Source organism: Fictibacillus fluitans (assembly GCF_030418125.1).
In the GTDB taxonomy this organism is placed as follows: Bacteria; Bacillota; Bacilli; order Bacillales; family Fictibacillaceae; genus Fictibacillus_C; species Fictibacillus_C fluitans.
Genome location: NZ_JAUHTR010000001.1, coordinates 57,672 through 173,014 on the forward strand (window position 1 = coordinate 57,672; position 115,343 = coordinate 173,014).

General features: G+C 44.2%; 101 protein-coding genes (2 of these 101 cut by a window edge). 90 read left to right on the forward strand and 11 right to left on the reverse strand.

Annotated features, from left to right (window positions below):
- From parE to QYB97_RS00305, 3 genes are all read left to right on the forward strand, one after another.
- Positions 1–635, forward strand: the 3' end of a protein-coding gene (gene parE / locus QYB97_RS00295; protein WP_301163960.1) for a DNA topoisomerase IV subunit B. Its footprint begins 1,339 nt before the window's first position; the window shows 635 of its 1,974 coding nt (coding positions 1,340–1,974); its start codon lies beyond the left edge, outside the window; the stop codon is at positions 633–635.
- 3 nt (positions 636–638) lie between these two features.
- Positions 639–3,077 (forward strand): DNA topoisomerase IV subunit A, encoded by a 2,439-nt coding sequence (gene parC, locus QYB97_RS00300; RefSeq protein ID WP_301163961.1) that lies wholly within the window; start codon positions 639–641, stop codon positions 3,075–3,077.
- Positions 3,078–3,159: 82 nt separating this feature from the next.
- Positions 3,160–3,660, forward strand: coding sequence for a metal-dependent hydrolase (locus QYB97_RS00305; protein ID WP_301163962.1), 501 nt, complete (start codon positions 3,160–3,162; stop codon positions 3,658–3,660).
- Between the two features lie 34 nt (positions 3,661–3,694).
- Here the strand turns inward: QYB97_RS00305 and QYB97_RS00310 are convergent, their stop codons facing one another.
- A complete protein-coding gene (locus tag QYB97_RS00310; RefSeq protein WP_301163963.1) occupies positions 3,695–4,126 on the reverse strand; it encodes a DUF4395 domain-containing protein in 432 nt (143 codons plus the stop codon).
- A gap of 147 nt (positions 4,127–4,273) precedes the next feature.
- Here QYB97_RS00310 and QYB97_RS00315 point away from each other — a divergent pair, with 147 nt between their 5' ends.
- The 7 genes from QYB97_RS00315 (at position 4,274) to QYB97_RS00345 (ending at position 11,734) form a co-directional block, all read left to right on the forward strand.
- Positions 4,274–4,555 carry a hypothetical protein gene (locus QYB97_RS00315; RefSeq protein WP_301163964.1) on the forward strand — a complete coding sequence of 94 codons (282 nt, stop codon included), beginning with the start codon at positions 4,274–4,276 and terminating at the stop codon, positions 4,553–4,555.
- Between the two features lie 77 nt (positions 4,556–4,632).
- Positions 4,633–5,178, forward strand: a complete 546-nt coding sequence (locus tag QYB97_RS00320) for a GNAT family N-acetyltransferase (protein WP_301163965.1) — start codon at positions 4,633–4,635, stop codon at positions 5,176–5,178.
- 100 nt (positions 5,179–5,278) lie between these two features.
- Entirely contained in the window at positions 5,279–5,521 is a 243-nt protein-coding gene (locus QYB97_RS00325; protein ID WP_301163966.1) for a transcriptional regulator SplA domain-containing protein, read from the forward strand.
- Positions 5,522–5,536: 15 nt separating this feature from the next.
- Positions 5,537–6,568, forward strand: a complete 1,032-nt coding sequence (splB, locus tag QYB97_RS00330; RefSeq protein ID WP_301163967.1) for a spore photoproduct lyase — start codon at positions 5,537–5,539, stop codon at positions 6,566–6,568.
- A gap of 122 nt (positions 6,569–6,690) precedes the next feature.
- Positions 6,691–7,185: a DinB family protein gene (locus tag QYB97_RS00335; protein ID WP_356948162.1), complete on the forward strand. Its 495-nt coding sequence runs from the start codon at positions 6,691–6,693 to the stop codon at positions 7,183–7,185.
- Between the two features lie 255 nt (positions 7,186–7,440).
- Complete coding sequence (gene lacZ, locus QYB97_RS00340) at positions 7,441–11,295, forward strand: beta-galactosidase, LacZ type (RefSeq protein WP_301163969.1); 3,855 nt, start codon at positions 7,441–7,443, stop codon at positions 11,293–11,295.
- 130 nt (positions 11,296–11,425) lie between these two features.
- On the forward strand, positions 11,426–11,734 hold the full coding sequence (locus QYB97_RS00345) for an MGMT family protein (protein WP_301164884.1): 309 nt from the start codon (positions 11,426–11,428) through the stop codon (positions 11,732–11,734).
- A gap of 44 nt (positions 11,735–11,778) precedes the next feature.
- On the opposite strand, the gene QYB97_RS00350 is transcribed toward QYB97_RS00345, so the two are convergent.
- Positions 11,779–11,952, reverse strand: coding sequence for a hypothetical protein (locus tag QYB97_RS00350; protein WP_301163970.1), 174 nt, complete (start codon positions 11,950–11,952; stop codon positions 11,779–11,781).
- Between the two features lie 2 nt (positions 11,953–11,954).
- The gene (locus QYB97_RS00355) at positions 11,955–14,006 is read right to left on the reverse strand and encodes a molybdopterin oxidoreductase family protein (RefSeq protein WP_301163971.1); all 2,052 of its coding nucleotides are present in this window, start codon (positions 14,004–14,006) and stop codon (positions 11,955–11,957) included.
- Between the two features lie 230 nt (positions 14,007–14,236).
- Here QYB97_RS00355 and QYB97_RS00360 point away from each other — a divergent pair, with 230 nt between their 5' ends.
- The 15 genes from QYB97_RS00360 (at position 14,237) to QYB97_RS00430 (ending at position 31,851) form a co-directional block, all read left to right on the forward strand.
- Positions 14,237–14,977 (forward strand): L,D-transpeptidase family protein, encoded by a 741-nt coding sequence (locus QYB97_RS00360; protein WP_301163972.1) that lies wholly within the window; start codon positions 14,237–14,239, stop codon positions 14,975–14,977.
- Positions 14,978–15,128: 151 nt separating this feature from the next.
- Positions 15,129–16,190, forward strand: coding sequence for an anthranilate phosphoribosyltransferase (locus tag QYB97_RS00365; RefSeq protein WP_301163973.1), 1,062 nt, complete (start codon positions 15,129–15,131; stop codon positions 16,188–16,190).
- Positions 16,191–16,295: 105 nt separating this feature from the next.
- Positions 16,296–16,604, forward strand: a complete 309-nt coding sequence (locus QYB97_RS00370) for a DUF4870 domain-containing protein (RefSeq protein ID WP_301163974.1) — start codon at positions 16,296–16,298, stop codon at positions 16,602–16,604.
- Between the two features lie 276 nt (positions 16,605–16,880).
- A complete protein-coding gene (locus QYB97_RS00375) occupies positions 16,881–18,563 on the forward strand; it encodes a NucA/NucB deoxyribonuclease domain-containing protein (RefSeq protein ID WP_301163975.1) in 1,683 nt (560 codons plus the stop codon).
- A 112-nt stretch (positions 18,564–18,675) separates the two neighbouring features.
- Complete coding sequence (locus QYB97_RS00380) at positions 18,676–18,897, forward strand: spore germination protein (protein ID WP_301163976.1); 222 nt, start codon at positions 18,676–18,678, stop codon at positions 18,895–18,897.
- Positions 18,898–19,007: 110 nt separating this feature from the next.
- On the forward strand, positions 19,008–20,543 hold the full coding sequence (locus tag QYB97_RS00385) for a PucR family transcriptional regulator (RefSeq protein ID WP_301164885.1): 1,536 nt from the start codon (positions 19,008–19,010) through the stop codon (positions 20,541–20,543).
- Positions 20,544–20,693: 150 nt separating this feature from the next.
- Positions 20,694–22,157, forward strand: coding sequence for a CoA-acylating methylmalonate-semialdehyde dehydrogenase (locus QYB97_RS00390; protein ID WP_301163977.1), 1,464 nt, complete (start codon positions 20,694–20,696; stop codon positions 22,155–22,157).
- Positions 22,158–22,176: 19 nt separating this feature from the next.
- Positions 22,177–23,520, forward strand: coding sequence for an aspartate aminotransferase family protein (locus QYB97_RS00395; protein WP_301163978.1), 1,344 nt, complete (start codon positions 22,177–22,179; stop codon positions 23,518–23,520).
- A gap of 258 nt (positions 23,521–23,778) precedes the next feature.
- Positions 23,779–24,669: a nitrilase-related carbon-nitrogen hydrolase gene (locus QYB97_RS00400; RefSeq protein WP_301163979.1), complete on the forward strand. Its 891-nt coding sequence runs from the start codon at positions 23,779–23,781 to the stop codon at positions 24,667–24,669.
- 28 nt (positions 24,670–24,697) lie between these two features.
- Positions 24,698–26,071, forward strand: coding sequence for an NAD(P)-dependent oxidoreductase (locus tag QYB97_RS00405; RefSeq protein WP_301163980.1), 1,374 nt, complete (start codon positions 24,698–24,700; stop codon positions 26,069–26,071).
- 25 nt (positions 26,072–26,096) lie between these two features.
- A complete protein-coding gene (preA, locus tag QYB97_RS00410; RefSeq protein ID WP_301163981.1) occupies positions 26,097–27,365 on the forward strand; it encodes an NAD-dependent dihydropyrimidine dehydrogenase subunit PreA in 1,269 nt (422 codons plus the stop codon).
- 15 nt (positions 27,366–27,380) lie between these two features.
- Positions 27,381–28,799, forward strand: coding sequence for a dihydropyrimidinase (gene hydA, locus QYB97_RS00415; protein WP_301163982.1), 1,419 nt, complete (start codon positions 27,381–27,383; stop codon positions 28,797–28,799).
- 36 nt (positions 28,800–28,835) lie between these two features.
- A complete protein-coding gene (locus QYB97_RS00420; protein ID WP_301163983.1) occupies positions 28,836–29,063 on the forward strand; it encodes a hypothetical protein in 228 nt (75 codons plus the stop codon).
- Between the two features lie 62 nt (positions 29,064–29,125).
- Complete coding sequence (locus tag QYB97_RS00425) at positions 29,126–30,376, forward strand: M20 family metallo-hydrolase (RefSeq protein WP_301163984.1); 1,251 nt, start codon at positions 29,126–29,128, stop codon at positions 30,374–30,376.
- A 161-nt stretch (positions 30,377–30,537) separates the two neighbouring features.
- The gene (locus QYB97_RS00430) at positions 30,538–31,851 is read left to right on the forward strand and encodes a prolyl oligopeptidase family serine peptidase (protein WP_301163985.1); all 1,314 of its coding nucleotides are present in this window, start codon (positions 30,538–30,540) and stop codon (positions 31,849–31,851) included.
- 26 nt (positions 31,852–31,877) lie between these two features.
- Here QYB97_RS00430 and QYB97_RS00435 read toward each other — a convergent pair whose 3' ends face one another.
- Both QYB97_RS00435 and QYB97_RS00440 read right to left on the reverse strand, forming a co-directional pair.
- Positions 31,878–32,375: an FUSC family protein gene (locus tag QYB97_RS00435; protein WP_301163986.1), complete on the reverse strand. Its 498-nt coding sequence runs from the start codon at positions 32,373–32,375 to the stop codon at positions 31,878–31,880.
- 62 nt (positions 32,376–32,437) lie between these two features.
- The gene (locus QYB97_RS00440) at positions 32,438–32,968 is read right to left on the reverse strand and encodes a GNAT family N-acetyltransferase (RefSeq protein WP_301163987.1); all 531 of its coding nucleotides are present in this window, start codon (positions 32,966–32,968) and stop codon (positions 32,438–32,440) included.
- 131 nt (positions 32,969–33,099) lie between these two features.
- Here QYB97_RS00440 and QYB97_RS00445 point away from each other — a divergent pair, with 131 nt between their 5' ends.
- Positions 33,100–33,423, forward strand: a complete 324-nt coding sequence (locus QYB97_RS00445; protein WP_301163988.1) for a winged helix-turn-helix transcriptional regulator — start codon at positions 33,100–33,102, stop codon at positions 33,421–33,423.
- A 43-nt stretch (positions 33,424–33,466) separates the two neighbouring features.
- On the opposite strand, the gene QYB97_RS00450 is transcribed toward QYB97_RS00445, so the two are convergent.
- Genes QYB97_RS00450 through QYB97_RS00460 form a run of 3 tightly spaced genes read right to left on the reverse strand, consistent with a single transcriptional unit; the run spans position 33,467 to position 37,509 of the window.
- Positions 33,467–35,314, reverse strand: a complete 1,848-nt coding sequence (locus QYB97_RS00450; RefSeq protein WP_301163989.1) for an ABC transporter ATP-binding protein — start codon at positions 35,312–35,314, stop codon at positions 33,467–33,469.
- A complete protein-coding gene (locus QYB97_RS00455; RefSeq protein ID WP_301163990.1) occupies positions 35,311–37,035 on the reverse strand; it encodes an ABC transporter ATP-binding protein in 1,725 nt (574 codons plus the stop codon). The genes QYB97_RS00450 and QYB97_RS00455 overlap by 4 nt, the downstream gene beginning before the upstream one ends.
- Positions 37,036–37,050: 15 nt before the next feature.
- On the reverse strand, positions 37,051–37,509 hold the full coding sequence (locus QYB97_RS00460) for a MarR family winged helix-turn-helix transcriptional regulator (protein WP_301163991.1): 459 nt from the start codon (positions 37,507–37,509) through the stop codon (positions 37,051–37,053).
- Between the two features lie 251 nt (positions 37,510–37,760).
- On the opposite strand from QYB97_RS00460, the gene QYB97_RS00465 reads away from it, so the two are divergent.
- The 33 genes from QYB97_RS00465 to QYB97_RS00625 all read left to right on the forward strand — a co-directional run bounded on the left by QYB97_RS00465 (position 37,761) and on the right by QYB97_RS00625 (position 72,946).
- Positions 37,761–39,443 (forward strand): propanediol/glycerol family dehydratase large subunit, encoded by a 1,683-nt coding sequence (locus tag QYB97_RS00465; protein ID WP_301163992.1) that lies wholly within the window; start codon positions 37,761–37,763, stop codon positions 39,441–39,443.
- Positions 39,444–39,455: 12 nt separating this feature from the next.
- The gene (locus QYB97_RS00470) at positions 39,456–40,040 is read left to right on the forward strand and encodes a propanediol/glycerol family dehydratase medium subunit (RefSeq protein WP_301163993.1); all 585 of its coding nucleotides are present in this window, start codon (positions 39,456–39,458) and stop codon (positions 40,038–40,040) included.
- Positions 40,040–40,462: a diol dehydratase small subunit gene (locus tag QYB97_RS00475; RefSeq protein ID WP_301163994.1), complete on the forward strand. Its 423-nt coding sequence runs from the start codon at positions 40,040–40,042 to the stop codon at positions 40,460–40,462. The genes QYB97_RS00470 and QYB97_RS00475 overlap by 1 nt, the downstream gene beginning before the upstream one ends.
- A 2-nt stretch (positions 40,463–40,464) precedes the next feature.
- The gene (locus tag QYB97_RS00480) at positions 40,465–42,297 is read left to right on the forward strand and encodes a diol dehydratase reactivase subunit alpha (protein WP_301163995.1); all 1,833 of its coding nucleotides are present in this window, start codon (positions 40,465–40,467) and stop codon (positions 42,295–42,297) included.
- Positions 42,290–42,592, forward strand: a complete 303-nt coding sequence (locus tag QYB97_RS00485) for a glycerol dehydratase reactivase beta/small subunit family protein (protein ID WP_301163996.1) — start codon at positions 42,290–42,292, stop codon at positions 42,590–42,592. The genes QYB97_RS00480 and QYB97_RS00485 overlap by 8 nt, the downstream gene beginning before the upstream one ends.
- A gap of 24 nt (positions 42,593–42,616) precedes the next feature.
- Entirely contained in the window at positions 42,617–43,027 is a 411-nt protein-coding gene (locus tag QYB97_RS00490; protein WP_301163997.1) for a GlcG/HbpS family heme-binding protein, read from the forward strand.
- A gap of 125 nt (positions 43,028–43,152) precedes the next feature.
- On the forward strand, positions 43,153–43,923 hold the full coding sequence (locus QYB97_RS00495) for a response regulator transcription factor (protein WP_301163998.1): 771 nt from the start codon (positions 43,153–43,155) through the stop codon (positions 43,921–43,923).
- Positions 43,924–43,962: 39 nt separating this feature from the next.
- Positions 43,963–45,171 (forward strand): sensor histidine kinase, encoded by a 1,209-nt coding sequence (locus QYB97_RS00500; RefSeq protein WP_301163999.1) that lies wholly within the window; start codon positions 43,963–43,965, stop codon positions 45,169–45,171.
- Between the two features lie 99 nt (positions 45,172–45,270).
- Positions 45,271–46,647 carry a M28 family peptidase gene (locus QYB97_RS00505; protein WP_301164000.1) on the forward strand — a complete coding sequence of 459 codons (1,377 nt, stop codon included), beginning with the start codon at positions 45,271–45,273 and terminating at the stop codon, positions 46,645–46,647.
- Positions 46,648–46,771: 124 nt separating this feature from the next.
- Positions 46,772–47,308, forward strand: a complete 537-nt coding sequence (locus QYB97_RS00510; RefSeq protein WP_301164001.1) for an RDD family protein — start codon at positions 46,772–46,774, stop codon at positions 47,306–47,308.
- Between the two features lie 112 nt (positions 47,309–47,420).
- Positions 47,421–48,293: a YitT family protein gene (locus QYB97_RS00515; protein ID WP_301164002.1), complete on the forward strand. Its 873-nt coding sequence runs from the start codon at positions 47,421–47,423 to the stop codon at positions 48,291–48,293.
- Positions 48,294–48,613: 320 nt separating this feature from the next.
- Positions 48,614–49,492, forward strand: a complete 879-nt coding sequence (locus tag QYB97_RS00520; RefSeq protein WP_301164003.1) for an aldo/keto reductase — start codon at positions 48,614–48,616, stop codon at positions 49,490–49,492.
- Between the two features lie 192 nt (positions 49,493–49,684).
- Entirely contained in the window at positions 49,685–50,680 is a 996-nt protein-coding gene (locus tag QYB97_RS00525; RefSeq protein ID WP_301164004.1) for a thiamine pyrophosphate-dependent dehydrogenase E1 component subunit alpha, read from the forward strand.
- Positions 50,681–50,701: 21 nt separating this feature from the next.
- A complete protein-coding gene (locus QYB97_RS00530; RefSeq protein ID WP_301164005.1) occupies positions 50,702–51,733 on the forward strand; it encodes an alpha-ketoacid dehydrogenase subunit beta in 1,032 nt (343 codons plus the stop codon).
- A 28-nt stretch (positions 51,734–51,761) separates the two neighbouring features.
- The gene (locus QYB97_RS00535) at positions 51,762–53,006 is read left to right on the forward strand and encodes a dihydrolipoamide acetyltransferase family protein (RefSeq protein ID WP_301164006.1); all 1,245 of its coding nucleotides are present in this window, start codon (positions 51,762–51,764) and stop codon (positions 53,004–53,006) included.
- 15 nt (positions 53,007–53,021) lie between these two features.
- Complete coding sequence (gene lpdA / locus QYB97_RS00540; RefSeq protein ID WP_301164007.1) at positions 53,022–54,404, forward strand: dihydrolipoyl dehydrogenase; 1,383 nt, start codon at positions 53,022–53,024, stop codon at positions 54,402–54,404.
- Between the two features lie 257 nt (positions 54,405–54,661).
- The gene (locus tag QYB97_RS00545) at positions 54,662–56,509 is read left to right on the forward strand and encodes a sigma-54-dependent Fis family transcriptional regulator (RefSeq protein WP_301164008.1); all 1,848 of its coding nucleotides are present in this window, start codon (positions 54,662–54,664) and stop codon (positions 56,507–56,509) included.
- Positions 56,510–56,575: 66 nt separating this feature from the next.
- Positions 56,576–56,977 (forward strand): DoxX family protein, encoded by a 402-nt coding sequence (locus QYB97_RS00550; protein WP_301164009.1) that lies wholly within the window; start codon positions 56,576–56,578, stop codon positions 56,975–56,977.
- A gap of 201 nt (positions 56,978–57,178) precedes the next feature.
- Entirely contained in the window at positions 57,179–58,897 is a 1,719-nt protein-coding gene (locus QYB97_RS00555; RefSeq protein WP_301164010.1) for a sigma-54 interaction domain-containing protein, read from the forward strand.
- A gap of 162 nt (positions 58,898–59,059) precedes the next feature.
- On the forward strand, positions 59,060–60,154 hold the full coding sequence (locus QYB97_RS00560; RefSeq protein WP_301164011.1) for a tartrate dehydrogenase: 1,095 nt from the start codon (positions 59,060–59,062) through the stop codon (positions 60,152–60,154).
- A 4-nt stretch (positions 60,155–60,158) separates the two neighbouring features.
- Positions 60,159–61,604: an aldehyde dehydrogenase family protein gene (locus QYB97_RS00565; RefSeq protein WP_301164012.1), complete on the forward strand. Its 1,446-nt coding sequence runs from the start codon at positions 60,159–60,161 to the stop codon at positions 61,602–61,604.
- Positions 61,601–62,374 (forward strand): SDR family oxidoreductase, encoded by a 774-nt coding sequence (locus QYB97_RS00570; protein WP_301164013.1) that lies wholly within the window; start codon positions 61,601–61,603, stop codon positions 62,372–62,374. The genes QYB97_RS00565 and QYB97_RS00570 overlap by 4 nt, the downstream gene beginning before the upstream one ends.
- A 28-nt stretch (positions 62,375–62,402) precedes the next feature.
- A complete protein-coding gene (locus QYB97_RS00575) occupies positions 62,403–63,761 on the forward strand; it encodes an MFS transporter (protein WP_301164014.1) in 1,359 nt (452 codons plus the stop codon).
- Positions 63,721–64,578, forward strand: coding sequence for an energy-coupling factor transporter ATPase (locus QYB97_RS00580; protein ID WP_301164015.1), 858 nt, complete (start codon positions 63,721–63,723; stop codon positions 64,576–64,578). The genes QYB97_RS00575 and QYB97_RS00580 overlap by 41 nt, the downstream gene beginning before the upstream one ends.
- Positions 64,575–65,447, forward strand: coding sequence for an energy-coupling factor transporter ATPase (locus QYB97_RS00585; RefSeq protein WP_301164016.1), 873 nt, complete (start codon positions 64,575–64,577; stop codon positions 65,445–65,447). Before QYB97_RS00580 ends, QYB97_RS00585 begins: the two co-directional genes overlap by 4 nt.
- Positions 65,444–66,298 (forward strand): energy-coupling factor transporter transmembrane component T family protein, encoded by an 855-nt coding sequence (locus QYB97_RS00590; protein WP_301164017.1) that lies wholly within the window; start codon positions 65,444–65,446, stop codon positions 66,296–66,298. Before QYB97_RS00585 ends, QYB97_RS00590 begins: the two co-directional genes overlap by 4 nt.
- Before the next feature lie 27 nt (positions 66,299–66,325).
- Positions 66,326–66,883, forward strand: coding sequence for an ECF transporter S component (locus tag QYB97_RS00595; protein WP_301164018.1), 558 nt, complete (start codon positions 66,326–66,328; stop codon positions 66,881–66,883).
- Positions 66,883–67,854: a P1 family peptidase gene (locus QYB97_RS00600; RefSeq protein ID WP_301164019.1), complete on the forward strand. Its 972-nt coding sequence runs from the start codon at positions 66,883–66,885 to the stop codon at positions 67,852–67,854. The genes QYB97_RS00595 and QYB97_RS00600 overlap by 1 nt, the downstream gene beginning before the upstream one ends.
- A gap of 18 nt (positions 67,855–67,872) precedes the next feature.
- Complete coding sequence (locus QYB97_RS00605) at positions 67,873–69,090, forward strand: M20 family metallopeptidase (RefSeq protein WP_301164020.1); 1,218 nt, start codon at positions 67,873–67,875, stop codon at positions 69,088–69,090.
- A gap of 125 nt (positions 69,091–69,215) precedes the next feature.
- A complete protein-coding gene (locus QYB97_RS00610) occupies positions 69,216–69,944 on the forward strand; it encodes a FadR/GntR family transcriptional regulator (protein WP_301164021.1) in 729 nt (242 codons plus the stop codon).
- Positions 69,945–70,057: 113 nt separating this feature from the next.
- Positions 70,058–70,774 carry a (Fe-S)-binding protein gene (locus tag QYB97_RS00615; protein WP_301164022.1) on the forward strand — a complete coding sequence of 239 codons (717 nt, stop codon included), beginning with the start codon at positions 70,058–70,060 and terminating at the stop codon, positions 70,772–70,774.
- 25 nt (positions 70,775–70,799) lie between these two features.
- Positions 70,800–72,230: a LutB/LldF family L-lactate oxidation iron-sulfur protein gene (locus QYB97_RS00620; RefSeq protein WP_301164023.1), complete on the forward strand. Its 1,431-nt coding sequence runs from the start codon at positions 70,800–70,802 to the stop codon at positions 72,228–72,230.
- A complete protein-coding gene (locus QYB97_RS00625) occupies positions 72,227–72,946 on the forward strand; it encodes a LutC/YkgG family protein (RefSeq protein WP_301164024.1) in 720 nt (239 codons plus the stop codon). The genes QYB97_RS00620 and QYB97_RS00625 overlap by 4 nt, the downstream gene beginning before the upstream one ends.
- Positions 72,947–73,107: 161 nt before the next feature.
- On the opposite strand, the gene QYB97_RS00630 is transcribed toward QYB97_RS00625, so the two are convergent.
- A complete protein-coding gene (locus tag QYB97_RS00630; protein ID WP_301164025.1) occupies positions 73,108–74,706 on the reverse strand; it encodes a glycoside hydrolase family 10-like protein in 1,599 nt (532 codons plus the stop codon).
- Positions 74,707–74,940: 234 nt separating this feature from the next.
- Between QYB97_RS00630 and QYB97_RS00635 the strand changes: the two genes are divergently transcribed.
- Positions 74,941–75,648, forward strand: coding sequence for a YukJ family protein (locus QYB97_RS00635; RefSeq protein ID WP_301164026.1), 708 nt, complete (start codon positions 74,941–74,943; stop codon positions 75,646–75,648).
- Positions 75,649–75,667: 19 nt separating this feature from the next.
- Here QYB97_RS00635 and QYB97_RS00640 read toward each other — a convergent pair whose 3' ends face one another.
- On the reverse strand, positions 75,668–76,513 hold the full coding sequence (locus QYB97_RS00640) for an AraC family transcriptional regulator (RefSeq protein ID WP_301164027.1): 846 nt from the start codon (positions 76,511–76,513) through the stop codon (positions 75,668–75,670).
- A 221-nt stretch (positions 76,514–76,734) separates the two neighbouring features.
- Between QYB97_RS00640 and QYB97_RS00645 the strand changes: the two genes are divergently transcribed.
- The 17 genes from QYB97_RS00645 (at position 76,735) to QYB97_RS00725 (ending at position 99,945) form a co-directional block, all read left to right on the forward strand.
- On the forward strand, positions 76,735–77,742 hold the full coding sequence (locus QYB97_RS00645) for a Gfo/Idh/MocA family protein (protein WP_301164028.1): 1,008 nt from the start codon (positions 76,735–76,737) through the stop codon (positions 77,740–77,742).
- 26 nt (positions 77,743–77,768) lie between these two features.
- Positions 77,769–78,989: an ABC transporter substrate-binding protein gene (locus QYB97_RS00650; protein ID WP_301164029.1), complete on the forward strand. Its 1,221-nt coding sequence runs from the start codon at positions 77,769–77,771 to the stop codon at positions 78,987–78,989.
- 18 nt (positions 78,990–79,007) lie between these two features.
- Entirely contained in the window at positions 79,008–79,949 is a 942-nt protein-coding gene (locus QYB97_RS00655) for a carbohydrate ABC transporter permease (RefSeq protein ID WP_301164030.1), read from the forward strand.
- Positions 79,949–80,785, forward strand: coding sequence for a carbohydrate ABC transporter permease (locus QYB97_RS00660; protein WP_301164031.1), 837 nt, complete (start codon positions 79,949–79,951; stop codon positions 80,783–80,785). The genes QYB97_RS00655 and QYB97_RS00660 overlap by 1 nt, the downstream gene beginning before the upstream one ends.
- Positions 80,786–80,811: 26 nt before the next feature.
- Positions 80,812–81,780, forward strand: a complete 969-nt coding sequence (locus QYB97_RS00665) for a sugar phosphate isomerase/epimerase family protein (RefSeq protein WP_301164032.1) — start codon at positions 80,812–80,814, stop codon at positions 81,778–81,780.
- Positions 81,771–82,970 (forward strand): Gfo/Idh/MocA family protein, encoded by a 1,200-nt coding sequence (locus QYB97_RS00670; protein ID WP_301164886.1) that lies wholly within the window; start codon positions 81,771–81,773, stop codon positions 82,968–82,970. Before QYB97_RS00665 ends, QYB97_RS00670 begins: the two co-directional genes overlap by 10 nt.
- Before the next feature lie 212 nt (positions 82,971–83,182).
- On the forward strand, positions 83,183–86,281 hold the full coding sequence (locus QYB97_RS00675) for an efflux RND transporter permease subunit (protein WP_301164033.1): 3,099 nt from the start codon (positions 83,183–83,185) through the stop codon (positions 86,279–86,281).
- Positions 86,282–86,443: 162 nt separating this feature from the next.
- The gene (locus QYB97_RS00680) at positions 86,444–89,191 is read left to right on the forward strand and encodes a bifunctional YncE family protein/alkaline phosphatase family protein (protein ID WP_301164034.1); all 2,748 of its coding nucleotides are present in this window, start codon (positions 86,444–86,446) and stop codon (positions 89,189–89,191) included.
- 156 nt (positions 89,192–89,347) lie between these two features.
- Positions 89,348–90,451: a 5-methyltetrahydropteroyltriglutamate--homocysteine S-methyltransferase gene (locus QYB97_RS00685; RefSeq protein ID WP_301164035.1), complete on the forward strand. Its 1,104-nt coding sequence runs from the start codon at positions 89,348–89,350 to the stop codon at positions 90,449–90,451.
- A gap of 194 nt (positions 90,452–90,645) precedes the next feature.
- On the forward strand, positions 90,646–90,990 hold the full coding sequence (locus QYB97_RS00690; RefSeq protein ID WP_301164036.1) for a PRD domain-containing protein: 345 nt from the start codon (positions 90,646–90,648) through the stop codon (positions 90,988–90,990).
- A 43-nt stretch (positions 90,991–91,033) separates the two neighbouring features.
- Positions 91,034–91,840, forward strand: coding sequence for a histidinol-phosphatase (locus QYB97_RS00695; RefSeq protein ID WP_301164037.1), 807 nt, complete (start codon positions 91,034–91,036; stop codon positions 91,838–91,840).
- 155 nt (positions 91,841–91,995) lie between these two features.
- Positions 91,996–93,789 carry a sensor histidine kinase gene (locus QYB97_RS00700; protein ID WP_301164038.1) on the forward strand — a complete coding sequence of 598 codons (1,794 nt, stop codon included), beginning with the start codon at positions 91,996–91,998 and terminating at the stop codon, positions 93,787–93,789.
- Positions 93,767–95,251, forward strand: a complete 1,485-nt coding sequence (locus QYB97_RS00705; RefSeq protein WP_301164039.1) for a response regulator — start codon at positions 93,767–93,769, stop codon at positions 95,249–95,251. Before QYB97_RS00700 ends, QYB97_RS00705 begins: the two co-directional genes overlap by 23 nt.
- Positions 95,252–95,410: 159 nt before the next feature.
- Positions 95,411–96,712, forward strand: a complete 1,302-nt coding sequence (locus tag QYB97_RS00710) for an ABC transporter substrate-binding protein (protein WP_301164040.1) — start codon at positions 95,411–95,413, stop codon at positions 96,710–96,712.
- 54 nt (positions 96,713–96,766) lie between these two features.
- Positions 96,767–97,633 carry a carbohydrate ABC transporter permease gene (locus QYB97_RS00715; RefSeq protein WP_301164041.1) on the forward strand — a complete coding sequence of 289 codons (867 nt, stop codon included), beginning with the start codon at positions 96,767–96,769 and terminating at the stop codon, positions 97,631–97,633.
- Between the two features lie 98 nt (positions 97,634–97,731).
- Positions 97,732–98,523 carry a carbohydrate ABC transporter permease gene (locus QYB97_RS00720; protein WP_301164887.1) on the forward strand — a complete coding sequence of 264 codons (792 nt, stop codon included), beginning with the start codon at positions 97,732–97,734 and terminating at the stop codon, positions 98,521–98,523.
- Positions 98,524–98,559: 36 nt separating this feature from the next.
- The gene (locus QYB97_RS00725; protein WP_301164042.1) at positions 98,560–99,945 is read left to right on the forward strand and encodes a sulfatase family protein; all 1,386 of its coding nucleotides are present in this window, start codon (positions 98,560–98,562) and stop codon (positions 99,943–99,945) included.
- 3 nt (positions 99,946–99,948) lie between these two features.
- On the opposite strand, the gene QYB97_RS00730 is transcribed toward QYB97_RS00725, so the two are convergent.
- On the reverse strand, positions 99,949–100,749 hold the full coding sequence (locus QYB97_RS00730; protein ID WP_301164043.1) for a phytanoyl-CoA dioxygenase family protein: 801 nt from the start codon (positions 100,747–100,749) through the stop codon (positions 99,949–99,951).
- Between the two features lie 128 nt (positions 100,750–100,877).
- Between QYB97_RS00730 and QYB97_RS00735 the strand changes: the two genes are divergently transcribed.
- The 13 genes from QYB97_RS00735 to QYB97_RS00795 all read left to right on the forward strand — a co-directional run.
- Positions 100,878–101,762 (forward strand): AraC family transcriptional regulator, encoded by an 885-nt coding sequence (locus tag QYB97_RS00735; RefSeq protein ID WP_301164044.1) that lies wholly within the window; start codon positions 100,878–100,880, stop codon positions 101,760–101,762.
- Between the two features lie 92 nt (positions 101,763–101,854).
- The gene (locus QYB97_RS00740) at positions 101,855–102,877 is read left to right on the forward strand and encodes a Gfo/Idh/MocA family protein (protein ID WP_301164045.1); all 1,023 of its coding nucleotides are present in this window, start codon (positions 101,855–101,857) and stop codon (positions 102,875–102,877) included.
- On the forward strand, positions 102,874–103,689 hold the full coding sequence (locus tag QYB97_RS00745; protein ID WP_301164046.1) for a sugar phosphate isomerase/epimerase family protein: 816 nt from the start codon (positions 102,874–102,876) through the stop codon (positions 103,687–103,689). The genes QYB97_RS00740 and QYB97_RS00745 overlap by 4 nt, the downstream gene beginning before the upstream one ends.
- A 15-nt stretch (positions 103,690–103,704) precedes the next feature.
- The gene (locus QYB97_RS00750; protein ID WP_301164047.1) at positions 103,705–105,108 is read left to right on the forward strand and encodes a sulfatase family protein; all 1,404 of its coding nucleotides are present in this window, start codon (positions 103,705–103,707) and stop codon (positions 105,106–105,108) included.
- Between the two features lie 63 nt (positions 105,109–105,171).
- Complete coding sequence (locus tag QYB97_RS00755; RefSeq protein WP_301164048.1) at positions 105,172–106,194, forward strand: Gfo/Idh/MocA family protein; 1,023 nt, start codon at positions 105,172–105,174, stop codon at positions 106,192–106,194.
- A 16-nt stretch (positions 106,195–106,210) separates the two neighbouring features.
- Positions 106,211–107,599: a sulfatase family protein gene (locus QYB97_RS00760; RefSeq protein ID WP_301164049.1), complete on the forward strand. Its 1,389-nt coding sequence runs from the start codon at positions 106,211–106,213 to the stop codon at positions 107,597–107,599.
- Positions 107,600–107,610: 11 nt separating this feature from the next.
- The gene (locus QYB97_RS00765) at positions 107,611–108,507 is read left to right on the forward strand and encodes an AraC family transcriptional regulator (protein WP_301164050.1); all 897 of its coding nucleotides are present in this window, start codon (positions 107,611–107,613) and stop codon (positions 108,505–108,507) included.
- 188 nt (positions 108,508–108,695) lie between these two features.
- Positions 108,696–110,225, forward strand: a complete 1,530-nt coding sequence (locus tag QYB97_RS00770; protein WP_301164051.1) for an acyl-CoA synthetase — start codon at positions 108,696–108,698, stop codon at positions 110,223–110,225.
- 28 nt (positions 110,226–110,253) lie between these two features.
- Positions 110,254–111,558 carry an MFS transporter gene (locus tag QYB97_RS00775; RefSeq protein WP_301164052.1) on the forward strand — a complete coding sequence of 435 codons (1,305 nt, stop codon included), beginning with the start codon at positions 110,254–110,256 and terminating at the stop codon, positions 111,556–111,558.
- A 53-nt stretch (positions 111,559–111,611) separates the two neighbouring features.
- A complete protein-coding gene (locus QYB97_RS00780; RefSeq protein ID WP_301164053.1) occupies positions 111,612–111,947 on the forward strand; it encodes a DUF3870 domain-containing protein in 336 nt (111 codons plus the stop codon).
- A 220-nt stretch (positions 111,948–112,167) separates the two neighbouring features.
- The gene (gene glaH / locus QYB97_RS00785; protein WP_301164054.1) at positions 112,168–113,103 is read left to right on the forward strand and encodes a glutarate dioxygenase GlaH; all 936 of its coding nucleotides are present in this window, start codon (positions 112,168–112,170) and stop codon (positions 113,101–113,103) included.
- Between the two features lie 153 nt (positions 113,104–113,256).
- A complete protein-coding gene (locus QYB97_RS00790) occupies positions 113,257–114,693 on the forward strand; it encodes a sigma-54 interaction domain-containing protein (protein WP_301164055.1) in 1,437 nt (478 codons plus the stop codon).
- 233 nt (positions 114,694–114,926) lie between these two features.
- Positions 114,927–115,343, forward strand: partial view of an acyl-CoA dehydrogenase family protein gene (locus tag QYB97_RS00795; protein WP_301164056.1) — the beginning only. Its footprint extends 732 nt past the window's final position; the window shows 417 of its 1,149 coding nt (coding positions 1–417); its start codon is at positions 114,927–114,929; its stop codon lies beyond the right edge, outside the window.

Here is a 115,343-nt window from a genome sequence, read left to right on the forward strand (position 1 = left end):
CGATACTTCCGCTTCGCGGTAAAGTCATCAACACGGAGAAGGCAAAACTAGCTGATATTTTTAAAAATGAAGAAATCAATACGATTATTCACGCGCTGGGCGCAGGTGTCGGCTCTGATTTTACGGAAAAAGACTTAAACTACGAAAAAGTCATCATTATGACGGATGCCGATACAGACGGAGCACACATTCAGGTGCTGCTTCTGACGTTCTTCTACCGTTACATGAAGCCGCTTATTGAAAACGGACGAGTGTATATCGCTCTTCCTCCCTTGTACAAAGTCAGCAAGGGAAGCGGAAAGAAAGAAATCATCGAATACGCATGGGATGATAATGAACTGAAACAAGCACAGAAGAAGATTGGTAAAGGCTATATCATCCAGAGGTATAAGGGTCTTGGAGAAATGAACGCCGATCAGCTGTGGGAAACTACGATGGATCCCGAAACCAGAACATTGATCCGGGTGAAAATAGATGATGCGGCCCGTGCTGAAAAGCGGGTGTCGGTTCTGATGGGTGATAAGGTTGAGCCCCGCAGAAAATGGATTGAAGAGCATGTGGAATTTGGTTTAAATGAGGATACCAACATTCTTGATAATGAAAACTTATCTGATGAGTATCCTGAGGAGGTTTAAATTTTGTCAGTATTAGAACGTTTTATGGATCTTCCGCTCGAAGAGGTGATTGGTGACCGCTTTGGGCGTTACAGTAAATATATCATTCAGGACCGTGCCCTCCCTGATGCAAGAGATGGTTTGAAACCGGTTCAGCGCAGAATTCTATACGCAATGTTCCAGGAAGGAAATACAGCTGAAAAGCCGTACCGGAAATCAGCCAAAACTGTCGGAAACGTCATCGGGAACTACCATCCGCACGGTGATTCCTCAGTTTATGAAGCGATGGTTCGTATGAGTCAGGACTGGAAAGTAAGAAATGTGCTGATCCAGATGCACGGAAACAACGGAAGCGTGGATGGAGACCCGGCCGCGGCCATGAGGTATACTGAGGCTCGCCTGTCCTCCATAGCGTCAGAATTGCTTGTTGATATTGAAAAAAACACAGTCGAATTTGCGCCAAACTTTGATGACACCATTCAAGAGCCGGTCGTGCTGCCTGCCAAATATCCAAACCTGCTGGTCAATGGGTCTACAGGAATTTCAGCCGGTTATGCAACCGATATCCCTCCCCATCACTTGGGAGAGGTAATCGATGCGGTTACGATGCAGATCGAGAACCAGGACGTCTCTCTTGATGAGCTAATGACGGTAATGAAAGGCCCGGATTTTCCTACAGGCGGAATTGTCCAGGGCAAGGAAGGTATTCGAAAAGCGTTTGAAACAGGAAAGGGCCGTGTTATTGTCCGTGCGAAAACGGAGATTGAGGAAATTAAGGGCGGCCGGCAGCAAATAAGGATTACCGAAATTCCATATGAGATCAATAAAGCAAACCTCGTCAAACGGATCGATGAGCTCCGCCTCGACAAAAAGGTAGAAGGCATCGCCGAAGTAAGGGACGAAACGGACCGGACAGGAATGAGGATCGTCATTGAACTGAAGAAGGAAGCACACGCTGAAGGCGTGCTGGCGTTTCTTTTCAAAAATACGGACCTGCAGATTTCCTATAACTACAATATGGTAGCGATTCATAATAAAACGCCGAAGCTGATGGGCATCAAACACATCATTTCGGCTTATATTGAACACCAGAAGGAAGTTGTGACCAACCGTTCTCAATATGACCTCAATAAAGCCAACGAGCGGCAGCATGTGGTGGAGGGGCTGATTAAAGCCATTTCCATTCTCGATGAAGTGATCCGGATTATCCGCGGTTCCAAGGATAAAAGAGATGCGAAAAACAATTTGATTGAGCAGTATGACTTCACGGAGGCGCAATCAGAAGCCATCGTGACTTTGCAATTGTACAGACTGACTAATACTGATGTAACTACTTTGGAAAAAGAAGCGAAAGAGCTCGAAAAGAAAATCGCTCATTTGACCGGTATTTTGAACAGTGAGAAAAAACTGTTGAACGTTATCAAGAAAGAGATGGCAGAAATCAAAAAGAAGTATGCTGATGAACGACGGACCGTTATTGAAGATGAAATCGAAGAGATTAAGATCAATATGGAAGTGATGATCCCGTCTGAAGACGTGATGGTTACCGTAACAAAAGACGGCTATTCCAAGCGTTCTTCTATTCGTTCCTTCTCCGCTTCCAACGGTGAAGCGCCTGGAATGAAAGATACCGACCGTCTGCTGCTGGCTGAACAACTAAACACAACGGATACACTTCTGATGTTCACCAACAAAGGAAATTACATTTACATGCCGGTCTATGAACTTCATGAAGCGCGGTGGAAAGATATGGGGCAGCATTTAGCGAACATGGTTGGTTTTGACCGTGATGAACAGTTGATTAAGATCATGCCGATTAAAGAATTTGCAGAAAATCAGTACCTCATCTTTTTCACAAGACAGGGAATGGCTAAAAAGACGGAGCTCTCTTCTTACAAAGCACAGCGCTATAACAAAATGCTGATGGCCATGAAGGTTAAGGCCGGGGATGAAGTAGTGGATGTGCAGCTGACAAGCGGTAATGATGATATTTTCATAGCTACCGAATACGGATATGGATTATGGTTCAGTGAGGACGAAGTCAATATCGTCGGTCAGCGTGCCAGTGGTGTGAAAGGAATAAACCTGAAAGACGGAGATTCTGTCGTGAGCGGGAAGGCGCTGAGCGATAGAGAAGCAGCATCGCTCATATTAATTACACACCGCGGTGCAGTCAAGAAAATGAAGATTACAGAATTTGATAAATCAACCAGAGCGAAAAGGGGCCTTGTCATGCTGAGGGAGCTTAAGAGCAACCCGCACCGTGTGGTTGATGTGGAACTATCAGAAAGAGATATGGTATTGGAAGTTAAAACGAAGAATGGAAGTATTGTAACGGTAGAAACAGGAAAGTTAAAGAATGCAGACCGGTATAATAACGGATCTTATCTTGTGGATATCAGTGATTCGGGTCAAGTCCTTGAGGTGTGGAGAAAAGTAATGACAGAAGAAAATAAAGAGTAGCTTACAGCTGCTCTTTATTTCTTTTACATATTTTATTTACCATCATAATATTATGTAAACTAACAACAAGAAAAGGTGAATCATGAAAGGCAATACACATATTATGGGAGGATTGGCCGCCGCAGCCCTGGCCAATCAATGGATCGCAGGACCGGCTTCATTGGATCATCAGCTCGTTTACTATGGAGCAGGTATTCTTGGAAGCCTTCTTCCCGATCTGTGCCATCCCCATTCATGGGTGGGAAAGAAGACAAAACTGGTATCAAAGCTAGTAAGCAAAACCTTTGGACACAGAACGATAACGCACAGCTGGCTCTTTATTATTGGCACCATTTGGGTATCGAACCTTCTGCAAACAAATTACAGCCCGGAGATAAAAAACGGGTTAGTGGCAGGTGTAATCAGCCATCTTATTCTGGATGCGTGCACGAGCAGGGGTATTCAGTTTTTATATCCGATACATATTCGTTTTCGTTCACCTGTTTATACGAAAACAGGGTCTTCAGCAGAGACAGCGATTTCAGGAATCCTGATGATTGCAGCATGCGCACTGCTTGCCAAAGAGCATATTTTTCATATATAAAAAAACAGCCAAATGGCTGTTTTTTTTGGTTTATTTAACTGTTGGCCTGTTGTTTTCTATATTTATACTGCTGCCATTGAAAACGGATAAAGCAGCCGATACAAAAGCCGAGAATGGCAATAAGAGCGGCGGCAAATACCATGGCTGTAAACACATAGGCAGCGGTATGCCACTGCAGCTGGTAAGAAATAAAACCAAGGAACAGACAAAGGACAGCTATTTTCTGATTAAACTGCTGCTGGTCCCAGTCTTCTGGAATATAAGAAGGAAGGGGCTTAATTAAGAACTGCTTGCCCAGCTGCATGATCGGATTATACCGAAATAGGAGTCCTGATAATCCGGCGGCAAGCGGAAGCAGAAGCAGCCAATGGGCTCCGGTGATCCAGAAAGCAGCCACCGATAACACAATAAACCATTGATTGAGCTTTACTAAGGGTCTGGGTATGGATACAGGATGCTCTCGCATGAATAAATCCGACCTTTCTCATTGGAATATACTTAGTATATAGTAACAAGGAAAAAGTGTTAAGTAAAAGCATAAATATAAACATTTTTCGAAATATATGAATAATTACACCAAAGAACGTCTATTATGAATATAAGGAGGCGCATAATGAAAAAATTTGTAGATTTATTATGGGATGGACTCACACTTCAGCACATGAATTGTAACCGTTTTATGCTGCTATATGTTGTTCATTATGTTCTTTTGTTTTTATTTTCCATAACGCTGCTTGTCTTATCACTTGGTGTACTGCTTTTATATAAAACTTTTCATATCGCACCGCCTTTTGGTATCTGGGCAGGAATACTGGTTTCAGCCATTTCTATATGCTGCTTTTCAATTATTGGGACGGCAGCCATGAAACGATTATCTAAAGTTTCCCATGTTTGATAGATGCATACTAAACTGGACGCCATTCATTTTACTCCTTATTCTATAGGTAGGCATGTATAGAAAGGAGCAGAGTGATGGAAAAACAATCAGGAAGCAACATTTACATACGCCCTCTTACAGGGGAAGATTCAGAGCCATTGCTTGATTTGGAAAACCGAAACAAGGACTTTTTCGAGAGATTTTCAATGTCTCGTTCTGATGAGTTTTATACACTGGATTACCAGCAACACCGAATAAAAGAATTTCAGCAACGCCAGAAGAATGATACGGGATATGATTTTGGAATCTTTACCAAAGAAGGAAAGCTGATCGGCACAATCAGCTTATTTCACGTGATGCGCGGTTCACTGCAGAGTGCATTTATTGGTTATTTTCTTGATAAGGAACAAAACGGCAAAGGTTTTACCACGGAGGCTGTAAAACTTATCGTAGAATTTGCGTTTCATGAAGTGAATCTGCACAGAATTGAAGCGGGAGTCATGCCTCATAATGCAGGCTCCATCCGTGTGCTTGAAAAAGCGGGATTTCATATAGAAGGAATGGCTTTAAAAAACGTGAAAATCAATGGCCAATGGGAAGATCATCAAGTGCTGGCCCTTATTAACCCAAATGACGAGTAAAGCCTTTTCCTTTATGGAAGGGCTTTTTTTATTTAAACATAAATATTTGATTTGTAGGCAAGGATAAAATGGACAGCGAACATGAAGGGAAGAGTAACTTATGGAGAAAAAAGAGTACAAAGCAGGAGACCAGGTATTTGTGATTTACCGTAACCCCCATACGCCAAATGTGGCGAATATTACAGAAGCTGAAATCGTCCCGCATCCGGAAAATGAACAGGAAATGGCCATATTCCTGCATGAGTCCTATCATCTGCTGGCTGAAGATGATGCAGTGTATGATACATATGAGCAAGCAGAGGAGAAGTATAAAGAAATCTTTGATTATGACCAGTATCAGTAAAAGGATGTGTCCCCATTGAAGAATAAACCTTTTGTACCTCAGCTTGTATATATTGAACCAAGAGCCCTGGAGTATCCGCTGGGTGTAATCCTCAAAAAGAAATTTGAAGATATGGGACTCGAGATTCGCGAAACAACATCCCATAACCAGGTCCGAAATATTCCGGGAGACACCGATTTTCAAAAGTACCGGAATGCAAAATCAACCCTTGTGGTAGGAGTGAGAAAGACGCTTAAATTCGACTCCTCCAAGCCATCAGCAGAATACGCTATCCCATTTGCAACCGGCTGCATGGGACATTGCCATTATTGCTATTTGCAGACGACCATGGGAAGTAAGCCTTATATCAGAACTTATGTAAATGTGGAGGAAATATTGGACCAGGCTCAGCAGTATATGGAGGAGCGGGCACCGCAAATTACCCGGTTTGAAGCTTCATGTACCTCTGACATTGTAGGTATTGACCATTTAACCCATACGTTAAAGCATGCGATTGAGTATTTTGGCCAGTCTGAGCTGGGCAGACTGCGTTTTGTCACTAAATTTCATCATGTCGACCATCTTCTGGATGCCAAACACAACGGACGTACAAGGTTCCGGTTCAGTGTGAATGCCGATTATGTAATTAAATATTTTGAGCCGGGAACCTCCCCGCTTGATTTGCGAATTGAAGCCGCAAGAAAAGTAGCGGAGGCAGGCTATCCGCTCGGATTTATTGTTGCGCCCATTTATATCCATGAAGGATGGCAGGAGGGATACCGCGAGCTGTTTGAAAAACTCGATGCTGCGCTTCCGCAAAGTGCGAGGGATGATATTACGTTTGAATTGATTCAGCACCGGTTTACGAAGCCCGCCAAACGTGTCATTGAAAAAAACTATCCAAAAACAAAGCTTGAAATGAACGAGGAGGAGCGGCGCTATAAGTGGGGAAGGTATGGCATAGGAAAGTATATTTACAGTAAAGAGGAAGAACATGCACTGCGTGAAAGCCTGGAGACCGATATCGATACGTATTTTCCAAACGCAAAAATTGAATATTTTACATGATTGCCAGCCAGGCCCTGTTAAAAGGCAGCCTGGCTTTTTGTTTTTTTCACAAGGAAAAAGGGGAGAATCGTCGAATACTGCAGGAATGCAAGAACACCCGATTGATTAATTAATTTTTGGGAGTGAGACCTTTGAGTGGAACACAAGAAATGAAAGAACTTCTGCTGAATGAATTGGAACTGATCGTTAGAACCTCTTCTAACCTGATCGAAAAGATTTCCCCAAACCATTTGGACTTCAGACCCCGAGAAAATATGCGTTCGCTGCATGAATTGGTGCTGCATCTGGTTTCGGTTCCTTCCACCGATCTGCTGATCCTTCAGGAATATACGGAGGAAGACATCCGGGAACTTGAAGCGGGCATAACCAAGGAACACGATCCGGAGCAATGGACAGGGTTCATGAAAGAAGGACTGCTTGAAGTCAGGCGTTACATGGAAAGCCTGGATGAAGACGACTTTTTGCATAAGGAAACCAAGGCTTTCTATTTGGATCATGGAACCGCTCAAGCGAAATGGCTGATTGAAATCGTGACTCATGCCCAGCATCACCGCGCCCAGCTGTTCAACTACATGAAAGAACAGGGATATGACATCAATATGTTTGATTTATATTAAAGTCCTGCGACTGACAGCCTCTGTTTTGTTACAGGGGCTTTTTTGTGTTTGGACTTAATCTTTATCTATTTAAATGAATAGACAGCAATATAATCCATAAATTCGCAAAAAAGTGAAGATGTTCGGAACATCCTTCAGTCGTTTAGCTTGTTAAACTAGCTGTAAGCGATTACAAACTATTCAGAAAAAGGTAAAGGAGGGAAGAATGAGTATTCAATACGGTTCGAAATTTTTATTAATAGGGAGGAATGGCAAGTGGGAGTTAAACAACTTCTTTTTACCTGCACATTGGCAGGTTTGTTTGCGTGTGGCGCCGGTCAGGCGGTATATGCGGAAGATCAGAACAATCCTGAATGGAACAATAATCCTGAAACCTTTCAGGTCAACCGGGAACCTGCACACGCAACACTTATGCCCTATAAGAATGTGCAGTCAGCTTTAAAAGGAGAACGTGCAAAATCATCGTATTATCAGTCACTGAATGGCAAGTGGGATTTTCACTGGTCAAAAAATCCGGCGGAGCGCCCAGAAGATTTTTATAAGGAAGACTATAACGTTAAGGATTGGGACAAGATTGATGTTCCCTCAAACTGGCAGCTAAAAGGCTATGATTATCCGATCTACACAAATATCACATACCCGTGGACAGGCTACGAAAAGCCGAATCCTCCAGCTGCACCAACAAAATATAATCCGGTAGGCTCCTATAAACGCAGTTTCACAGTACCGAAAAATTGGAACGGGCAGCCGGTTCATATTTCATTCCAAGGAGTGGAATCCGCGTTTTATGTCTGGGTGAACGGCAAGAAGGTCGGATACAGTGAAGACAGCTATACCCCGGCAGAATTTGATATTACAAAATACTTAAAGCCAGGCAAAAACTCCATCGCAGCAGAGGTGTACCGCTGGTCCGATGGCAGCTGGCTGGAAGACCAGGATTTTATCCGCCTTAGTGGTATCTTCCGTGATGTTTACCTTTTTTCAACGCCAAATGTTCACGTGAACGATTTTAAAGTCGAAACAGATCTGGATGACAAATACAAAAACGCTACATTAAAAGTTAAAGCCAGGATGAAGAACTTAACAGAAAAAGCGGCGAATGACCAAACCATTGAAGCGATGCTTTACGATAACAAAAACAAACCTGTGCTAAAATCACCGGCAAAAACAAAGATTTTTGCGGAAGGGAAATCGGAAGCGGAAGTTACCTTACACCAGCCTGTAAAAAATCCGAAAAAATGGTCGGCAGAAGATCCGAATCTTTATACCCTGGTGTTAAGTTTGAAAGATTCCAAAGGAAAATTGATCGAAACCGAAAGCACAAAAGTCGGCTTCAGGGAATTTGAACTAAAAGACGGGCAGATGCTGATTAACGGAAAAGCGATTGTTTTTAAAGGTGTAAACCGGCATGAAGCGGATCCGGAAAGAGGCCGTGCGATAACAGAAGAACGGATGATCCAGGACATTAAATTGATGAAGAAGCACAATATCAATGCGGTGCGCACCTCCCATTATCCGAATCAGGAGCGATGGTATGAGCTTGCTGACAAATATGGGCTTTACCTCATTGACGAAACAAACCTGGAATCACATGGCGCCAATAACGTTTTACCAAAGAGTGATCCAAGATGGCTTCCTGCTTCATTGGACCGGATTAAAAGCATGGTTGAACGGGATAAAAATCATCCTTCCGTTCTCATTTGGTCACTTGGAAATGAAGCGGGAAGTGGGGATACGTTCAAAAAAATGGCGGAATGGGCCCACATGGCGGATCCTACACGAATCATCCATTACGAAGGGGATAACCGATGGACAGACGTCGAAAGCCACATGTATTCAAGTGTCGAAAGTGTAGAAGAGTGGGGGAAATCGGGCATCAAACGCCCTTATATACTCTGCGAGTATGCACATGCCATGGGGAACAGTGTAGGAAACCTGTATCAATATTGGGACGTGATCGATAAATATCCGAATCTCCAGGGCGGATTCATCTGGGATTGGGTGGATCAGCCATTAAAATGGCGAACACCTGAAGGAAGCAAAGAGAAATGGTATTTTGCCTACGGTGGTGACTGGGGCGATAACCCGAATGATGGAAACTTTATGGCCAACGGTCTTGTTTCACCTGATCGCACCGTTCAGCCTGAGCTGACCGAGGTCAAAAAAGTCTACCAGAACATTGAGATTAATGAAGAAAATCTGGCTAAGAAAGAAATTAAGATCAAGAATGAAAACCTTTTTACAAATCTCAGCCAATATCATGCGAAATGGGTACTGAAGGAAGATGGAAAAGTCATCGAAAAGGGTAACCTGGGCAAACTCAATATTAAACCGGAACAAACAAAAACAGTCACTGTCCCTTATCAAACGCCTGACTTGAAACCAGGGAAAGAGTACTGGCTCAATGTTCAGTTCACCTTGAAAAAAGACACCTCGTGGGCAAAAAAGGGATATGCGGTGGCGACACAACAATTCAAGCTTCCGGTTGATGCTCCGCCAGCTCCGGCATTAAACATGAAAAAGATGAGCGATATCAATGTGAAAGACCAGGGTCAGGACGTAAAAGTAACCGGCGAGGATTTTAAAATCAACTTTAGTAAATCACAAGGTACAATCACCTCCTTTAAATTTAACAACAAAGAGCTTTTCACTTCCGGTCCTACGCCGAACTTCTGGCGTGCTCCGAATGACAATGACAAAGGAAACGGTATGCCGGAGCGTACAGGAACCTGGCGTCATGCAGGCAGAGATATGAACGTCCAAAAAGTGGACATGAAGAAAGTGGGATCCAAAGCGGTTGAATTGCGTGTATTCGCTACACTGCCGACAACCACAGAATCTCATTACAAAGTAACGTACACCGTATATGGCAGCGGGGACGTCGTGGTAAAAAGCACAGTTGTTCCCGGTAAGGGATTGCCGGAACTTCCGGCTGTAGGAATGGAATTGAAACTTCCAAAAGATTTTAAAAAGATCAGCTGGTACGGCCGTGGTCCGGTCGAAAATTACTGGGACCGAAATACCGGTACAGACGTCGGTGTTTACAAAGATTTAGTTGACCAGCAGTTCTTTCCTTACGTTGAACCGCAGGAAACGGGTAACAAAACAGATGTACGTTGGGCCGCCTTTATGAGACCGGATGGAACAGGTATAATGGCAGCAGGTTTGCCTTTGATCGAATTTTCCGCTCTTCGTTATTCGGAGGATGACCTTGAATCGGTTAAACATCCATATGAACTGACCAAATTGGACGATGTTGTGGTCAGCCTGAATTATAAGCAGATGGGTGTGGGAGGAGACAACAGCTGGGGCGCAAGAACCCATCCTGAATTCACCTTATATGCCAATAAGCCGTATTCCTACAGCTACCGTCTTAAACCGTTCACTGCTGATCAATCCCCTATGAAGCTCAGCAAAAAGTCAGTGGCTACAGAAATTGTCAAGAACGTAACCGTTGATGGGAAGCCGCTTGAAGGGTTTAATTCGGACGTGAACAGCTATGAAATGCAGATTTTTAAAGGAGCCGCTGACCGGATCCCTGTAGTGGCGGCAGATGCTGCTGAGAAAAATATTGATCTTACCATTCAGCAGGCAAAAGGACTGCCAGGGCAGGCTGTGATCACAGCGGTATCAAAGGATGGGCTGATTAAAGAAAAATACGTGATCAAATTCGATGTGGTGTCGGAACAATTTCTTTCGGATCTCGATTGGAAGAGTGCCACGACCGGATGGGCGACCATTCAGAAGGATAAGAGCATCGATTCCAATCCGCTGAAACTTCAGGGCGCACATGGGGTCGCCACCTATACGAAAGGAATCGGAACTCATGCGAACTCCGTGATTATTTATGATATTGCGGACAAAGGATATCAATCGTTTGAATCCTGGGTTGGTGTGGATAAAGAAGTGGGAGGCAATGGAAGCATTTCCTTCCAAGTTCAAGTAGACGGAGAAACCAAATTTGAAAGCGGAAAAATGACAGGAAACTCCGAAGCCAAGTTTTTGAATATTGACCTTGCCGGCAAAAAAGAACTGAAGCTGATCGTCAGTGACACCGGGGACGGCAATTCCTGGGATCATGCTGACTGGGCAGATGCTAAATTTAAGTAACTAAAGAAGCACAACCTTGTCATTTATATTAAATGCTAAAGTAAAAGGTCATGGGAAAAACTGGTGCAGCTCATGTTCAGCTGTGCCGGTTTTTCATGTACACTATAGAAAAAGCATGTAAGGGGATATGATGAAGTTTACAGATGAGGCATTGAGGATTATCAAAAGTATTCCAAAAGGCAAAGTGATGACGTATGGGCAAATTGCAGGGCTTGCAGGCAGTCCGAGGGGAGCAAGGCAGGTTGTCCGGGTCCTCCATTCCTTAAGCAAAAAACACCAGCTCCCGTGGCACCGTGTGATTAATGCGAAGGGTGAAATTGGGTTTAAGGACGAAGAGATGTTTGCGGTCCAAAAAATGTCTCTTGAGAGTGAAGGAATTGCCGTGACTTCTGATGGCAAAATTGATTTGACCAAATATCGGCATTCACCCAAACATTAAAAAGGATGTACAGCCCTGATGGGAATGTACATCCTTTTTAATGATTATTTCTTTTTATATTTTTCAATGACGTGCCGCATGCCTTCTTCGAGCAAGTCGTTGGCCGGACGGTCTAATTTGGCTGCCAGTGCTTTAATTTCTTTGTACAGAGACTGGCTCAGCGTGGTGTTTACATTTTTTCGGTCATCATTTTTAGGCCGGATTTTGCTTTGGTACATGGTTATCCCCCTGAAGAAGTTTTTTCAATACTGATTCTGCCGGAGAAGAAGGTGGCTCCCCCGCCCATATCTGCAACCCGGTCCGGGGTCAGGGAATTAACAAGCTGTTTGGTTCCTGGAAAGTCAGCCCATAACCCCATGGTTACGGCAACGCCTGGCAAAACACTTTCTCCGACTGCCACATGAAGTTCGCATTCCCCGCGATCATTCCATAGGCGGACCAAATCTCCATCTTCAATGCCCAATTCAGTGGCATCAATGGTATTGAGGTGAACTTTCGGCGCTTTTTCCAGTTGAATATGCTTATCATTATTGCTAAAGGTCGAGTTTAAGAAATTATGGTTCGGCCCCGGAACAAACAGAAAGGGATGATCTCCGTCCTCCGGCAGCGGTATATAAGTCGGAAGCGGAGGATGTCCGTCCCGTTCCATCTGTTGGGAATACAATTCAATTTTACCGCTTGGCGTAGAAAGCCTGCGTGAGAACAAAGGAATATCCTTGGATTTAACAAACTTGCTTTCTTTTAATGTCAACAGGTTTATATCCTCCACGTAAGGATTTGCCGGGTGCTCAAACGCCTGTTCAATCATTTCTTCATCTGAATCCTTAAATGCCTGATCTTCAAACCCCATGGCTTCAGCAAGGAGACGGAACACGTCCGGGTTGGATTTGCTTTCTCCATACGGCTTTACGACCGGCTCTTGCAAATGAACGTGTTTGTGCCAGTAGGAGGTGTAAAAATCGGTATTTTCAAATGAAGAAGTGGCAGGCAGCACAATGTCTGCATAAGCAGCGGTTTCGGTTAGAAAGAGATCGTGAACCACTGTAAACAAATCTTCCCGCTCCAGCCCTTTTCTTACCTTGTTTCCTTCAGGTGCCACAAGTGCGGGATTACTGTTATATACAAACAAGGACGAAATACGAGGTTCTGCTTCCAGCAATGCACTGCCGATCTGGTTCATGTTAACCATCCGGGTATTTTTGTTTTGCAAAAGGTCCGGACGCTGAACCGCAGCAGTATTATGAGACAGGTAGCTGGAATTGGATTTAATGGCACCTCCGCCCGGTTTCAGCCATTGCCCTGTGACAGCGGGAAGGCAGGCGATGGTGCGTACCGCCATTCCGCCGTTGTCATGGTGCTGAAGCCCGTTGCCGATCCGGATGAACGAAGGTGAAACTGTACCATACTCGTGTGCGAGCTTTTTCAGATCATCTGCTGAAACACCCGTAATGGCGGCAACAGTATGTAAATCATATTGCTTCACATGGTCCTTCAATTCTTCATAACCGACGGAGTACTTTTTTAGGAACTCCATATCAGCCATGTTGTTTTCAAACAAGTAATTCATAATTCCGAGGGCGAGTGCACTGTCGGTTCCAGGCAGAATCGGGATGAACCAGTCAGCAAGAATTCCTGTCCGGTTTTTGTGGACATCAATCACAACAATCTTAGCTCCGTTTTTTCTTGCCTTTTGGGCGAGTGCCACCTGATGCATATTTGTGCTGACAGCATTGATTCCCCAAAAAATAAAGAGCTTTGCATGTACGGTGTCCATAGGATCAATACCATAACCTCCGCCCATCGTGTACCGGTAACCGACGGAACCGGCTACAGAACAAATGGTTTGATCAAGACGGCTTGCGCCGAGCCGATGGAAAAAACGCCGGTCCATCCCCTCGGCACTTAAAATCCCCATGTTTCCATAAAAGCTGTAGGGAAGAATGCTCTCGGGTCCTTCGGCAGCCGAAAGTTCTTTCCATTTGGATGAAATGGTATCAATGGCGACATCCCAGCTGATCGGTTCAAAATCCAGGCTTCCTTTTGGACCGATTCTTTTCAGGGGAACTGTCAGCCGCTTCGGATCATACAGCCTCTCAGGCATATTTCTTACTTTATTGCAGATATTCCCCTGTGTGACAGGATGATCGGGATCACCCTGTACTTTTATAATTTTTCCGTCTTGTTTATGAAGAAGCAGACCGCATTGGTCAGGACAGTCAAGTGGACATACAGAAGGAAAAATACCATTTTCCTTTGTGGTGTAGGTGCTCATTGGTTACTCCTTTCGAAGCTCATGGTGGTCTTTGTGCATAGGTTAATATTCTATATATTATCAATGAATTTGAACAAAATGAAAAGGCTTTGAAAAAAGTCATACGGCTGAAAAGCGGAATTATGAGGCAATTGATATTTTTTGTAAAATTTGTAATCTAACCCGGTGTACCCTGCATATGATTTATTGTTTGGCAACAAACAGCAAATCTTATGTAAGGAAGGGAATTCATGAAAAAACTTGTCGTGCTTCTGTTAACGTTCAGCTTTCTCCTGTTCTTTGCCCATCCGGCCAAGGCAGCGGCCGCCAGCCAATTCATTATTATCAATAAATCGAAAAATGAATTGGCGTACTATGAAAATACACGGCTCAAAAGTGTATTTAAAGTGGCAACCGGAAGGCAAAAGTCCTACACACCGGAAGGAAAGTTCAAAGTTGTAAACAAAATTGTAAACAGGCCCTATTACACCGGCCACATTCCAGGGGGAGATCCCAGAAACCCACTCGGAAACCGGTGGATAGGCTTGAACGCCAGGGGAACATGGGGCACTACCTATGCCATCCATGGAAACAACAATTCTAAGTCAATTGGCACCTATGCCAGTGCTGGATGCATCCGTATGTACAACAATGAGGTGCAATGGCTGTTTACGAGAGTGAAAGTAAATACACCAGTTGTGATTGTGAGCTCAAGCAAATCGTATGATTCTATTGCTTCTGCTTATGGACTGAGAGGGAAGGGATCTTCTCTGCCTGCCTATTCAACGGGCACCTTGAAAATAGGAAGCAAAGGCGAGGCAGTGAAGGAATTGCAAAAACTTCTGACCCAAAAGGGATACAGCACAAAAGGTGTAGATGGCGTCTTCGGAAAGAATACGGATTCAGCTGTCCGAACGTTCCAGAAAGCCAAAAAGCTGAAAGCGGATGGCCTGGTAGGCCCGGCGACAAAAAAAGCGCTTGGTATGCTGTAATAAAAAACAAAAAAGCTACCTCCAAACTTTAGGTTTTAGTAAAGTTTGGAGGTTTTTTAGTGTAATCCTGCTTTTTGAGCAGAAACGGTTGCCCTCTCTTTGAAATAAATGAGATAATTCTAAAATAATTCAAATGAGAGGTGGGCGTGCCATGCAAAAATGGATCAAAGAAGTAGGACGGGGCAAAAGAGGGGCGAAAGACCTTTCCTATGAGGAAGCTTTGGAAGCTGCTAAGTGCATAACATCTGGTGATGCCACTGAAGCTCAAATGGCCGCGTTTTTAATGGCGGAACGGATAAAAACGGAGAGCCCGGACGAGCTGCTGGCTTTTATCCTTGAATACAGAAGACATACTGAGCGGCTTGAGCAGGCGTCAGCTGCCGGAGGCGTATTGGATTGCGGAGGTCCGTATAACGGCCGTAATTCGTTTGCCGCCACTATACCCGTAAATATTTTACTGGCACAGCAGGGCCTTCCAGTATTTTTACATGCGAGTGAGTCACTTCCTCCCAAAAATGGAACTTCGCTAAAAACGATACTTGAAAAGCTTTCTGTTCCAGTTGCACAGAAAAAAGGTGAAGTTCAAGCAGCGCTCGAAGCTGTGAATATTGGTTTTGCATGGACTGACAAGCTGTGTCCCCCACTTGAGGCATTAAGAAAAGTCCGAATGGAAATGGGTGTTCGGACCATCATGAATACAGTTGAAAAACTCCTCGACATGTCAGGTGCGAATTCCATTATTCTTGGTGTTTTCCACCGAACAGCGGTAAACAAAATCGTACCTAGTCTGCAACAGTTGAACTATGAAAGAGCTTATATCGTTCAAGGGGTGGAAGGATCAGAGGACCTGCCCGTGCATCGGAGCAGTTTTATCTATAAAATCAGCAGAGAAGCAAGCGAGTCAGTCATTATCGATCCATCGGATTACGGATTGAAACATGTAAAAGAACTGAACAAAGAAGTGCTCGATGCGGACGAACAGGCGGGATTAATGATACAACTCCTGGCTGGTGAGCAAACGGAGGCTTTACAGCCATACCGGAACCAGGTCGTATTAAATGCAGGCCTGCGATTTTATTTGCTGGGCCATACATCCACCATCGAAGAAGGCACTATTCTGGCTGACCGACTTCTGGCAGAGAAAAAAGGGGAGGAACATCTTAACCTGTGGCGTGGAGTGTTGCAGGGAATATCGACTCCTGATAACTTCTAAGCCTTAAGGCGTAGATAATTTCAGCCTCTGGTTCAGTTACAAGAATTCATTGCTTGTATATGATAAGAGTATACTAAGTATGAAAGTTAAGGGGAGTTTGAAACGATGGAAAATAAGGGATTGCGTATTTTGATTCATGCGAGCACCTGGTTTGCGCCTATTGTTGTGCCGCTAATCGTGTATTTGCTCATTGCTGACCGCGAAGTGAAAAGCCTGGCTCTTCAGGCATTGATCTTTCATTTTGTGATTGGAATATTAATTGGTATATCGGCGTTATTATCGTGGCTGATTATTGGCATTCCTTTCCTGATCATTTTCGGACTGATGGCTATCATTGCACCTATTATCGGTATCGTCCGGGCATTGAATGATCGTCATTTTCAGTATCCGATTGTAGGATCCTGGGTTAATTAACCGTGATAAAAAAAGCATCTTTTCCTTACGCGGAAAGGTGCCTTTTTTTTATGCCATTGGTCGTTGCATCCATATGCCTATCGAAATGGTTGCAATATAAAATGAATAGGAGATTGGAAGGGTTTTCTATGGAAAGTATTGTAAACATTATTTTTATATAGTAATATGACAGCGATTTGGAGGGTGATTAAAGGGTAAAGACAGGCAAAAAGCAGAGTGATCACCACTCTTTTGGCAACTCTTTTTCCAAATCAAAATAAAAGAGGAGGTAACGCAATGGCCAGATTAATCAGGCTTCCCGTTTCTGCAGTTCTCTTGTTATTTTTGATCACTGGAATAGCTGCACCTGCAGCAAACGCACAAGCAAGCGATAAAGGAGGGGCGTATTGGATCAGCAAAGACCAGGCTGAAAAAGCGGAGCAGCAACTGAAAGAAGGAAAATCGGTTGAAAAGTTCCGCGAAAAACAGCTGGTGCAAAAGGAGGATAATGGGCCGAACACCTTAAATGGGATTCGCACCGAGGACAGAAACACAAGCACTTCCTATGAATCGCCAATGGGACCGCCGATATTTACTGCACTTGGGTGGGAGCCACCGCCGTTCAACTATGATCATATCAGCACGGTGGAGGAGTGCCGCCGAAGTCCTGACAGCGGATCAAGTACAGGCTATATTAAAAACCGCTATTCGTTCTGCTGGTCCCATGTGGTGAGCTACCAGGTACCCAGAGGCTGCCGTTTGGGTATTTGCTTTAATGACGGTGTGCAAATCCAGTTTACCGAGATTGGGTACGGATCCAATCAAAGCCGAAAGATGAGGATTCATTATACCCTTGACGACATCCTGGTTACCAGCCCTTCATTGAACGGAGCCAAGTTGAAAATCGATTTTGCCTGCGAGGCGAAAATAAACCCGGGAGACTGTAAGCCTGATCCGGATACTCCGCCAATCGAACGCACCATTGCCCAGTGGAAGAATGTCAATTATGGCGACAAAACTTTTCTTTCAGACGCCCCGCCCCCAAGCGACACCAATCCTGACCAGGTAGGTTATATGGACTTTTCTCCAAAACTCACCATCAAACACGCACCCAAGAAATTCACCAAAACGATAGAAGGAATCAAACAGCGGGTTCGCTTTGATTCCGCGAAATACATGTTTGCTTTTCCGGATCAGCATTTTTGGCAGGGAGCGATTTTCAGCCGTGCCGATCCCATTTTGAATGTTCCGGTTACAGAGCCGGCCTTTGCTCCTCTGAAAGAAGCGGGAGAACATTGGAAATTCGCCATGGATCATCCCGAGGAGACGAAACCTTTTGTGCTGGGCAAAAAAATACCTGGTGAGGTTGGAAATAGGCCGCTCACTCGGATGTATACGAAAAGACATCCGGATGAATATGCACAAAACAGAAACAAAACCCGGGCAGTCTGCAATAAAGAATTTAAGGATGAAGACCGGACCGGAAAGGAATGCGATGAATATCCCTTCGCATCGACGTGGGAAGGCTCAGCTACAAACGGACAAAATTGGTTTTCCGTGCGCCTGATTTCAAAGGAATCCAATAACGCCGCGGGAAGGTGGCTGGGCGCGTGGTATGCTTATGACCGCATACTCGACAGGGATGCGTTTAACGTTCAAGTAAAGGCACCGGTCAAAGTGGCGGCCATCTCTTCAGAGGGGGCCCCTAAACCCGGACAGGACCATCGTTCCAGCGACAACTTTGAGATCAATAATATCCCTGCATACGCCAGCAGGCTGGAATGGAGAATTACTTCAGGCCCCACAAACGCCAAATTTGATGTCATGCATGATGACAGCTTCGGTATAGATGAAACCATCTTTTATGATTTAACGAATAAAACAAAAACAGATATCAAAAAAATGAAAGATCTTTATATCGCAAATCCAGAAAATACAAACGGACAGAAATTTACGGTGGAAGTGTACGCTATTCCGTAAATCATTTCATTGAGGCAACGACATGGCTCATTTCCCCTGGAGCCATGTTTTTTTGTGGAGTTTTCCCCGCAGCCTACATAAGATATCCTACAAAATCAAGGGGGCGTTTAACATGAGTGCGACAGTCGGATCCATTAACATAAAAATTATCCAGCAAAGCGCAGTATTAAATTTTGGCGATGCCAGGGTGATACAGCCTAAACGAAGCGAAAAATCGTATACGGGCTCAGGATTTGGGAATACAGGCAATAATATTGCTACGGAGACGTATTACAGTGAAACCCGCACATTCGATAATGATCTGGTTGATGAAAATGGCAATAACAATGAGTGATAGCACAATATATACCTTTGATGTAAACTAAAAGAGTGAATAGTATAAATATTGTCCCGGAATGAGGTGCAGCTATCGTTCTACATCTGAAAATCACAGTTTCCGATATCCTGGATAGAGAAATGTTTCATAAAGCGATCGTGATTGCCGGAAAAAAAGGGCTGAACCGGCTGGTTAAATGGGTTCATGTGATGGAAGTGACACAGATTGGCAATCTCTTAAATGGAAATGAGTTGATCCTGTCCACAGGAATGGCATGGAAAAATGATGAGGCTTCATTTTTGTCATTGGTGCAAGAACTTATAGATCATCATGTATCGGGATTATGTATAGAACTGGGGACTCATTTGGAAGAAGTACCGGCAAACATCATGGAACTGGCTGACAAACATGGATTTCCTATCATCGTGTTTCAGGAAGAAGTACGCTTTATCGACATTACGCAAGATCTTCATACCTTCCTGATACAGCAGCATTTTCAAATGATTTCTGAACTTGAAGCCTTTTCTCAGGAACTGAACAGGCTTCTGCTAGGCTCTGATCCCCAAATCCTGATTTTGAACCACCTTCATGAAACGGTAAAGTCACAGGTGCTCTTTAAATGCAGCCAGCAAAAAGAATTGTGCGTTCCTGCTCTTCAGGAGAAAGAGAAGGACGATTTGTTTCACCGGATAAAAACAAATAAGGAAAAAGCACATCTCATCAGACAGCCGATACAGGCGCTCGACCACCAGCTGGCCGAGCTGATTCTTTTTTCCGAAGACCGTCGCTTTACAGAGCTTGATGTTCTCCTCGCTGACCGCTCATCAACCGCGTTGGCCAACCAGATGCTGCGGGAAATGTATACGGCAGAAAAAAAGAGAGCTGAAGAGAACAGCTGGATACAGGAATGGCTCGAGGGAAGGCATCGAGAAGATGAGATTGAAAACCACCTTTTTATGCTGGGAATGAGAGGCAAACATCAGGGAGCCGCGGTATTTTGCGTGGAACTGCAACACTGGCAAGCGGGCCTCTCCGAAAATCAATACCCATACATACAAATTATTGTCAGGTCGGCATTTGAACCACTTGGGTTTTATATTCTTCCATATGCCAAAAGAGAACAGCTTATTTTTATCATGATCAACCTTAAAGAAAAAACATCAATGAAAGACCGGCTGCTTCAGGGAATCGGACAAGCCGGTCAGAATCAAAAACTTCCTGCTGTCCACATGGCGGCGGGGAAGCTCATCAGTCAGCTGAGCAGCTTGAGCAAAAGCTATGATACGGCCCAGAAAGCTCTTCGCCTGCAGACAAAGCTGGCCGAGGGAAAAATTAGTCCATTATATGATGATCTGCATATGTACAGGCTCATTTCCATGATCCGGGACAGGGATGAACTGCACGATTTTGTAAACGATTATTTACAGCCTGTCATTGATCATGATGCCAAGTATCAAACCCGGCTGCTAAAAACGCTTAAAATTTATCTCATGTGCAAAGGATCGAAACAGGAAACGGCAGGACACCTTTTCATTGTCAGGCAGACCCTTTATCACCGGATAAAGCAGTTGGAAGATTTGCTTGGGGATGACTTTATGCAGCCGGGAAAACGGCAGGCTCTTGAATTTGCAGCCATGGCCCATGAATATTTGGAACTGGAGTAGGAGACCGGCAGATACGCCGGTTTTTTTATTTACCGTTATGTCTATCAATCTCAGTTGAACATTTTACACTTTGTCTAATGAAACAACACCGTTACAACGATATAATAGAGTTGGAAAGTTTAGAATTTTTAAAAAATAAGGAGTGAGAAGATGGCTGTAACGACGAATACGGTGCAAACACTGAAAAACTTTGTCAACGGAGAATGGGTGGATTCACGGGCAACCGATTTTCTGGAAGTGCCTGATCCTGCAACGGGCAATGTACTTGCGAGTGTTCCCATTTCGACAAAGGAAGAAGTGGACCAGGCGGTCAAAGCCGCAAAAGCGGCATTTAAGACGTGGCGCAAAGTTCCTGTTCCAAAAAGGGCACGAATCCTGTTTAAATATCAACAGCTCCTTACTGAAAATCATGAAAGTCTCGCTCAGCTTGTTGTTAAGGAAAATGGAAAAAGTTATAAGGAAGCATATGGAGAAGTACTTCGAGGCATCGAATGTGTTGAATTTGCCTGCGGCGCCCCTTCACTTATGATGGGAGATTCCCTATCAAGTATCGCGGAAGATATTGATTCTGAGATGTTCCGATATCCGCTTGGTGTGGTGGGTGGAATTACGCCTTTTAATTTTCCGATGATGGTTCCATGCTGGATGTTCCCGATTGCGATTGTATGCGGAAATACGTTTGTGCTGAAGCCATCGGAACGAACTCCGATTTTGGCCAATCGTCTTGCCGAACTGCTTCACGAAGCAGGATTGCCGCAAGGGGTATTCAATATCGTTCATGGCGCCCATGATGTGGTCAATGGATTAATCGAACACAACGATGTGAAAGCGGTATCATTTGTCGGTTCCCAGCCGGTAGCCAAATATGTGTATGAAAAAGCAGCAGCCCAGGGCAAACGGGTGCAGGCGTTATCGGGTGCGAAAAATCACCATATTGTCATGCCTGATGCTGAACTTGATAAAGCTGTTCAAAATGTGCTGAGCTCTTCTTTTGGCAGTGCCGGACAGCGTTGTATGGCATGCAGTGCCGTTGTATTGGTCGGTCACCAGGATACATTTGTTGAAGCATTAAAAGAAAAAGCAGATCACATGAAAATGGGCTCAGGGCTGGATGATGAAGTACTTTTAACACCGGTCATACGCCATAGCCACAGAGAAAAAGTGCTTGGATTAATTCAAAAGGGACAGGAAGAAGGGGCGGTTCTTGTCCGGGATGGAAGAGAGGATATGGAACGCCATCAGGACGGCACCTTTCTCGGCGCCACAATTTTTGACCGTGTCACTCCTGATATGACAATTGCCCGGGAGGAACTGTTCGCTCCTGTTCTCAGCATTTTGCGTGCGGAGGATCTCGATGAAGCGCTTAATATCGTCAATTCTTCCCGATTCGGTAATTCGGCGACACTTTATACACAGGATGCTAAAGCCGTTCGGCAATTCAGGGAAGATGCAGAACCCGGAATGCTTGGCGTCAATGTGGGAGTTCCTGCCCCAATGGCATTTTTCCCGTTTTCTGGCGCAAAGGATTCCTTTTATGGTGATCTGCATACGAACGGAAAAGATGGTTTGAATTTTTTTACACGCAAAAAAATGATTACGTCTCGTTTTGTTTAAACAGAGAGGAGATTGTGTTATGGAAACAGAGCAGAAAGAAATGCTGCAGCAAAAGGATGAAAAATATATCTGGCACTCCATGAAGCGTTATAATCCTTCCACGATGGTTGTGAAGTCGGCGAAAGGCTGCTGGATTACCGATCAGGAAGGAAAAAAGTATCTCGATGGAATGGCAGGGCTTTGGTCTGTTAACGTCGGATATGGACGTGAGGAGCTGGCACTGGCTGCCTACGAGCAATTAAAAGAGCTTCCATACTATCCTTTAACCCAGAGCCACCAGCCGGCCGTTGAACTGGGAGAAAAGCTGAATGAATGGCTCGGGGGAGATTATGTAATCTTCTTTTCAAACAGCGGTTCGGAAGCCAACGAAGCGGCCTTCAAAATTGCCCGGCAGTATCACCAGCAAAAAGGACAGCCTGGCCGCCATAAATTCATTGCACGATACAGAGGGTATCATGGAAATTCAATGGGCGCACTGGCAGCGACAGGGCAGGCGCAGCGAAAATATAAATATGAGCCTCTGGCACAGGGGTTTCTGCATGTAACACCTCCAGACTGCTATCGGCATCCTGATTATCATAACCCTGAAACCTTTAGTGAAGAGTGTGCGAGCGAAATTGACCGGGTGATGACCTGGGAACTATCGGAAACGATTGCCGGTGTCATCATGGAGCCGATCATCACGGGTGGAGGCGTTCTTATCCCTTCAGACAGCTATATGGGCCGGGTTCAGGAAATTTGCAAGAAACATGGGGCCCTTCTCATTGCCGACGAGGTCATTAACGGATTCGGGCGTACGGGAAAACGATTCGGATTTATGAATTATGGGGTTCAGCCCGACATCGTGACCATGGCCAAAGGGATCACAAGCTCTTATCTTCCTTTGTCAGCCACCGCGGTGAAACGTGAAATCTACGAAGCGTTTAAAGGAGAAGAGGAATATGATCACTTCCGCCATGTAAACACGTTCGGCGGAAATCCTGCCAGCTGTGCAGTAGCGTTGAAAAACCTGGAGATTATGGAAAAGGAAAATCTCGTGGACCATTCAAAAGTACAGGGCGAAAAGCTTTTGCAGCAGCTGGGTGAGCTTGAAGAGCATCCTTTCGTCGGCAATGTGCGTGGCAAAGGTCTGCTCGTCGGCATTGAGCTGGTAGAAGATAAGAAATCCAAAACACCGCTTGATGCAAGCCGGGTGAATGCCGTCATCGGCGTCTGTAAGGAAAAAGGCGTTTTGATCGGCAAAAACGGAGATACGGTTGCGGGATTTAATAATGTGTTGACACTTGCTCCGCCACTCAATATTAATGATGGAGATCTTGAAATCCTTATTAATACGGTGAAAGAGGCCATTGCTGCACTATAAAGGAATGGAGCCATTGGCATACTTTATTGACGATGGCTTCATTTTACATAATGTCCATAATATAGGGTTATTTATTTAACAAAATGTATAATGAAAAATGATATAAAAACAGTTATAGTTAAAATATTCAGAATTTTAGAATGATTACATACCGTCGTTGAAGAATAGTAAAAGCAAGAAAGTCTTAAAACCGCAAGACTTCCGACACCAGGGTTACATGCCTTATCCAACAATTACATAAACAAAAGGGGAGATATGATGTCAAACTTGGTTACGATTGGTCTTATCCAGGCTTCCAATGAAGCAGATGGCAGTGAGTCAGTAGCGGTTCACAAAGAAAAGGCAATTGAGAAGCATATCAAACTGATTCAGGATGCAGCTGAAAAAGGAGCACAAATCGTCTGTTTGCAGGAGATTTTCTATGGTCCTTATTTTTGTACGGAACAAAATGCAAAATGGTACGACGCCGCAGAAGAAATTCCAAACGGTCCCACGACCAGCCGATTTCAGGCATTAGCCAGGGAATTGGGCATTGTTATTGTTCTGCCGATCTATGAACGGGAAGGAATCGCCACTTATTACAATACAGCCGCTGTTATTGATGCGGATGGTTCTTATCTTGGAAAATACCGTAAGCACCATATTCCGCAAGTTAATGTGGGAGACAGCGGAAACGGCTTTTGGGAGAAGTATTATTTCAAGCCGGGCAACCTTGGTTATCCAGTATTTGATACCGCCTTTGCGAAGGTTGGGGTTTATATTTGCTATGACCGCCACTTTCCTGAAGGTGCAAGATTACTTGGTTTGAATGGCGCGGAAATTGTTTTTAATCCTTCTGCCACCGTTGCGGGCCTTTCTGAGTACCTGTGGAAGCTGGAACAGCCTGCTCATGCCGTGGCAAACGGCTATTATGTCGGCGCCATCAACCGTGTTGGAACGGAAGGGCCATGGAATCTGGGGGAATTTTATGGCCAGTCCTACCTTTGTGATCCAAGAGGAAGCTTTGTGGCTATGGGCAGCCGTGATCAGGATGAAGTGGTCATTGGAACCATGGACCGTGATGTGATCCGCGAAGTAAGAAATACATGGCAGTTCTTCAGAGACAGACGTCCGGAAACCTACCAGGAGATGACCGCACTGTTGCCTTAAACCAAAAAGATCACGGGAGGCGAGGTTGATGAATAACGGAAGCCAGGTGTTTATTTCGCTGGAGGATCTGCAGCGGAATTTTGATGAAGTAAGGTCAGGATTAAGTCCTGCAGAAGCAAGGGATGAATCAAACCGCTGTTTATACTGTTATGATGCACCTTGTATTCAGGCATGTCCGACGGGTATTAACATTCCTTCGTTTATAAAAAAGATTGCATCCGGCAATTTAAAGGGATCCGCACGCACCATCATGGAGTCCAATCCTGTGGGAGCAAGCTGCGCTCGCGTCTGTCCGACAGAAGAACTTTGCGAGGGGGCATGCGTGCTGAACCATTCCACCAAACCGATCATGATCGGCGATTTGCAGCGCTATGCGACCGACTGGGCGATCAAAAATGAACAGGCACTGTTTGAACGCGGCAAGAAGAACGGCATGAGAGTGGCCGTGATAGGCGGAGGTCCGGCCGGTCTGTCAGCAGCCAGGGAGCTGGCCCGGTTCGGCTATGAAGTTACCATTTTTGAAGCGAAGGAACGGGCGGGGGGACTTGATACTTATGGCATTGTGTCTTTCCGCCTTCCGCAGCGTGTTTCCCTGTGGGAAGTGAAGCAGGTTGAAGAACTCGGTGTTGAAATCAAGACGAGCACGATGGTTGGGCGTGACATTGATCCCGCCGAGATATTGGAAGCTTATGATGCGGTGATTGTGGCAGTGGGAATGTCCAAAGTACCGATGTTGAAAATTGAAGGTGAAGAGCTTGAAGGAGTGCATGATGCCATCCGGTTTGTTGAGGATACAAAAACAAAAGAACTTACTCATCAGTATGTTGGAAAACGGGTGGCTGTCATTGGTGCGGGAAATACGGCGATTGATGCTGCCACATGTTCCGTCCGGCTTGGTGCTGAAAATGTAAAGATTCTATATCGCCGCACTCAGGATGAAATGACTGCCTATGATTTTGAATATGAATTTGCAAAGCAGGATAATGTTGAGTTTCGCTGGCTGACAGCCCCGGTTCGCATTGTTGGTGATGAAAACGGCACGGTGAAACAGCTGGAATGTATCCGCATGGAGCTTGGCGAGCCTGGAGCTGACGGCCGACGAAGGCCCGTGCCGGTAAAAGGATCTGAATTCCTGCTGGAAGTGGATGCTGTTATAAAAGCGATTGGACAAACCCGCCATACGGCTCTCGTTGAGGCTTTTGGCCTTCAACATCAATGGGGTGTCGTAAAAGTTGATTTGGAAACCTATCAAACATCCAATGAGAAAATTTTTGCAGCAGGGGATGTCATTTTTGGTGATGGTCAAGGAGAAGCAATGGTGGTGACTGCGGCACAGCAAGGCAAGACTGCCGCTTATGCGGTACATCAAAAACTAAGAAACTCAATAATTGAAACAGCCTAACCATTCAAATGAGGAGGTTCATCGTATGGCAGATCTTCGAATCAACCTTGCAGGCATAGAGTCTCCAAACCCTTTTTGGCTGGCTTCTGCCCCGCCAACCAATTCCGGCTATCAGGTTCAGCGTGCGTTTGAAGCAGGCTGGGGAGGTGCGGTTTGGAAGACGCTGGGAGAACCGATCATTAATACAACGGCCCGCTTTGCGGCTGTCAGCTTTAACGGCAAAAAAGTAGCCGGGTTCAACAATATCGAGCTGATTACCGACCGTCCGCTTGAAGTCAATTTAAAGGAAATCTATGAAACGAAAAAAAGGTTCCCTAACCACGCCATTATTGCTTCTCTCATGGTAGAACCCGAGCGGGAAAAGTGGCATGAAATAGTCAAGCGGGTGGAAGATGTAGGTGTGGACGGACTTGAGCTGAACTTCGGATGTCCCCACGGAATGGCGGAACGGGGCATGGGTGCTGCTTCCGGGCAGCAGCCGGACCTTGTGGAGGCTCAAACCATGTGGGCAAAGGAAGCCGCACGCACACCTGTTATTGTGAAGCTGACCCCAAATATCACTGATATTACCGTAACGGCGTGTGCTGCAGTTCAGGGCGGAGCCGATGCCATCAGCATGATCAATACGATAAACAGCCTGGCCGGCGTGGATATTGATACATGGAATACCATCCCGCATGTAGCAGGCAAGGGAGCTCACGGAGGCTATTGCGGTCCTGCGGTTAAGCCAATTGCACTGAACATGGTGGCAGAATGCGCGAGAAATCCGATGATTAATGTGCCTATTTCGGGTATTGGCGGAATTTCCACCTGGAAGGATGCCGTTGAATTTATGCTGATGGGTGCCGGGGGTGTACAAGTATGTACCGCGGCCATGCATCATGGATTCAGTATTGTCGAAGATATGATCGACGGTTTGAACAATTACCTGGATGAAAAAGGTCTTGCATCGGTTCAGGATTTGATTGGCAAGTCCGTTGAACGATATTCGGATTGGGGCAACCTTGATCTGAATTACAGGATTGTCGCCCGCATTAACCAGGACGTATGCATCAACTGCAACAAATGTCATATAGCCTGTGAAGATACTTCTCATCAATGCATTGATATGCTGGCCGATCCGGACGGCAACCGCTACTTGCAGGTGAGGGAGGATGATTGTGTCGGATGTAATCTTTGCTCGATCGTCTGTCCGGAAGACGGAGCTATCGATATGGTAGAGCTGCCGCATGAACAGCCGCCGATGACATGGAACGAACGCCAAACGGTACTTGCCGGTTTTAAAGGAAACTAAAGGAGGAACAAGCCGATGAAAAAAATCATAAAAAACGGAACTATTGTCACCGCATCTGATACGTATGTCGCCGATGTGCTGGTCGAAGACGGGAAGGTTGCGGCTATTGGGAGGGACCTGCCTTCTGAAGGGCTGGAAGTCATTGACGCCGGAGGATGCTACCTGTTTCCCGGCGGAGTAGATCCCCACACCCATCTTGAGATGCCTTTTGGAGGAACGGTAAGCCGGGACGATTTTGAAACAGGAACCATTGCGGCAGCTTTTGGCGGAACAACAACCGTTATTGACTTTTGTTTAACCGACAAAGGAGTTCCGCTGAAAAATTCGATTGAAACCTGGCATAAGAAGTCTGAAGATAAAGCGGTCATTGATTATTCATTCCACTTGATGATCGGAGAAATCAATGAAGATGTGCTGCAGGAAATTCCCCAGGTAATTGAAGAGGAAGGGATTACTTCCTTTAAAGTGTTTATGGCCTATAAAAATGTACTTCAGGCAGACGACGAAACCTTATACAAAACACTGGTCATGGCCAAAGAGCAAGGAGCTCTGGTGATGGTGCATGCTGAAAATGGAGATGTTATCGATTTTCTGACAAAAAAGGCGCTTGATGAAGGAAAGACCGATCCAATCTATCATGCCCTGACCCGGCCTCCTGAACTGGAAGGAGAAGCAACGGGCCGAGCCTGCTTAATGGCAGGACTAGCTGACTCCCAGTTATATGTGGTGCATGTAACCTGCAGGGAAGCTGTTGAAAAAATAGCAGAAGCACGGAGTAAGGGATATAACGTTTATGGTGAAACCTGTCCGCAATACCTTGTACTGGATCAAAGTGATATGGAACGGCCGGATTTTGAAGGGGCCAAGTATGTCTGGTCCCCGCCGCTGCGTGAAAAGCAGCACCAGGAGCATTTATGGAATGCCTTAAAGAACGGGCAGCTCCAGGCACTGGGCTCGGATCAATGCTCGTTTGATTTCGTTGGACAAAAGGACCTTGGAAAAGGGGATTTTACGAAGATTCCAAATGGCGGTCCATTTATTGAAGACCGGTTTACTGTTCTTTTTTCAGAAGGTGTCAAAAAGGGGCGTATTACTCTCAATCAATTTGTGGATATTATTTCTACTCGTTCTGCGAAACTGTTCGGTCTCTTCCCGGAAAAAGGAACCATTGCTGTTGGGAGTGATGCGGACATCGTCATTTTTGATCCTGCAGCCGAACGGACGATCTCCGTGCAAACCCACCATATGGCGGTGGACTATAATGCCTTTGAGGGCATGAAGGTGACAGGCGAGCCTGTTTCCGTTCTCTCCCGCGGTGAATTTGTCATCAAAGATAAACAGTTTGTCGGTGAACTCGGAAAAGGGAAGTATGTAAAGAGAAAAAGGTTCAATGCCGCAGAGAATAAACAAATGGCCGCTCTTTCCAAATCCTGATAGGTTCATATTTTAAGAGTCAAGGGAGGCTGGTGTATGACTGCGTCACAGGAATATTTTGAAGAGAAGGCAAAGATTGATCTGCTGCTGAACAAGGGCTATACGATAACGAAAGTAACGGAAAATCTGGATGGAGCCACGGTTACTTTTCAATCAGCGAATCATAAGGATCAAGAGGTTCTGCTGATTGAAACAGCGGATGCGAGAAAATATTTTTCTTCCATTATGGTGTCTCTGCAAAGAAATCTCACGCTGGCAGAATAATAGAGCAGAAAGGTTGTTGGCATTACTCAACAGCCTTTTTATACATAGGAGGATGAGCACTGATGAAGGTTCAGGAACTGAAGATTAATAGTGAACGTCTGAATGGCAGACTCAATGAGCTGTCCAAAATCGGGAAAATAGGTGATACCGGAGTATGCCGCCCTGCCCTTTCTTCTGTTGAAAAGGAAGCATTCGAACTGGTTGGCTCATGGATGGAGGAGGCGGGCTTAACGGTCAGGATCGACCACTTTGGAAACCTGATTGGCCACATGGAAGGGAAGGATCCTCAAGCTCCGCTTCTCATGATGGGCTCACATCTGGATTCCCAGCCGTATGGAGGACGGTATGATGGCCCGGCAGGTGTGCTTTCTGCAATAGAAGCTGTCGCGACGCTCAAAGAACAGGGAATCAAGCCTGACCGTTCCATTGAGGTGGTATCTTTTTGTGATGAGGAGGGCTGGAGGTTTAACCGGGGTCTGTTCGGCTCAAGGGGTATTCTTGGAAAACTGGATGAGGGAGATCTGCAGCGCAAAGACCAGGATGGCGTAACAAGGGAAGATGCGCTACGTGATTTTGGCTGTGATCCGAAAAAATTTCAGGAATCGCAGTATAAATCCGGCAGTATTCACGCATTTTTGGAGCTGCACATTGAACAGGGTCCGGTTCTGGATAAAGGGAATCTTCCGCTTGGCATTGTATCCGGCATTTCGGGTCCGCTGTGGTGGACGGTGAAACTAAAAGGATTTGCAGGACATGCAGGTTCTGTTCCTATGGCCATGCGTCAGGATGCCATCCTCGGCATGTCGGAAATCTCTCTTGCTCTCAACCGGATTGTCCGGCAGGATGAAAATGCACCCACAGTCGGAACTGTAGGGCATGTGCAGGTGTTCCCGAATTCAAGAAATATTATCGCGGAGGAAGTGACATTTACCATCGATCTGCGGGATATTGACCAAAATCGCCGGGATGCCTATGAAAAACAGCTGAGGCAGGAGATCAGGACCATCTGTGAAAAATACAAATTATCTTACGAAATACAGGAAGACACCAACAGTGAACCGAGATATTGTGCAGACTGGATTAAAGAAATCATGCACGGTGAAAGCAAGCAGATGGGTCTTGAATTGCCGGAATTGATGAGCGGTCCGTTTCATGACGCATTGATGCTTTCGTACGCATGTGACTACGGTATGATTTTTGTCCGCTGCAAGGACGGCATCAGCCATAACCCGGCCGAGTTTTCGTCTCCCGAGGATTTGGCGCTTGGTGCAGAACTGCTTTACCGTACGATGAACAAAATGATGATTATTTAATACTAGGAAAAGGCCCTGCTTAAACAGGTCCTTTTTTGCGTTAGCCAGATACAGCAAAAAAGTATAGAAAATCATAAATAAATGCTACAATCCAGCGTTGAAAAGAAATTGTATGATGTTACCTTTTATGTAAGGGCTTACATAATGAAAAAGGAGGAACTATGGTGAAAGTGAAAAAAATGCTTCGTTTCTGTATGGTTCTGGCAGCTGCCACAGTAGTGGCGATTTCTTTTAACACAAGCGCTTTTGCGAAAGAAAACGGATCGAAAAAGATCACGTCCTACCAGACCGTAACCGAGGTACATGATTGGGGAGCCGCTGTTACAAAAGTAATCGTTGATTTGGGAAAACCTGTACAAAGCGGTGCTGTGGATGAAGACACGTTTACCGTCAGGGTACGGAGAAGTGATGACCGTATGGCCAATCCCTTCCTTGAAGAAGGCTACAGAACGGTAACGAACGCTTATGTGTCCAATAAAAAAGGCACACCGGCTGCCAAGGGCAAATATGCTGTGCTGGAGATGAAAATTGGACCGAATGTTTCTTTAGGCTCTCCGCTCAATTACTATAATGGGTTAAATGTCTGGATTGATAATGCCTATACCATCCTCCAAGTGAAAGATATTCCGTCTAATTCGGGGGCCATATCCGGCCTTGTCGCAAAGCGGTTTGACGGGGGTACCCGGGAAATCATCGATGATTTTTCAAAAGGGAAATTCACCCATCAAAACAAAACGTTAACCTATGCTGATTTTACCCCTGCAAAGGATAAGAAGAAAAATCCGTTAATTATCTGGCTTCACGGGGGCGGGGAAGGCGGGACCGATCCAACCATACCGCTTGCAGCCAACAAAGCGGTAAGCTTTGCCACAGAGGAGACGCAAAGCATTTTTGGCGGTGCTTACGTTCTCGCTCCTCAGGCTCCCACTCGCTGGATGCAAGGTTTCTCAGGAGGAGCAGATGGAACATCAGTATATGAAGAGGCTTTAAAAGCACTGATTGACAATTATGTTGCAAAGCATCCAGATATTGATGAGAAACGCATCTATATCGGGGGAGCTTCAAACGGCGGATATATGACCATGCTTATGATCAGGGATTATCCCGGTTATTTTGCCGCCGCTTATCCGGTATGTGAAGGGTTGAATAATTCCTTGATATCTGATCAGGATATCCAAAACATAAAACAGACACCTGCATGGTTTGTGGCTGCCAAAACTGACACAACCCTGCCTGTGGCGATTAACACAGTTCCAACCTTTAACCGGCTGAAACAAGCTGGAGCAGAAAATGTTCACTTATCCCTGTTTGATGATGTTCATGATTTGACCGGCTTATATAAAAACAGTGACGGGTCTCCGTATCAGTACAACGGGCATTGGTCCTGGATTTATGTGTATAATAATGTGCCGGCGCTTGATATTAATGGCAAGAGAACAACAATTATGGAATGGCTGGCATCACAATCAAGATAAGCAACAATATAGAAAAGAGCAGCATTTCAATTTGAAATGCTGCTCTTTTCTTTTGTGAAAAAACGGAACCACGCCAGCTGTATAACACCCGCAACCAATACGCCAATAATGGTATCTCTCAGCCTGTCCAGCGCGTAATGGCTGTTCTGATGCTCAAAGACAAAAACAAACAATATCGTAATAGCAGCCTGATGAATCACTTTTTTGCCAAAGTTGAAGCATTTAGCGATAAAGCAGCCTATCAGAATCAAGAGTCCAAGACTCCAACCCTCGACTTTAAAAAAATTTGCAATCAGGACCGTTATCGAAATTCCAATCAATGTGCCAATTACCCGTTTTACAGAGATTGATACGGTTTGGTCGACGGTGGACTGGATGGTCAGAATCACGCTAAGAGGAGCCAGGTAGGGGTGGCTCGAGCCGAAATACTTTGAGATTTCCCATGAAACAGCAGGCCCTATTGCCAGCTTCCAAATGAGAAGGGAGAGATTTTCAGTTTGAGTTTCACTAGTGTTGCTGTTCATCATAACTCCGCTGCGATTAATTTTTAGTTAGTATTTTTCTCTGGCCAAAAGATATGTATGGTTTAGTTTTTATTTCGCAGCACAGTGATAAAGCCGTCCAATATATCGTGAGTCGCGACAAAGCCTTTTCTCTGATAAAAGTTCAGTGCGTTTTCGTTTCCATTGGAAACAAAGATGAATAGATCTTCTGCTTCTCTAAAGTGACTGAGCCATTTCAAGGACATCTCAAACAATTTCGAACCGATGCCATATTGGCGGTAGCCGTCTTTTATATAAAATTGGGAGAGGCAGCCGACAAGATCGCCGGAAACAGAATCCAAATCAAAAAACGTGGCAAAGTCATTGGAATACGCGGCCTTTGGAGATATATTGGAATACACATAGCCAATCATCTTGCCATTATCCTTAACGGCGACAAGGTGATTATGAAGAGCCGACTCGATGGAGGGGAGCATCCTTGTTTCAAAACTCATGGTGTCGAAGAGTTCCGGCTTGATCACAGCCATTGACTTTTGATAGGTCATCAGTTCATTGCATAATTCTTTACATTGTTCAGCCTGGCCAGCCGGCAAAATTTCATAGGTTAACTTCATGTTTTTCACCCTTTCTTTTCTCAAATAAAACGGGCTGCGATATAATCTTAATACAGCCAGTAAGGAAAACAAGTATGCAGTATTTAATGAGTAAGTCAGTAAAAACTGAGTATAGGGTGGGATCGTGCTTCGTGGAACAGTATAAACGAAAAGAAGATTGCCCGTTAACCTTCGCGCTGACCTTAATCGGCAGCAAGTGGCGCCTTCCGATCATATGGGCATTATGGAACGGAAAAACATTGCGCTACAATGAATTGAAGAGAAGAGTAGACGGCATCACCAACATGGTGTTATCGCAGTCATTAAAAGAAATGGAGAGCCAGGGGTTGGTTCTGCGCAAGCAATATATGGAGATTCCTCCAAGAGTGGAATACTCTTTGACAAGGGATGGAGAAGCTTTGATTCCCTCTCTCGAATCACTGGCGAAGTGGGGAAAAGCCATGCAAAATAAATAGGTAGATAAAAACTCCCCTGCATCCAGCAAGGGAGTCTTCTTGGTTATCCGGCTTCTTTTTCCGAGAACTGGCTGTTGTACAGATCCGCATAAAAACCGTCAGCCGCAAGCAGCGTTTCGTGAGTTCCTTGTTCAATCACTTTGCCCTGATCCATAACCAGAATCAAATCCGCATACTTAATGGTTGAGAGGCGGTGGGCAATCACAAAGCTGGTGCGACCTTTCATCAAATGGTTCATGGCTTTCTGAATATAAATCTCAGTCCTTGTATCCACGCTGGATGTCGCTTCGTCCAGGATCATGATGGGCGGATCCGCCAGAACTGCCCTGGCAATCGTTAAGAGCTGTTTTTGGCCTTGTGAGATATTCGATGCTTCTTCGTTCAATACAGTCTCGTATCCTTCAGGAAGGGTCCGGATGAAATGATCCGCGTGCGCAATCTGCGCCGCTGTGATAATTTCCTCATCGGTTGCGCCAGTTTTCCCGAAAGCAATATTTTCCTTGATCGTTCCATGAAAAAGCCAGGTGTCCTGGAGAACCATACCGAACTTGCGCCTGAGCTCTGATCGGGGCATTCTTCTCGTATCCATCCCATCAATTTCAATTTTTCCGCCATTCAGTTCATAAAATCGCATCAAGAGGTTGATGAGCGTTGTTTTTCCTGCGCCGGTCGGTCCGACAATCGCCACCGTCTGGCCGGGATCCACCTTGATGTTCATATCCTCAATCAGCAGTGATTCTCCGTAACCAAAGCCGACATGTTCAAAGATGACAGCCCCCTCTGTCCGGTGCAAAACAGTGTCTGTCTGTTCTTTTCGTTCCTCTTCTTCATCCAGCAGTTCAAAGACCCGTTCAGCAGCAGCCACCGTCGACTGAATGATATTGGCGATGTTGGCAGTCTGTGTCACAGGCTGTGTAAATTGCCTGGAATACGTAATGAAGGCCTGTATGTCACCAATGGAGATGGCGCGTTTGGTAACCAGGATGCCCCCAATGACACTGATGAGAACATAGCTTAGATTTCCGATAAAGAACATCATGGGCATGATGATCCCCGAGATAAATTGGGCTCTGCTTCCAACTTGATACAGTTCTTCGTTAATTCCTTTGAATTGTGCTATGGCTGCTTTTTCGTGGCCGAATGCTTTTACCACCTGATGTCCCGTATACATTTCTTCAATATGGCCGTTCAATTGACCAAGCGTCCTTTGCTGATCGGCAAAATGTTTTTGGGACCGTTTCAGAATTGGGCGGATGACAAACATGGACAGTCCGAGGCTGACAATTGAAATCAGTGTGAGCAGGGGACTGATCGAGAGCATCATGATAATGATCCCGATGATCGTTACGATCGAGGTAATGAACTGCGTTAAACTTTGCTGAAGCGTGCTTCCGATCAAGTCAATATCATTGGTCATCCGGCTTAGTGTTTCACCGTTTGGCCGTCCGTCATAGTATTTGAGAGGAAGCTTCTCCAGCTTCAGATTGACGTCCCTGCGGAGGTCAAAAACAGTGTCCTGGGCAACGGTCGACATCAAATACTGCTGCAGAAAATTAAAAAGGCTGCTGAGCACATACAGTCCCGCAAGGATTAGAAGCAGCCGGCCGATTTGTTCAAAATCAATAGTTGCACCGGGTATTCCTTTATATTTTCCGTAAGCTCCTTCAAACAGTATTGTAATGGCCTTACCCGTAATCCTGGGCCCTATGATAACAAAAACGGTACTGACAATGGCTGCGATAAAAACAGCAACCAGCTTTCGTTTTCGCGGTTTAAAATAGGATAAGAGGCGGATGAGCGTGCCTTTGAAGTTCTTTGCTTTCTGACCCATCATTAACATGCTGCCCCCGCCAGGGCCATGGCCCATTCTGCTCCCTTGTGGCCTGCTCATGCAATCTCCTCCTCTGTCAGCTGTGAAAGGGCAATTTCCCTGTATACCTCATTGGTTTCAAGAAGTTCCTCATGTGTTCCCATTCCAGCCATTTTTCCGTTTTCCAGTACAATGATCCGGTCCGCATCCATGACAGTACTGACTCGCTGCGCCACAAGCAGGACGGTGGCGTTTTTTGTTTCCTCCTTAAGCGCTGTCCGTAACCTGGCATCTGTCTTGAAGTCGAGTGCTGAGAAGCTGTCATCGAATAAGTAAACGTCTGGTTTTCGAACGATTGCCCGGGCGATGGAGAGCCTTTGCTTCTGTCCGCCCGACAGGTTGGAGCCGCCTTGTTCCAGTAAGGAATCATAGCCATCCTTCATTTTGAGAATAAAATCCTCAGCCTGTGCGATGGCTGCAGCATATTGGATTTCTTCATCTAATGCGTTTGGTTTTCCATAGCGGATGTTTTCAGCAATCGTTCCAGTAAAGAGGACCGCTTTTTGCGGTACATAACCAATCTTCGAACGAATTTCGTCCTGAGGAGCACTTTCAATATCCACTCCGTTTAACCGGATGGTTCCTTCTGAACAATCATAAAAACGGGGAATCAATTGAAGCAGGGTTGATTTTCCAGACCCTGTTCCGCCGATAATCGCTGTAATCTCCCCGGCCCTTGCTTTGAAACTGATAGAAGAGAGGGCGGGCGCCTCCGCACCCGGATAACTGAAGGTAACCTGATCAAATTCAAGGGTTCCCGGATCTGCGTCAGCCCGGGCTGTGCCTTTATCTTCAATGGCCGGCTGAATCTCCAGTACTTCATTGATCCGCCCCGCAGACACTGCGGCGCGCGGAACCATGACGAACATCATCGAAGACATGACAAGAGCAAACATAATTTGCATGGCATACTGCGTGAAGGCCATCAAGTCACCAATCTGCATGCTGCCGTTATCAATCCGCATCCCGCCGAACCAGATAATACCGACAATGGTTAAATTCATGACCAGCATCATGATGGGCATCATAAAGGCCATAATCCGGTTTACCCGGATGGATACATCCCTGAGGTCTTTATTGGCGTGCTGAAGGCGTTCCTTTTCCTCGGATTCGCGGTTAAACGCACGGATGACCCGAATACCTGTTAAATTTTCACGGAGGACCAGGTTCATGCGGTCCAGCTTTTTTTGCACCATTTTAAAAAGCGGCACTGCTTTGTATAAAATCAGCAGGATGGAGGCAACCAGTACGGGAAGGGTTACCACAATAACCAGTGACAGCCTCGCATCCTTTGAGACAGCCATGATGATTCCGCCGGCAAGCATGATGGGGGCACTGATGACCATACGAAGCATCATGATGACGACTTGCTGAACCTGGGTAATATCGTTCGTCGTTCTCGTGATGAGGGAAGCAGTTCCCACCTGATCAAATTCATTCAGTGAAAAACGTTCCACATGTTCGAATACCTTCTCGCGAATGTCACGGCCGAGTCCAATGGCAGCTTTGGAAGAATAATAGCTGGCCGTTACGGAAGCCAGGGCGCCAAGAGCCGAAACAAGGAGCATCCAGCCCCCGACTTTCCAGATGTAAGACAGCTTGCCGGGAACGACCCCTTTGTCGATAATGTCAGACATGAGAGTTGGGAGAAATAAGTCTGACATGGATTGGATAAAGATCAACCCAAACACTGCGGCGACCATCCATTTGTACGGTGATAAATTTTTCAGGATTTTAAACATTTGTGTATGCCCCCTTTACTCTTTTGCTTCCAGGTGCTGAGCAATGTGCAAGTGCGTATTGAGAAGATTATGAAACTGTTCATCTTCCAGGTCTTGAACAGCCTCCCGGAAAGCCTGGTGAATCCCGTTTTCCTGTTCATGAATCGTTTTTAATAGTTTTTTTCCTTTTTCAGTTATGGAAAGCTGAATTTCTCTCCGGTTGTCTTCCACCGGCTGGCGGTGCAGCAAGTCTTCCCGGACCAAGGCATCCACCGATTGACTTAGTGTGCTTTTTGGAAAAAAAGTCTTTTCCCCAAGCGTCTTCTGAGTCAGCTCTTCGTGAAGTATCATGGAAGTCAAAATTGTATACTGAGGCACGGACAAGCCGTTATCAGCAGCTGTCCGCTGGACAATCCGCATCACATTTTTCTGCACATTCCAAAAGGAGCGGAGAAGCTGGACCGAACGGTTGTTGTGCAATGTTTTAAATTCCATGAAAGAACCTTCTTTCTGTTTGTTAATTGTTCATTTTAGAACAATTCATATGTGAACTATTATAAGCCATCTTAAACAACATGAATAGTTTTTAGGTCACTGTAAAAATAAATAAGGTTATGATTCTGCTAAAAATAAGAAGGAAGGTTTGTTTAGTCCAGTAGAAAGTAGTTTTTGTTCAAAGACGTCAACATTTTACAGATGTAGACTAAGAAGACAGAAAATTTAATTTTTTTGAAGGAGTTGTAGATATGAATCGGACGATGACAGAAAAACGTTCCAAGCGGTTTAAAGTGCTTGAAGAGCGGCCGGTTAACAAAGATGGATTTGTAAAGGAATGGCCGGACCAGGGATTTGTGGCCATGTCCAGCCCACATGATCCAGAACCGTCAATCATAATAGAAAACGGCATGATTACGGAAATGGACGGCAAAGAGAGGAAAGACTTCGATATGCTTGATCAGTTCATCGCCGACTACACGATCGACGTGTCAGCTGCCGGGGAAGTGATGAAAATGGAGAGTGTCGAGATTGCCAGAAAACTGGTGGACATTCATGTATCCCGGTCTGAAATGATTTCGGTTGTAAAGGGAATGACTCCTGCTAAAGTGGTGGAAGTGCTGAATCAGCTCAATGTCGTTGAAATGATGATGGCCCTGCAAAAAATGAGAGCAAGAAAAACCCCGGCCAACCAATGCCACGTAACCAATGTGCGTGACAACCCAATCCTGATGGCTGCCGATGCCGCAGAAGCGGGAATTCTCGGTTTTGACGAACAGGAGACAACCGTAGGTATTGTCCGGTACGCCCCGTTTAATGCTCTTGCTCTGCTCGTTGGATCACAGACGGCAAGAGGAGGAATCCTGACACAGGATGCGCTTGAGGAAGCCACCGAGCTGCGTCTTGCCATGCTTGGTCTTACAACCTACGCCGAAACCATTTCCATTTACGGAACAGAATCCGTGTTTATGGATGGCGATGACACGCCATGGTCCAAATCCTTTTTGGCCTCTGCTTATGCATCAAGAGGCGCAAAGATGCGTTTTACGTCGGGAACGGGATCGGAAGTGCAGATGGCAGGTGCAGAAGGGAAGTCCATGCTTTACCTTGAAGTCCGCTGTGTCATGATGGCAAAGGGAGCCGGTGTCCAGGGGCTGCAAAACGGATCCATCAGCTGTATTGGTATTCCTGCGGCAGTGCCAAGCGGCTTGCGGGCGGTTTTGGCGGAAAACCTGGCAACCACTATGTTCGATCTTGAAGTCGCCTCGGGAAATGACCAGACATTCTCCCATTCCGAAATCAGGCGAAGCGCGAAAATGCTTTGTCAGATGCTGCCGGGGACTGACTTTATTTTTTCCGGCTTCAGTGCTGTGCCGAACAGTGATGATATGTTTGCCGGTTCCAACATGGACTCCTCTGATATTGACGACTACCTTGTCATCCAGCGGGACATGATGGTCGACGGCGGGCTGAAACCTGTGGAGGAAACGGAAGTCATCAATGTCCGGTATCAGGCCGCAAAATCCATGCAGGCCATTTTTGAGGAGCTGGGTTTTCCGCGAATCTCAGATGAAGAAGTGGAAGCGGCCACTTATGCCAACAGCAGTGCGGATATGCCAAAGCGCAATGTAGTGGAAGATTTGAAGGCGGCAGAACGAATATTAACGGAAGAGATTACAGGATTCCAAGTGGCGCTCATTCTTGCGAAAAAAGGCTACCAGCAAACCGCGGAGCGGATTTTCGATATGCTGAAGCATAAAGTTGCAGGTGATTATTTGCACACCTCCGCGATTATCAATGCTCAGAACGTGGTGATGAGTGCGGTGAATGATGAAAACGATTACAAAGGCCCGGGAACAGGCTACCGATTGGGCGGGGAACGATGGGAAGAGATCAAAAATATCCGCCAGGCGATCAGTCCAAACGATTATTGAGGAGGGAAGCTCATGATTGGCACATTTGAAATACTCATGAATCTGGAAGACGGAGAAACGGCACAAAAAGGGATAAATGCCAACGAAGTGGTGATTGCCATATCTCCTGCTTTTGGAAAAGAACTGAATAAAACGATTGTAAAGGTGGATCACGGCAAGGTACTCAGGGAGATCGTTTCAGGTATAGAAGAGCAAGGGGCACTTCCGCGCATTATTCGAAGCTACCATACAGCAGACCTGGCGTTTATGGGCCACCAGGCAGCCAAGCTGAGCGGTTCAGGGATCGGAATTGGCCTGCAATCCAGAGGCACGACCGTCATTCATCAAAAAGATCTGGATCCTCTGAGCAACCTGGAGCTTTTTCCGCAATCCCCGTCGATCACCCTGGAGACCTACCGCGCAATTGGGAAAAATGGAGCTCTTTACGCACTGGGTGAAAGTGTGGACCCAGTCCCGTCCGTCAATGATCAAATGGCACGGCCCCGATACCAGGCGATTGCGGCGCTGCTTCATTTACGTGAAGCCGAACAGGTGATTAAAAACAAAAAACCGGTCGAAGTTCAATGGAACTTTACAATTAAAGAGGAGGAAAACTGATGGCAGGCTTAACAAAGGCAGATTATCCCCTGGGACAAAAGCGGTCGGAGCTGATCAATACTCCGACTCAAAAAAAATTGGAGGATCTTACGCTTGAAGCGGCTATGAATGGCGAAATTACGAGCAAGGACATGCGGATCAGTCCTGAAACACTTTCCATGCATGCTGAGATCGCCGAAAGCCTTCACCGTGATCAGCTTGGTCAAAATTTCCGGCGTGCCGCTGAATTGATCAACATATCGGATCAGCGGATACTGGAAATTTATAGTGCATTACGTCCGAACCGCTCAACAAAAGAAGAGCTGCTGCAAATCGCTCATGAGCTTGAAAAGGAGTACCAGGCGGCAGAAAATGCAAAGCTTGTGCTGGAGGCTGCGGAAGTATACGAAAGACGGGGCATTCTGCGGCAAGAAGGAGAGTAGCAATGGCTAAAGAAATTCTTGCCGGGATAGACATCGGAAACTCCACAACCGAGATTGCCATTGCAGATGTAAGCGGCAGAGAACCCGTATTTTTGTCGCAGCATCTTGTTCCAACGACCGGTGTAAAAGGCACGGCTGAGAACATCCAGGGGATTACCGCCTGTCTGGAAAAAGCCGTGAAAAAAGCAGAACTCGCCATTTCTGATCTGACCCGGATCCGGCTGAATGACGCTGTACCTGTAATTGGCGACCTGGCGATGGATTTGATCAGTGAAACCATCATTACCGAATCATCCATGATCGGCCATAATCCCGATACACCGGGAGGCGGCGGGATCGGCACAGGAGAAACCATATTGATTAATGAGCTGGCGGATCAAAGACATGATACAGATTATATTGTGGTCGTTCCTGAGACCTGTGATTATGAATGGGTTGCCTATATGATCAACCGTTGCGTAAAGAACGGAATCTCCGTGAAAGGAGCCATTATCCAAAAGGACGACGGCGTTCTGGTCCATAACCGGCTGCAGGAGAAAATCCCGATTGTGGATGAAGTGGCGTTCATTGAAAAAGTTCCGCTCCACAAGCCGGCTGCAGTAGAAGTGGCCCTCTCAGGACATGTAATCCGGATGCTTTCCAATCCATATGGCCTGGCGACGGTGTTCGGTTTAAGTCCAGAAGAAACACGGCAGATTGCGCCCGTGGCCAAATCCCTGGTCGGCATCCGCTCCGCTGTTGTCATCAGAACTCCCCAGGGAGAAATTGTGGAGAGAAAAATTGAAGCAGGCAGCATTACATTAGTAGGAGACAAGGATTCGGTTACTGTTCCGATCAATGATGGGGCAAAGAGAATCATGAATGCCTATAAGAACATTGGCAATCTCATCGATGTTCAGGGAGAAATGGGCACCAACGTCGGCGGGATGCTTAACGGTCTCAGGCAGGATCTCGCACATTTAACAGGTCAGGCCTCCCGTGACATTCATATTTCAGACATGCTGGCGGTTGATTCGGGCATACCCACTTCCATAAGCGGTGCGATGGCGGGAGAAATCGCCATGGAACAAGGAGTTGCATTGGCATCCATGGTAAAAACAGAAAAACTCTCGGTCCATAAAGTAGCGGATTTGCTTCAAAAGCAACTGAATGTTGAGGTGGAGGTCGGAGGGATTGAAGCGGAAATGGCTATGCGGGGAGCATTGACAACCCCCGGAACAGAACAGCCTTTGGTTATTCTTGACATGGGGGGTGGATCAACAGATGCTGCCGCCATCGATCTCAAAGGACAAATTACGACTGCACACCTGGCAGGGGCGGGTGACATGGTCACACTGATCATTAAGTCGGAACTGGCACTGGAGGACATTGATCTGGCTGAAAAAATTAAAAAATACCCTCTGGGGAAAGTGATCAGCCTTTTTCATATGCAGCTTGAAGATGGCACCATTTCTTTTACGGAAACGCCGTATGCCCCGGAGACGTTCGGCAAAGTGGTTATTCGTGAGGAAAGCGGACTTACGCCCTTGCCCATCCGTGACAGTCTTGAGAAAGTCCGTCACGTCCGAAGGGAAGCCAAACGAAAGGTTTTCGTAACCAACGCCCTGAGAGCGCTGGAAAAAGTGTCGCCTACCCAAAATCTTCGGCATCTCTCGTTTGTCGTCATGCTTGGCGGGTCTGCACTTGATTTTGAAATCCCGCAAATGATTACAGAAGAGCTGTCCAGCTACTCCATCGTTGCCGGCTTTGCAAATACAAGAGGAACAGAAGGGCCGAGGAATGCTGTTGCCACAGGGCTTATTTTGTCTGTGACCGAAGAGGTTGCCAATGGATAAACACAATGCTGTGTTTGTTCCGATCATTACCCAAAATGCCTCTCCATCCATTTTATTAAAAGAAATGTGCGCCGGACTGGAAGAGGAAGGCGTTCCTTACCGAATCATTGATCAGAAAGAAGAACTGTTAACCTCCTTGCCCATTTCCATCCTGGTAAGCGGCGACCAGTTCATGATCTTTCATGAAAAGCTTCCTGAGGGCCAATCTTATCTGAACGGTTGTGCAGGCGAGGAGCGGTGGGGAGGGAAAAATGCTGCGAGATTGGTAAAAGGCCTTCCCCTGAGTAATCCATAAAAAATGCAGAAGAAGGAGGATCAAATGGAAAAACTTACGTTAACAACAGTCAAACCCATGATAGAGCAAGGTGAACGAAAGGCGCAGGAAATTGGGGTTCCCATGGTGATTACGGTGGTGGATGGCGGGGGAAATTTGATCGCAGCCCATCGCATGGATGATGCGCTCCTTGTTAGTGTGGATCTTTCGTTAAATAAGGCCTGGACTTCAGTCGCTTTTAAACAGCCCACAGGAGCACTCGCTGAAACGTGTGCCAACGGCGGCGAGCTTTTTGGAATCAACACTTCAAACAGCGGCCGGGTCATCATTTTTGGTGGAGGCATCCCTCTGGTATCCGGAAATGAAATTATCGGTGCTGTTGGTGTTTCCGGCGGATCGGTAAGTCAGGATATTGAAGTGGCCGAAGCGGTTGCGGAGGCTTTGGTTATGGCCTGATCAAAAAAAATAAGAGACCAATTCGAAATCCGGATTGGTCTTTTTGTGCTGAGCGGCTTGTCTTGTAATTGTATCCGCTTTCATACATACTTAAAAGGTGAATTCTTTTTAAAGGCGGTGAAGTTATGAATATTATGGTTGTTGATGATGAGCCGTTGGAACGGGAGGTTTTGCTTGATATTGTAGCCAAAGGTGATATCAATTTGGACCGGTGTTTTGAAGCGGAAAACGGACTTTCAGCTTTGGAGCAGATGAGAAATGAAGAAGCAGATATTGTCATTATGGATTTGAAAATGCCCGTGATGGATGGCATACATGCCGCTGCAGAAATGAAAGATTTGTATCCACAGGTGAAAATTATCATACTGACGGCCTATAACGATTTTGATTACGCCGTCAAATCTTTAAAAATTGGTGTCGAGGATTTTCTATTAAAGCCGGTAAGTCCGAAAGAAATTCTCGCTTCACTGATAAAAATTACCGAACAAATGAGCCCTCATCCAGTAAACGAGGTTTATAAAGAAAACCCGAGTGATGCCATTCGGTCGGTGACAGAGTACATCCACATGAATTTGGACGACAAGCTTTCTTTAAAGCAGCTCGCACATCATGTATTTCTTCATCCCCAATACTTAAGCAGGCTGTTTAAACAGGAAACCGGAAAAACCGTCACCGAATACATTACTCAGAAACGGATTGAAAAATCAAGAGAGCTGTTAATCCAGTCTCAATTGTCCATAACAGAAATCAGCCAGCAATGCGGGTTTACCGATATCAACTATTTTTCCAGGGTATTCAGTAAGCTTGAGGGTGTACCGCCCAAAAAGTACCGGGCTTATCACGAAAGCATGCTCCAGGAAAAACGAAATGTGCTGTCGTATGATAAAATCATGTGATAAATAAACTGAATATTACGATAACAGGGGATGACAAAATTGAAAAAGCTGCTTGATTTGGTGGATGTCAGTATATTGCAGGAAATCCAAAACAAGTTTGCGGATGCGACCAGTGTAGCGGTTTTGATATGTGATGAGAATGGAGTGCCCATTACCAAAGCCAGCAACTTTACAGGCTTTTGCACTTATGTGCGCTCTTCTCCGGAAGGTTTACGGCGATGCATGCTTTCAGACGAAAATGTCGGAAGAATGGCTTCCGAGCAGCAGCGCCCGGTTCTTCATCGCTGTCATTCCGGATTGGTAGATTTTGCAGCGCCTATTGTCCTGCGCGGAAGGTATATTGGTGCCATTCTCTGCGGACAAATCCTAATGACCGAATCAGAAATGAACACCATTTCCGATATGAGAATGGACAAGAATCAATTGGGATTGAACCTGAAGGAGTTAGGGACGCAATACGCTCAGCTGCTGTTTAAGAAAAAAAGCGAAATTGAAGCGATCGCTGAATTGCTCTTTGTCACAGCCAATCATATTGTGAAAATTTGTGATGCCTATTTGACGAAAAAAGAGCTGTCCCGGAAAAGCGAGAAATTATTCAAAGAGCTTCAGCGCAGAACACAGCTGGAACGCGATTTGAAAGAAACAGAACTCAAATTTCTTCAATCACAGATCAACCCCCATTTTTTATTTAATACATTGAACACAATTTCCCGCATCGCTTATATGGAACAAGCCGAACAAACCCAGGAAGTCACCTACCTGCTGGCAAAAATTCTTCGGTACAGCCTGAAAAATACCGACCAATATGTCACCCTTGAAGAAGAGATCGAACATGTCAGAAACTATCTATTAATCCAGCAAACACGTTACCGTCATAAAATCGATTTTCAGCTGGAAGTGGAACAGTCTCTTCAGGATATGCAAATACCGATTTTCACCATACAGCCCCTTATAGAAAACACCATCGTGCATGGTTTCGAGCCATCGGGTCAACCGATACATATTTCTCTGCATGTCTACCAAACTGGCAATAAAGTCGTTATTGAAATTGAGGACGATGGTGCTGGCATCGAGGAAGGAACCCGGTCACTTCCTTCTAATAAACAAGCCGAAACAACAGGAATTGGCCTCGTGAATGTGGACAAGCGAATAAAGCATGGTTTTGGCATGGAATGGGGAATAGCACAAATTGGAAAAAGAGAACAGGGAGGAACAAAAGTAAATATTGAACTGCCGTTGTCTGTGTAGAAGTTTGTAGAAATTTAGCACAGCCTTTTGATTTACAAATCGACATAATTACTAAATACTAGAATAGTAGTTAAATTTAACCAAAGAAGGAGAGAGTTTATGTATCGTAAAAGTATGGTTTCTTTACTTGCTGCAGGTCTGGCCCTTTCTATCGGCACATCGGCAGTACATGCGAAGACATCATCAAATGCCATGGCAACAACTGTATCAAGTGGGGCGAAGAAGGATTCAGGCATACCCATTAATGCGAATCGAATGTACAACACGATTGCCTATTTATCAGAACAGCCGAGGGAAGCAGGCACTCAGGGGGAATGGAGAGCTGTACAGTATATCAGCAAACAATTCAAAGCTCTCGGTTACGAAACTAAAATTCAACCATACACGTTCAGTGCATTTGAGGTAGATTCGGTATCTGCTTCCATTAATGGCAGTGACCTGGGTGAGGTTCCTCACGCGTTTACCGGAACGGTGAATGGGAATGTGACATCCCAGCTCATTTATGTCGGTAAAGCAAATCCTTCGGAGATTGGGGATGTGAAAGGAAAGATTGCCCTTATTGAACGCGGCGATCTCACGTTTGTAGACAAGGTGAAAAATGTTATGGACCGGGGAGCAATCGGTGTCATTATGTTCAACAATACGGGTTCTTCCAATGAATTTGGACAGGTAGCCAGCGGACAGAATATTCCGGCAGTCGGCATTACCCGTGCAAAAGGTCTGGAGTTCGTGGAGCGTTTAAAATCTGAAACCCTCACAGCAAATGTTAAAGTGACCGGTGCGGGGTTAAAAGAAAAAACTTCTTATAATGTTATTTCCTCCAAAAAAGCGATGAAGGGCATTGATACCGGGAAGACGATATTAATTGGCGCACATCATGATTCCGTCCATGGAGGACCAGGAGCGAATGATGATGCTTCGGGCGTTTCCGGGGTGCTGGAATTGGCAAAAATATATTCCAAAATTCCTACGGATACAGAAATCCGTTTTGTCACCTTTGGCGGTGAGGAAAAAGGTCTTCTTGGCTCCTATCATTATGCAGAGAGCCTCACACCGAGTGATGCCAGCAGGATTATTGCCCATTTCCAAATGGACATGATCGGAGGAAGAGATGCCGGAGCTGACCATCCGCTCGGAGGCTTGATCATGTATACCATAGACGGAAACAAAAATCTTGTGACTGATCTTGGCGCCACAGTAAGTTCCGACTTATATGAAACCATTCCTTACGGCAAACTGGGAAGAAGTGATCACCAGCCATTCCATGAACTCGGTATTCCGGCAGCATTGTTTATACATAGTCCTGTCGAGCCATGGTACCACACACCAGAAGATACCCTCGACAAAATCGATAAGGAAAAATTGAAGCAAGCAGCGGAAATTGTTGCAGGGTCAACATTCCAAATCGTCCGACCGGGACCAAATTATAACCAGAATCCGGTCGATTATCCTTTTGAGAACCGTCCGGTGGATTAAGTAACAAAGAAAGGGCAGCTTATCTTAACTGAGCTGTCTTTTTCTTGTTTTATAAGAAATAAAATTCTAAATCATTTAATAGAGTAAGTTGATTGGTAAAGGGCAAAAAAAGGGAGGGTATAAAATGGGGAATCAAACTGAAAGTAAAAAGTATGTTCCCTTTGGCTTACGATTAAAAGCCTTTTTATGGGATTATATTTTCATTTTGGCATACATCATCTTGTTAAGCGGATTCTCCTTTTTTGCTCAGCCCTTTCTTTTTCCACTTTTCAGGGAAAGCCCTTTGTCTGCTGAAATTACTGGTTTTTTACTAATTACACTCCCGGTGTCTCTTTACTTTGTCATAAGTGAAGGAAGTCCTCTTCATGCGACGTGGGGAAAGAGGAAAACGGGAATTATCGTCACAGATCAGAGTAACCGTCCGGTTGGATTTGGACGATCGCTTTTCCGTACCGCTTTAAAATTTGCCCCATGGGAGCTCGCCCATTTTACGATATGGAACATGATTCTGCCATCACCCTACTCCGAACAGTCCCTTTCTTTTTTGCTGATAAGCGATTATGTACTCATACTTATTTATTTGATCAGTCCCTTTATCAACAAAAAGAATCGAACGGTGTATGACTTTCTTTCGGGCACTGCAATCAGGTACAAGGAGTAATATTCGCATTCATCAACCCTCCATTGCTTCTTTTGTTTGATCCTTGGGAAAAGTAATTAAGGAATGTTTTGTGTTACACTTGAATCAGATAAAAGAATGAAAGAGGATTGATATGCGCAAAACAAGAAAAAGAAAGAACAAAGCATTGTGGTTAACTTTACGAGGATTGATGATTGTTATTGGAGGATTTATCGCGGCATATGGACTGGAAACCGTTTTGATTCCAAACCGTGTATCAGATGGTGGAGTGACAGGTCTTAGCATCGTTGGTTCGGAGCTATTTGATATGCCCCTGGGCATCCTGATTGCGATAGTAAATATTCCGTTTATATGGCTGGGCTATCAACAAATTGGAAGAAGCTTTGCGATTTTTTCCGTGATTGGCATTGCTTCTCTTGCACTGGGAACACGACTCATGCATCATATGCCGGCCATTATCGAAGGAGATACCTTGCTGATTACAGTTGTCGGTGGAATCATTCTCGGGATTGGTATGGGTTTGGCGCTGCGTAACGGTGGAGCACTGGATGGCATCGATATGCTTGCGGTATTGCTGGCCAGAAAACTACCATTTGGGACAAGTGATTTTATTCTTTTCCTCAACTTGTTTGTATTTATTTTTGTTTCCTTCGTATTTGGACTTCAGGGGGGCATCCTTTCTGCAATCGCATATTTTATTGCGTCGAAGGTCATACATATCGTTGAAGAAGGACTAAGCGGCTCCAAAATGTTTAAGATTATCACTACAGAGCCTGAATTAATGGTAGAGACCATTCGCGACCGATTAGGCAGGAGTGCCACATATAATGAAGTATACGGCGGTTACACAATGGAAAAGTTTAAAGAAATTACATGTGTGATCAACCGTCTGGAGGAAAGCAAAATTAAAGAAATTATCACTGAAATTGATGAAGGCGCTTTTGTTACGGTATATGATGTTGCGGAAGTAAAGGGCGGGAATTTCAGAAAAAATAACATTCATTAAGAAAAAAAGCCTGCAGATAAGGGATATGTCTGCAGGTTTTTTTCGTTTGAGGGGATCTTCCGGCATTTAAATGAGTCGAATTTTGTTGAAATCCATGTAGGATATCCTGTTTGAGAATAAACGCTGAAGATTTGAGAATAAATGATCGAGATTTGAGAATAAAATGCCTTGAATTGAGAATAAGTTAGAATTTGGTTTCACAACTCAAGAATAAATGTGTTTGAAAAGTCGAAATATTTGATTTTTTATCCTTACTTGGTTACATTTCTCCTTAGAATGTGTTTTTATCCAGTTACGTTCATAAACAAGGAGGGTTTTACATGCTAAAACGCAAAATTGGCCGTTTGGGCTATGAAGGTTCAGTGGTTATGTTTGGAGCAGCAAGCTTGGGAGACGTAACGCAGGATGAAGCAGATCAATCCATATCGTTTGCACTTAATCATGGGGTAAATCACTTTGATACTGCCGCGGATTATGGAGATGCAGAAGTGAGGCTTGGTCCAATCATCAGCGAAGTCCGCAACGAAATCTTTTTGGCTACGAAAACGGGACAGAGGACAAAAGAAAAAGCAAAGGCAGAAATCTATCGTTCGTTGGAACGAATGAAAGTCGATTCTGTGGATTTACTCCAATTGCATGCGGTTGGGACAATTGAGGAGCTTGATAAATGTACAGCAAAAGGCGGCGCACTGGAAGCGGCTCTTGAAGCAAAAGAAGAAGGGATCGTAAAAGCGATTGGCATAACTGGACATGGACATCAAGCGCCTGTCACCCACCTGGAAGCACTAAAGCGCTTTTCATTCGACACCGTATTGCTTCCGCTCAATTATTATATGTACTCATTGCCTGACTACCGTGCAGCTTTTGATGAATTAATGGCCGAAGCGAACAGCCAAAATGTGGCGGTCAGAGTCATTAAAGCTATTGCAAAAGCTCCTTGGGGAGAGCAGCAAGAGAGGAATTATGCTACATGGTACGAGCCTTTCGACCAGCAGGAGGTCATCGATGCCTGTGTTCACTTTGTCCTTTCCTTCCCGGGCATCGCTGGCTTTGCCAGTGCAGGAGATATTCACCTGTTTCCAAAAATTGTTGATGCCGTTGAGCGCTATGGTTCTGTGAATAACGAAGAAGCCGAAAGGATCCTAAGCTCAATCAGCGGGTACACCACGATATTTGGTTCACCTACTTCTATTGCTTAGGACAGGATTTGCAAATACGATTAACAATGAGAGACAGAACGAGACAAAATGAGACAACCGTCTCGTTCTGTCTCGTTTTTTTCTTCTGTAATAGAACAAAATCCCTTTTCTAAAGGGTTTTTCAAGTTGGCACGGATCTTGCTACATAGTAAAGTGCAGTTTTAAAAAAAAGGAAGACAGGGAGGCTGAAGTATGGAAGCGACGCAAAGTCAAAACGCAGAGTCATTAACAAGTGACAAGGCGCAGTGGATGTACAGAAAGATGCTCGAGATCAGAAAGTTTGAGGACCAGGTGCATGAATTGTTTTCGCTTGGCAAGCTGCCGGGATTTGTTCATCTCTATGCCGGTGAGGAAGCGGTTGCTGTTGGTGTATGTGCGCATCTGTCGGATTATGACAGCATTACGAGTACACACCGCGGACATGGTCACTGTATTGCCAAGGAATGTGGGCTGAACGGCATGATGGCAGAAATATATGGAAAAGTGACAGGGCTTTGTAAAGGAAAAGGCGGATCCATGCATATCGCCGACTTTGACAAGGGCATGCTTGGGGCAAATGGGATCGTAGGAGGAGGATTTCCTTTGGTCTGCGGCGCCGCACTTACCGCCAAGTATAAAAAGACTAATAATGTAAGCGTTTGCTTTTTCGGTGATGGTGCCAATAACCAGGGAACGTTTCATGAAGGCATCAATCTTGCCGCCATCTGGAAGCTGCCGGTTGTGTTTGTCGCGGAGAACAATGGCTACGGAGAAGCTACCCCGTTCTCTTATGCGTCAAGCTGCAAAACGATCGCTGACCGGGCCCATGGCTACAATATTCCTGGAATCACGGTGGATGGAAAAGATATTATGGCCGTTTACAAGGCGGCAGAAGAAGCGGTTGAACGTGCCCGAAGAGGCGAGGGTCCAACATTAATTGAGTGTGTCACGTATCGTAATTATGGCCATTTTGAAGGAGATGCACAGAAATACAAGGTGGAAGAAGATAAAAAAGAACATAAGGAAACAAAGGATGCCATAATCGCTTTCAGAAAATATTTGCTGGAAAAAGGGCTGTTTGCTGAAAATGAGCTGGCCGAAATTGAGAATGCGGTAGATCTGGCAATCGAAGAAGCGGTGAGATTCAGTGAAGACAGCGATTACCCTAAACCATCCGATTTATTGGACGATGTCTACGTAAGCTATTAATTGAAAAAGGAGGAAGAGACAATGGGTAGAACAATCAGTATGGCTGATGCCATCAATGAAGCAATGAAGCTCGCGATGAGAAAAGATGAAAATGTGCTGCTGCTTGGCGAAGACGTGGCAGGAGGTGCGCAGGTCGACCATCTTCAGGATGATGAAGCCTGGGGCGGAGTGCTTGGGGTAACAAAAGGTCTTGTTCAGGAATTTGGACGGGAACGCGTGCTGGATACTCCAATTACGGAGGCAGGCTATGTCGGGGCTGCAATGGCTGCGGCCTCAACCGGCCTTCGTCCGATTGCCGAGCTCATGTTTAACGACTTCATCGGCTCCTGCCTTGATCAGGTGCTTAACCAGGGTGCAAAGTTCCGCTACATGTTTGGAGGAAAAGCAAAGGTTCCGATTACCATCCGAACCACTCATGGAGCCGGCTTTCGCGCAGCGGCTCAGCATTCCCAAAGCCTTTATGCCCTCTTTACGGCTATTCCAGGCATTAAAGTGGTGGTTCCATCCACTCCTTATGACGCCAAGGGATTGCTCCTGAAGGCGATCGAGGATGATGACCCTGTCATCTTTTTTGAAGACAAGACTCTATATAATATGACTGGCGAAGTGCCGGAAGACTATTACACTATTTCATTTGGCGAGGCAGATATCAAGCGTAAAGGAAGCGACCTCACCATTGTCGCGATCGGCAAAATGGTCCAGGTTGCCTTGGATGCTGCCGATCAATTGGCTGAAAAAGGCATACAGGCTGAAATTGTTGACCCAAGAAGTCTTTCTCCTCTTGATGAAGATACCATTCTGGGTTCGGTGGCTAAAACAAACCGCCTGGTAGTTATTGACGAAGCGAATCCAAGGTGCAGCATGGCGACGGATATTGCAGCGCTAGTTGCCGATAAAGGATTTGATCTACTGGATGCACCGATTAAGCGCATTACCGCTCCGCATACACCGGTTCCGTTTTCTCCTCCTCTGGAAGACATTTACCTTCCAACCCCGGAAAAGGTTGTACAGGTAGTTTCCGAGCTTTTGGGAGAAAACGCGCTCAGCGTGTAAAAGCAAAAAGGAAGGGAGAGAAACAAATATGGCCATCAATGTTGTCATGCCAAAACTCGGAATGGCGATGAAAGAAGGAACGGTCTCCGTCTGGAACAAGAAAGTGGGAGATCCGGTACAAAAAGGAGAACTGATCGCCAGCATCAATTCAGAAAAAATAGAGATGGAGATTGAGTCTCCCGGAGAAGGCATTCTTCTGGAAATCGCCGTAGAAGAAGGGAAGGGAGTGCCTCCCGGAACACCGATCGCCTATATTGGGCAGCCGGATGAAAAGGTAGTTTCCGGTGGAGCCCAGGAGGAGGCTGCCGCGAGTATTGCAGCAGAGCCTGAGACTGCGGCTCCGGCATCCACGCCCGTAAAGGAAAGTCCTTTACCTGCACGGACCTCCGCCGGAAAAGTGAAAATTTCACCGGTTGCCAGAAAAATGGCTGCCGAAGCTAATCTGGATATCGGGACGCTGTCCGGAACGGGCCCAGGAGGAAGGATTACAAAAGAAGATGTGCAAACTGCGTTGGAAAACGTTTCTCAAGAGTCCATGCCGGAGCCTTCTGAACAGAAAGGTAATGCAGCAAAAACAAGCACAGAACAGCTATCCCGGCCGCTGGCGGGAATGCGCAAGGTGATTGCTGAACGGATGCACAGCAGTCTGCAAAACAGTGCACAGCTGACCATTCATATGAAAGCGGACATTACAGAGCTTAAAAATCTGCAGACTCAAAGTGCGGAGCCGGTCAAACGCAGGTTTGGAGAGAAGCTTACGTTAACGGATTTTATTACCCGTGCCGCAATTTTAGCACTGCAGGCACACCCGCTGATGAACAGCGCTTTGAAGAATGATTCCATCCAGGAAAATACCAATGTTCACCTGGGGATGGCGGTTGCTCTGGAAAAGGGCCTTGTGGTACCGGTAATTAAGGATGCGGGGAATCTTTCATTGTCCCAGTTGTCCGCTTCAATCCGGGAAATGGCGAAAAAAGCAAGAGAGAATCAGCTTGGCAGTGAAGAAATGACAGGTTCAACCTTTACCATCACCAACCTTGGACAGTATGGGGTTGAACACTTTACTCCAATTTTGAATCCTCCAGAAGCTGGAATTCTTGGCGTGGGAGCAGCGGAAGATCAACCCGTGTACCGGGGGGAAAGCTTGGAGCGCCGCAGCATACTGCCGTTGAGTCTGACATTTGACCACCGGCTCGTGGATGGCGCACCAGCTGCCATTTTCTTAAGAGAGATTAAAGGGTATCTGGAAGAGCCATTTTCCATGCTGGTATAGAAAGAAGGTGACGGAATGGAAAAAATCGCCGTAATCGGAGGCGGCCCTGCCGGCTATGTTGCTGCCATTACTGCGGCCCAGCAGGGAAAAGAGGTAATCCTAATAGATCATTCTAATTTAGGAGGCACCTGCCTGAATAAAGGATGTATGCCGACAAAAGCTCTCCTGGAAAGCGCGGAAGTGCTCGAAAAGGTTCAACATGCAGGGGAATTCGGGATCAGCTTCTCCTCTGTGAAACCGGTCATTGACTGGGGAACGGTGCAGCAGCGCAAAAACTCCATACGAGACCAGCTGGTTGCCGGCATACAGTATTTGATGAAAAAGAATAGAATCACCGTAATTCAGGGGAAAGCCCGTTTTTTAACGGAAAAAACTCTGCAAGTGCTTGAAGTGGATGATTCAGAAAAAGTGATAGATTTTCATTCGTGCATTATCGCGACAGGATCCAAGCCTGCGGAGCTCCCGTTTGCCCCTTTTGACGGAGATTGGGTGAATGACAGCGGGAAAGCGATGGAATTAGATTCCATTCCCGCATCTCTTCTGATCGTTGGCGGAGGAGTTATAGGCTGTGAGTTTGCAAGTATTTACAGCCGGTTTGGAACAAAGGTTACCATCATAGAAATGGCGGATCAGCTTCTTCCGGGGGAAGATGAGGATATGGCGGCTGTTCTTCATGACCGGCTGGCCAGTGACGGTGTAGAGATACATACGTCCGCTTCTTTAAAATCGCTTGACACTGACAGTAGAACGGCGATTTATGAAGATGCCGGCCGATCCATCGAATTAAAAGCGGATAAGGTGCTGGTTTCGGTAGGAAGGACTCCTCTTGTTTCAGGCCTGAACCTTGAAGCGATTGGGATAATTGCTGACAGAGGAGGAATACACGTCAACGAATTCATGCAGACGAATGTGCCGCATATTTATGCTGCGGGTGATGTGACGGGCGGAATATTGCTTGCTCATGTGGCATTTCACGAAGGAACAGTCGCAGCCTTAAATGCTTGTGGACGTCATAAACGTGCAAATTACAGAGCTGTTCCAAGGTGCATCTATACATCTCCGGAAATTGCCAGTGTCGGCTTGACGGAAAAACAGGCAAGAGAACAGTACGCAGAAGTAAAAACAGGAGAATTCTCATTTGGAGCCAACGGCAAGGCGATGATCCTCAATGAACCTTCCGGAAAGGTAAAGGTGCTCATTGAACCCCAGTACAATGAAGTTCTGGGACTTTCCATAGCCGGTCCTCGGGCGACCGAACTGATTGGCCAGGGAACGCTCATGATTCACGGCGAATTAACGGTAGATGTTCTCGAGGATTTTATTGCTGCCCATCCAACGCTTTCTGAAGCTATTTCAGAAGCAATTGCCACTATAAAGGGTCAGGCTGTCCACGCCTGATTGAAGGGAAGGGGAAAAATATGAAAGATGCTAGAACAGCCATTGTCACGGGGCAGTCCATCATGATTGACGGAGGCGTTGTATTTTCCTGAAAACGAGGATAAACAGACAAAAGAAGGCATGAAATTCCGTGCCTTCTTTTTTATGCGGATTGTAAGCGCTTTTAAACTCCGGTATAATTATAGTAAAACAGACAGAAAATTCTAAAATATTACAAGCTTTATTCCCGGACTCTTAGTGCAACAGAGGAGGTTAAAATGCTTGCGTCTACCTGTTATTTAAGCACATGGAAGCGGTTTGTTCAGGAAGGGGTGCTTGACCCGGCCCGCTTAAACAAGAGGATTCAGGAATCGTGGCATCGCTGCAAGGATGTGGAAGTCGATCCTTATCTGACAAAAGGCAGACATATTTTATCTGAGGAAGAGCTGATTCTGCGGAAAAACAAGAACTCTACATTTTTAGAAGCTGCCGGTCCGCACATGCAGCGGATGAAAGAGGCGTTTCAGGAATTGGGCATGATGGCACTGTTAATTGATTCAGATGGCTACGTTCTTTCGCTGAACGGAAACCGGAAAATCATAACCGCCGCATCCAGGATCAACTTTGTTGAAGGAGTCAAGTGGACAGAAGATGAAGTGGGTACCAATGCCATAGGTACAGCCCTTCAAACAAAGGAAGCCGTGCTGGTCAGCGGAACAGAACATTACTCCATTGCCTCCCATCAATGGAGCTGTTCGGCTGTGCCCGTGCATGACCCGGAAGGGAGTATTCTCGGTGTATTGGACATCTCCTGTCCTGTCAGTACAGCGCATCCGTACATGCTCGGTATGATTGCCTCCGTGTCCCAGGCGATTGAACAAGAACTGAAAATCCAGTCCAGTCAGAGGGAAATGGAGCTTATCCGCCAGTGCATGGATTTACTGGAAATGAATCCAAACCTTGTTGTCTGCAGCCCAAATGGTAATATTCTTGCGATGGGACAAGCTCTCCGGCGGAGATCTTCCGATTTGGCGGGACGAAATATTGCAGAGGCTGTCCACTATGGGCTCATGACCGAAAAGCAAATGCCGATTTATAATGCGCAGAAAAGGATTCTTGGATATTGCGTGAGCCTGGTTTCCGATAAGCAGTACTCCTCCTGGCAGGGGGCAATGCCTGCCGCAGAACCTGGTTTTGTGTTTCCTGGAGAAGCAGGGAAAAGTAGATCTTTTCAGCAAACGATTGAAGAGATCAGACGGGTTGCACCAAGCTCGTTAAGTGTCTATATTTCAGGAGAAACGGGAACAGGGAAGGAACTGGTCGCACGGGCAATCCATGAAAACAGCCCGCGGAAAAACGGTCCGTTTATAGCAGTGAACTGTGGAGCCCTTTCTGCCGAACTGCTGGAAAGCGAGCTGTTCGGCTATGAACCGGGCGCATTTACCGGTGCGAAGAAACAAGGCGCGGAAGGAAAGTTTCGGCAGGCGGACGGCGGAACCATTTTTCTGGATGAAATAGGTGAGATCCCTCAGGCTATGCAGGTCGCCCTTTTAAGAGTGCTGCAGGAGAAAAAAGTAATGCCTGTTGGCAGTGCAAGGGAAATTCCGGCGGACTTCAGGGTGATCTGTGCCACTCATCAGGATTTGGGGCATCTCGTTCAACAAGGTTTGTTCCGGAAAGATTTGTTTTACCGTCTTCATGTGTACCCCCTGGCTGTTCCGGCCCTTCGTGAAAGAAAAGAAGATATCCCGCACCTCATAAGGTATTATTGTGAAAACCAGGGAATGGTCTTAAACCTGCCTGATCATGTCATGGACATTCTGGTGGCTTATGACTGGCCCGGAAACATCAGAGAACTGTTTAATGTTATGGAACGTTTGCATGTCATTCCTGAAGCTTCAATGAACAAAGGGGAATTAAACCAATTGCTTCGGCCGTTGGAGCCACAGGAGACGGGCTGCTTACCTTTTGAGGATAAAACCGTCCTGACATTTCGTGACCAAGTGGAAAAGGATGTAATCATGGACGCATTGAAAAAGACAAAGGGCAATGTAACACTCGCTGCCAAACTTTGTGAAATTCCGAGAAGTACATTCTACAAAAAAATTCATAAATATGGACTGTGACGGTTTTTAGACAAGCTGCAAATGAATAAATTGAGGGGAAAAGGGGTGTTAAAAGGGGGTCGTAAGATGGCGTTTCGTTTGAAAGGGAGCCGGTGGACGGGGCGGATCATGAGCGGACTGGTTGTTCTTTTTATGCTTTTTGACAGCGTATCCAAGCTATTTAAGGCAAAAGCAGCGGTAGATGGCAGCACGGAACTGGGCTTTGCTGAACATCATGTGGTAATCATTGGGCTTCTGGGTCTTATCTCGGTGCTGCTGTATCTTTATCCGAAAACAGATGTGCTCGGTGCCATTTTGTTGACCGGGTATTTTGGAGGCGCCGTCGTCACACACCTCAGGCTAGACAATCCGCTGTTTTCATTTACTCTGTTTCCTGTCTATGTCGGGATACTCACCTGGGGAGGATTATGGCTAAGGAATGAAGGAGTGAGAAGCATAATCCCGCTGACCAAAAGAACTGGCAAATAGAGATACATGAATGAGGGCCCAATAACGGGCTCTTTTTTTATAAAAGAATGATAGAGTGCTAAGTAACGAAAGGAGTGTATAACAGTGATTGCCTTGTATAAATGTAACGAAGCGCTAGAATCATGCCTTATTCAGTTTTTTCATCAGAAGGGAATACAACCTTCTTGCTTTCATTCCAAAAAAGCGGTGCTTGACCAATCAATGAATCCGTACGTTGTAATCGCCCCATTACCATTTGTCGACGAACTTCAATCTTTAAATGTCCCGATTGTTCCCATTTCATTACATAGACAGGATTTTCTTGAAGCAGAAAAGAGAAACCAAACCCATGAAGAGCATACTGTCATTTTCGTTTCGCCAAAAGAAAAGGAATGGCTGGAACTGGAATCACAATTCATCGATGAGCCTTTCTTTCCTGTTTTCAGCAGTGAGCAAGAAATGAATAACGCAGCAAAATACGAGGCATGTCTTTTTATTCCTGCCTGGCATAAACAAGCTACGTTTACTCAATGGAAGAAAGAGAATCTGTTTTTTGTAAACCCGGCAAGCGGTACGTTGATGGCAGCAGTTCGGCAAGCGCTGCAATTAATGGAAGTAACAAAAGAATTTGTAAAAGAAAAGCTGCAGGTTCAAGCCATTGTGCATTCTGCACACGATGGGGTGATCGCTGTGGACAGAAATGGGAAAATCACCTTAACCAATGAACACGCAAAAAAATACCTTCGGCTTGATGCAGATGTTATTGGGAGGAATATTACCGACTTTATACCTCATTCCGATATGTTGAGAGTACTGCAGGCGGGAAAAAAGGAAATAGGAGATATCGCTGTCATTCACGATAAACAGTACCTTATTAACAGGTATCCTGTTTTGCTGGACAATACGGTCGTTGGCGCGGTCTCGAATTTTAAGCAAATCACCGATCTTCAAAGAATGGAGATGAAACTAAGGAAAAGACTGCACGAAAATGGTCTTGAAGCAAAATACACACTGCATGACATTATTGGAAAAACAGAAACAATTTTGAATGCCAAACAGCAAGCCGAAATATTTGCCCGGACGGATGCAACCGTTCTGATCACGGGGGAATCCGGAACAGGAAAGGAATTGTTTGCACAAGGAATCCACCTCAAGAGCAGAAGGGCGATAGGTCCTTTTGTTGCTGTCAATTGTGCGGCTTTCCCTGATCACCTTCTCGAGAGTGAACTGTTCGGGTATGAAGAGGGAAGTTTTACGGGGGCGAGAAAAGGGGGAAAGCCAGGTCTTTTTGAATTGGCGCATGGAGGGACACTGTTTTTAGATGAAGTAGGAGAGATGCCGTTGCAAATTCAAGCTCATCTGCTCAGGGTACTTCAGGAAAAAACCATACGGAGAGTCGGAGGACAGCGTGCCATTCCAGTTAACGTAAGAATAATTGCGGCGACCAATGCTGAAATGGAAGAAGCACTTCGAAGCAAAACGTTTCGAACGGATCTCTATTATCGTTTAAATGTACTCTCTCTTGATCTTCCTCCTCTCCGATACCGGAGGGACGACATTCCTCTCCTTGTGAATCACTTTATGGAACAGTTAAATGAACAGCATAGCAGGAAAATGATGGGTTTTGATTCAGGCTTTCTGCCACTTTTGAAACAGTATGACTGGCCGGGAAACATACGTGAGCTGCGAAATGTAATTGAACGGTTAATCCTGCTTGATCAAGGTACCACCTTGAATGCTAAGAAGGCAGAGCTCTTTTATCCAAAGTTGAACCCTGAGAAAAAAGGCCCCGAGGAAAGTAAAGAGAGTTTGAAAGAAAATGAACGAGATTTGATTCAAGAGGCTCTTCGGAAATATCAAAATAAGTCCGAAGCGGCAAAGTTTTTGGGAATCGGCCGTTCCACATTATGGAGAAAAATGAAACAGTATGAATTAATTTGATTCATTTTGGTGCAATATGTCCCATTTTAAAACATGATAAAGATCTGTTTCATTGGATGCATAGAAAAAAACGCAGAGAATAGTAAGAATATTCAAAATTAACAAAGTTGGCATGGAACTTGCATATTTTCATTTGGCATCAAATTAAAAAGAGGTGATATTTTGCAGCATTTTTCCATTGCAGCTATTCCGGGAGATGGAATTGGTCCGGAAGTTATGAAAGAAGGACTTAAAACTTTAAAAAAGATTGAGGAATTGCATGGTGGAATCCGCTTCTCCATTGATGTGTTCGATTGGAACTGCGATTACTATCTCAAGCACCGCAGAATGATGCCGGAAAATGGACTGGATACATTGCGGGACTATGACGTTATTCTTTTAGGTGCCATTGGAACACCGGAAGTGCCAGACCATATCTCGGTATGGGAACTGATACTGCCGATTCGCCGGACCTTTCAGCAGTATATTAATCTGAGGCCCATCAAGCTTTTGAAAGGATTGGAAAGTCCTTTGCGCTACAAGAGCCACAGCGATTTGGATTTTATTGTCGTAAGGGAAAACACTGAGGGTGAATATTCCAACATGGGTGGCCGGCTCCACGAAAATACCCCTTATGAAATGGCGGTTCAGAACAACGTGTTTACTCGTTATGGAACAGAGCGGGTTATCAATTATGCCTATCAGTTGGCTGAAAAGAGGAAAGCCAAGCGTTTGACGGCAGCCACAAAGTCGAACGGAATTAATCATTCCATGCCATTTTGGGATGAAATAGTGAAGGAGGTCAGCAGGGAGCATTCATCGATTCAAACTGATATATATCATATTGATGCTCTTGCAGCGTATTTCATCACAAGACCCGAGCAGCTGGATGTTGTGGTCGGCAGTAACTTGTTTGGAGATATTCTTACGGATTTGGGAGCGGCCATTGTTGGCGGCCTTGGGTTGGCCCCATCAGGGAACATCAATCCGGAAAAAGCCTTCCCGTCCATGTTTGAACCGATACATGGATCAGCCCCGGATATTGCAGGCAAAGGAATCGCCAATCCGATCGCACAAATTTGGAGCATCGGCCTGATGATGGAGCACTTGGGCTTTGAGGAAATGAACCACTTGGTTGTTTCGTCAATTGAGGAGGTTTTGATTGAAGGCAGAATTGGAACACCGGATTTAGGAGGGAAAAATAAAACATTTGAGCTAGGTGATGCGATTCTTAAGAAAATGCAAGAAGTAAGGGTGCAGCTAACTAAAGGAGGATGAATGAGTGGGAAGCTTATCATTAGTCGATCAAAATAAGGAATTGCCGTTGTACATTGATGGAGAATACATCAAAACTGAAGAAAGCATTCCTATCAATAACAAATATACTGGTGAAATTATTGCGTCAATTTCAAAAGCCAGCCGTCAACATGTCACCCAGGCGGTAGATGCTGCCGAGCGGAATTATCTCAAAGATTCCCTTACTCCGGTACAGAGGTATTCCATTCTTTTAAAAAGCGCAGAACTTATGGAAGAGCGCAGAGAAGAATTTGAACGTTCACTGGTTAAGGAAGTAGGAAAAACAAGAAAGGATGCCAAAGGAGAATTGGATCGCACGATTAATACTCTGCGTCTTTCAGCTGAAGAGGCGAAGCGGATTGCGGGAGAGATGGTACCACTTCAGGCAACAGAAGGTTCGGAAAATCGTATCGGCTTTACGATACGGGTTCCAAACGGAGTAATAGGTGTCATTACTCCGTTTAACTATCCACTCTTGCTTGGCGTACATAAAGTGGCCCCTGCGATCGCTGCAGGCAATACGATTGTAATTAAGCCCGCAACTTCAACTCCGCTTGCGACTTTTATGCTCGTCGATTTGATGGAAGAGGCCGGACTTCCGAGGGGTTATATCAATATTATTACAGGTGCAGGAAGTGAAGTTGGAGAGTGGCTGCTTGCTGAGGAACGGATCGCCATGTACACCTTTACCGGTTCCGGCGAAGTTGGAAAACACATCAAGGAAAATAGCGGACTGCGCCCAGTCGCACTTGAACTCGGGAACAACTCACCAAATATTGTTCATAAGGATGCCGACCTTGATATCGCCGCCCGGCTAACGGCCAGCAGAAGCTTTCATAACGCAGGACAAGCTTGCATAGCGGTGCAGCGCCTTTATGTACAAAAAGAGGTGTTCGATGAATTCACACAAAAATATGTGGAACATGTTAAACAACTGAACATAGGAGATCCGGAAAAAGAGGAAACCGATGTTGGACCGATGATCAGTGAGAAGGAAGCCATCCGTACAGAAGAATGGGTTCGGGAAGCAGTCAGTCAGGGAGCACGCCCTCTGGTTGAAATTAAAAGGGAGGGAGCACTCTTCCATCCTGCAGTGCTGGTTGACACAAAGCCTGACATGAAGGTCGTATGCCAGGAGGTGTTTGCCCCGGTCGTCTGTATTGTTCCATATGGAGATGTTCAAGAAGCGTTTGAAGCAGCGAATGCATCTGATTACGGGCTGCAGGCCGGAATTTTCACAAAAGATCTTCAGCTGGCCATGCGTGCAGCAAAAGTTCTTCAGTATGGAGGCGTCGTTATCAATGATGTTTCCACTTACCGGAATGATGTTATGCCCTATGGAGGAATAAAAAATAGCGGAATAGGCAAAGAAGGACCCCGTTATGCCATTCAGGAATTAACAGACGAAAGAATGGTGGTGATGAACCTGTGAATATGAGTCTGTTGGAAGGAAAAACGGCAGTTGTTACAGGAGCGGGCTCTGGTATGGGAAAGGAAATCGCCAAACTCTTTGGAAGCCAGGGAGCCAATGTTGTATTGGCGGATTTGAACGAAGAGGCGGCCAGAAGTACAGCCAGTGAAATGGAAATAGACCAACAAGTTCTGGTCGTACCGACGAATGTCGCACAGGATGAGAGTGTCCGGCAAATGGTTCGGCAGACGACAGAAGCCTTTGGTGACGCACATATCCTGATCAACTGTGCCGGTGTTCCTCAATTCTTTACACCGATCGAAGAGCTTCAGCTGGAGGAATGGGACAAAATTATGGCCGTAAATACGAAATCCATTTTTCTTACCACACGTCATGTTGTTCCGTTGATGAAGCAAAAGGCTGGGGGTGTGATCATTAACATTGCATCTATCGCAGGCGAACGGGCGAGACCGGGTTTAAATGCCTATTGTGCATCAAAAGGGGCAGCGATTATGCTGACCAAGGCATTAGCCCTGGAACTTGCTCCCTATGGTATACGGGTGAATGCGATCAATCCAGGACCTGCAGAAACTCCCATGCTGGGCCGGTTTTTACCGGGTGACGCACAGAAGGTAGAAGAAGACAAGAAAAAAATCTTTTTGGACAGTGTTCCCCTGGGCAGGCTGATTCAGCCGCACGACATCGCGCAGGCGGCATTGTACATGTCTTCCGATCTTGCTAAAGCAGTGACAGGTGAAGTGTTGAATGTTGATGGCGGAAGAGGCGTTTAATTCATTCCTAAAAAAAGGGGGAAACAAGATGGACCAGCCGAACATCTCATTGGAAGAACGCTCTACAAAAAAAGTGTTTTGGAGGGTTATCCCATTTATTTTTCTGCTTTATATCATCGCTTTTCTTGATCGTGTGAATCTTGGGTATGCTGCGCTGGACATGAATGAGGATCTGGCGCTTGCCAGTTCCACGTTTGGATTAATCTCCGGAATCTTCTTTCTCGGCTATTTCCTTTTTGAGATTCCAAGCAATATTTTGCTCCATAAAGTAGGAGCAAGAAAATGGATTGCGCGGATCATGCTCAGCTGGGGAGTTGTTGTAATTTTAACCGCATTTGCCCAAAACGCCGGCCAGTTGTATGTCTTGCGTTTTTTGCTTGGTGTGGCGGAAGCCGGCTTTTTTCCGGGCATTATTTTGTATATTACCTATTGGTTCAGAGGAAAAGAACAGGCACGTGCATTTGCTCTGTTTATGACAGCACTTGCTGCTTCCAACATTATCGGAGCTCCATTATCCACCTGGATCATGGACCATATTCAGTGGGGCGGTTTGGCTGGCTGGAGATGGATGTTCGTTCTGGAAGGAATTCCAGCTATTTTAATTGGTGTTGTCACCTTCTTTTACCTGACGGATCGGCCGCAGGAAGCCAAATGGCTGGAAAAGGAGGAGAAGGAGTGGCTCATAAAAGAAATCCAGCGGGAGAATGACCAAAAGTCAAAAGAGGGGCAATTAACCAACAAACAAGTGCTCAGCAATCCTCAAGTGTGGAGACTGTCCCTTATCTATTTCACACTTGTTGTCGGGCTTTACGGTGTCGGATTCTGGCTTCCTACCATCATCCAATCCTTTTCATCTTTGCTGTCCAACACACAGGTTGGTTTGATATCCATGGTGCCCTATATTGCAGGAGGCTTGTGCATGATTTTATGGGCAAGACGTTCCGACAGGACAGGAGAACGAAAGGTGCATACGGCTTTACCGCCATTAATTGGCGCGCTCGGATTAATCGGTTCGGGTTTAACTTCCAATCCCTATGTTTCAATCCTCATGCTTTCCATTGCCACCATCGGAATTTATAGTTTTTTTGGACCGTTTTGGTCACTGCCGGCTCTCTTTTTAACTGAAGCTTCAGCTGCTGTTGGGATTGCGCTGATTAACTCCATTGGAAATTTAGGGGGCTTTGTTGGTCCTTACATGATTGGCTATTTAAAGGAAGGCACCGGCAGTACAAAATCAGGGCTGTATTTTTTAAGCATTTGTCTGCTCATTTGTTTTGTACTCGTTATTACCATCAAAAAACACGCGTCCAAAGAAACTGAACTTTCTTCCGATAAGGGGGGATCATATGGCGCAGCCGCTGATTCAGGTGAAAAACCTTTCATTTGAGTATGTTGTTAATCAAACAAAGATTGGGGTGCTTCATGATATTTCGTTTGAAGTAAGTCCTGGCGAATATGTGGTCATCATCGGACATAATGGTTCGGGAAAATCCACATTGTCCAAGCAATTAAACGGCATTTTAACACCAGTTTCAGGTGATGTAATTGTTAATGGATGGAACACAAAAGAGCGGTCAAGCATACGGGAAATCCGACAAAAAGTAGGCATGGTATTTCAGCATCCAGACAATCAGATTGTAGCGACCATTGTTGAAGATGATGTGGCTTTCGGTCTGGAGAACCTTGAAATTCCTCCTTCTGAAATGCAAGAACGTATTGATTTTGCGTTAACCGCAGTTGGTATGAATGAGTTTCGGAACCGGCCCCCGCATTATTTGTCCGGCGGCCAGAAACAGCGTGTGGCCATCGCAGGGATACTTGCCATGAAACCGGATTGTTTAGTGCTGGATGAAGCAACAAGCATGCTGGATACCCACGGACGAAATGAAATACTAAAGGTAGTGAGGAAGCTGAATGACGAGGGCATGGCGATCATTTCGGTGACACACCATATGTCCGAAGCAGCACAGGCGAGCAGGGTGATTGTGATTGAAAAGGGGCGAATCATTATGGACGGTGCTCCCCATAAGATTTTTCAACAGGCAGAGCAGTTGAAACGGCTTCATCTTGATGTTCCGGTGGCAAGCCAGATAGCAAGGAAGATCCAAGCCCATTATCAGGACTTCAATGGGACGTTGATTCATAACGATGAGATCATTAAGGAAGTCGTCAGACTATCACAAAGGGAGGTGACATTTTTTTGACTGAGCAGCCCATTTTGGAAGTGAAGCACCTCCAACATATTTATATGAAAGGCACCCCCCTCGAGCATCATGCATTGTCAGGGGTGAGCTTAAAGATAAACAAAGGAGAATGTATAGCTGTTATCGGCCACACAGGTTCGGGAAAATCGACGTTAATTCAGCATGTTAACGGGTTGATGCGGCCGCAGTCAGGAGAAGTAGTTGTTGATGGAATGAATCTCTCTGATCCGAAGCTTGATATCCGGTTGCTGAGAAGAAAAGTAGGATTGGTTTTTCAAAATCCAGAGGATCAAATCTTTGAAAAGATCATCGGAGACGATATTGCATATGGTCCATTTAAAATGGGGCTTCCCATTAAAGAAGTAAGAGATCGTGTAAAGTGGGCGATGGAAGTGGTTGGACTTTCGTTTGATGAAATGAAAGACCGGGCCACCTATGCATTGAGCGGGGGACAAAAGCGAAAAGTGGCGCTTGCGGGAGTCCTTGCGCTGCGGCCGGATATTCTCGTGTTGGACGAGCCTACTGCCGGCCTTGACCCCCGTTCACGCAATGAGCTGTTGGAAAAGTTGAAGACGCTTAATGAGCAGGAAAAGATAACCATCATTTTTGTTTCTCATAACATGGAGGAAGTAGCTTACTTGGCCGGCCGGATTTATGTGCTTGCAGATGGCAGGAATCTTGTTGAAGGCACTCCGGAGGAGGTTTTCGGAGAAGCTGATACCCTCAAGAAGCATCATATCGGAGCCCCTGACACAGTTGAGATTTTGGGACAACTGAAAGCTAAGGGATTCGCTGTCCGGCCAAATGCGTATCAGCTGGAAGAAGCGGCCAAAGAGATTATTGCCGTTCTTCGGCAAGATGGGAGATGAAGAAAATAGCTGGTTTTGAATTCGAACTGACCCGAAATATTACAATTGGCCAGTACGTACCAACGGGATCTATCATTCACCGTATGGATCCGCGCATCAAATTAGCATCGTTTACTCTCCTGGTTATCTCCATGGCAGTCTGTGCTACCTATGGCGGTAACCTTCTGGCGCTGGTGCTCTCATGTCTCTTGTTTTACGTATCACGTATTCCCATTTCCTATGGATTATCGGGTGTAAAGCCAGCCATTCCATTTATTCTGATTCTCGCTATTCTACAGCTTTTATTTTACAGTGAAGTGGCCTCCGGAGGGAAAGTACTCTTGAATTACGGGTTTATTCATATTACCACCGACAGCATCCGGCTTGTGGTCGTGTCGGCCCTTCGGTTTGTTGAAATCATTTTTTTAAGCAGTGTTTTGACATTAAGCACGTCTACTACACAAATCACGCACGGAATAGAGAGTCTCCTCCGTCCGTTGCGTACAGTGAAATTTCCGGTTCATGAATTTGCCCTCATTATCACTATCGCGCTCCGCTTTGTGCCTACTTTTGCCCTGGAAATGGAAAAGATGATGAAAGCACAGGCGTCCCGTGGTGCAGAATTTGGAACTGGGGCATGGTGGCGAATCGTTCAGCGCACAAAAGACGTTTTTCCTATTATTATCCCTTTATTTAATGTGGCCATGTCACGGGCAGAAGATCTCGTGCTGGCGATGGAATCCCGATGCTATGTTCCCGGAAGTCAACGGTCGGTGTCCAAAAAGTATAAAGCTTACCGAACCGATTACGCTGCTTTAATATTTTGTATCGTATTTGCAATCGTGCTGCTGGCATTTCCGTTTCCTTATTAGACGGAATATAAAAAGGAGGGTATTGAAATGGAGAAAGGTCTTACAACGCGAAAAATTGTTACGGCTGGTGTATTGGGGGCAATAGCCATATTGCTTGGCGTTACCCGCTTAGGGTTTATTCCGGTGCCAACTGCTGCAGGCAATGCGACAATCATGCATGTCCCGGCAATTATTGGCGGCGTCATGCAGGGACCGTTTGTGGGGCTTGTCATCGGACTTATCTTCGGTGTTTCATCGTTTTTGGATGCCACCATACCGTTATTTAAGGATCCGCTAGTGGCGATTGTGCCCCGACTGTTCATCGGGGTTACAGCGTATCTCGCCTACAGATCGTTAAAGGGAGTAAATGAAATTACAGCGATAGGAGTAGCTGGTTTTATCGGGGCCATCACAAACACGCTTCTTGTTTTGCTTATTGCGGTAATACGGGGGTATATTGCTCCTGGTGTGGCAGTCACCATTGCTTTGACTAACGGTATTCCGGAAGCAATTGTGTCGGTAATTATTACTCTTGCTATTGTGGTGGCATGGAAGAAGCTTGATCATGGGACGAATAAGAAATCTAAAATCTCAGGAGAGCTGTAGTGGGAAAAAACTATCAAAATATCACAGATGTCCCTGGAATTGCAGTTGGCCATAGTGAAGATCGCCAAGCTTGTACAGGCTGTACGGCCATTTTGTTCGATAGAGAAACGGTTTGTGGAGTCGATGTTCGGGGATCCGCTCCAGGAACAAGAGAAACGGATCTACTGGATCCTTTGAATCTGGTAGATCATGTTCACGCTATATGTTTAGCAGGAGGAAGTGCCTACGGATTGGATGCGGCAGGCGGTATCATGAAATTTTTGGAGGAAAAGGGTATTGGGCTGAACGTTGGTGCTGGTGTTGTACCTATTGTTCCTGCTGCTGTGTTGTTTGATTTACCGGTTGGAGATGCCTCAGTACGCCCTGACGGAAAGATGGGATATGAGGCTGCTTCTCTTGCAAAACGGGGAGACCTGCCTTGGGGAAACTCTGGTGCAGGCTGCGGTGCAACGGTTGGAAAAGTTGCGGGACTTCATTGGGCAATGAAGGGTGGAATCGGGTCTTCTTCACGTCTTCTTCCAGGTGGATTAGTCATTGGTGCCGTTGTTGCCGTAAATGCAGTCGGGGAAGTCAGAGATCCTATCGAGGGAAGTGTACTGGCAGGTGCCAGAGATGATCAGGGAAAAATAGTAAACAGTTTGGATTTAATGGTCAATCAAGCAACCATCCCGCTCCTTCCAGGAACAAACACGACGATAGGCGTTGTTGCCTCCAATGCAAAGTTAACAAAAAGCCAGGCAGCCAAAGTAGCATCCATGGCCCATAATGGTCTGGCCAGAACCATTTTCCCGGTGCATACCATGATGGATGGAGATACGATCTTTGCAGCTGCTACCCAGGAAGTTGATGCATCCGTTGATCTTGTTGGAACCTTTGCCGCTGAAGTAATGACGGAAGCCGTTGTGGCTGCCATTAAGCAGGCTCAAGGAATTGATGGTTTCCCGGCTTTTAGGGATTTGGTGAAGAAATAAGAAAGGAGAATGGATTGTATGAATTCGAGGACGATTGAATCTGTGTTTCAATTTGTTGATAAGAGCGAAGTCGTACACTTGACGCAGCAGCTCATACAAATACCCAGTGTGTACAGGCCTGCCTCCGGGGGAAACGAAAAAAAGGTGGCTAACTATCTTGAAGACTATTTAAGTGACATGGGTATGGATGTATTTTATGAAGAGGTAGTGCCAGGACGTCCGAATGTGATTGCCATCTATGATTCTGGTATACCTGGAAAAACGCTTCTTTTCGAGGGTCATACGGACGTGGTTACCGAAGGAGATCATGAGAGTTGGAAATATGATCCTTTTGGAGCGGAAACTGTGGATGGAAGAATTTACGGAAGGGGTTCGTGTGATACAAAAGGAAACCTGGCAGCTGCCATTTGTGCTGTACATACAATAAAAAAGTCAGGAGCACAGTTTAAAGGGAAAATTATCTTATGCATTCCGTGTGATGAAGAAGGCATGATGATTGGAATTAAGGACTTTATTAAAAATGGATGGGCCGAGGGAGTGGATGGCGCCATTATATGTGAACCAGAAGAGAACCAGCTTTGCATCTCTCAAAAGGGAGCCATGCGCATCATTTTAAACACGTACGGAAAGATGGCGCATGGGGCAATGCCGCTTACTGGAATCAATCCGAATACCAGAATGGCACGATTGATTGTCGCACTTGAGGAACTGGAACATAAAGAAAAAGAGCGACTTGGCAACCACCCGTTTCTTGGCTATCCAAGCATAACACCAACCATTGTGCAAGGCCCTGTGAAAGGGGAACCACAGATTAATGTGGTGCCTTCACAGTGCATGACCGCCTTGGATATTCGGACAGTTCCCGGGCAGAATCATGTTGAATTAACGCAGGAAATAAATGAGATTATCAATCTTTTAAAGAGCCGGGATCCTGATTTTAAAGCGACAATGGAAGTCATTGAAGACCGGCCATGGACGGAGACTTCAAAAAAACATGAACTCGTTAAGGCTGTTGCCCAGGCTTATACCCAGGTTACTGGTAAGACGCCTGTTTATAATGGTGTTCCGGGAGCTACTGATGGTACGTTTCTGCATATGGCTGGTGTACCGATCATTACCACAGGAGCGGGCGACCGGCACATACCACACCATGCAGATGAGTATGTCGAAATCGATCAGCTTATTGAAACTGTACAGCTATATACGTTGTCGGCGCTAAATTTTTTGAATTCGTAATGCAAAACCTGCAGCTGCTACCACTGCAGGTTTTACTCATAAGGTCATCAGATGAATCTGATTGATTTTATGCTCTGCTTCCGCTATTGTAGAGTGGCAGGGTAAATATTTCTAGAGGTGCACAAATGGCTTATCAAAAGATCAAACCGAAAAAAATATATGAAGAAGTGGCAGAAGCACTTCATGAGATGATCAGAAAAGGGGAATTGAAGCCCGGTGAGAAATTGGATTCTGTACAGCAGCTGGCAGAAAATTTTCAGGTCGGCCGCTCTGCGATCCGCGAAGCGCTCACGGCTCTTAAAGCTATGGGGCTGGTGGAGATGCGGCAGGGTGAAGGCACCTTTGTCCGGGAATTTGACGCGTCGGCCATGATTTTCCCCCTGTCCACGGCGATCCTTATGAACCAAAAGGATATTAAGCATTTGCTGCAGGTCCGAAAAATTCTGGAAGGCGGAGCAGCGGCACTGGCAGCGGAAAATCGGACAGAGTCGGATATTGAAACGTTGACACAAGCACTGAAGGAAATGAAGGAAGCCGTTGGCAATAAGGAATTGGGTGAACAGTCCGATCTTAACTTTCACTTGGCCATCGCCGGCGCCAGCAAGAACCCCATGCTCGGCCAGCTCATGAACACTGTCTCTGACATGATGGTGGAGACGATGAAAGAAACACGCCGGATATGGCTCTATTCCGAAGAGACAACTATGGAGCGTCTTCACTGGGAGCATGCGCAAATCCTTGAGGCCGTGGTTGAGCAAAATGGATTTAAAGCACAGAATTTTATGATGAGCCACCTTGAGCATGTAGAAAAAATATTGAACAGATATGTAAATCAATCACAACCTGGCAGCTGACCGTCAGGTTTTTTTGCACGGATTTTATGTAAACGCTTTAAAACAGCAGCAGGAAGTACTATACTAGGGTAAAGTCATCAGATGACCTGCAGATTGATCAGGGAGGAATGAAAATGAAAGTAGCGCTCTTTGCCACCTGTCTGGTGGATATGTTTCAAAGCAATGTCGGTAAAGCAACGGTTGAAGTCCTTGAGCGCCTTGGCTGTGAGGTGGACTTTCCACGATCCCAGGTTTGCTGCGGCCAGCCTTCTTATAACAGCGGCTATGTAAAAGAATCCAAAGACGCCATGAAAAAAATGATTAAAGCCTTTGAACACGCGCAATATGTGGTATCGCCGTCAGGTTCGTGTGCAGCCATGTTCAAGGAATATCCTCATGTGCTGAAGGATGAGAAGGAGTGGGCCGAAAAAGCGAAGAACCTGGCAGACAAAACCTTTGAGCTGACGCAGTTTATTGTTGATGTGCTTAAAGTGGAGGATGTGGGTGCAAGGCTCGATGGAACAGCAACCTATCATACTTCATGCCACATGACACGGCTGCTTGGGGTAAAAGAACCGCCAAAGGTGCTGTTACATAATGTTGAGGGCCTTGAAGTGCTGCCATTGCCAGAGTCGCAGAACTGCTGCGGGTTTGGCGGTACATTCTCGGTGAAAATGGGGCAAATATCCGAACAAATGGTGGACGAAAAAGTGGAATCCATTGAGAGTACAAACGCTCACTATTTAATCGGTTCGGATGCTGGATGTCTGATGAATATTGGCGGACGAATCCAGCGTCTTGGAAAACCGGTCAAGGTGATGCATGTGGCTGAGGTGTTAAACAGCCGATAAATTTAACAGAAGCGGGGTGGCAGCCATGCCAATGAAAATAGGATCAGAGTCATTTAAAGACCGGGTGCAGACAGGGCTTGAGGATGATTTCATGAGGGCAGCTGTATCGAGTGCACAGGAGCGGCTTCACGGGAGGCGGCTGAACGCGGCAGATGAGCTGGGAAACTGGGAAGAATGGCGTTCGCACGCCGAGGAAATCCGCCAGCATGTACTATCCAATCTTGATTATTACTTGCATGAACTTGCTGAAAATGTAGCACAAAAAGGCGGACACGTTTTTTTTGCCGAAACCGCAGAAGAAGCAAGAGAATATGTGAAGCGGCTGGCACAGGAAAAGAAAGCTAAGAAAATTGTGAAGTCTAAATCAATGGTAACAGAAGAAATTAATTTGAATGAAGCCCTGGAATCGGTTGGCTGTGAAGTGATCGAAACGGATTTGGGAGAGTACATTCTGCAGGTGGACGACCATGATCCCCCTTCCCATATTGTAGCGCCTGCCCTGCATAAGAACAAAGAGCAGATCCGTGATGTTTTTAAAGAACGGCTGAACTATTCCAACACGGAAAAGCCTGAAGAACTGACTGCCCATGTGAGAGGAATCCTCCGAAAGGAATTTCTGCAAGCGGATATCGGGATCACAGGCTGCAACTTTGCGATCGCCGACAGCGGATCGGTCAGTCTGGTCACCAATGAAGGAAATGGACGGCTTGTAACCACGTTGCCGAAAACGCAAATTACGGTCATGGGAATGGAACGGATTGTTCCGGGCCATGAAGAGTTTGAAGTGCTTGTCAGCCTGCTGACCCGAAGTGCGGTGGGACAGCGGCTAACATCCTATATAACAGCCCTGACCGGTCCAAAAGGCGAAGGTGAGGTGGACGGTCCTGATGATTTTCATCTCGTTATCGTGGATAACGGACGATCCAACATACTCGGAACGGAATTTCAATCGGTCCTCCAGTGCATCCGGTGCGCAGCGTGTGTAAATGTCTGTCCGGTCTACCGTCATGTTGGCGGCCATTCGTATGGCTCCATTTATTCAGGCCCGATCGGCGCCGTTCTTTCACCGCTATTGGGAGGGTATGACGACTATAAAGAGCTTCCGTATGCGTCTACTCTTTGTGCGGCCTGCACAGACGCCTGTCCTGTAAAAATTCCGCTGCATGAACTGCTGCATAAACACAGGCAGGTGATTGTGGAAAGGGAGGGACGGGCACCAATCTCCGAAAAAATGGCGATGAAGGCATTTGGCCTGGGGGCGGCTTCACCGGCGCTCTATAACATCGGTTCGAAATTTGCTCCTTCAGCCATGGGGCCGTTCTCAGATAAAGGATCCATTAAAAAAGGTCCCGGACCATTAAAAGCATGGACAGAAATCCGCGATTTTCCAGCTCCTGAGAAAGAACGCTTCAGGGACTGGTTTGAAAACCGCGCAAAAGGAGAGAGCAAAAAATGAGAGGGACCATCAAGAATCAATCCACCTTTTTAGCAAATATTGCCCACAGGCTCGGCCGTGAAGCTCCTTTAACAAAACCGGAAACACCGGCATACCAGTATAAACCGCAGCAAAAAGTACTTCAGGGAGCATCACAGGATGAACTGGTTGAAGTGCTTAAAGAACACTGCACGAAAATAAACACCGACTTTTTGGAGACGAATCTTGAGCGTTTGCCGCAATTGCTGAAAGAAGTTATTATGCTGTTGGGCGGAGGACCGGTGATCCGTACGAAAGATAAGCGATTTGAGGATTACGGCTTGCTTTCTTTGTTGGAAGAAGAGCTGCCAAAGGCCGAGATTCCTTCCTACGAATGGAATGCGGAGATCGGGGAAGAAAACATTTTATTGGCTGAACGGTCCAATGTGGGAATGACTTTCAGCGAAATGACACTCGCTGAATCTGCGACAGTTGTTCTCTACAGCAGCAGGGACATCGGGCGTTCCGTAAGCCTGCTGCCAACCACTTACGTTGCCATCATACCCAAAAGTACAATTGTTCCGAGGATGACACAGGCCGCAAAAGTCATAAGGGAAAAAGTGCGCAAAGGTGAAGTCATACCTTCATGCATCAACTATATTACCGGTCCAAGCAATTCCGCTGATATTGAAATGAATCTCGTTGTCGGCGTGCATGGACCGGTTAAAGCGGTTTACATTCTAGTCGAAGATAAATAGAAAGCAGAAGAGAGTCCTTGCTTGCTGTGAGACTCTCTTTCTTTAATCAATGAAATAATTTCACGTACCGTATTTTTATATGAAAATAACTAATACAAAACGTAATAAAAACATTAAAAATACCACTCTATGACAAGTGGCATTTTTGATCAAGTAGATTATTAATATGTTTTTATTTTAGCACTATTGGAAGGTTTACTTTCATTGTGTGTTCGATCCAGTGCCGTTACCACATAAGTATATATCTTTCCAGCTTCGGCTGTTTGATCAGCGAACAAGTACCTTTGTTTGGGACTGTAAATGGTCGTCAGCATGTGTGACGCATCTTCAATGCTGCCGGGTTTCTGTCCTTCAAACCGGTATACGGCATAAGCAGTGGCATCACTGTGCATATTGTGCTTCTCGATGACAAAAGATACCGTCTCATTTTTATAACTTATTCCGCGTATTTTTGGAGACGCTGGAGCCTGATCATCAATCCAGGGCATGGAAGGAATAAGTGATGGATATTTGTAAATATCATTTGTTAAGCGATCAGCAATGCCCAGTGGGTTTTTACGTAAATCCTTTGCACTGAAATGCATGCTTCCTTTAAATTCATCATACATGCGGTTGAGTTTCAACTGATTGGGCATCTCTTCTGGGTTCAGCCAGTTGGATACTCCGTTGGTAATCGTATTGATTTTGTAATCAGCTTGTCCCACATACAGCTGGACCGGTTTGCCCCTAACTTCTTTTGCCCACCAATCAAGCAGCTTGGCATAATCCGCCACCGGCAGACCAATGTTCCAATAAATTTGCGGTGCAATATAATCAATATACCCATTGTTGATCCAGGTTCGGGTGTCTGCGTATAAATCATCATAATTCGTTTGTCCCGCAGCCGTATCAGAGCCTGTGGGATCAACAGCTTTATTGCGCCATACACCGAACGGGCTGATGCCAAATTTGACGTAGGACTTTTCCAATTTTATCGCTTCATTCAAGTGCTTTACCAGCTGGTTTACATTGTCGCGGCGCCAATCTTCTATATTGGCAAAGCGCGAGCTTCCGTACATTTCATATGTGGCTTGATCAGGAAAAGGAACACCTGCAATTTTATAGGGATAGAAATAGTCATCCATATGAACGGCATCAATATCATAGTTCTTTACCACTTCCAGGATACCGTCAATGATAAACTTCTGGGCTTCAGGAATTCCGGGGTTGAAATACAGCTGCTGTCCATAAGGAACAACCCAATCGGGATGAAGTCTTGCCGGATGGTCGGCCGGCAGTTTTTCAAGATCGGACAGTTCAGCGGTTTTGCCTAATGGCATGGTAATGCGGTACGGATTAAACCAGGCATGAAATTCCATGTTACGCTTATGGGATTCTTCCACCATGAAAGAGAGGGGATCATAGCCAGGATCTTTGCCCTGGACACCTGTCAGGTATTTCGACCAGAGACCATATTGGGAAGGATAGAACGCATCGGCAGTCGGTTTAATTTGCATGACAACCGCGTTCATATTCATCGATTTTTGCTCATCCAGGTACCTGATAAATTCATCTTTTTGCTGTGGAATGGACAGCCCTGGCTTGGAAGGCCAATCGATATTGGTTACGCTGGCAATCCAGGCTGCACGCAGTTCTTGTTTTGGGTATGTTTGGGCTTGATGAGGAGATGATTGAGCATTAACAGCTTGGGGGGAGAGGAATAGATTGCTCCCAAGAAAAGCAGCAAGCAGCAGGGATCCTGCTTTTTTCTTTGATAACATCACAAAACCTCTTTTCCTTATTTTCTATTAAATGGTAATAACAGTATAATTATAGATGGTATTTACTAACGAAGAAATAGGGAAAAGTTCATAGATTTCTTATTGTTGTTCCTACAAATGACCCTTGCGGCGCAAGTCTATCTAATCTAAAATAAGAACAAATGTTCCCTTTTGTTTTAAAAAGGGTTTTAGAAACTGAGTAACGAATGATATGAAATTAAGGAGGGAATACAAATGTCATTAAACAACTATGGAGTTTTAAAAGGGAGAGTACTAGATTCCAAGCATGGCAGTGATGCCAGTCCTCATTTTCAAATCCTTGTTGAAGGGGAGGAACAAACGAAATACCGTGTGTCCGTTAATATTAAATCACAATCCTATCCTTCAGAAGTATTGTATTTAGTCAGTGAGCAGTTTCAATCCGAGGATTTGACTGCATTGCCAAGCCTGCCAGTTGGTTTTACCGATATAAAAAATAATAATCCTGACATTGCCCTGGATTTTATCCGAGGTAACCTGTTCGATCCCAAACAAATGGTTCCATTGCCTGCAGATGTTGAAGGACCGGATAATGACCTGAATGAAAAATTGAGCTACTACATTCAAAAAGCACAGCAGGAAAAGGCGGTCCTTTACGCATTTGGCCAGCGCTGGGGACCGGAGAATAACACACCGGATCAGTATTTTGGATTTACTCCCGGAAATGGAATCCATGATATTCATATGAATCAGGGGAACGTGGGGCGTTGGAAACGGGATAATGGAACTTGGCAGGATGGAGGGCTGCTGCTTTATTTTGAAGAAACAGATTCGTGGGTAGGTACGTTCCTTGCTTTTCAATCTCAGTCCTGGTGCACCGATAACCAAGGCAACGCCGAGCAGCCTGTAGAGAAATGCAATTATCTCAATTATGATCAAGAAGCCAGAAAAGCCAAACAGTGATTCTATGCTGTTTGGCTTTTTATTTTTTTCGAATAGCAGAAGGAGGTACATTTTTTATTTTCTTAAATACTCTCCCAAAATAGGTGATGCTGCTGAATCCTACACTCCCTGCAATTTCTGTAATCGAAGCATCAGACTCGATCAGCATTTTTTCCGCTTCGTTTATCCGGAGCAAATGAAGATATTCAATTAATGTTTTCCCGGTTATTTTTTTAAAAACCTTGCAAAAGTGGTTGGGGCTTAAGTTAACCATCTTCGCAGCTTCTTGAATACTGATTTCCTGATTATAGTGTTCTCTCAGGAACTTTAACAGGCTGGTGAGGTGATAGGCCTTTTTTGCAAAGGCAGGAGGCTGCTCCTTCAGCTGATGATAATAACGAAAGATAAGCCCGAAAATCCGGAACAGCTCTGCTTTTACCAACAGTTCATACCCGATTTCCCCCACTTCAAATTCGTTGATCAGGCAAGAAATGGAACGGCTGAGTTCATTTGTGTAGATTTCGTCTTTTCTAAGGAAGTTTTGAAGTTTCAATTCATTGTTGAAGTAGGGATAGAGGTAGAGGTGTTCGGTACAGTCCAGGCCGGTATTCCGGAGAAGAGCGTCATTAAATACAATAGCGGCAATTTCAGCATGGTCAGTGAGCCCTGTTGCGGCATGGAGCTGTTTCGGATTCACAAAGGCAAGTTCTCCTTTTTCCAGATGGATGAAAGTGTCATCAATCTGGACCTTTACGGTGCCTTCTTTAATAAAGATCCATTCCATATGATTATGCCAGTGAAGAGGAAACTTGTTGATGAAGAAAATGTTAATCGGAAAGGTCTTATCCGGGATATAAGTTACTTCCTTCAAATCATTTTTTGTCATATCGATCCTCTCTGCCTTCATTCATATTTTTCTATTAAAGTAACAGGAAAACAAGTAAATGACAACGCTTTCTTAAGTGTTGGTGCGTAATATTGTGCGAATTATCAATAAGATTGTGAATAGCCATAGTGAGACTCATTCAGTACGATAAATATTGAGAGGTAATAATACGCCTGTATAAAAACTGAAAATTCAGTTTTATGCAGCAGGAGGTTAGAGATTTGGAGAAAACGCGTTTTATTCAAATTGGTTCAGGAGGATTTGGACAATCATGGCTTAACGTGGCCATGAAGTATGAACAGGTTGAGCTTGTGGGTGTTGTGGATATGATGGAGGAGAACCTGGCACAGGCAAAACAACTTACCGGATTGCCGGAAGAGGCGTTGTTCACAAATATAGACGAGGCTCTTGGGCAAATCGAGGCGGAAGCAGTGTTGATCGTCACTCCGCCGCAAACCCATAAAGAGCTGGCGATAAAAGCCATCCAGCATGGCTTTCACGTGATGATGGAAAAACCTCTTGCACATACGCTTGAAGAAGCAAAAGAACTGCTGCATTTTAAACAAAACCACCAGCAGCAGCTGATGGTCAGTCAAAATTACCGTTGGAATCGTCCCATCCAAACGGTAAAGCAGCTGCTCGATGCAAATGAGATCGGAAAAGTTGAGTGGATGAATTATTCCTTTCAGCGCACAAGCCGCTTCGGAGGCTGGAGAGACCGATATGACCATATTCTCCTGGAGGATATGTCCATCCATCATTTCGATCTGATGAGATACCTGCTGAATAAGGATCCGGTTGAAGTTTACGCTCAAAGCTACCGTCCTTCCTGGAGCTGGTTTCAGGGAAATCCCAATGCTCATGTATCTATCACCTTTGAGGATGATGTTCATGTCAGCTATACAGGAAGCTGGGTAACTAAAGGCAAGGAAACCCCTTGGAACGGGGAATTCCGGCTGGTTGGTGAAAAGGGGGCCATTGAGCTAATGGAGGATAAAGTCATTTTGTATGATGGTAATAACAAAGAACGAGATGTGCCGCTAGTTGACCTGCCTTTTGATGACCGTACATTGTCACTGGATAATTTTGTCCAATCCATTCTCACGTGCAATCAGCCAGCTACCTCTATTGAAGATAATATCAAGAGCTACGAACTCACTTGCGCCTCCATCGAATCAGCAGTTACACACCAGGCGGTCAAGCTGCCTTTATACCTGGTCCAAAACTGACGGAAGTGCTAAAGGAGGGGAATGAAGTGGCAAAAAAACTATCAGGTTTTCTTATTTTTTTATCCTTGGTTCTGATTTTATCCTCTTGTGAAAGCGCCGAAGGCAAACAGGATGGAAAGATCAAATTAACATGGTGGGATTATTACGGAAGTGAAGCCGCTGTTGCGATGAACAACGCGATAAAAACATACGAAAAAGCTCATCCCAATGTGGAGATTGAACGAATAGAGGTACCGTTTGGAGAGTTGAAGAAAAAAATTCTCCTGGGAGCGGCTGGTGGTGAATTGCCAGATATTCTGATCATTGACAACCCTGACCATCAAATGCTGGCAGAAGCGGGAATCCTGGCTGACCTTACAAAGAAGGTGAAAGTGTGGGGACAGGAAAAGAACTACTTTGAAGGTCCGCTGTCATCCACTGTTTATAAAGGAAAAAATTATGGCATTCCGCTCGGCAGCAATAATCTTGCGCTCTTTTATAATGAGGATCTCTTAAAAGAGGCAGGGATAAAGCCTCCAAAAACCTGGGATGAGCTAAAAAGTGCTTCTGAAAAATTGACCCATGATGATGTATATGGCATGGCGGTATCGGCCGTCAGTCAGGAGGAAGGGACGTTTCAGTTTTTGCCTTTTGTCTGGCAAGCCGGTTCTGACCTGAAGCATTTTAATAATAAGGGCTCCATCGATGCCATTTCCCTATGGAAGCAGCTAATCGACAATCAGTCCATGTCCAAAGGGGTACTGACACAAACCCAGCAGGATGTCGCATTGCAGTTTATCAACGGAAAGACCGCGATGATGGTCAATGGTACCTGGCAAATTCCCGTACTGGAAAAAGAGAAAAAACTGAAATGGAATGTTGTGGGGCTTCCGGGATATAAGAAAAACAGCACGATTTTGGGCGGGGAAAATTATGCCATCACCAGTACGTCCAAACATAAAGAGGCAGCATGGAACGTTCTTTTGTTTATGCAGGAAAAAGAAAATGCCAAGAAGATCCTTATTCAAAAAGGGAATTTACCGCCGAGGAAGGATTACATTCAGGATGACTACTGGCAAAAAGACCCCAGACTAAAAGTTTTCGCGAACAGTATGGAATTTGCAAAAGCCAGGGCGTACGGCGCATATTATCCTTCAATTTCCAAAGAAATCCAAAAAATGATGCAGGAGGTTTTAACAGGAAGCATGCCTGCTGGTCAAGCGGTCAAACAGGCATCCCAAAAAATAAAGCCCTATATCCCTCAATAGGAAAAGGTGGTGTAAGTCATGAATATCGAAACGGATATTTCTTTGCAGCGGAACATTACCATGGAAAGCAGGAAAAAGGCTAAACGAAAAAAAGTGCTGGGTAATTACCTGTTCATCCTGCCGGGCGGGATCTTTCTCCTTCTTTTTCTGGTGTTTCCCATTGGATACAACTTGAAAATCACGTTTGAGGATTTAACAGCCTTGAATATTTTAAAGGATCAGTCGTTTGTCGGTCTGGAAAATTACGCAACAGTACTGAAAGATAAGATCTTTCTTCTGTCTCTAAAAAATTCGGTTATCTTTACTGGCCTCTGTATCTTTTTCCAATTTACAATCGGCTTTGCCTTTGCTCTTTTCTTTAATAAGAAATTTCCAGGAAGAAATGTAATGAGGGCACTCATTTTAATCGCCTGGATGATTCCCCTGGTTATTACAGGAACATTGTTTAAATGGATGTTCGCCGGTGATCACGGAATCATCAACCATCTTTTTATGTGGCTGGGGCTGATCGACCAGCCGATTCATTGGCTGATCAATGACCATACTTCATTGTACAGCACCATCATTGCCAACATTTGGATCGGGATCCCGTTTAATATGATTATTTTGCTGGCCGGGCTTCAATCGCTGCCGGAGGAAACCTACGAAGCAGCTAAAGTCGATGGCGCAGGCAAGGTCCGCCAATTCTTTTCCATCACCCTTCCGCTTATGAAGCCTACTATTTTAACCTTGCTTGTCCTCGGCATCATTTACACGTTCAAAGTCTTTGATATCATTTTGATCATGACTGGCGGGGGACCTGTCAACAGTTCAACGGTTTTGCCGTTTTATTCCTATGAAATGGCGTTTACCAACTATAATTTCAGCCTTGGTGCCACCGTAAATACCATTATGCTCGGTTTATTGATCCTTGTGGCACTCGTTTATTTATGGCTGGTCAGAAAGGAGGAAAATGTATAATGAATTCGCTCCTTAAGGTAAATCAAAAATATTTTACAACGGTCATCGCCGTTATTTCGACCATCATCTTTTTGTTTCCGGTGTACTGGATGGTCACGACCTCCATTAAACCGATGTCCGGCATTTTGGCCACCACTCCGCAGCTAATACCTCACGAGATACAGTTTCAGGCGTATGTGAAAAACTTTATCCAAGACACAGAGATTCTGAGATTCTTTTTAAACAGTGTCATTATTGCTGCAGGTTCCATGATCTTAACGCTGCTGTTTGCTTCACCCTTTTCTTATGCTTTGGCACGGCTGGATTTAAGAGGAAAAGGGTGGATTATTGGTTTTATGCTGGTTGTCCAAATGCTGCCGAACATCATGCTTGCCTTGCCGTTCTTTATCCTGTTTTCAAAACTTCATCTATTAAACAATTTCATTTCCCTGATCATTGCCAATGCTACGCTTTCCATGCCCTTTGCCATTCTTGTGCTCCGGCCGTTTTTCATGTCGATACCTAAAGGGCTTGAAGAGGCAGCGGTCATTGATGGCTGCAGCCGCTTTACGGCGTTTTGGAAAATCATACTGCCATTGGCAAAGCCCGGCCTCCTTACCGTTGGTTCGTTCTGTTTTTTGCACGCATGGGGAGACTTGCTGTTTGCTTTAATATTAACGACGGACAAAAGCATCCGTCCATTGACTGTCCATTTGTACACCTTCGTCGGACAATATGGGACCGACTGGAATTCATTGATGGCGGTGGCTACTGTCTGTGTCATTCCCATCATCATCATTTTTATCGCATTTCAAAAGCATATCGTCGGAGGACTGGCTTCCGGGTCTGTTAAATAATAAAACAAATAAAAGGAGAGATTCTGATGAAACTGGGAGTATTTGCTGTGTTGTTTTCAAAAAAACCGTTTGGGGAAGCATTGGATTACATAAAAGAAAGCGGGCTGGATACGGTGGAGATCGGCACTGGAGGCTATATCGGTGATGCCCACTGCAAGCCTGCTGAATTGCTGGCGGATGAAGCCAAGTTGAATGATTTTAAATTTGCCCTGGAGTCGCGGGGAATACAGATCAGTGCACTCAGCTGCCACGGCAACCCGCTTCATCCCAATCAATATATTGCAGAAGAGCATCACCGCATCTTCCAGGATACGGTTCGCCTTGCTGCAAGGTTAGGTGTTGAACAATTGGTGACATTCTCAGGATGTCCGGGTGAATCTGAGTATTCCCTCCATCCTGTGTGGATTACTTGCCCCTGGCCTACTGATTTTTCTGAAGTGGTGGATTGGCAATGGAACGAGAAGGTCATTCCATACTGGAAAGAGCAAAATGATTTTCTAAAAGAACATGGAGTAAAAGCAGCTATCGAACCGCACCCCGGGTTTGTTGTTTACAACACGGAAACACTGCTGCGGTTACGAAGTGAATGCGGAGAACAAATTGGTGCAAACTTTGATCCAAGCCATTACTTTTGGCAGGGAATGGATCCGGTCGCCTGCATCCGGGCACTCGGAAAAGAAAAAGCGCTCTTCCATTTTCATGCAAAAGACACAAAAATCGATGGACAAAACCATCCATTGAATGGTGTACTTGATACAAAGAGTTACAGTGACATCGCCAACCGGTCCTGGGTGTTCCGAACCGTGGGTTATGGTCATGGAGAAGATACGTGGAGGGATATCATCAGTGCCCTTCAGACGGTCGGTTATGATGGAGCGATCAGCATCGAGCATGAAGATGGATTGATGAGTGTCGAAGAAGGATTCACGAAAGCAGTAGCCTTTCTAAAGGACAAATTGATTGAAGAAGGAGCTGTTGAGATGTGGTGGGCGTAAATCAAAAGCAGGTAAGGGTAGGACTGATCGGCTACAAGTTTATGGGAAAAGCACATTCCCATGCATATCGGGATGTGTCGTTTTACTTTGATACGAAGGCCAAGCCGGTCCTGCAAGCCATCTGCGGGCGCAATGAAGAAGGCGTGAAAGAAGCGGCAGCCAAGATGGGCTGGCAAAGCTATGAAACAGATTGGCGAAAACTTATTGCACGAGATGATATTGATCTCATTGATATCGTTACGCCAAACAACAGTCATGCCGAGATTGCGATTGCGGCGGCGGAAGCCGGGAAGCATGTTTTTTGCGAAAAACCGCTGGCCATGACACTGAAACAATCCCAGCGGATGCTGGAAGCCGTCGAGAAAAATGGTGTGGTACATATGATCAATCATAACTATCGGTTTGCACCGGCCGTTCAATGGGCAAAAAAACTAATCGAAAGCGGCCGGCTGGGACGGATCTATCATATCAGGGCGACTTATCTGCAGGATTGGATCATGGACCCCGGGTTCCCTCTCGTCTGGCGATTAAGCAAAGAGGTATGCGGTTCCGGAGCATTGGGGGATTTGGCCGCGCACAGCATCGATCTCGCCCGTTTTTTAGTCGGTGAATTCAAGGAAGTCAGCGGAATTATGGAAACGTTCATTAAAGAACGGCCCATTGTCGAAGACAGTTCGGGATTAAGCGGAAAAGGATCATCCGAACATAAAGGCTCTGTTGAAGTAGACGATGCAAGTGTATTCCTTGCCCGTTTTGAAAACGGTGCCATCGGGACGTTTGAAGCGACCCGCTTTGCAGGCGGCAACCGAAATGGGAACCGTTTTGAGATTAACGGGGAAAAGGGATCGGTTCGATGGGACATGGAAAACATGAACAATCTCGATGTCTATTTCCATGATGACGAAGAGGGCAACCAGGGATTCAGGACAATCAACTGTACGGAAGAGATACACCCGTATGCGGGTGCCTACTGGCCGGCAGCTCATATCATAGGTTACGAGCACACCTTAACCAACCTGATGGTGGAACTGATGGATGGCATTGACAAGGGATACAGCCCGCTGCCAAACTTTGTCGACGGTGTAAGAAACCAGGCGATATTGGAAGCTGTACAAGAATCAGCCCTGACAAAGCAATGGGTTTCCCTGGCAGATGTCCTTGAAAAAGCAAAAACATCGGTAAAAAGTTAGTTTGGTAACAGAAAACCCCTTAACAATTCAATTTGTTAAGGGGTTTTTTGTGTTGAGAAATAGTTTACAAGAAAAGTATTTAACAATATACAATTCTTTTACACTGAATTAACAAGGTTTTTACACTATGATTCTATACTTAGACAGAGAATAGGAAAAATTTTCATAAATTGATTTTCTTTTGAATCACCAGAAAAGACAGGAGGACAAAAATGAAAACAATTTTCAATGCGGTAATGAACCGTGCCATTCTAATGATCACGCTGATTGTATTAATTATGGTCTGGGGTGCTGTTGGCGCCTGGAAGATTCAGCGGGATTATCTGCCTGAAATCAGCAATGCAACATTAACAGTTTCCGCACAAGCCCAAAATTATTCAGCTGATCAAGTAAAAACCTCCATTACCAAACCTATCGAACAAGCCGTCAGAGTGGTAAATGGGCTCGAGGACATTGAAACAAGTTCGTATCAGGGAGGGTCGTTTGTACGGCTCAATTTTCCCATGAGCTATGATATGAAACAAGCTGAATCTGAGGTAAATGCTGCAATTGGGGATTTGGAGCTGCCAACAGGAGTACAAAAGCCGGTTGTTACCCGGTTAAGTACTCATTCGTTTCCGATTATGAGCATCAATCTGACCAGTTCATCTGCCAATGTAACTGAAAACGGGTTAAGAACCTTGATTCAGGATGAGATTGCGGATGAACTGAAAACAGTACCGGGTGTCAAAGATGTAAAGGTTACGGGAGGCGGAAAGGCGGGATACTCGTTACAGTTAAAACCTGAAAAGCTTAAGAGCGCGGGATTGACTATTGACGATGTTCGAACCTCATTGGAAAGAAACCATTCAACTATGCTCCAGGGTAATGTCACAAATCAAACTTCTTCCTTTCCCATTCAAGTAACCGGATGGGTATTAACGAAAAAAGACCTCATGCAGATGCCGATTAAACGGCAGGATGGTCAAATGATTCCTCTTTCCCGTGTAGCTGATATTTCAAATGCAGTGGTGAATCTTCAAACCATTTCAAGGACAAATGGAGTACCGAGTGTTCAGCTTGATGTACTGAAAACTTCCGGATCGACCATAACAGAAGTAGGCGAGAAGGTTAAAAACAAGCTGAGTACAATACCTGAGATCAAAAACCATGAAGTCAAATCTGCCATTCTTTTTGACCAAAGCAAAGAAGTAGAAGCTTCTTTAAAGGGATTGGTAAAGGAAGGGTTGCTTGGATGTCTCTTTTCAATGATTTGTGTCTTCCTTTTTTTTCGCCAGGTACGTTCCACATTGCTTATTGTTCTGTCACTGCCTGTCTGTTTACTGGCAACAACGGGTGTATTGTACAGCATGGGAATCAGTTTAAACTTACTTACAGTTTCAGGGTTGATTGTTGCTATGGGCCGCGTTGTTGATGACTCCATAGTCATTCTGGATAATATGAACCGAAAAGTTCAGGAGGCCGGCGGAAGAATCAGAAAGAATCTGGTAGCCGGAGCGGTTGCCGAAATGCTGCCTGCGATCATTTCTTCAACTGCCACGACCATTGCCGTTTATATTCCAATCGCTTTGATTGGAGGGCTGATCCGTTCTGCTTTTTCGGGTTTTGCGTGGTCTGTGGTCATCGCGCTTGTTATTTCTCTCACCGTTGCCATGTTTGTTGTGCCTGCACTTTATTATTTAGTCTCGAAAACAAGTTCCGGAAACTACCGCGATCCCCTTGAATCACATGCCGAAAAACTGTTGAACTGGGGATTTCAATATGAAAAGAGAATCGTTGCTGTCATCCTTATTCTATTTGTTCTAAGTGGTGCAGGAGCTGCTTTTTTACCGGTCAATTTTCTTCCGATGACCCATAAACCAGGCCAAATAGGTGTACGGGTAGAACTGCCGCAAACCACTTCATTAGAAAATATGGAAGCTGAGGTTGAAAAACTGGAGGACCAGCTAAAAGGAAACCATAAGATAAGCGGTTTTTCATCTATACTTGGATCATCCTTAACCCCGGAGTCGGATGATGTTTTCGATGCAGGAGGCGGCTGGATTCAACAGCCAAACGTTGCTAATTTATTGGTCAGCATTAAACCGGGGACAAATGTTGATTCATTTATGAAAGGATTGCAAAAACAGTTGGATGCACATTCAGGAAAAGCCATTTATACCGTAACGAATCAAAGAATAGCGGGAGATGATTCCCAGTTAAAAATTAATCTAACAGGAGCAGACACCGAAACATTGGAAGTCATGGGACAAAATATAGGACGTCGCCTCTCACATATTCCCGGCCTCGCAGTCGAGAACATGGCAGACGAGGAAGGAACGGTTAAAAGGTATCGCGTCAATCTCGATCAAAAAGCGATACAACGAAATGGCATTAAGGTAAATGATGTGCTCGAGAGAATACAGTTCTATACTTCAGAAGGAACCATCGGCCAGTTCAACATTAATGACACTTCATTTCCGGTTCTTTTCAAAAACACCCAGAATTTAAGTCAGAATGAAGATGCCTCAGATGCTTTAGCCCGATTAAGCAATGAAATGTTCACAACGAACAAAGGACAGCAAGTTAAACTCCGTCAGCTGGCAACTGTAGAGGCAGATACAGAGGGAACAGAAATCCAGGAAAAAGCCGGAAAGCCTTATGCAGAAGTTACCGCAAATATCATTTCAAGTGATCTGGGCGGTGTTTCAAAGCAAGTAAAAGATGAATTGGGAAAACTGGATTTACCGGAAAATATACACTATTCTTTTTCAGGGATACCCGAGCAAGTCAATGAAATGATCTATGAGATGGCTATAGCCCTTGCCTTTTCCTTGCTGCTCGTCCTGATGATTGTCAGTTTGGTATTTAAGGGCTTCAAGGGACCTTTATCTGTCCTGATCTGTGTTCCATTGGCCTTTATCGGTTCAGTCATCGCCATGGTTATCTTTCGTCTGGAATGGGATCTCGCAGCCCTGGTCGGGTTGTTAATGCTATCGGGGATTGTAGTTACGAACGGAATTGTCCTTGTGGATAAGATTGAAAGAAATCTAGCAAAAGGCGCTTATCTCGAAGAGGCTGTCCGTTCGGCAGCTTTAACAAGGGCAAGGCCGATCCTGACAACCGCTCTTACTACGGTATTAACGGTTCTTCCTCTGGCACTTTCTTCACGCCAGGATGCTCTGGTTTCACAAACACTGGCTATTGTAGTCATTGGCGGATTAGTCACTTCCAATTTCTGCAGCCTGATTATTGTTCCGGTTTTCTATAAGTGGGTGAACAGAAAAGCACTGCCTGTTGGAACTGAAAATGAGCGAAAAAAATATGCTTGATTGAAATCTGCAGCCTGTCGCTGCAGATTTTTATTTATTAAGAAACAGTTTGAATATTTTACATAGTGAATAAATTAAATTTACGTTGACGTAAAGAAATATTAAAAATTGAGGAGTATTCTAAACTAGAAATAAATACCAAGAATGATGGGAGAGAGGAAATTGTTTAAAAACAAAAAGAAGTTCATTACCGGAATCGCGCTCAGCACTGTTCTGCTTGGTTCTGCAAGTGTATATGCGACGGTGCAGGATCCTTTCGGAAAAAAGCTGGTCGGTCGGCAGCCGGGCGGTAAAGTTGTCACTCCGGTCAACCAACTGGTAACGCCTGCCGGCAAGCAAATTGAATTCGGCGGGAATCCTATTTCTTTAGCGGTAAATCCCAATGGTAAGACAGCTGTTGCATTAAACGGAAGAACTGATTATGGCGGTAATGGATTAAATGTCATTAATCTTGAAACCGGAAAACTCATGGCTACAAGTTTTAAATTAAAACTTTCTCACATGTGGGGGGTTGCCTATTCACAGGACGGAAAAGAATTGTATGCGACAGGTTCGACAGGCACAACCGGGAAAATTGTGGTCATGTCCGTAGCTTCAGATGGATCTCCAACAGTTAAAGCTACATATGATCTGCCAGAAGCAGCTGCAGGCGGCAATATTAATCCCCTTGACATCAAGGTGGCTTCAAATGGACAACTCTTAGTTGCGTTCAACCGGGATAACAGTCTGGCTATGATTAACCCTAAAAACGGGGAAATCACATCCAGAATACCGGTCGAAAACGCGCCCTCCAGTGTATGGGTGGACGGAGATAAAGCATATGTCACCAATCAGGGTGGACGGAAGCCAAAGTCCGGTGATGCCACGGTCGATTCTTCCGGAACACAGGTTGTAATTAATAAGAAAACAGGGGCGACATCTACAGGAACGGTTTCAGTCATTGACCTTAACACGAAGAAGGTAATCAAAAACATTAATGTTGGCGTCCAGCCCGAACGAATGACACAATCCGGCCAGTATTTGTTTGTAACCAATACCAACAGCGATTCTGTATCCGTTATTAACACAAAATCAAACAAAGTGGTTCAAACCATTGATGTAAAGCCGTATCCTAATTCAAAAAAAGGTGCAGCTCCTAACTCGATTAAAATGCTGGATGATCACCGTTTGCTCGTGACACTGGGAAGAGCAAACGCTGTAGCCGTCTATGATTGGCAGGGACCAAAGAAAAAAACTGAACTTCTCGGTTTGCTGCCAACCGCATGGTTCCCGGTAGATATGGAAATGGATTCCAAAAATAAAAAACTTATTGTCGCAAATGCCGATGGAGTAGGTTCCTTAGGGCCGGCACGTACATCCACCATTCAGGGTATTACGGTTTCCGGCCATTCTTCTTACGCTCAGGTGGGTTCCGTATCCCTAATGCCAATTCCGTCAACTGGAGACATTATTAAAGGGACGAAGAAAGTGTATGAAAATAACAATTGGTATGGCTTAAAGGACTTAAATGCAAAGGCTCGCGCAAACAAAAAGCCGGTGGCCATGCCTGAACGGGTTGGAGAGCCTTCTACCATCAAGCATGTGTTTTACATCATTAAAGAGAACAGAACCTATGACCAGGTACTCGGAGATTTAGGGAAGGGGAATGGCGAACCTGCTATCACTCAGTTCGGTGAAGAAGTGACACCGAATTTTCATAAGCTTGCTAACACCTATCCGCTCTTAGACAATTTCTATGTGTCTGGCATTCAATCAGCAAGTGGGCATCAATGGGTGATGCAAGGAACAAATACAGATTACGAGGACAAAGAAACAGATACAGCTAACGTAAGAAGCTACCCTGGCGGGGCAGGTGATCCAATGGCTTATGCACCGACTGGCCATCTGTGGGACCAAGCCCGCAAATATAATGTTTCTGTTGAGAACTTCGGAGAGGATACAACCGGATTTATTGGGCCGGAGGAGTTTGGAACGTGGACGGACTGGTACAATGATTATTTAAAACTATCTGGAAAACAGGAAGGGGATCTTCATGTTCCTGTGGGCCATTATAAGGTTACTTACGATATTCCTTCATTAGGACCAATCACGCACAAACCTTATCCGACGTTTGATATGAACATTCCAGATCAATATCGTTTTGAAATTTTCAAAAAGAAATTTGAGAAACATGTAAAAAATAATGACCTTCCCGCATTAAATACGCTTTGGGTAACAAATGACCATACCGCAGGAACAGCCACCGGAAATCCTACTCCACAAGCCATGGTGGCAGACAATGATTTGGCAGTCGGCAAGATTGTCGACCTTATTTCACATAGCTCGTATTGGAAGGACTCCGTGATTTTTGTTACAGAAGATGACGCACAAAACGGTTTGGACCACGTCGACGGACACCGGGAACCGGCTTACGTTATCAGTCCATGGGTGAAAAAAGGTGTTACCAACAGCCGGTATTGGACCGTCATCAACATGGTTCGCAGTATTGAACAAATTCTTGGACTTCCTGCGATGAACCAAAACGATGCTGCAGCTCAGCCAATGAACGAAATTTTCACGAACAAGCCAGATTTCACGCCGTATAAAGCTGAAGAAAACCGAATTCCGCTTGACACTTTGAACGGACAGCCGAAAGCCAATACCGTTGCGCTGGCCAACACTGAAGACACCACATCAACTTCAAAAGTACTGGCACAGAAATGGACGGAGTGGTCAAATAAGAACAAAAAATTCTTGAGCGGAAGAACCGCATCACCAGATGAAGTTAACGCCAATATGTTGAATCATGCCGTCTGGTATGCCACTAAAGGCTTTGATACTCCATATCCGGGAGATAAAGCACCTCTTGCTCCCGATGTCGTCGCTGAACAGCCCGAAAGCAAGGCACCGTCACCTGCCGATAACGACTAATATTGTATAGAAAGAAAGGGTCTCTCCGTTCAAGGAGAGACCTTTTTAATAAACATACATAAAATTTTCACAATTTGATGAATTAAGACAAAACCATAGCGAATAGCTGGATTTTATGGTTATAATAGGGTTAAAAATTTCAAGGAGCTGTCACAATTGACAACAACGTTAACAAAAGGACCTTATAAAGCTGATCACGTGGGGAGTTTTTTACGTCCTGAGCGAATTAAGGAGGCACGTGTCCTTCAGCAAAATGGAGACATTACGAGAGAACAGCTTCGTAAAATTGAAGATGAAGAGATTACACGTCTTGTGGAAAAACAAAAAGAAGCAGGGCTGCAGGCTGTAACAGATGGCGAGTTTCGCCGTGCCTGGTGGCATTTTGACTTTCTGGCTCAATTAGAAGGCGTGGAGCTATACGAAACAGATGCCGGCATTCAGTTTAACGGTGTCCAAACAAAAGCACACGGAATTAAGGTCGTGGGCAAACTGGATTTTAATGACCATCCGATGCTTGAAGATTATAAATTCCTGCATAATCTCGCAGGGGACCATGTCGCAAAATTCACGATCCCAAGTCCAAATATGCTGTTTTTCAGAGGTACAATTGATGAAGAGGTTTATCCGGACAAGGACGAGTTTTTCAACGATATGATTTCGGTTTACCAGAAAGCCATACAGGCCTTTTATGATGCGGGCTGCCGTTACTTGCAGCTTGACGATACAGCATGGGCTGTTTTCTTCTCTGAAAAAGGGCAGAAGCAGATTGCAGACAAAGGCTACTCCATAGAAGAATTACTTGAGCGGTTCACAGTTGCCATCAATAAATCCATTGCCCAAAAGCCCGAAGACATGGTTATTACCATGCACATCTGCAGAGGAAATTTTAAGTCCAGCTATACGGCAAGCGGAGGCTATGACAACGCTTCTGAATACATTTTCGGTAAACTAAAAGTGGACGGGTTATTTCTTGAATTCGATGATGAGCGTTCAGGCGGATTTGAACCGCTTCGCCATGTGAATCGCTCCGATTTACAGATAGTTCTTGGACTTATTACATCAAAGTTTGGAGAATTGGAAGATCCCGAACTCATTAAAGAACGAATTCGGGAAGCTGCCCGGTATGTTTCGCTTAATCAAATCTGTCTTAGTCCCCAGTGCGGATTTTCTTCCACTGAAGAAGGTAATCTGCTGACAGAAGAACAGCAGTGGGAAAAAATCAGGCATGTAGTTTCCATCGCGAACGAGGTATGGAAATAAACGTCACTTTAATATGTAAGAAAGCAAGAGTCATCCTGCGGGTTGGCTCTTTTTTAAAATTTTCTAAAAGTTTTATTGTCTCTTTCTTTCCTGTATGGTATGTTGTTTCTGCGAAAAATTGATGAAGGAATGGACTAAAACAGGATATCATCTCCCAAAATAGTAAGGAAAGTTCTTTTGAAAGGAGGATGGAAGTGAAAGGATTACTGGAACGCCTGGAGTTTTTAAAAAACAGTGATTCCATTACGGAGAAAGCTTATACCATATGCCGGAAAACCATTCAGAAATTTGTCAGCGAAAATGAAGCGGACCAGTACAGAATGCTGATTATACATCTCGCAATGGCTCTAACAAGGATTGAAAGAAAGCAAGAACTGATTCCGCCTCCAACCGATATCATGATGGGAGTCTATCGTTCTCCTAAAATGGAAGAGGCGCGGGGACGTGTCGCCTGGATTAATCAGCTCTTAAATAATAGCTTACCAGAAGAAGAAAAAGAGTTTTTATATCTCCATTTTGTGAATGTGCTATCAGCTTAAGTGTGAGACAAATAAAGAAGAACTTTAAAATGAGGTGGTTTCTATGAAATTTGACTATCATACTCACCATGAGCGTTGCGGCCATGCCCAAGACAGCATTCGCGCATACATAGAGGCTGCAATTGAAAACCATTTGGACATCATCGGAATCTCGGATCATTCACCCTATTTATACAGTGAAGAAGACCATCTTTTTCCAGGGATTGCAATGGCCAAAAGCCATTTCCCTCAATACGTTAAGGAAGTCCTTCAGCTGAAGGAAGAGTACCATGGAAAAATTGAAGTGCTATTTGGTGTGGAATCTGATTTTTTCCCCGAGCATGCTGAAATGTACCGCCAATACTATGAAAAATTCCCTTTCGATTACATCATCGGATCAGTGCATCACGTGAGTGGATTGAGTATTTTTAAAAGAAACCGGTGGGAGGGGCTAACGGAAAAACAAAAGCAGGAAACGAAAGAAATCTACTATGATTTAATTGAACAATCGGCCAAAAGCGGAATTTTCCAGATTCTCGGTCATATCGATGCCATGAAGGGATATTATCCTGCTTTTTCCAACATCCAGACCCAGGCAGTTGATCAAACGCTGAAAACCATCTCACAGTACGAAATCGCCATCGAAATTAACACCTCCGGAAAGAACAAAGACTGCGGAAGGTGGTATCCTGCTGATGAACTGCTCGAACGCGCCTTATTCCATGGTGTAGCCGTTACCTTCGGCTCTGATGCTCACACCTCTAAGCGGGTCGGTGATGAGTTTGAAGAAGTTCAGAAGCGATTGAAGGAGATCGGGTTCAAAGAGTGGGCGTATTTTAGAAACAAAACCCGTTACATGGCTAGTCTGTAATATCAATAAGAATGAGAGAGCTGAATAGTTCTCTTTTTTCTTTGCAAATAAAGACAATAATCGTTTAAATTAGGTTATTTACGGGGCTGAATTTGATTAGTAGCATAAAGAAAACGCTTACAATATGTCGTATAAACATTAAAAGGCGGCCATTGATGAAAAACATTCTGAAAAAAACAAAGGGGAAATTAAAAAAGCAAACAATTAGAAATCGGTATTTTGTTCTTTTGTTGAGTATGTCTGTTCTTCCTCTCTTCCTTCTGGGTTTCATTTCCTTTCAAATAGCAAAAAACACGATCATTCAAAATCAATTAAAAACAACACAAGATCATCTTCGAACGTCAAGCGAAGTTGCAGATCTTTTATTAAAAAACATAGTTAACATGGAACGATTAATTGCGTGGAATAAAGATATGGCACAAGATTTAAAAGAGAGTGACGTTCAGGAAACAGATAAACATGGCGATATATTTAAAGAAAATACTCCCAAGCAATTACGAAACATGCTTTCCAGTTATCTGATTGATACCCAGGACATTGATTCGGTCTGTATATTTAATCGTGATTTTCGATCATTTTGTTATGGCAATTCAGGAAGCATGGGTGATTTTGATAAAAATAAAGTATATAGCAGCATTTCTGGAAGTGATTGGTACAAAAAGACACTTCAATCAAACGGAAAGCCATTGTTTTTTGGTAACAATGTGTTAAATAGTCATTCACTTGATACTTTTTCATCCGTTAAACTTCTTAAGGACCCATCCAATTTAATTAAACCAGAGACTATAGGAATTCTTGTCGTAAATATTAAGACCTCGTTATATACTAAAGCTTTTAATAACGATCAAAACAGTTATCTTGTTATTGATTCATCGGGATCTGAACCAGTTACTGTTTATAACGCTTCTTCCAAAAAATTACCGCTTGTACAACAATCTAAAAACCTAAATTCATTAATCAACCAGTTTGAAAGAAAACATTACCTCATAAGCCAATACACCAATCAAACGACAGGCTGGACGTTTTTACAGCTAGTCCCGGAAAAAGCGCTGGTCAGCCAGTCAAACCAGATCGGAATAGTTACTTCATTAATTTCGGCCCTTATGGCTCTTATTGCTCTTTTTCTTTCCTTTTACTTATCAGGTACTTTAACACAGCCTTTTTTACAATTAAAAGCAATGGCAATGGAATGGAAAAAAGGAGTAGGTGTTTGGGCTCCCGGTAAAAAGCTGCCGCACGATGAAATTGCTGTTATCGGGTCTACATTCAAACAAATATCCGAAGAAAATAAGGACCTGAACCAAAGGCTCATCCGCTCGCGCCTAAAAGAAAAAGAAGCTGAGCTGAGTGCACTTCAAGCCCAAATCAAACCCCATTTTTTATACAACACACTTGATTTAATGTATTGGAAAGCGATCATGCACGATAACCACGATCTGGCCAACATGTCTATTGCTTTGTCGGAGACTTTTAAATTGAGCCTTAACAACGGAAACGAACTCATCTCCGTCAGTAAAGAACTTGAACATATTCAACATTATATGACCATACAGAACATGAGATATAGTCATCGTTTTAATTATCTATTTTCTGTAGAGCAGGAATTAATGGATAAAAACATACTGAAGTTATTATTGCAGCCCTTAGTGGAGAATGCAATCTATCATGGCTTGGAGCCTAAATTAGGAGAAGGTACTGTCAAGCTGTATGGAAAAATACGTGATGGATTCATTATTTTCACAGTGGAAGACAATGGAATCGGCATGGAGGACCTATCCACTACAGAATCAGGTTATGGCTTAAAAAATGTCCGTGAACGGCTAAAGTTGTACTATGGACCTTCAAGTGAGCTGGAAGTTTTTAGCGAGATGAATAAAGGCACCAAAATCCTAATTAAATTTAAAGAAGAGGCGGGGATGATGGCAAATGTTGAAAGCAGCTATATTTGATGATGAGCCTATTGTGCTCCAGGGCCTTCAAGCAATGATTAATTGGGAAAGTTATGGAATTGAGCTTATTGGCACGGCGACGGATGGTCTTTCTGCAATTCATTTATTTGAAGAGCATCACCCGGACATCATATTTACTGATATTCGCATGCCAAAATACAATGGATTAACTTTGATAGAAAAAATATTGTCCATTTCCCCTGAAACTATCTGCATTGTATTTAGCGGTTTTAATGAATACGAGTATGTAAAGCAGGCTATTAAACTGGGGGTTGTTGATTATTTGGAGAAACCAATAACGATTCCAATGATTAAAGATGTATTAGAAAAGATCATTGATCTGGTTCAAAAGAAAAGAACCGTGTCAGAGCTGAAATTACTTTGTGAAAAAAACAGAAGCGAACTCTTGGAAAAGGCAACATTGGATCTCTTGAATTGGGGGGCCCGTGCAGTTAAGAAGTGGCGGAAGTGTTTTGGAGATGGAGCAGTTAATATTAAACATATAACAGTTCTTGCTTTAACAGAAAGAATTGAACAACTGAAGAAGAAGGGATATGAAATTATTCATATTCAAAACGGTCCCCAACATCTCGCGGTAGTCTTACACTATGATTCTGATGTAAATGATCATTTGTCCCAACTGATGAATGAAATCAAAAATAGTGATGTATCAGGAGGAGCTGGTCGTACCTATAGTTCCCTCGACCATGCACCTCAAAGTTACTTAGAGGCTAAAAAGGCAATACGTTACGCCAAGTTTCTGGGACAGCATGGGTTAACTTCAGTAGAAGAAATAAGTGTAATTCCCCTTGGTACAGAGCAGCTAACAGATCAAGAAAAAGCCATAATTAATTGTTTGCGGACGGGGGATATAGAAGGCAGTTTAACTTCGCTTGATCAATTAGTAAATCAATTGCAATTAAATAAACAGTGCCCGGAGATTATAGAACAGGAAATGTTGAAAATCCTTTATTTAGCAATAGAGGCTGTGAAAGGCACAGGGAAAAACTTTACGCAGATTTATCATTCCGATTTTCTACCTCATGTAGAGATCAGGGAATTAAATGGATGCAAAGAAATGTTTCATTGGTTCCGGTTAAAATTTGAAGTGATTACTGAATGGATGGAACATGCAAAAAGGAACGATAAACATGAAGCTGTGGAAAAGGCATGTGCGTATATAAAAGAAAATTTTCACAGGGACTTATGCCTGCAGGAAGTCGCAGAATTTGTCGGTATGAATGCTACGTATTTCAGTCTTTTGTTTAAAGAAAAAATGGGGCTGTCGTATATTAAATACTTAACACATTTTCGTATGGAACATGCAAAAGATCTGCTGCAAGAGGGCAATAAAGTGACAGATGTCAGTAAAAAAGTTGGCTACCACAGTTATAGACATTTCTCGGAACTTTTCAAAAAACATTCAGGTATAAATCCTGGATTATATAAAAACTCCATTTAAGAAGTAATGTTTCCACATTACTTCTTTTTTATGCATTATTTTTGTAATTTTCAAAAAAATTAGTACATAAAACAAATTTTGTGTCACTATTCCTATAAAACTGTAAGCGATTACAATTAAATTGTAAGATTTACAAAATTAAAAAAGGAGATGTAGCCAATGAATACTTTTAAGAAAGGAATATCATTGATTTTTAGCATTATCCTTATTACCGGCCTTTTAACCGGCTGTAATTCAGGCGGAAAAAATGCCAACGGAGACGGCGGAGTAACATTGAAATTATTAATGGATAATTCGACCAACCAGGATGGAATCAGAGCCGTAGCTGATGCTATTGAGAAAAAATACAATATTAAAACCGAAATATCCACGCGCCCGGGAGGCACAGAGGGGGACAATGTAGTAAAAACCAGATTAGCAACAGGAGATATGGATGATCTCGTTTTTTATAATTCCGGATCTCTCCTACAGGCATTGAACCCGGCACAAAACTTTGTCGATCTAACAAATGAACCTTATATGAAAGATATTACAAACACCTTTAAGAAAACCGTTACAGTAAATAAAAAGATTTACGGAATCCCAGGTGGTTCTTCAAGGGTGGGAGGATGGCTTTACAACAAAAAGGTTTATAAAAAACTGGGATTGTCTGTTCCGAAAACATGGAAGGAACTTATGGCCAACAATAAGAAAATCAAAGCTGCTGGAAAAACAGCCGTCATCGGTACATATAAGGATGACTGGACATCTCAACTGATTTATTTAGCCGACAATTACAATGTAATGCAAAAAGATCCGGAGTTTCCAAAGAAATACACTGAGCATAAAGCAACCATTTCAAATTCACCTGCTGCTTTAAGAAGTTTTGAAAAATTGGAGGAAGTTTATAAAAAGGGCTATATGAATAAAGACTTTTTGGCGACTACCTATGATAATGGCTTGAAAATGCTCGCTGAAGGCAAAGGAGCTCATTATCCTATGTTAAGTTCAGCATTAACCGTACTCAACAAAAATTATCCTGACAAGATGAAGGATATCGGTATTTTCCCACAACCCGGTGACAGCAAGAACAGCAATGGTTTTACAACGTGGATGCCAAGTGCTTTTTATATCAATAAGAACGGCTCTAATGTAGAAGCTGCAAAAAAATGGGTGAAATTTTTCGTATCCTCAGAAGGCCTCAAAATTTTCGCTTCAAAAGATAAGCCGGAGGGTCCTTTTGTTGTAAAAAATGCAAAGGTTCCTAAGAGTTCTTATCCGGCCGTAAAGGAAATGCTTCCTTACTTTGACTCAGGCAAAACAGGTTTAGCTTTGGAGTTTATAAGTCCTGTTAAAGGACCAAGTTTGCCGCAAATCACAACAGAAGTAGGAAGCGGAAATAAAACTGCAAAAGCTGGTGCCGCCGCTTACGACAAAGATGTTGAAAAACAGGCAAAACAACTCGGATTATCAGGCTGGTAATTTATTCTGAATCATTGCAACGATCCCTTGAGAGGGAGATGGGGGGTAATCTTAATGACAAGCAGTTTAAGCAAAAGGTATACCTATTACTTCTTGTTGCCTGCTGGAATTGTTTATTTGGTATTTTTCATCTTTCCAACGGTCATGTCTCTGTTTTTCAGTATGACATGGTGGTCATTGACTGATTGGAAATTTATAGGGTTTGACAATTTTAAAACTTTTCTTACAGAAGATTCGTTAAATGTTGGGTTTAAAAATACGATAATTTACGCAGTCGTCACCTGTGGTTTAAAAGTAGTTCTAGGCTTGCTTCTTGGTGTTTTTCTCTGTACAAAGCTCAAGTCAGTCGGCTTTATCCGGTCAATGGTTTTTTTTCCAACGCTGCTCAGTACAATAGCAGTTGGCATTGCTTTTACCATGATGATGCATCCTTCACAGGGACTGTTCAATGTCACCCTGAAAGCAATGGGAATTATAGGACCTGACTGGCTTGGGGATACAAAAATTGCTTTGCTTTCTGTAGCATTGGTGGATGTCTGGAAAGGAGTAGGCATTGCAACAGTCATTTATATTGCAGGAATTATGTCCATTCCCAACGATTATTATGAAGCGCTAATGATCGATGGAGGAAACTCCTTCCATAAATTTTGGAACATTATTCTACCGCTCAGCAAACCTGCGATGAATTCGGTGATTATTCTATCATTTATCGGAGGACTTAGAACTTTTGATTTAATCTGGGCAATGACAAAAGGCGGACCGGGATTCAGTACCGATTTAATCGCTTCTATTATTTATAAGCAGTATCAGGGAGGATTCTATGGCCTTTCTACAGCAGGAAACGTCATTTTGTTCATTGTAGTTTCTGCCTTAGCCTTTCCGCTATATGCCTATCTTAATAGAAAAGAGGTGGATCTATGATAACCAAAACAATAAAACGTTCGCAGTTCAATCCTTTAGTAGTCAGAAGCAGTAAAAAAGAAAAACCAAGGAGCAAATCTAAGTGGGCGATTGAATTTATGGCTATTTTAATGACCATCTTTATTTTCGGTATACCCTTTTATTTTGTGATTATTAATGCAGTTAAAGACGCAACAGAGTCTGCTTCATTAAATATGGCATGGCCAGCTTCTTTCCACATTATTGATAACATTAATGCTGTGTTCCAAGCCCAAAATGGCATGATAATGCGAGCTTTCTACAATAGCATAATGATCACCCTGCTATCGATTTTCCTGCTGATTATTATGGGTTCCATGGCAGGATATGTTCTTCAGCGAAAAAAGAGCAAGCTGTCTCCATTGTTTAATTTTCTGATCCTGGCAGGTTTGATTATCCCTCCAGCTATTGTACCGACAATATGGGTGCTTAACAGTATCGGCTTATTTAAAACCATGCCAGGAATTGTACTGGTAGAGGTGGCTCTGCATCTCCCGTTTACTGTTTTACTCTATAAAGGTTTCATGGCAACCATACCAAAAGAAATTGAAGAAGCTGCCATAATTGACGGCTGCACAAAAAGCAAACTATTCTTTCACATTATATTTCCGTTACTCAAGCCTGTATCTTCCACGGTTATCGTTCTGACAGCAGTTGCTGTTTACAATGATTTTGTAAACCCATTATATTTTTTTCCGGGGTCTGAAAACGCGACACTGCAACTGACTTTATACAACTTTACGAGCATGTATAAAACAGAATGGAATCTTTTGTTTACCAACATTTTATTAATTTCAATACCACCATTGATTCTATTTATTTTCTTCAATAAAAAAATAATATCGGGAATGACATCCGGATCCATAAAATAGGAGACAAACAAGGAAAAAAGGGAGTAGGAGGCTAAAGTGAAAATCATTTTAATTTCTTTGGATACCTTGCGTGCTGACAGGTTGAGTTGTTATGGCTACGGACAGCAGACAAGTCCGTATATCGATTCAATCGCCAGTCAAGGCGTTTTATTCGAACAAGCTTTTCCTTCGGATATACCTACTGAAGTAGCACATACCAGTATTTTTACTGGAAAGACCGGTTTGACTACAGGCGTTGTTTCACATGGTTCTCCATCCTCTTTTTTATCCAAAGAGCATTCATGGCTTCCTGATATTATGCGTAAATCAGGATTTACCACCGCTGCGGTTGATAACTTGTACCATCTTAAAGAATGGTTCGCAAGGGGGTATCAGTATTATATAAATACTGTTGGAGCAAAAAGATGGATTGATGGGCAAAAGGTTAATGATTTGGCAAAGTCCTGGATCAAGGATCATAAAGATGAAGATTTTTTTCTCTTCTTGCATTATTGGGATCCACATACACCATATTTGCCACCAGAACAGTATGTACCTCAATTCTATGATTTTGCCAGTAATCCGTATGATCCCAAAAACAAAAGCATGGAACCAGCCTTTAATCATCCCGCTTATCCATTTTTTAAGCATCATCATTATGATCTTCTGGAAGGAGTGACGGATATTAACTATCTGGATGCGTTGTATAATGCCGAAATCCGTTACCTGGATGACTTGCTTAAAGACCTGGATACTTGCCTATCTGATCAGGGGATTACAGAAGATACCATGTTGATTTTGTTTGGTGATCACGGTGAGAGCTTAACGGAACACAATATATTTTGGGATCATTGCGGTTTATATGAACCAACTGTTCATATTCCCGTGATTATCCGTTGGCCAGGTCATATTAGAGGCGGTACGCGAGTGAAAGGGATGATCCAGCATACCGATCTTTTCCCAACCATTTTAGAGGCGGTGGAAAGCGAATTTCCGAACCGTGTTGATGGACAAAGCCTTTGGCCGTTAATTTATGGATCTAAAAAGGGAAACTATGATGAAGTTTACTTGAGTGAATGTGCTTGGCAAGCTGCAAGAGCTATTCGGACAGAACGGTATAAATATATCAAAAGCTATGATGGAGGACCATTTACCAGACCGCCCAGTGAACTTTATGATTTACACAAAGACCCCTATGAATTAACCAATTTAGTGTCTGCCCTCCCGGATCTGGCTGAACAATTTGAATCAAAGCTTAATTCATGGGTTAAGGTGAAAAACGGTGATAGGGAAGATCCCTTATTGATGACACTCCAAAGAGAGGGTCTTCCTTTTAAAAGGCGAATTGAAAAAATTCTTTCCTCCCACGGATTGACATGGGAGGAATGGAAGAAGGACCCGAGGCGTGAACGGCTGGAGTTTTCCAGTCAAATCATCACATAGCTATTATTTTGCTAATAAAGGAAACAGTTCTCCTTGCAATCTTTCATCTTTTTGTAAGTTTAGGCCATCTGTAATGATATGGTTTTTCCCATTAAACGTTGTACCATCAGGCATATAAATGATAACAAGTGCCCTTCTTGGCTTATCGGTCGTATTCGAATGTGCGAAATGAAAGGTGAGGCCATGATGAAAGGTACAGCTTCCGGCTTTCATTCTTATTGTCACAGGTGAGTTTTTTGGAATAGCCACTGATGAAGATTGTTCGAATATATTGGCAGGCTCTGCAAGATTGATTGGTTTCAGATTCTCTATTCTATGAGATTCAGGCAAAAACTTCATGCAGCCATTTGTTTCATCCACATCATCCAACGCAATCCATATTGACAATGCCTTTTTACCTGCCTCTCTGTTCATTGGCCAATAGGGGAAATCCTGGTGCCACGGTGTGGGTTTTGAATCTCCAGGCATTTTAAAAAGCGCATGATCATGAAACAATCGTATGCCATCTGACCCACTTAATTTCAGGGCAATACTGGCCAATTTAGAATCCAGTACAAATTTAGCAATACCTTGGTGATCACGCCATAAATTTACCTTCTGATTAAGTACCCTGTAATAAGCACCTCCTTTTTTATCGGTTTGGACTGATAAATTTGCGGGGGCCTCCATAGCATCATTTATAATGGACTGCAGTTCTGTGAGGTCATTCTTAGATAAAACATTATCAATTTTTACAAACCCATTGTTGATATAGAACTCTATTTGTTCCCGGGAAAGCAAGTTTTGGATATCCGTCTTAATCATCTAATCCCTCCATCGATAAATTCTTAGCTTCATAGTAGGCTAATCAATAACAGACTGCTTGGTCATTTGAACAAAAAAGTTGGAGAATCTGCTATATGACTTGAGTTTGCATCAGGTAAGGAGGCTTTATGAAACTGGCGTCGGAAACGTTTTTTAACAACAGTGCTTTCTCATTCTCAATCTTTCCCTATACCTTTAAATCCAATGAATCTATTCATTTGCATTATCATGAATTTTTTGAGTTGGGATATGTAATGAATGGCACTGGTTATCATTTGTACATGGACAACATTTATCCCATTAAGCAGGGAGACGTCTTATTAATAGAGCCTGGCAAGCTGCATGGCTATCAGTCTGACAAAACGGATCCCTTGTACGTTTGCAATGTATTGTTTCAACTTCCTTTTCTAAAAGATATTGCGGATATCCAAAGAAACTTATCCTGCTTTTCAAATCCAGGTTTTGCTCCTTTACTTGGGGACCGGGAAAATATTAATGAACGATTGGCATTGACTGGTTTGGAACATCTGGAAATCAGCTTGCTGATTAAAAAAATGATGAATGAATATCAGGGGAAAGAGGCTGAGTATCAGCTTCTTATCAAAGCAAAATTCATTGAACTTTTCACCTTGCTCAGACGGTCGACCCGGAGTCATGAAGTGGATGTTCGGAGCACAGAAGTGAAGTGGATGGAGGAGGTGTGCAGTTATATAAATATGTATTACAACGATCCCCTGTCACTCGATAAGATGAGCAAAGTAGCCGGTATGAGCAAATCAAATTTTACTTCAAAATTTAAACAGACAATCGGAAAAACATTCGTGGAATATCGTAATGAAATTCGAATAAAAGCTTCTTGCGATTTATTGAGAGAAACGGACATGAAAATTATTAACATTGCAAATGAAGTAGGTTTTGACGATATCAGCCATTTTATTCGGACATTTAAACAGCTTACCCGGGTGACTCCATCTGAGTATCGCAAAAAACACAGTCAGGTGTGGCTGAATTGACCATCAACTTGGCAGTATTGACCATGATTAATACCTTGTTTACCCGTATGATGGCTATAAGAAATTCACTTTGATCAAGGAGGGAAAATGAAATGACGTTAAAAGTTGGAATAGTAGGAGTAGGAAACATCGGGAGTATCCACGCTTCTGTTTATCATGAGAACCCAGAGACAGAAATTGTGGCGGTGTGTGATATTGATCGAACGAAAGCGGATGCTGCTGCAACTAAATTCGGGGCAAATGCCTTTTACTCCGTGAATGAAATGCTGGAAAGTAAAACTGAATTGAATCTCGTAAGCGTTTGCACCAAAGGCGAGGAAAATGGAAGTGAACATTTCGATCCGACGATTCAGCTTCTAAGTGCAGGAATACCCGTATTAGGGGAAAAGCCTATATCCAATCAAATTCAGGAAGGCAGACAAATGGTTGACCTGGCGAGAACAAACCGTGTCCCTTATGCCATTAATTTAAATCACCGGTTTACACCTGCTTCAGAAAAAGCGAAAGAGTGGGTGTTAAATCAGCGGCTGGGCAAACTTCATATGATTAATATGCGGATGTGGATTAACAACCCTGTAGAAAGTTCACCATGGTTTCATTTAAGAGCTCTGCATCCTCACTCTTTTGATGTTATGCGTTATTTCTGCGGCGATGTCAAACGAGTGGCTGCTTTTATGATGAAGGGAGAAGGGCGTTCAATTTGGTCGAATACCCAAATCATTTTGGAATTTGAAAACGGAACGATTGGAAATCTCGTGGGAAGCTATGATGCTGGAGCAAGCTATGGGCTTGAACGTTGTGAAGTGGTCGGTTCCAAAGGCCGGTTTGTTTTGGAGGATGCGTGTGAACATTTAACCTTCTATCCAAGAAACAGTATTGAAACGGAGACCTACAGTTACCTGGGCGGCATGGGCTCATTTAGTGAAACTTTTAAAAGCAGGATTGATCACTTTATCGATCAGCTGCGTTCAGGAGCAACTTATGATGAAATTAGCGGATCAGGTGAAGATGCTTTAAAGGCACAAATGATCATTGAAGCAGCGATTGAGTCATGGGAAACCGGACAAATTGTGGAAGTCAAAAATACATTGTCAGTTACAGGAGGAAAAATATGATTAAACTTGGTGTGAACTCAGTTTTGTTTAAAGACTTTGATTTTGAAACCGCTGCCAAACATATTGCTCTAGCAGGGTATGACGGAATTGAAATTGCCGCCATCAAAGGCATGTGTGAGCATTTAGCTTTAGAACGATGGGAAGAACAAAGCAATGACATTGTAAAGATTACTGAAAAATACGGCCTGGAGCTATTGTCGATGGAAGTTGCTTCACTTGATGAAGAACGTCTTGAGAAAGCTTTTGAAGCCGCCGCTGCAATGAAGATCCCTGTAGTTAATGTCGGACCTGGCGGTAAGTCTGAACAAGAAGGGGACCTTCAGCAATCCATTGGAACACTCAATCGGTTATCAAAAAAGGCAGAGACCTATGGTGTCACGCTGTGTGTAAAAGCTCATGTGGGACAATCAATTTTTAACACACCTACTACCATGGAAGCCATTAAAGGAGTTACCTCCCCGGCCTTTGGCATAGATATGGACCCTAGCCATATCTACCGAGGAAATGAAAACCCGGAGGATGAGATCCGCAAGATTATTGGTCAGGTAAAACACGTTCACATTCGGGATTGTAAAGGACGAACCCAAGGGCCAGGAGCGATTGAGAATCAGGCATGTGGCCGGGGCGACATTGATTTATTTAATTACTGCAAAGCATTAGTTGATGCAAACTATTCGGGTCCAGTTTGTTTAGAAGTGATCGGTGCAAAGGAGCATTCACTTACTCAAGTTTCCATCATTGCTGCCGAAAGCTATGGTTATTTGAATGCATGCTTAAAATTTTTGAAAGCCAACCAGCCAAATCTGGTATAGAAGGGGTTAATACCAATGAATAAAAAAACGAACATTATTCTTTTTGGCATAGACAGCCTCAGGCGGGATCACATGAGTTCATATGGATATCACAGGCTTACTACTCCACATATAGACAAGCTTGCCGAAAAAGGCGTCTTGTTTAAGAACCATTTCAGCCCGAGTATACCTACCACTCCTGGCTATGCATCCATGCTGACAGGGATGGATTGCTTTGGAACCGATATAGTTGCTCTTCGGCATGAAGGTCCGATGGGCGATCATGTGCAAACACTGGCAGAAGTGCTAAACAAGCAGTCCTACAATACGACTTGTGTTGGATTCAGCGGGAATCCTTCTTCAAGGGGATTTCAAAACTATCTTGATTATGAAGCATGGCAACCTGATGAAACAGGACGTTGTCCTAAAGCTGAAAATTTAAATGATGTTGTCATACCCGAATTGAAACGGCTTGCTGGTGAAGAGGCCCCTTTTTTTCTCTTCATCAGACACATGGATCCTCATTCTCCATATCTTCCACCAAAGCCGTTTGAAAGGTTATTTTATGATGGAGATGAAAAGAATCCTGCTAATCAATCATTAAAAGCGCTGTATGAATTCAAACCTTTTGCAGATTTTATGAAATCTTGGATTCCCGAAGGCTGCACTGATTCGGAGTATGTGGATGCACAGTATGATGGTGCTCTTGCGTATATGGATGCCTGCATTCAAAATATCTTAACTTCAGTTGAAGCCTTAAATATTGCAGAAGAAACGTTGATTGTCATTACATCAGATCATGGAGAAACATTAAACGAGCATGATTGCTGGTATGATCATCATGGTCTTTATGATCATAATCTGGTCGTTCCGCTCATTATTAAATACCCGGGTAAAGTGCCTGAAGGGGTCACAGTATCTAGTCCGACATTTATTAAAGATATTATGCCAACGCTACTCGAATTGATTGAGATCGAAACAGATATCCCTTTTGACGGGGAAAGCCTTGTTTCCCAATTGAACGTTACACACGAGAGTGAAAAGCAGCCAGCAGAATTTTATATCACCGAATGTACCTGGATGCGAAAGCATGGATGGAGAACACATGAGTGGAAATTAATTTGTGCGCTTGAACCGGATCTCCATTTTAAGCCGGAGATTGAATTGTACAACCTGAAGCAAGATCCTTTGGAGCTTAATAACCAAGCGGAACAGGAACCTGAAACTGTTCAAATATTGATGGAAAAAATGAATGATTATATTTCCGCCAGAGAAAAGCAAACTGGACGGCCAAATCCGATGTATAAAAATTTAAACTGGCATGGACTGGACCGGGGGCCGTTTCAATCTTCCCAAGAGGCATATGATTCCATGTATATTGGCTCCATTCATACTGCCAGAAGGCTGCAAGCTAAACAAAAAAAGGAACAGAATGTATAAAACATTACAGAATGCTTCGAGGATGATCCTCGAGGCATTTCCATCATAAAGGAGTGCAAAAGAGTGTTAAAAGCAGCGGTAGTCGGTGTTAACCGGATCGGACAGAAGCATTGCTATTATTTACAGCAAAACCCTGATGTTGAACTTGTAGCGATTTGCGATCTGAATCAAGAACTGCTCCGGTCAGTGGGACAGAAGCTCAATGTCAAAACGTATTCCCTTTTAAAAGAAATGCTTGTAAATGAAGCACTTGACCTTGCCATTATAGCTACCGGGGGGGAAGAAAAAGGTTCCCATCATTATGAACCTGCCATGGCGGTTATTGAAGCAGGAAAGGATGTTCTGATTGAAAAACCACTTTCCAATCGTATTGAGGAGGCAGTTGAGCTGGTAAACTATGCTGCACAGCAAAACGTTCGTCTGGCCTGTAACCTCAATCACCGGTTTGTACCGGCTGCCTGGCAGGCAAAAAAGTGGATTGAAAACGGAGAGTTAGGAACACTGCTGTACTTAAATATGAAGTTAACAATTGATAATAAAAATGAGTCCAGTCCCTGGGTTCATATGCGAGCTCTGCATTCCCATTCAATCGACGTTCTTCAATACCTTGGCGGAAATATTAAACGGGTTCAGTCATTTATGACCAAAGGACCTGGAAGAAATAGTTGGTCTACCGCTTCTATTAATCTTGAATTCGAGTCTGGTGCAGTGGGACACTTAACCGGAAGCTATGATATGGATAACCATCACCCTATTGAATATTGTGAAGCAGCGGGGCATAAGGGACGGCTGACTATAGACAATGTATATGAAGAACTGACATTGTTTCCACATTCCAGCAAGGAAAGCCGGTCGATAAGAAACTCAGTCTTAACGGGAATGAACGGATTTGATGATACATTCAAGAACAGGATTGATGTATTTATAAGTGAAATCAAGCAATCGGTCTCTCCTTCAAAGATCTCAGGCTCTGGCCTTGAAGCTTTATCCGCACAGCAAGTGATCGAGGCAGCCATTTGTTCACAGGAGGAAAACGGGGCGGTTATTGACGTAAAGCGCACGTCAATAAGTGTCCTCCATAATTGATGAAAAGGTGGGAAGTATGGATAAGCTGCCAAATATATTGCTCATTACTGTCGATCAGCAACGGTATGATTGCCTTGGGTTTGTAAAAACGTTTCCAGTACGAACGCCTAATCTGGATCAATTGGCAGCTGAAGGCTTATCTTTTACAAATGCCTACTCTCATTTACCCGTTTGTGGTCCTGCAAGGCAATCCTTCATTAACTGCAGACGGCCGGAGCTGATTGGAGGCCTTTGGAATTACTCAGGCGGTTTAAAAATACCTGCCCTGGAACCTGAAGAGTATTCCTGGGCCCGTACGTTAAAAGAAAAAAAGTATCAGACGGGCTACATTGGAAAATGGGGGGTTCATCCACAGTATGACGCTACTTATTACGGATTTGACCAATGTGTTCAGGAACAGGAATATATACAATACCTTAATGAACTTCATCCAAAGTCTACTGCAACCAGATCCTTTTTTGGCCAAAAAAGTCCCATCCCGCTAAAGAATACCAAAACACATTGGACAGCTGAAAAAGCGATCACAATGATTCAGGAATATTCCTTAAAGGATGATCCCTGGCTTATCAGGGTTAATTTTTCAGAACCTCATTTGCCATGCGAACCCTCAGAACCTTTTTCTGATTGGTACCGTCCAGAAGATATACCAATGTGGCCGTCATTTACTGAGACCTTTACGAATAAACCATATGTTCAAAAACAGCAGTTGCATAATTGGGAGGTGCAGGATTTTACTTGGGATGATTGGGCCCCCATTGTTGCCAGATATTATGGCATAATCAGCCAGCTGGATGATGCGATCGGAAGAATACTGACCTCTTTACAGCGTCAGTCTGATGCATTGAACACAATAGTTATCTATACAAGTGATCACGGGGATTTATGTGGAGGTCACCGTATGATGGACAAACATTATGTTATGTACGAGGAGGTAGTAAGAGTTCCTCTCATCCTCTCCTGGCCAAACATTATTAAAGCCGGTGTCTGTGATCAATTTGTTTACAATTTCTTAGATCTTCCACCAACTATTCTTGATTGGCTCAATCTTCCTATACCTTCCTTTGCACAAGGGCAATCTCTTGTGCCGCTTATTAAAAATCATCATATGCCATCTTGGAGAAAGGAGGTTATTGTTACGTATAATGGCCAACAATTTGGTTTATACACACAACGGATGATCCGAACCATTCAATGGAAATATGTATGGAACTTAACCGATGTGGACGAATTGTATGACCTTAAAAGTGATGCTAATGAGCTTAATAATCTCATTTGCGAGCCATCACATGCGGACCTTTTAAAACAATTACGTGAAACGCTTTTTAAAGAATTGGATCAGCAGGGTGACGGCATTGTAAAAAATCAATGGATGAAAAACCAGTTGCTCAAGGGCAATAAAAATTAAAGGGGACAAGAATGCAGACAATGCGAGTAGAGAGCGCAAAATATATGACGGAAATGGATTTTCCATTTTGGGTTAAACGGTTTATCCATACGGATTTTAATATTCCGCCAGCCCATTCTCATGAATTTGTTGAACTCATATTTGTGGTTAAGGGCAAAGGAGAGCACGTTTTTGAAGGGGTCTCATATCCTATTAAACAAAATGATATATTCATAATTAACCCTGGAGAAGTTCATACTTACACGGTGCAGTCGGGGGAATCTCTGGAAATAATAAATTGTTTGTTCCTACCCAATTTGATCAACCATAAGTGGCTAAAAGAACTGGGCATATCAGAGTCCATGGATTTCTTCTATATACATCCCTTCCTTAATGAGAAAGAAAGATTCCATCACCGCATAAACCTAAATGACAGGCACTCTACTAGAATACTCGATCTGCTCAACGCCTTGATGTTTGAGTTTGAAGCCAGAAAGCCATGCTTTATGACGTTGGTCCGATTACAAATAGTTGAGCTGTTTATCCTGTTATCGCGGATATTTAATGAGAAAAGAATAAATTCATTCCATTCAAGCGAGAGTAACCAGGACAATATTATTGTACAAAGAATACGCGGTTATCTGGAAAGGCATTATGATGAAAAAATATGCATCCCGGAACTGTGCCATCTTTTTGGAATCAGCTCCCGCCATTTAAATCGTGTATTCAAAAAAGTATGTGGAAAAACAGTCATTGAATGGGTCCACCAAATTCGAATTGATAAAGCAAAATATCTTCTCATTCATTCTGATGAAAAAGTAATTACCGTTGCCACAAAGGTCGGTTATGAGGACCCTGCCTTTTTTAGTAAACTTTTTCAAAGAATGGTCGGTTGTTCGCCGGGTAAATACAAATTAAAAGAACAATAAAAAAGCAGGCCACCAGGTTTGCTTTATTTTTATTTTACAAGTATTTACTTTTTTAGGAGGCAGGTCTATTATAGAAGATAATTTAATAGCTGAATAATCTGATAACTTTATTTTTAAAGGAGAGGAATGGTAATGATGTTAGATTCTATTTTTATGCAGCCGTTATCAAATTGAAAGGTGTGTGAAAAATGACAGCGATGAATCTCGCCTATCTACTGAGCAAGTCAGCAGCCGCTTATCCTGATCATAGGGCGATCGTTTATGGAGAAAAGACTTTAACGTTCCGACAGCTGGATGACCGGGTTAATCAGTTGGCAGCTGTGCTGAAAGCTAACTTGAGTCCCGGAGATCGGGTCGCAATTTTTTCCCCGAACCGTCCGGAAATTCTTGAAGTGATGTTTGCGGTTTGGAAGGCGGGTCTAGTTGTTGTTCCGCTGAACTTTCGTCTTCATGAAAATGAAGTACTGTATATTTTGAATCATAGTGATGTTGCCGCCTTCTTTTATGATGGGGTTTATCAGGAACAAGTGAAAGGAATGAAGGGAAATCTATCAGCCTCGCTGTGTATTTGTTTCGATCAAGAGTACGAAAACCTTTTGGGGCAGGGGAAGAATGGTGTAGAGATGGCCGCTGTCAATGGTGACGATCTGGCCTGGCTTTTTTACACCTCCGGAACGACCGGACGTCCAAAGGGAGCGATGCTGACACATCGGAATTTGCTGTTGATGGTCCTTAGTTTATGTACCGATTTATATTCATTCAGCCATAGCGACATCGGCTTGCATGCGGCTCCCTTAAGCCACGGGTCCGGATTATATGCATTGCCGCTTATTGCCCGGGGCGGAACCCAAGTTATTTTGGAATCAAGCAACTTCAAGCCTGAACGTGTTTTTGAGCTCATCGAAAAACATCAAGTGAGCGTTTTGCCGTTTCTTGCGCCAACCATCGTGAAGCGGTTAACCGACTCCGTTACGAAAAAACAATATAAGCTCGACAGCCTTGCCTGCATTCTGTATGGCGGTGCACCGATGTATGTGGAAGATTTAAAAGCGGCTATCCATTCTTTCGGTCCTATTTTTGCACAGGTGTATGGACAGGGAGAATGCCCGATGACCATTACGGGCTTAAGCCGCGAACAACATCTGCTGGAAAACATTGAAGTTTTATCATCTGCTGGAACAGCCAGAACAGGAGTAGAGATAGCCATTTTTAATCCTCAGGGCAATAAACTCCCAGTTGGACAAACCGGGGAAGTAGCCGTTAAAGGAGATTTGGTAATGAAAGGGTATTGGAATGATCCGCCAGCTACTGAAAAAGCGATAAAAAATGGCTGGCTCCTTACAGGGGATGTTGGAAACATCGACGGAAAAGGATTTTTGTACATTCTGGACCGTACGAAAGACATGATCATCAGTGGAGGCAACAATATTTATCCCCGTGAAGTGGAGGAAGTGCTGCTTCAGCATCCGTACATTGATGAATTGAGCGTGTTTGGCATTCCTGACCAAGAATGGGGTGAAGCGGTTTGTGCAGCCATTGTTATAAAAGAAGGGCAGAACCTCTCAGATCTGGAAATAAAGGAGTATTGCAAAGCGCATTTAGCAAGCTATAAAAAACCATCCACTATTCATTTTGTAGAAACGTTGCCTAAAAATGCCTATGGGAAAATCATGAAAAAGGAGCTACGAGCTCACTACTCAAAAAATTTCTCTTTATAACCATTACATACGCAAAGGAGCATGTCTCGTGAAAAAAAGCCGAATTTTGTTCGCCAGTCTGGCCGGGTCGGTTATTGAATGGTATGACTTTTATTTATATGGAACAGCTACAGGCCTTGTTTTTTCGACGCTTTACTTTCCCTCACATGATCCGGCGATTTCTCTTCTTCTCGCATTTTTAACCTTTGGCGCCGGGTATGCCGCACGACCACTGGGTAGTATTATCTTCGGTCATATGGGGGACCGGATCGGAAGAAAAGCATCCCTCATTTTTACGTTGATTGGCATGGGAGGCAGCTCCATGCTGATCGGTGTACTTCCCACGTATGCGCAGGTTGGATTGCTGGCGCCTGTGCTGCTGGTTGTGCTCCGCCTGATTCAGGGAATTGCCCTGGGTGGCGAATGGGGAGGAGCCATTTTGCTGGCAACGGAGTATGCACCGAAAGGACTGCGCGGGTTATATGGATCCATTCCGCAAATGGGTGTTCCGATTGGCCTGGTTACGGGTTCATTCAGCTTAACGTTAATCAGTTACCTGACAACAAACAGTCAGTTTATGGCATGGGGATGGAGGATTCCCTTTTTGCTGAGCGGTGTACTTATTGCTTTGGCGATCTGGGTACGCAGCGGAATTGAAGAAACGCCGGCTTTTAAAAAGGAAAAAGAAAGCGGGAATATTGCAGCTGTGCCGATTGTTGAAACGTTCAGGAAGGATTGGAAGAATGTTCTCCGTGCGATTGGTTTAAAGGTTGGAGATGGCTTCTTTAATGTTTTTTCCATGTCTTATCTGCTCGTTTTTGCCACTATATATTTGGGCTATTCCCGTGATACGGCATTAACAGCGCTTACCATCGGGTGTGCCACCATGCTGATTTCCATCCCGCTCTTTGGGTTTTTATCGGATTATATCGGCCGAAAATTGATTTACATAGGCGGTTTAGTGCTCATGTTTCTCCTCGTTGTTCCTTACTTTTCACTCATTGATGAGGGTGCCGGATGGCTCTATCTCATGCAGGCCATCATGCTTGGCGTGTTGTGGGGGGCAATCTTTGCCACTCAGGGAACATTGTTTGCTGAGTTGTTTCCCGCCAATGTCCGATATACCGGCCTGTCTGTCGGATATCAGGTAGCCGCAGCCATTGCCGGGTTTGGACCGATTATGTGGGGAACCATGGCCGAATCATTTGGTCCATCACCCTGGGTATTCGGCGGATTCATGATGGCTGGATTAACAATCTCTATTATTCTGAGTGTGTATATGCCTGGATCTCAGAAAAAGGCAGTAACAACCAGCACTAAGGACAATGCGAATACGATAGCACAAAAACTGTAATACAAAGCAATCTGTTAAAATGAAGGAACAATAAGCAGAAAGGAGGAATGAATATGCATAAAACGGTGATGCTCGCCGGCCATGCCAAGCTTCCCCAAGGAATGGCAGCGAGCGATATTTACCAGACGCTAACGGTGACACTTGAAACGGATGTAACGTATTGGGTGATTGTTGATGCATCCTGTACGCTTGCAACGGAACATGCACAGCAATTTTTGAGCCGGCTGTTGAGAGGTTACAGTCTGCTGGATGGCCTTGAGCCGATACTACAAGTCCTTGAAAATCATTACCATGGCAAGGCGCAATCTGCCTTGGTGGCAGCAGCGAAGGATGCATTTAAACAATATCAATACATAAATGAGAAATTTGAATTTTCAAAAAACGTTTGACAACTGAATTTTTATTCTTTAAGATAAAGCTAACATTTACTTCTAGAAAGGCGGCCCCTTTCAGAAACGGTAAATTGAGGTATTGGTTAAATTTAAATTAACTGTTAAGTCTATGGGACTTCCTTTCGGGAGCCGGCAGTAGACTATAGCCAGTTATATCATTTCGTGTGCAAATGATATGGCTGGCTATTTTTGTTGTCTAATAAAAGGAGGATGAAAAATGAGCATTGTTCAACAGACTGTAAGATCGTTTACTGGAAAATATGAAAACTTTGAGGTTAAAGAGCATCCCGTCCATCACCGGCTGTATACCATTGAAGTGGACAAGAAAGTCCTTGTCACGTTTTTGGAAAAGAATAAGGAAGTTACCTCACAGCGCCTGGAATATGTCCCATACATGAGACTGGTTCTGGCAGACAGTCTGCAATCCTCTATTGGCAGCGAATTTGTCCAGACGATTCGTGCCATACTGCATGACCGAAATTCGGGAGGATTTACTATTGGTCTGCAGAGCCTAACCATTGATGAAGAGGATTATGTAAAATTTGCGACAGCAATTTCACACCTTGTCGGCGGAGTGAACTTCGATGCCATGTCAGGTACATATTACGCCAGGTTTTCAGTGAAGGATACGGACCATAGTGATTCATACCTTCGCCAGGCGTACCGTCTGTTTACTCTGCATACTGATGGCACATACGTGGATGAAACTACAGATTGGCTTTTAATGATGAAGTTTAGTGAGGAACATGCTGCAGGAGGAGAATCCAGGCTGATGCATTTGGACGATTGGGAAGAGTTGGACAAGTTTTCCGGACATCCAATTGGATCGTGCCGGATCGAATATAGAGCTCCTTCCAGTAAAAATGTGAGTAAAAGCGTATACAATCGAACATTTTATGAAGTAAACGGAAAACCGTGTATTTGCTTTATTGACCAGTTCGCTTATCCTTCAACCATTGAAGAAGCTGTCTATTTAAAAGAGCTTTCCGATTCAATGGAAAACAGCAGGGCAACGATTGCTTTACCTCTTCCTGCAGGAGATTTGGTCATGATTAACAATACGTTCTGGCTGCATGGGAGAGCTCCTTTTGAAAAGAACCAAAAGCTTTACCGAGAGCTGTTAAGACAAAGAGGATATTTTGCAAAAGTATAGGTAGTGATAGTTAAGACTCTGCCCTCTGTGACTTCAGGGCTGGGTCTTTCTTCCTTATTCATCGAAAGAAAGCAGGACAAAGTCGAATGGAGGAGGGTTTTTCCTTTATTTCAAGAAGTCATAAGTATCTGCCTTCAGAAAAGGGGAATATAAATGCGCACTCAGTCATCGACGGAATTGGAAGTTTTACAGCAAAAATTAAACAAAGCCACAGCTATGAACAGGGAATTAGACGCCATTATTGAAAGCTCGTACGATGTTATTTACATAACAGATGTTAATGGGGTAACGTTAAAAACCAATTCAGCCATTGAACGGATTACCGGCATACCGAAAGAATACTATATTGGTAAAAATGTAGACGCGTTAATGAAACGAGGGATATTGAAGGATTCAATCACCCAAAAGGTCTTGGAAAAAAAGCGCGCCGTTTCTACCATTCAATACAATTACTCAGGAAAAGAAACATTGATTACGGGTAATCCTGTATTCAATGATCACGGGGAAGTAGAGAAGGTTGTCACGAATATCAGAGATCTCTCCGAGCTGAATGAACTCCAGGCTGCTCTCCGAAAAGCGAACGAACTGAACAAAAGCTACAAAATGGAAATTGAAAGACTTAAAAGCCGGTCTGTCAATGAAAGCGATATCATTTTGCGCAGCCCGCAAATGAAAAGGATATACGAGATGGCCCGCCGTATTGCTGATGTGGATGCGACTGTTCTAATTCTCGGAGAGACCGGAGTAGGAAAAGATGTTTTAGCCAAATATGTTCATTCGAAAAGCGTGCGATCCAAAGAAGGGAAATTCATTAAAATAAACTGTGGAGCCATTCCTCCTGACCTTCTGGAATCAGAATTGTTTGGTTACGAGCGGGGCGCTTTTACGGGAGCTAATTCAAAAGGAAAACCGGGTATTTTTGAAATGGCGGACAACGGAATATTGTTTCTGGATGAAATTGGAGAGCTGCCTTTAGCCCTTCAAGTAAAGCTGCTGCGAACCTTGCAAGAAAGGGAAATTCGGCGTATAGGAGGTACACATTCGAAAAAAATTAATGTCAGGATCATTGCAGCCACGAATCGGAATTTAAAAGAAATGGTGACAAAAGGAGATTTCCGAGAAGATTTATATTACCGGTTGAATGTGGTTCCCATTGTCATTCCTTCTTTAAAGGAACGTAAAGAGGATATCTCCCCGCTTCTTTACTTGTTTTTAGAGATGGTAAACGAAAAGTATAGTTTAAAAAAGGCGATCGACAGCAGTTTACATGATTTCTTTTATTCCTATCATTGGCCAGGTAATGTAAGGGAGCTTGCCAATATGGTTGAACGCCTTACACTTATGTCCCAGTCAGATTGTTTGACCATCAGAGACCTGCCTGCAGAGTATGCAGAATATACTCCAAAAGAAGAGAACTCCGATGAGATGACTTTGAAAGAAGTAGTTGAACGCGCTGAAAAAAGAGCATTATCACAAGCTGTGAAAACGTACAATACCACTTACGAAATCGCTCAAGCATTGGACACGAGCCAGCCTACCATCGTAAGGAAACTTCAGAAGTATCAAATTAAAATTGGAGAAAATGCATAAAAAATGATTCAGCGCTAAGGCGTCTGGATCTTTTTTATTCTCATTTGATGCATTTATGAATCGGTGATACAAATTTGCATCATGAAGAATCATACATTCACGAGATATTGATACATTTTTGTATCAAACACCCTTTTTTCTTTTGCCCTTTCTCGTCATGGCCCTCTTTTTTAAACTGGCACAAAACTTGCATTAAACATAAAGAGAACGATTTTTAGAGGAGGATGAGACAGATGACAGCCGTTATGACAGATGAAATGCAGCAAATGAAAACGATGATTCGTAATTTCGTAGAAAAGGAAGTAGAGCCTTGTGCACAGCAAATTGAAGAGGAGGATGCCATCCCTCAACATCTTGTTGAACAGGCTAAGGCTCTAGGTTTATTTGGTATAAGCATTCCCGAGCAGTATGGCGGAATCGGGTTGAATACGGTGGAAAAAGCCAATGTACTCGAGCAATTGGGTCGTACACATAATGGATTTGTGTCTCTGATCAGTGCACATACAGGTATTGGCAGCACCGGCTTGGTAAAGCTTGCATCCGAGTACTTGAAAAATAAGTATCTGCCGGACATGGCCGCCGGAAATAAAATCGCAGCGTTTGCCTTATCTGAACCGGGTGCCGGCTCAGATGCTACAAATCTGGCTACC

Bases quoted from the DNA above. Each gene is read 5' to 3' on its own strand.
- QYB97_RS00310 (WP_301163963.1), bottom strand. From the start codon at position 4,126: ATGCGAGAGCATCCTGTATCCATACCCAGACCCTTAGTAAAGCTCAAT.
- QYB97_RS00745 (WP_301164046.1), top strand. From the start codon at position 102,874: ATGATTAAACTTGGTGTGAACTCAGTTTTGTTTAAAGACTTTGATTTT.
- QYB97_RS00595 (WP_301164018.1), top strand. From the start codon at position 66,326: ATGGAGAAAGGTCTTACAACGCGAAAAATTGTTACGGCTGGTGTATTG.
- QYB97_RS00780 (WP_301164053.1), top strand. From the start codon at position 111,612: ATGCATAAAACGGTGATGCTCGCCGGCCATGCCAAGCTTCCCCAAGGA.
- QYB97_RS00750 (WP_301164047.1), top strand. From the start codon at position 103,705: ATGAATAAAAAAACGAACATTATTCTTTTTGGCATAGACAGCCTCAGG.
- QYB97_RS00610 (WP_301164021.1), top strand. From the start codon at position 69,216: ATGGCTTATCAAAAGATCAAACCGAAAAAAATATATGAAGAAGTGGCA.
- QYB97_RS00355 (WP_301163971.1), bottom strand. From the start codon at position 14,006: ATGAGCACCTACACCACAAAGGAAAATGGTATTTTTCCTTCTGTATGT.
- QYB97_RS00545 (WP_301164008.1), top strand. From the start codon at position 54,662: ATGCTTGCGTCTACCTGTTATTTAAGCACATGGAAGCGGTTTGTTCAG.
- QYB97_RS00735 (WP_301164044.1), top strand. From the start codon at position 100,878: ATGAAACTGGCGTCGGAAACGTTTTTTAACAACAGTGCTTTCTCATTC.
- QYB97_RS00420 (WP_301163983.1), top strand. From the start codon at position 28,836: ATGACTGCGTCACAGGAATATTTTGAAGAGAAGGCAAAGATTGATCTG.
- QYB97_RS00520 (WP_301164003.1), top strand. From the start codon at position 48,614: ATGCTAAAACGCAAAATTGGCCGTTTGGGCTATGAAGGTTCAGTGGTT.
- QYB97_RS00490 (WP_301163997.1), top strand. From the start codon at position 42,617: ATGGAAAAACTTACGTTAACAACAGTCAAACCCATGATAGAGCAAGGT.
- QYB97_RS00435 (WP_301163986.1), bottom strand. From the start codon at position 32,375: ATGAACAGCAACACTAGTGAAACTCAAACTGAAAATCTCTCCCTTCTC.
- QYB97_RS00380 (WP_301163976.1), top strand. From the start codon at position 18,676: ATGAGTGCGACAGTCGGATCCATTAACATAAAAATTATCCAGCAAAGC.
- QYB97_RS00470 (WP_301163993.1), top strand. From the start codon at position 39,456: ATGATTGGCACATTTGAAATACTCATGAATCTGGAAGACGGAGAAACG.
- QYB97_RS00325 (WP_301163966.1), top strand. From the start codon at position 5,279: ATGGAGAAAAAAGAGTACAAAGCAGGAGACCAGGTATTTGTGATTTAC.
- QYB97_RS00590 (WP_301164017.1), top strand. From the start codon at position 65,444: ATGAAGAAAATAGCTGGTTTTGAATTCGAACTGACCCGAAATATTACA.
- QYB97_RS00480 (WP_301163995.1), top strand. From the start codon at position 40,465: ATGGCTAAAGAAATTCTTGCCGGGATAGACATCGGAAACTCCACAACC.
- QYB97_RS00525 (WP_301164004.1), top strand. From the start codon at position 49,685: ATGGAAGCGACGCAAAGTCAAAACGCAGAGTCATTAACAAGTGACAAG.
- QYB97_RS00625 (WP_301164024.1), top strand. From the start codon at position 72,227: ATGAGAGGGACCATCAAGAATCAATCCACCTTTTTAGCAAATATTGCC.
- QYB97_RS00305 (WP_301163962.1), top strand. From the start codon at position 3,160: ATGAAAGGCAATACACATATTATGGGAGGATTGGCCGCCGCAGCCCTG.
- QYB97_RS00440 (WP_301163987.1), bottom strand. From the start codon at position 32,968: ATGAAGTTAACCTATGAAATTTTGCCGGCTGGCCAGGCTGAACAATGT.
- QYB97_RS00425 (WP_301163984.1), top strand. From the start codon at position 29,126: ATGAAGGTTCAGGAACTGAAGATTAATAGTGAACGTCTGAATGGCAGA.
- QYB97_RS00405 (WP_301163980.1), top strand. From the start codon at position 24,698: ATGAATAACGGAAGCCAGGTGTTTATTTCGCTGGAGGATCTGCAGCGG.
- QYB97_RS00575 (WP_301164014.1), top strand. From the start codon at position 62,403: ATGGACCAGCCGAACATCTCATTGGAAGAACGCTCTACAAAAAAAGTG.
- QYB97_RS00375 (WP_301163975.1), top strand. From the start codon at position 16,881: ATGGCCAGATTAATCAGGCTTCCCGTTTCTGCAGTTCTCTTGTTATTT.
- QYB97_RS00760 (WP_301164049.1), top strand. From the start codon at position 106,211: ATGGATAAGCTGCCAAATATATTGCTCATTACTGTCGATCAGCAACGG.
- QYB97_RS00345 (WP_301164884.1), top strand. From the start codon at position 11,426: ATGAAGTTTACAGATGAGGCATTGAGGATTATCAAAAGTATTCCAAAA.
- QYB97_RS00705 (WP_301164039.1), top strand. From the start codon at position 93,767: ATGTTGAAAGCAGCTATATTTGATGATGAGCCTATTGTGCTCCAGGGC.
- QYB97_RS00700 (WP_301164038.1), top strand. From the start codon at position 91,996: ATGAAAAACATTCTGAAAAAAACAAAGGGGAAATTAAAAAAGCAAACA.
- QYB97_RS00695 (WP_301164037.1), top strand. From the start codon at position 91,034: ATGAAATTTGACTATCATACTCACCATGAGCGTTGCGGCCATGCCCAA.
- QYB97_RS00530 (WP_301164005.1), top strand. From the start codon at position 50,702: ATGGGTAGAACAATCAGTATGGCTGATGCCATCAATGAAGCAATGAAG.
- QYB97_RS00605 (WP_301164020.1), top strand. From the start codon at position 67,873: ATGAATTCGAGGACGATTGAATCTGTGTTTCAATTTGTTGATAAGAGC.
- preA (WP_301163981.1), top strand. From the start codon at position 26,097: ATGGCAGATCTTCGAATCAACCTTGCAGGCATAGAGTCTCCAAACCCT.
- QYB97_RS00555 (WP_301164010.1), top strand. From the start codon at position 57,179: ATGAATCCGTACGTTGTAATCGCCCCATTACCATTTGTCGACGAACTT.
- QYB97_RS00790 (WP_301164055.1), top strand. From the start codon at position 113,257: ATGCGCACTCAGTCATCGACGGAATTGGAAGTTTTACAGCAAAAATTA.
- QYB97_RS00360 (WP_301163972.1), top strand. From the start codon at position 14,237: ATGAAAAAACTTGTCGTGCTTCTGTTAACGTTCAGCTTTCTCCTGTTC.
- QYB97_RS00350 (WP_301163970.1), bottom strand. From the start codon at position 11,952: ATGTACCAAAGCAAAATCCGGCCTAAAAATGATGACCGAAAAAATGTA.
- QYB97_RS00485 (WP_301163996.1), top strand. From the start codon at position 42,290: ATGGATAAACACAATGCTGTGTTTGTTCCGATCATTACCCAAAATGCC.
- QYB97_RS00550 (WP_301164009.1), top strand. From the start codon at position 56,576: ATGGCGTTTCGTTTGAAAGGGAGCCGGTGGACGGGGCGGATCATGAGC.
- QYB97_RS00395 (WP_301163978.1), top strand. From the start codon at position 22,177: ATGGAAACAGAGCAGAAAGAAATGCTGCAGCAAAAGGATGAAAAATAT.
- QYB97_RS00365 (WP_301163973.1), top strand. From the start codon at position 15,129: ATGCAAAAATGGATCAAAGAAGTAGGACGGGGCAAAAGAGGGGCGAAA.
- QYB97_RS00630 (WP_301164025.1), bottom strand. From the start codon at position 74,706: ATGTTATCAAAGAAAAAAGCAGGATCCCTGCTGCTTGCTGCTTTTCTT.
- QYB97_RS00635 (WP_301164026.1), top strand. From the start codon at position 74,941: ATGTCATTAAACAACTATGGAGTTTTAAAAGGGAGAGTACTAGATTCC.
- lpdA (WP_301164007.1), top strand. From the start codon at position 53,022: ATGGAAAAAATCGCCGTAATCGGAGGCGGCCCTGCCGGCTATGTTGCT.
- QYB97_RS00510 (WP_301164001.1), top strand. From the start codon at position 46,772: ATGGGGAATCAAACTGAAAGTAAAAAGTATGTTCCCTTTGGCTTACGA.
- QYB97_RS00715 (WP_301164041.1), top strand. From the start codon at position 96,767: ATGACAAGCAGTTTAAGCAAAAGGTATACCTATTACTTCTTGTTGCCT.
- QYB97_RS00640 (WP_301164027.1), bottom strand. From the start codon at position 76,513: ATGACAAAAAATGATTTGAAGGAAGTAACTTATATCCCGGATAAGACC.
- QYB97_RS00460 (WP_301163991.1), bottom strand. From the start codon at position 37,509: ATGGAATTTAAAACATTGCACAACAACCGTTCGGTCCAGCTTCTCCGC.
- hydA (WP_301163982.1), top strand. From the start codon at position 27,381: ATGAAAAAAATCATAAAAAACGGAACTATTGTCACCGCATCTGATACG.
- QYB97_RS00505 (WP_301164000.1), top strand. From the start codon at position 45,271: ATGTATCGTAAAAGTATGGTTTCTTTACTTGCTGCAGGTCTGGCCCTT.
- QYB97_RS00535 (WP_301164006.1), top strand. From the start codon at position 51,762: ATGGCCATCAATGTTGTCATGCCAAAACTCGGAATGGCGATGAAAGAA.
- QYB97_RS00495 (WP_301163998.1), top strand. From the start codon at position 43,153: ATGAATATTATGGTTGTTGATGATGAGCCGTTGGAACGGGAGGTTTTG.
- QYB97_RS00615 (WP_301164022.1), top strand. From the start codon at position 70,058: ATGAAAGTAGCGCTCTTTGCCACCTGTCTGGTGGATATGTTTCAAAGC.
- QYB97_RS00740 (WP_301164045.1), top strand. From the start codon at position 101,855: ATGACGTTAAAAGTTGGAATAGTAGGAGTAGGAAACATCGGGAGTATC.
- QYB97_RS00370 (WP_301163974.1), top strand. From the start codon at position 16,296: ATGGAAAATAAGGGATTGCGTATTTTGATTCATGCGAGCACCTGGTTT.
- QYB97_RS00655 (WP_301164030.1), top strand. From the start codon at position 79,008: ATGAATATCGAAACGGATATTTCTTTGCAGCGGAACATTACCATGGAA.
- QYB97_RS00665 (WP_301164032.1), top strand. From the start codon at position 80,812: ATGAAACTGGGAGTATTTGCTGTGTTGTTTTCAAAAAAACCGTTTGGG.
- QYB97_RS00400 (WP_301163979.1), top strand. From the start codon at position 23,779: ATGTCAAACTTGGTTACGATTGGTCTTATCCAGGCTTCCAATGAAGCA.
- QYB97_RS00475 (WP_301163994.1), top strand. From the start codon at position 40,040: ATGGCAGGCTTAACAAAGGCAGATTATCCCCTGGGACAAAAGCGGTCG.
- QYB97_RS00720 (WP_301164887.1), top strand. From the start codon at position 97,732: ATGGCTATTTTAATGACCATCTTTATTTTCGGTATACCCTTTTATTTT.
- QYB97_RS00455 (WP_301163990.1), bottom strand. From the start codon at position 37,035: ATGTTTAAAATCCTGAAAAATTTATCACCGTACAAATGGATGGTCGCC.
- QYB97_RS00430 (WP_301163985.1), top strand. From the start codon at position 30,538: ATGGTGAAAGTGAAAAAAATGCTTCGTTTCTGTATGGTTCTGGCAGCT.
- QYB97_RS00660 (WP_301164031.1), top strand. From the start codon at position 79,949: ATGAATTCGCTCCTTAAGGTAAATCAAAAATATTTTACAACGGTCATC.
- QYB97_RS00620 (WP_301164023.1), top strand. From the start codon at position 70,800: ATGCCAATGAAAATAGGATCAGAGTCATTTAAAGACCGGGTGCAGACA.
- QYB97_RS00730 (WP_301164043.1), bottom strand. From the start codon at position 100,749: ATGATTAAGACGGATATCCAAAACTTGCTTTCCCGGGAACAAATAGAG.
- QYB97_RS00675 (WP_301164033.1), top strand. From the start codon at position 83,183: ATGAAAACAATTTTCAATGCGGTAATGAACCGTGCCATTCTAATGATC.
- QYB97_RS00465 (WP_301163992.1), top strand. From the start codon at position 37,761: ATGAATCGGACGATGACAGAAAAACGTTCCAAGCGGTTTAAAGTGCTT.
- glaH (WP_301164054.1), top strand. From the start codon at position 112,168: ATGAGCATTGTTCAACAGACTGTAAGATCGTTTACTGGAAAATATGAA.
- QYB97_RS00450 (WP_301163989.1), bottom strand. From the start codon at position 35,314: ATGAGCAGGCCACAAGGGAGCAGAATGGGCCATGGCCCTGGCGGGGGC.
- QYB97_RS00320 (WP_301163965.1), top strand. From the start codon at position 4,633: ATGGAAAAACAATCAGGAAGCAACATTTACATACGCCCTCTTACAGGG.
- QYB97_RS00710 (WP_301164040.1), top strand. From the start codon at position 95,411: ATGAATACTTTTAAGAAAGGAATATCATTGATTTTTAGCATTATCCTT.
- QYB97_RS00390 (WP_301163977.1), top strand. From the start codon at position 20,694: ATGGCTGTAACGACGAATACGGTGCAAACACTGAAAAACTTTGTCAAC.
- QYB97_RS00580 (WP_301164015.1), top strand. From the start codon at position 63,721: ATGGCGCAGCCGCTGATTCAGGTGAAAAACCTTTCATTTGAGTATGTT.
- QYB97_RS00770 (WP_301164051.1), top strand. From the start codon at position 108,696: ATGACAGCGATGAATCTCGCCTATCTACTGAGCAAGTCAGCAGCCGCT.
- QYB97_RS00315 (WP_301163964.1), top strand. From the start codon at position 4,274: ATGAAAAAATTTGTAGATTTATTATGGGATGGACTCACACTTCAGCAC.
- QYB97_RS00515 (WP_301164002.1), top strand. From the start codon at position 47,421: ATGCGCAAAACAAGAAAAAGAAAGAACAAAGCATTGTGGTTAACTTTA.
- QYB97_RS00765 (WP_301164050.1), top strand. From the start codon at position 107,611: ATGCAGACAATGCGAGTAGAGAGCGCAAAATATATGACGGAAATGGAT.